The sequence below is a fragment of the Bradyrhizobium icense genome (genome assembly GCF_001693385.1).
Taxonomy (GTDB): domain Bacteria; phylum Pseudomonadota; class Alphaproteobacteria; order Rhizobiales; family Xanthobacteraceae; genus Bradyrhizobium; species Bradyrhizobium icense.
Window position 1 is genome coordinate 8,223,033 of record NZ_CP016428.1, and the last position, 99,741, is coordinate 8,322,773.

Consider the following 99,741-nt stretch of genomic DNA (forward strand, 5'->3'; position numbering starts at 1 on the left):
GTCGATCCCGGCAAGGTCGAGATCGTTCAGTTTCCTGCCAACGAGGCCGCGGAAGCCATTCGCAACCAGAAGGCGGATGCCTATCTCGCGGCCGGCCCGGTCAACAGCAAGATCACTTCGGACGCGATCGCGGCTTCCGCGCGAGACGGCGGCACGCCGAAATTCCTGGCGATCGATTCGGCGGAGGCGATTGCGCAGAACCACCCCGCCTATGAGGCTTCCGAAATTCCCGCCGGGACCTTTGGCGGCGCGCCGGACAAGCCCGAGGCTGAGGTCAAGACCATCAGCTTCGCCCATCACATCGTGGCGCGCAGAGGCATACCGGAATCGACCATCGCCGCCTTTACCCGCCAACTGTTCGCCATCCGGCAAAACCTGAAGAACGAATTTCCGCTCACCGCAAAGATCGAGACGCCCGACACCGACAAGGACGCCACGATTCCCGTGCATCCCGGCGCCGCCGCCTTCGTCGACGGCGAGGAAAAGACCTTTCTCGACCGCTACAGCGATTACATCTGGTGGGCGTTGATGGCGATGTCGGCGATGGGTTCCGCCGGCGCGTGGTTTGCCGGCTATCTCAAGAAGGACGAGCGCAACGTCAATACATCGCAGCGCGACCGGCTTCTCGATATGCTCAGCGCCGCCCGCCAATGCGATTCGATGGACGAACTCGACCAGATGCAGGCGGAAGCCGACGACATTCTGCGCCACACGCTGCTGTGCTACGAACACGGCACGATCGAGGAAGGCACGCTGACCGCGTTCAACATCGCGATCGAGCAATTCCACAACGCGGTCGCGGACCGCAAGGCGCTGTTGCTGAGCATGCCGCAAAACCTGCAACGCGCGAGCGCGCAATTCCGCGCGGCCGGCAACGCCTGAGCAGACGATCCGGCAATCGAACCGTCATCAATTCTTTCCCGGTCTGGCGGTACTACATTGCACCAACGCCAGCTCCGGAAAGAAGACCGCATGAGGTTCAGCAATCCCCGCAGCATTTGCCGTCACGATATCCGCGGAATTTCGCGGCGCCGTTTCCTGGCCGCCGCGGGCGCAGGCGCCATCGGCGTCATTGCAGCGCCTTATCTCAGCCGCGCCGCGGACAGGCCCGTGGTCACCTCCGGCGTGCAGTCGGGCGATGTCGGCGCTGACGGCGGCGTGGTATGGGCCCGCACCGACCGGCCCTCGCAAATGCTGGTCGAGGTCGCCACCAACGAATCCTTTGCCAACGCACGGGCTTTGCCGCCGATCGCAGCGCTGCCCGAAAGCGACTTCACCGCGAAAATGCTGCTGGAGAACCTGCCTGCCGGACAGGAGATCTTCTATCGCGTCCGGTTTTGCGACCTCGCCCATACCGGCATCGAAAGCGAGCCGGCGGTCGGGCGGTTCCGGACGGCGCCGGCCGACCGCCGCGACGTCAGTTTCGTTTGGGGTGGCGATGTTGCCGGACAGGGCTGGGGCATCAACCCGGATGACGGCGGCATGTTCACCTTCGCCACCATGCGCAAGCATCGCCCGGATTTCCTGCTGCACTCGGGCGATACCATCTATGCCGACGGCCCGATCAAGGGCGAGGTGACGCTTGCCGACGGCAAGGTGTGGAAGAACGTGACGACGCCTGAGAAAGCAAAGGTCGCAGAGACGCTCGACGAATTTCGCGCCGCGCACAAGTACAATTTCATCGACGAGCATGTGCGCGCGTTCAATGCCGAGGTGCCGGTCTTCGTGCAGTGGGACGACCACGAGGTGGTCAACAACTGGTCGTCGTCCAAGGAGCTGCCTGCCGCCTACAAGGAGCGCAACGTCGCCCTGCTCGCCGCCCGCTCGGCGCGCGCCTTCCACGAGATGTATCCGATCCGCGCGAGCATCACGGAGCCGGGGCGGATCTACCGCACGCTGCATTATGGTCCGCATCTCGACGTGTTCATGCTGGACGAGCGCAGCCATCGCGGACCGAACGGCCCGAACCAGGAGACGACCTACGGGCCGGAAAGCTTCTTTCTCGGGCCGGCGCAACTCGCGTGGCTGAAACGGGAGCTGTTGAATTCGCGCGCCACCTGGAAGGTGATCGCATCCGACATGCCGCTCGGCCTCATCGTCTATGACGACGCGCGCAACAAGAAGGGCTCGGAGGCCGCAGCCCAAGGCGACGGCCCGCCGCGCGGCCGCGAGCTGGAGATCGCCGATCTCCTGCGTTTCATCAGGACTTCAGGCGTCGTCAACACCGTGTGGCTGACGGCGGACGTGCACTACGCCGCCGCGCATTACTACAATCCCGACAAGGCGCAGTTTGGGGAATTCGATCCGTTCTGGGAGTTCGTCGCCGGACCACTGCACGCCGGCACGTTCGGCCCGAACGACCTCGACAACACCTTCGGTCCCGAGGTGAAGTTCATCAAGGCGCCGGGGCCCGGCTATCAAAACCTTCCGCCGTCGGCCGGCATGCAGTTCTTCGGCCATGTCAGGATCGACGGCGGCAGCGGGCAGATGACGGTGACCTTACGCGACCGCGCCGATGTTGCGCTGTGGTCGACAACGCTCGATCCCAGGCCCGTGTGATTGCCGCGCCGGCGGCAACCGTTCAAGGCATGACGCGGCAGTTCTTCAGCAGCGCCTCAAGCGCTTCGGTCGAACAGGGTTTTGGCAGCCGCGGCTTCGCCGCGAATGCCGCCGGCAGCGTGGCATCCGCGCCATAGCCGGTGACGAAGGCAAACGGAATCTTCAGCACCTCCAGCCGTTCGGCGACGGCAAAGCTCTTTTCGCGGATAAGGCTGACGTCGAGCAGCGCAAATTCCGGCGGCCGATGGGCGATCAATTCGAGCGCCTTGGCCACGTTCGCGGCGATCCGCACCGTCTTCACGCCAAACCCCAGAATCGTGTCTTCGAAATCGAGTGCGATGATTGGATCGTCTTCGACGACCAGCACGTCGCGGGGCATGCCGTCATGGGAGGCGCGGTCCATGTTCTCGCCAGTTCAAGCTTCAAAAATTTTGATCAGGAACCCGGGCCGAAGCTCCGGGAGACTGGACGGGCGGCCGATGCCTGTGAAAGCGCACCTGCCGGTTCCGGAACCGAAACCATCACATGTCCGTTCTAACGTCTGTCCACTTGTGCACATATCGGCGGCAGCAAACACATTATTGTCGCTTGGAGGGAACGAGGAACTTCCATGCTCACGCGACGAAACGGGATGGCCGGCGAGCGGCCATTCAACAATCTGCTGCGCCGTTTGAATGACGCCGATTTCGCGTTGATTGAACCGCATCTCGTCGCGGCCGACGCTGATCCGAATGATGTGCTCTACAACCCCGGCGATAATGTCGAGACGGTCCATTTTCCCTGCGGCCCCAGCCTTGTCTCCTACATGGTAGCCAACGAGGATGGCCGCGATGTTGAAACCGTTCTGATCGGCCGCGAGGGTGCGGTCGGGGGCATCGTCAGCCAGGGCTATCTTCCCGCCTACACCCGCATCTCGGTCAAATTCGCGGGGCCGTTCGTGCGGCTGCCCGTTGGCAAGCTCGATGCGGCCAAATCGAAGTCTCGCACGCTGAGCAACGTTTTCGCACGCTATGCGGATTGCATGCTGGCGCAGATCTTCCAGTCCACCGCCTGCAACGCGATCCATTCGATTGAACAGCGCACCGCGAAATGGATGATTTCGGCGATGGAACGCACGGATGGCGAGGACGTCGTACCGCTGACTCATGAGCAACTGGCGACCCTGCTCGGCGTCGGCCGCTCCTACACCAGCCGGGTTATTCAGACTTTCAGGGTGGAGGGCACGCTGGAAACGCGCCGTGGGTCGATTCTCGTCCGTAACCGGGATGCGCTGCGGAACCGGTCCTGCCGCTGTAACGAGGCGGTCAAAGCCCATTTTGACGAGGTTTTGCGCGGGGTCTATCCAGACCCCGAAAAGGGCAACTGAGCCCGGCGCCACGGCCAAATTCGGCTAACCAAATGCCAAACCAACCATTGTTTTTTGGCGTTTTCTGAATATATTGCGCCGCAACGCGTAAGGTGTGCCCGGTCCTTTTGGCCGGGCTTCCTTTTTGGGGCCGGGTTTCAGCCACGGCCCTGTTCGCATTCCAGGCTTTGAGGGCGATCCGGAAAAGTGGGTCCCGGTTTTCCGGTGAGATCGCGCCTCCACATGCACGACCAGAAGAAGAGCCATGAACCTTCGTAACGTCGCCATCATCGCCCACGTCGACCACGGCAAGACCACCCTCGTCGACCGTCTGCTGCAGCAATCCGGTACCTATCGCGAGAACCAGAAGGTTACCGAGCGCGCGATGGACTCCAACGACCTGGAGCGCGAGCGCGGCATCACCATTCTGGCCAAGGCCGCCTCGGTGCAGTGGAAGGACACCCGCATCAACATCGTCGACACCCCCGGCCACGCCGATTTCGGCGGCGAAGTCGAACGCATCCTGAACATGGTCGATGGCGCGCTGGTGCTGGTCGACGCCGCCGAAGGCCCGCTGCCGCAGACCAAGTTCGTGGTCTCGAAGGCGCTCAAGGTCGGGCTGAAGCCGATCGTCGTCATCAACAAGGTCGACCGTCCCGATGCGCGTCCGACCGAAGTCATCAACGAGGTGTTCGACCTGTTCGCGGCGCTCGACGCCAGCGAGGAGCAGCTCGATTTCCCGATTCTTTACGGATCGGCCAAGCAGGGCTGGATGGCCGATAGCCCCGATGGCTCCCACGATGCCGGCATGCAGCCGCTGTTCGACCTGATCGTGCGCCATGTCGCGCCGCCGAGCGTCGAGCAGGGCCCGTTCCGGATGATCGGCACCATTCTGGAAGCCAACCCCTATCTCGGCCGCATCATCACCGGCCGCATCACCTCGGGCGCGATCAAGCCGAACCAGCAGGTGAAGGTGCTCGGCGCCGATGGCAAGACCATCGAGCAGGGTCGTATCACCAAAATCCTCGCCTTCCGCGGCATCGAGCGCACCCCGCTGGATGAAGCCGAAGCCGGCGACATCGTCGCGATTGCGGGCCTGACCAAGGGCACCGTCGCCGACACGTTCTGCGATCCCTCCGTCGAGACGCCGCTGCAGGCGCAGCCGATCGATCCGCCGACGGTATCGATGTCGTTCATCGTCAATAACTCCCCGCTCGCCGGCACCGAAGGCGACAAGGTGACGAGCCGCATGATCCGCGATCGCCTGTTGCGCGAAGCCGAAGGCAATGTCGCGTTGCGCGTGGTCGAGGCCGCCGACAAGGACTCCATGGAAGTGTCCGGCCGTGGCGAATTGCAGCTCGCGATCCTGATCGAGACCATGCGCCGCGAGGGCTTTGAGCTTTCGGTGTCGCGCCCGCGCGTGGTGCTGCAGAAGGACGAAGCCACCGGCCAGTGGCAGGAGCCGATCGAGGAAGTCGTGATCGACGTCGACGAGGAGCATTCCGGCGTCGTCGTGCAGAAGATGAGCGAGCGCAAGGCCGAGATGATCGAGATGCGGCCCTCCGGCGGCAATCGCCTGCGGCTGGTGTTCTACGCGCCGACCCGCGGCCTGATCGGCTACCAGGGCGAATTGCTCACCGACACCCGCGGCACCGCGATCATGAACCGCCTGTTCCACGGCTACGCCCACTACAAGGGCGACATCCAGGGCCGCCGCAACGGCGTCTTGATCTCGAACGACCAGGGCGAGGCGGTGGCTTACGCGATGTTCAAGCTGGAAGACCGCGGCCCGATGATGATCGAGCCGGGCTGGAAGGTCTACAAGGGCATGATCGTCGGCGAACACACCCGCGACAACGATCTCGAGATCAACGTGCTCAAGGGCAAGCAGCTCACCAACATCCGCACCACCTCCAAAGACGAAGCGGTGCGCCTGACGCCGCCGATCAGGATGACGCTGGAAAAGGCGTTGGCCTATATCGAGGACGACGAGCTGGTCGAGGTGACCCCGAAGTCGATCCGCCTGCGCAAGAAGTTCCTGGACGCCAACGACCGCAAGCGCGCGGAAAAGGCCAAGGAAGCGGTAGCGTAATCTAGGCGAACAGCGAATGGGGAGTAGCGAATAGGGGCGTTCCCGTTACGGCTACTTTCCGATACCCTACTCGCTATTCGCCCTTCGCTATTCGCCGGTCACATGCCTTTCCCCGCAGAGATAGATGTCGCCATCATCGGTGCCGGCGCCGCAGGCCTCGGCGCGGCGAATGCACTGAAAAATTCCGGCCTCTCTGTCCTCGTGCTGGAAGCGCGCGACCGGCTCGGCGGACGCGCGCACACCATCATGGCCTCGCCTGACGTCACCTTCGACGTCGGCTGCGGCTGGCTGCATTCGGCGGATGAGAACTCCTTCGTCAAAATCGCCGAACAGCTCGGTTTCGAGATCAACAGGTCGCTGCCGCCATGGCGCGAGCGCGCTCACGGCAAGGCGTTCCCGCAAGCCGAGCGCGACGACTTCATGCGCGCGCTCAATGCGTTCTACGACCGCGCCGAAGTAGCGGCGGCGGAAGCCGAGAAGGATGGCCGCGACTGCGCCGCAAGCCTTTATCTTGAGCCTGGCAATCGCTGGAACCCGATGATCGATGCGATCTCGACTTACGTCAACGGCTGCGAGCTCGACCAGGTCTCCATCCTCGACATGGACGCCTATGAAGATACCGACATCAACTGGCGCATTCGCCGCGGCTATGGCGCGCTCATTGCTGCCTATGGTGCATCATGTCCCGTGGCGCTCGATTGCGCGGTGACGCTGATCGATCATTCCGGCGCGCGCGTCCGCATCGAGACATCGCGCGGCACGCTGACCGCCGGCAAGGTGATCGTCACCGTGCCGACCAGCCTGATCGCCGACGAGGCGATCCGCTTTCAGCCGCCGTTGCCGCAAAAGGTCGATGCCGCGCGCGGCCTGCCGCTTGGCCTCGCCGACAAGGTGACGCTGGCAGTGGATGAGCCGGAGGCGCTGCCCGTCGAGGGCAATCTGCGCGCCGCCACCATGCGCACCGAAATGGGTACCTATCACATCCGACCGTTCGGCCAGCCCTGCATCGAGGGCTTTTTCGGCGGCCGTTTCGCGCAGTCGCTGGAGGACGCCGGCCCCGGCGCGCTCGCCGCAGCAAGCATCGACGAGATCGTCTCGATCCTCGGCAACGATTTTCGCCGCAAGCTGAAGCCGCTCGCGGAATCTCGCTGGGCGCATGACCCCTTCGCCCGCGGCTCCTATTCGCATGCGCTGCCGGGACATGCGGGGGATCGCGAGGTGCTCGCCGCACCGGTCGACGGCCGGCTGTTCTTTGCAGGCGAAGCGACGTCGCCGGAGTTCTTCTCGACCGCGCATGGGGCAAGGGATTCGGGTGAGCGAGCGGCCGTAGAAGTGTTGGCGGCTTCCGTGAAGCGCTGATCGTCGCCCCGTCATTGCGAGGAGCGCAGCGACGAAGCAATCCACTCTTCCTTTTCGGAGAGGCATGGATCGCTTCGCCGAAGCCGGTCATCGGGCGCGCATTCGCGCAACCCGTTGGCTCGCAATGACGGTGGGAATTCCTACTCCATCACCCTCGCCCGCATCTCTGCGTCCGGCACGAAGCATTCATCGTACTTCCCGAATATCCGATAGCGGTTTTTCGCCACGAGGCTGTACACCGCGTCGCGTAGCGGCTTCGGTACAGCAAACAGCACGCGCGTCCATCGCCAGCCCGGCAGCATGCCGAGTACTGTCAAAGCGGCGTCCGATTTGAGATACGCGACACCTCCATGCACAACCGCATTGGTGTCGGGATCGTTGGGATCGATGCCAAACGTCTGCGCCAGTCGCGCCCCGTAGGCCGACTGGATCGCGGTGAAACGAAACCTCCGCTCGACGTCGCGTTTCGCCACGAAGCGGACCCAGCGCGAGCAGAAGACGCAGACGCCGTCATAAAGGATCACGTCATCGTCGGGCCAATGGCTCACAGGTTTGGGCTCATCGGTTATCCAGCGTCAATAGCGCCACCAGCATCAGCACGATCGCAGGTCCCGTCTTCACCAGCGCGCCGAGCGGCTCGATCCAGAGGTCCGGCGTCAGGATGGCGGCGCCGATCATATAGCCGAGCGAGGCAATGATACCCGCGATCAGGCCAAATGCCGAGGTGCGGCGGAACGCGATCAGCACGCCGATGCTCATGTCCATCAGGCTAGTACCCACCGTGATCGGGCCGACGAGCGACGGCGGAAAACCGTGGCTGCGCAGGATTCCGGCCGCCGCGTCATAGGAAATCACCAACGCAATGAAACCGGAGACGACCCAGAACAGCACCAGGCTTGCGATCATCAGGGGCTTGATCGGGAACAGCCGGGCAAACCATTTATCCTGGATGGTCGCGACGCGTCTTCCGGCCATTTGCCTGATCGTCTTCGGTATGATGCCGGTGGCGGTCATCCAGCCCGCGGGGCTGCCGCTGACGCCGCGCCGCAGCTCCGCGATCGCCGTGGTCCGCATCGGCGGCATCCAGCCGAGCAAACTCGTGAGGTCGCCGAGCCTGGCGCCGAGATCGAGCAGGAACGCCGGCATCACAATGCGCCACCATTTGCCGGTGCCGAACACCTCGCGAAATTGATCGATCACGTCGCCGAGCGTGACCGGCTGCTCCTGCATCAGGTCCCACGTCACCGCGTTCGCCTCGCCCGGATCGCGCGCGGCAAGCCAGGCGATGGTCGCCGCGATATCCTCCATGGCGACCGGCTGGAATGGCGTCAGCCGTTCGGCGGGCGAAAGATCGATCGGAAGTGCTGCGACCGAGCGCAGCATAGCGCTGCCGCCATAGGCGGCCAATGCCACCACGAAACCCGGCCGCAGGATCGTGTAGGGGACGCCGGAATCGGCGATCAGCCGTTCGGCCTCGCGCTTGGTGGTGCTGAAGGGGGTAGCGTCGGTCTCGGCGACACCGGGAATCGAGATATGCACCAGCCGGATCGCGAGGCGACTTTCGCGGATCGCCTGCAACAGCCGCGCGACGAATTCGCGATGCACGGCGGCCGTGTCGCTGCCGGGGCCGTCCTGCAGCACGCCGACGCAATTGACGACGACGCCGATGCCTTGATCGCGCAGCAGGCGCGCCAGTGCTTCCGCATCCATCGACATGAGGGGCAGTTCGAGATCGGGCGCACCGTTCTTCTGCGAAGCGGACAATTTGCGGGCGACTCCGACCACGCGAAATCCCCTCCCCCGCAGATCCTCGGTGACGAAGCGGCCGATCAGGCCGGAGGCGCCGAGCACGAGGATTTTTCGGATGTCGGCGTCCATGCTGCCTAGAACGGTTTGGCGATCATCAGCCAGAGAATAGCCATGACCGAGCAAAACCCGGGAATCCCGAACAGAAACCAGCGGTGGAAAAGTGCGAAGTAGCGCGGCGGCAGCTCCTGATTGTGCCCCGCCGCCTTGCGCGCGAGATCGCGCATTTCGATCTGCATGAAGACGACCGGTACCCAGAACAGCCCCGCGACCGCATAGAGCCCGAGCGAGATCATCAGCCAACGCTCGCTCCACGCGGTGGAGGACAGCCACATCAGCGCGCCACCGCTCACCGGCTGCAGCAGCACCGCCGTTAGCGTGAACAGCATGTCGGCGAGCACGACGGTCTCTGCCGTGCGCACGATGAACGCCACGTCCCGGCTGCGATGGGCCATCAGCATGAAAAATGCGATGCCGGCGCCGGTGCCGAGAATGACGATCGCGCCGAGTACATGGAGATACTTGGCGAGGAAATACAGCGTCATCGCTTGGTCGCCGGGGTACGGGACCGCGCCTTCAAGGCACGATCGAGTTCAGGTCCGGCAAGGAGTACGCCGCCGCCAGTTTCCACCAGCCAGTGGCCTTCACTGCCATGGGCCGGCAGCACGCGAAAATCGGCCTTGCCGCCGGCGGCGCGAAACGCATCGACCAGTTGACGCGAGAATGCCGGCGAAAAGTAGCTGTCGTTGGCGGCCACCAGCCAGGTCACCTTGACGCGTGCGGCCTTGCCGAATTCGCCCGCGGCAGCCACCAGCGTGTGCGGCGCACAGACCCGGCTGGGAAAATCATTGGCATGCCCGCCGCGCCCGGGCGCGAACGCGATGATGGCGGCAACGTTCTCTTCGCCGGCCAGCGCCAGCGCACCCCAGGCCCCGGCCGAATGGCCGATCGCGACCATGCCCTCGGCGCGGATGAAAGGCTGCTTGCGCATGAAGCCGGCGGCAGCGGCGATCGCATCCGCCACGGCGCGGCCAGACCTGGCGTAATCAGCCTCGTCGCAGCCGCCCTGATCCTCGAGGTATTTGCCGCCCGTCGCGCCGTGGCCCGGCCGTTCGGGAACCAGCACGGCAAATCCGCGCGTCACCAGCCATGCAGCGAGTGCGCGGTATTCGGGTTGCGGCATCTGCGCCCGCCGCAAAACGTTCTGGGTGGAGGCGTGCGCGATCACGGCAAGCGGAAACGGTCCCTCGCCCGGCGGCCGAAACAGCACCGCACGCGCTGCCGTTGCTGAATCGGGCGAAGGTACCAGCCATTGCTGCAGCCGGTGATGCTCGCCTTCCCCACTTTGCGGGCCGAAGCCAGACTGCGCGGCGGCCGCCCGCACGCCGAGCGCGGCAAGGATGGCGACTACGAAAACCAGTCTTGGCGGATGCATGGATGGGCCCGACGCAACCGAGGGAGGGTGTTGCGAGTAACCAACAGAATACCGCTGCCGAATCAACACCAGCACATTTTCCGTTACCGGAATTGGCGGAGAACGCTCGGCAGACCACTCCAGGGATATTTTTCCCTCCATTGCCCGGGCAAAACGCGGGCGAAGCAACACTCTGTCCTCTTTCGGCACAGAAGCGTGAACAACTGATGCAGAAAATCCACAGGTTAACCGATAATTAACGATGGACCTTGAAGCCGGCCCGCCGACTTGCTTTGATCAGGATATGAGCACAACCCTGATCGAGGTTCGACCGGCCAAGGCTGCGGACGCAGCCGCGGTGGCGTCTACCCATGATGAAGCCTGGCGCTCCGCCTATCAGGGCATCATTCCCGGCGCCGAGCTCGAAAAACTCATCAACCGTCGCGGCCCGCAGTGGTGGGACAGTGCGATTCGCAAAGGCAGCCGCGTCAGCGTGCTGGTGTTCGGCGACAAGGTCGCGGGCTACGCCAATTACGGCCGCAACCGCGCCCGCAGCCTGCATTTCGAAGGCGAGATCTACGAGCTCTATCTGCGGCCGGAATTCCAGGGTCTCGGCTTCGGCCGCCGCCTGTTCACTGCCGCCCGGCGCGATCTGATGCAGAGCGGATTGAAGAGCATGGTGATCTGGGCGCTGTCCGACAACGATCCGGCGACGGAATTCTACCGCGCGCTCGGCGGCCGCATGGTGGCCCGCTCCTCGGAGAAGTTCGGGGCCAAATCGCTCGATAAGGTCGCTTTCGCCTGGAGCAACTGAAGCTATTTCAGGCTTTTCCCTGCTCGGCTGCGGGTCTAAAGGGACCCTGACGCGCGCCTGATTCCTGGCGCGTCCCTTTAACGCCAAGCGGAGCCCCTTATGCGCATTGACGCCATCTCGATCGGAGTAAATCCGCCACACGACGTCAACGTCATCATCGAGGTGCCGGTCGGCGGCGAGCCGATCAAATATGAGATGGACAAGGAAGCCGGCACGCTGGTGGTCGATCGCTTCCTCTATACGGCGATGCGCTATCCCGGCAATTACGGCTTCATCCCGCACACGCTGTCCGGCGACGGCGACCCCTGCGACGTGCTGATTGCCAATACCCGCGCGATCGTGCCGGGCGCCGTGATGAGCGTGCGGCCGGTCGGTGTGTTGCTGATGGAAGATGAAGCCGGCGGCGACGAGAAGATCATCGCCGTGCCGTCTTCGAAGCTGACCCAGCGCTACGACAAGGTCCGGAACTACAGCGACCTGCCCGACATTACGCTGCAGCAGATCCAGCACTTCTTCGAGCACTACAAGGATCTCGAGAAGGGCAAATGGGTGAAGGTGCTGCGCTGGTGCGGCGCAGAGGACGCCCACCGCCTGATCCTGGAAGGCATCGAGCGCGCGAAGAAGAAGTAGGCTTTTTCAGCGCGTCGCGGTCGACGACGAGGTGATGTCATTCCGGGGCGATGCGTCAGCATCGCCCCGGAATGACGGTAACACCTACACCGCCGGCTTCGGCAGCCCGTGAAGTGCACAGGCGGCGCGCAGCGTGTTGACCAACAGACATGCCACCGTCATCTGCCCGACGCCGCCGGGCACCGGCGTAATCGCGCCGGCGACCTCCGATACTTCCTTGAACGCGATGTCGCCGACCAGCCGGGTTTTGCCATCGGCTATAGGCAGGCGGTTGATGCCGACATCGATCACGGTGGCGCCCGGCTTGATCCAGCCGGCGCGCACCATCTCGGGCTTGCCGACCGCGGCATAGACCAGATCGGCGCGGGCGCAGAGTTGCGGCAGGTCCTTTGAGCGCGAATGTGCGATCGTCACCGTCGCATTTTCATTCAGCAGCAATTGCACCAGCGGGCGGCCGACCAGGTTGGAGCGGCCGATGACGATCGCATTCATGCCTTCGAGCGAGGCATGCACGCTCTTGGTCAGGATGATGCAGCCCAGCGGCGTGCACGGCGACAGCGCAGCAAAGCCGCCGGCCAGCCGCCCGGCATTGTTGGGATGCAACCCGTCGACGTCCTTGGCGGGATCGATCGCGTTGATGATGGTTTCGGTGTGAAGCGATTTCGGCAGCGGCAACTGCACGAGAATGCCGTGTACCGTGGGATCGCGGTTGAGTTTTTCGATCAGCGCCAGCAGGTTGGCCTGCGCGACGTCGGCGGGCAGTTTGTGCTCGAACGAGGCCATGCCGGCGGCCTGGGTCTGGGTGTGCTTGCTGCGGACATAGACCTCGCTGGCGGGGTCATTGCCGACCAGCACCACCGCAAGGCCCGGCGTGACCTGATGCTCGCGCTTGACCCGCGCGACCTCTTCCGCGACACGGGCGCGAAGCTCCGCCGCAATGACCTTTCCGTCGATGATGCGTGCCGTCATCTCAATCCTTCGTCTTCGCTTTGACGCATGATCTTTTCGGAAAACCGGGTCCCACTTTGCGCTAACGCGGCCTCCGGCTCCGGATCATGCTTTGGCGGCGGCTACCTTTCGCAGCGTTTCGCCGAGAATTTTGGGATCGCCATCAATGGCGACCTGCTTGAGGCGCGACGTCATGCCCGACAGGATCTTCACCCTCGCCTTCGGGACGCCGAGCACCTTCGCCAGCAGTTCCGTGACCGCGCGGTTTGCCTCGCCGCCGTCGGCGATGGCGCGGACGCGAACCTTGACCACCGAGCGGCCGTTGGCGAGCGTCTCAATGCCATCGATATCGTCGCGGCCGCCGCGCGGTGTCACCCGCAGCGCGACACTGATGCCGTCGGTGGAGTAGCGCCAGGGATCCATCGGGCATCCATCAGCTGTCGGTGCTCGCGATCAGACGACGTTGGGATAGACGTAGTAGAGAATCACCCGCTGCATGAACATGATGATCAGGATCAGGATAATCGGTGAGATATCGAGGCCGCCCAGATTGGGCATGAACCGGCGGATCGGCGCCAGCGCCGGCTCGGTGATCCGGTACAGGAACTCGGCCACCGCCGCGACGAACCCGTTGCGCGTGTTCACGACATTGAAGGCGATCAGCCAGGACAGGATGGCCGCAGCGATCAAGAGCCAGACATAGAGGTCAAGGACGATGATGACGATGTCGAGGATGGCGCGCATGTGAGGGGAGCTCGCGAGGAGGGATAAGCAGCTAGATATCGGTTCATCCCCTCGCAAACAAGGGAAGTTCCCGGCAAAATGACGCCAAAATCGGCGCTTTCACCGTTCTTGACTTGGCCTTGGGCCGGACTGTAAATGGCGCCGATTGTCGGCTGTTTCGGGTCAGTTCGAAGCGGTCGCGACGGGGCCATAGCTCAGCTGGGAGAGCGCGTCGTTCGCAATGACGAGGTCGGCGGTTCGATCCCGCCTGGCTCCACCAGCCTTCGCTTGCTTCGCAAGCTACGGCTCGGCAAGCCAAGCCGTGCCCCATCGTAGCGAAGCAAGCGAAGGCTGCCGCGGCGTAGCCCGATGGGCGAAGCCGGGCCTAGGCAAAGCCTACTGCAGCCCACTCCCCCCTCACCTCCCCGTAAACCGCGGCGGCCGCTTCTCGACAAAGCTCGCTACGCCCTCCCGGAAATCGCTCCCCTTCAGCGCGATCTGCATTTCGCGGTTGGCGTCGATGGTGGCTTCCGCCAGCGTCTGGAACGGCACGTCGTAGAGCTGGCGCTTGATTACCGAAATCGCGCTCGGCGAGACGAAATCGGCGAGATCGCGCGCGTAAGCGTACGTCTGCTCGCGCAACTGATCCGGCGGATAGAGCCGGGTGACCAGCCCGATGCGCAGCGCTTCCTCGCTTGAGACCCGCCGCGCCGACATCAGCAAATCCAGCGCATTGGCGTGGCCGACGATGCGCGGCAGCATCCAGCTAATGCCGTGCTCGGCAATCAGCCCGCGGCGCGCGAACGAGGTGGTGAAGACGGTATTGTCGGCCGCAAAGCGCAGGTCGCAATAGAGCGCGTGGACCAGGCCGATACCGGCGGTGGCGCCGTTTAGCATGCCGATCACCGGTTTCGGGATCGCCGGATAATAGGCGTAGCGCGTCTGCCAGTCCGCCCGGCGGTTCATGTCGAACGGCGGCGTGTTTTCGCCGCGCCTGATCTCGCTGGGATCGATCGCCTGCAACGCCTCCATATCAGCACCGGCGCAGAAGGCGCGGCCGGCGCCGGTGAGCACGATGACGCGGACATTGTCGTCGGCGCTGGCAGCCTCCATGGCATGACGCACGTCGCGCTCCATGGTCGCGGTCCACGCGTTCATGCGGTCGGGGCGATTGAGCGTGATGGTCGCGATCCTGTCGCTCACCTCGTAGAGAATATGCTGATAGGTCACCGCGGGTCTCCCTGTCGTTCTTGTCATTGCCGTGCGGGCTCAGGAGCGCGACACTATCACATCGGCGGTCTTGGAAAGACGTTCGGACGCGCGGATGAAATTCCGCGTGGCGGCTATTCGGCTGCTTCCAGCAGAACCGCGTGCGGCGCGCGCACGATCCAGCCTGCAATGAAATTATTCAGCCACGCCCGCTCAACCACGTCGTGCACGGCACGGCCTTCGAAGTGAAGGTGACGCGGCTGCGCGCCCGGCGAATCCATCCGCACGCATCCGCGCGTGGTCCAGCGATGCATCATGGCGTAGGTGACGTCGGGATGAAACTGGACACCGAACGCGTGACCGTGCTGAAACGCCTGCACCGGAAAATCATCGCCTTCGGCGAGCAGTTCGGCGCCATCGGGCAGTTGAAATCCTTCGCCGTGCCAATGGTAGACGCGCTCCGGCCAGTCCGAACAGAGCGCGTGACCGGCCGCGGTCGGGCGGATCGGATAGTAACCGACCTCGACCCGGCCTTCATGATGCGGCGCGACCTGCGCGCCCAATTGTTTGGCAAGCATCTGCGCACCCAGGCAGATGCCGAGAAACGGCCGCCGCTCGCGCAAGGGAATTTCGATCCAGTCGATCTCGCGGCGGACATAATCGTCGGGGTCGTTGGCGCTCATCGGGCCGCCGAAGACGACTGCGCCGGCATGCCGGTCCAGCGTTTCCGGCAAGGGGTCGCCGAACCGCGGACGCCTGATATCGAGGGGATAGCCGAGCGCGCGCAGGGCATTGCCGACGCGGCCGGGTGTCGAGCTGTCCTGGTGGAGAACGATCAGAACGGGTGACAGGGATGCGGCGTCAGGCGCAACCAGCGCCCTTCGGCCCGGAAGGGGCACGATGTTGTCGCTATTTTTGCTCGACCGGAACGACATCGACGTTGCTCAGGTGCCTCAGACCGAAACCATACCTAAGTGAGTCTTAATTTCGCGTGAGTTCACGCACGCATCCAAAAATGCAAGCAAGCCGTGGGCCAGATGCGATCAGCGCGCCCGATCGCGGTGCGAACGGACACGAACACCGGAAAAACCCGGGTTTTCTTCAGCGCTGGCGTAGCTGGAAGCGCCCGACTGCCCCAAGGATAAAGGAGCGCGGAAACAGCCGGAGCAGGAACGGCACAGTCTTGATGCCGAGGCCCGGCAACACTGCCCGTTTGTTCGCCATCAATCCGCTGTAGGCCTGCTGCGCGACATCGGCCGATGAGACGTTGAGGACCGCCGAATCATAACCGGGATTAAATCCGGCCCGCGCCTGAAATTCCGTAGGTACGGGCCCGGGGCACAACACCGTCACGCGCACGCCATGTGGCGCCAGTTCGGCGCGCATGGCTTCGGTGAACGACAGCACATAGGCCTTGGAGGCGTAATAGACCGCCATGCCCGGCCCCGGCAGAAAGCCGGCGATCGAGCCGACGTTGAGAAGGCCGCCACGATTGCGAATCAGGTGATCGGAAAACCGCAATGACAGGTCGGTCAGCGCGCGGATGTTGACGGCGATGATCTCGAGCTGGTTGGACCGATCGCGCTGGATCGCTCTGCCGAACACGCCAAATCCAGCGTTGTTGACGAGGTATTCGACTTCTACGCCGGCGGCGGTCAAGGCCTCGGCAATCCTGTCGCCGCAGTCCGGTTGCGCAAGGTCGCAGGGAATGACGATCGGCGCCGCGCCGCCGGCCGCCTTGATTTCCTTCGCCAACGCTTCGAGGCGGTCAGCGCGCCGCGCCACAAGCGCCACGCGATGACCCTTCGATGCAAAAACGCGCGCCAGCTCGGTGCCTATGCCCGCCGATGCACCGGTAATCAGCGTCACACGCTCGGTCACGGTCGAATGCTCTTAAATCAAATCAGGGTTATGCTGCAGCACGGAACGAGAGCATAGGCGCGCGGTGTGGCGCAAGCCATCCCCCAAATATGGCGCCATGCGGGCCTGTGTGCTCCACGTGTTGAAGTCTCTATGTTTTCAGGCCTATCGCGCGCTGCCGCAGCCGATTTCCGGCGCACATTAAAGTTTCGTCATCTGCAATGATGCACAACTTCATCACTCACCGTTACAGCGCCGCGTCTTCGGCCTTCGGCGCGCCTTCGGACGAGACCGGCTGCCGGCCAGCCACCCGATGCTTGAGATCGATCCGGTCGCGCGAGGAAATGCCGAGCAGATCGGCTGCGCGCCAGACGACGTTGTCCTCGAACTCGCTGACCTGGCCGTCCGCGTATACCAGTTCCCACATCATCTCGATGATGCGAAGCCGGCCCTCCTCGTTCACCGAACGCATGATGACGCTGGTGAAACGATAGAGATCGACCGCCTCGCCTTCGGCCCGCGTCGCCGACGCGATCAAATGATCCGCCGTGCCGGGATCTAGCTTGAAGCGGCTCTCGATCAAACTGTGCAATTTGCGCTTCTCGATCGCGCTCGGCTCGCCGTCAAGCGAGACGACGTGAACCAGTAGCGCAGTCGCGGCGAGAAGATACCCGGTATCGTCGAACGCAAAGTCCGGATCCGCGTTGGGCGCAACGATGTCGGCAATGAATTGGCGCAGTCCGTCGAGCATCCATCCACCTGCAAATTCGAAGAAGCTGTCGGGCGAATATGGGTCGAAGACCTGGCCTTCGCAATCCGCGCGATGGTTGGCTGACAAGGCATGCAGATTAAATCGGCGTCACGTTGGGTGTGACGGAAATATCTGCGCGAAACCCGGGCATTGCCCAAACCGCCACGGCGAACGGCGCGCCGTCGCTTTCTGTTGGATCGGGTCCGATTCAAGGCATGCGACCTCGCGGCTTCGGGAAGGCGCGGCCTATCGGCCAATGGCCGACTGCGCGATTCGTCGCAGGCCATGAGGGCGACTGTCCAATTGCAAATCATTCGCATTTGCATTAGAGAAAGAACTCGTTGCTTCAACGAGCGATTTTCAAGGGAACCGATCATGACCTCCTTCCGCTTCGCGCTTGGTACTGCCGTTGTGCTGGGAATAGCTTCCGGAGCGGCGCTTGCGGCGGGTGATCTGTCGAAGCAGACGCCGATCGAAATCACCGTCGATCTCGGCTCACCCGGCAAGCACGAATTCGCGCCGAAGCAACTCAAGTTCGAAACCGGCAAGCTCTACAAACTGATCCTGCGCAATTCGAGCAGCGATCCGCACTACTTCACCTCGCACGCGTTCTCGCAGATGGTGTTCACGCGCAAGGCACAGGTGACGCAGCAGCAGAACGGCAAGACCGTCACACTCGCCGAATTCAAGGGCGCGATCCGTGAAATCGAGGTCTATCCGGGACAATCCGCCGAATGGTGGCTGGTGCCGATCGCGGCCGGACGCGCCAGCGATCTCCGCTGCGACATCAAGACTAGCGACGGTAAGACCCACGCCGAACTCGGCATGACCGGCGAGATCGTGATCGAATAGCTATCACGGTATCTCGTACACCATCACCTTGTCGGCGATGCCGCGCAGCGCCGCTTCCTTCTGGATCGGCCTGATCGCCTCTTTCTCCAGAATGGTAGCAACGGCCGGCGATTCGATAATTGGGCCGGTGATGTGGATCTCCTGCGAGGTCGACAGGTGCTGCACCCTTGAAGCGATGTTGACGGTCTGGCCGAAATAGTCCTGCCGCTCGTTCAGCATCACCGCGAGGCATGGCCCCTCGTGGATACCGATCTTGATGATCAGGTCCTCCCGGCCACGCTCGGCATTCAGCGTCGCCATCGCCGCGCGCATGCGCAGGCCCGCAACGATCGCATGTTCGGGCCGGATGAAGGTCGCCATCACGGCATCGCCGATCGTCTTCACCACCGCTCCCTTCTCGGAAGCGATGATTTCGAGCAGCGCATGGAAATGGGCCCGCACCAGGTCGAAGGCGGCGAGATCGCCGACCCGTTCATAGAGCGCGGTGGAGCCCTTCAGGTCCGTGAACAGGAACGTCAGCGAGGTGATCTTGAGGCGCTGATCGACGTTGAGATTATCAGCCTTGAACACATCGCGAAACGTCTGGTTGGACAGCATCCGCTTGGCGGTGAGGATCGGCTTGCGCTTGCCGAGCAGCTCATGGAGCGTATCGTTGGCGACCCAGACCGCGGGCAGCACCCGGTGATCGGTCTGGTTTTCGAGCGACAGGCGGAGCGGTCCCGGCCGCATTACCGTCGAGCCCGTGGGCGCATGCAGCTTGTTGAAGACGATCGAAAATTGCTGCCGCTCGCGGGTTGGTTCGCCCTGGACATCGAAGAAATGCGCCGAATGCGTCACCGGCTCGAACACGATCACGAACTGGTTGGGTAATTGCAGCGACAGGACCGCCTTCTCGCCCGCCGGCAACTCGATCGCTTCGAGCGAAACCTCGTCGATCAGACGATTGATCGACTCCTCGCTCAGGTCCATCCCCGAGCTCCAGAACATCTGGCGGTTATATTCCCAGATCGGCAGCGTGCTGGGATCGTGTGCCGCAATGCGCCTGACGCGCGGGCTGATCGTGAAAGCGACCTCGACGCGGTCGTCGACCGATGCTTCGTAACCCTGGGCGCATAACGCGCAATTATAGTCGTCGTGTCGAAGGGATTTCAGAGTGTTGTGCGCGCCGAGCACGCCGCCGCAGCCGGGACACAGCACGTTCCAGGTGAGATCGAACAGGCCGAGCCTCGCCGAATGCAGAAAGGCTGAAATGACCTTTTCCTCGTCGAGCCCATAGCGCGCGGCAAAATCCAGGAGGTTGATCCGGTTGAGATCGCGGTCCTCGCCCGTGGCGATCAGTTGCGAAATGGCGTCGACCACCGCGGGATCGGCGGTCTGCTTCAAGACTGCGAACTGGGCGTGGGTATCGCTCATGGTGACAACCTAGATGACGCTCCCGAGGCGACTGCGCAAGGTGCGCCTCCTTGTGTGACGTATTTTCTTCGCGCGGACCGGCAGGCCGCCCGATCAAAAAAATACTACCGCGGCGTGATGGCAAACATCGGCGAACGGTCGGGCTGCGTCGTCACCACGCCGATCGGCATTACCGGATCCTTGCCGACCAGCGTGACGCGAAACGCGCCGATCATCTTCGCCAGCGCCAGCGTGGCTTCCACGAGCGCAAAATGCGCGCCGATGCAGACGCGGGCGCCGACGCCGAACGGCAGGTAGGCGAAGCGGTCGGGCGGCGTTGCCGTCATGAAACGGGACGGGATGAAGGCGTTCGGATCGCGCCAGAGTTTTTCGTGCCGATGCAACAGCCACGGCGCGATCAGGATGATGTCCTTCTTCTTGACCGGCAGACCCGCGATGGTATCCGGCCCGATTGCCGCGCGTGCGATCAGGAACGCCGGCGGATAGAGCCGCATGGTCTCGTCGATCACCGCGCGGGTGAATCTCAGCCGCTCGATGTCGTGCGCGCCGTCGACGGTCGCAGTCTGCACTTCGCTCGCCACCTGCTCCTGCGTCGCAGGATCGAGCGCCAGAAGATAAAGCGCCCAGAACAGCGCGGTCGCCGTCGTCTCATGGCCGGCGAGAATCATGGTAGCGACCTGATCGCCGAGCTGCTCGTCGGTGAAGGCTTCGCCAGTTTCCGGATCGCGTGCCTCGCCCATCAGGTCGAACAGGTCGCGCGCCGGCGCGCCCTCTTGCTTGCCGGCAGCGCGGCGCTCGGCCATCAGCATGCCGACGAATGCGGTCCAGCGCTTGCGGAAGCGGCGGCGCGCAATGTCCTGCGGGCTTGGCCAGCTCAGCGGCAACAGCAGATCGAGGAAATGCGGGCGCGCCAGCCGTTCGCCATACTCCATCACGAAATCGCGCAAGGCGGCGCCATGGCGATCCATCCCGAACGAGAACATGGTGCGCCCGGCGATCTCGAGCGCCATCCGCTGCATCGCCTCGCGCAGGTCGACGGGAACATTGCTGGCGGCTCTCAGCTTGGCAACCGTCTCGTCGGTCGCCGCCAGCATGTGCCGAACGAGCGGCATCACTGCACGCGGCGTGAACGCCGGCGCCAGCGTGCGGCGCTGATACTTCCACGCGCGTCCTTCGGCGATCAGCAGACCTTCGCCGAGGATTGGACGCAGCACCCGGATACCGGCCGGCGTGCGCGTATAGTTTTCGTAGTTGTCGACCAGCACATGCTTGATCGCATCCGGCGTGTTGAGAATGAACGTGCTGCGTCCGAAGAAGCGGCCCTGGACGATATCTTCCTCATAGGCGCGCTGGCCCCAGCTACCGATCGGGCTTTCGCGGATCGCCTTCATCCGCCCGAACACCGTCATGTCGTCGGGCGCCCGCGGCGGGCTCGGCGGCACCAATGGTGCTCGCGCAACCGGCATGTCGTAGGCTTCGGCTATGCTCATCGGCGCCACTCTCGTAGCCCGGATGAGCGAGGCGATATCCGGGATCTTTGCCAAGCCCCGCATATCGCTGCGCTCATGCGGGCTACGATCGCATCTAGGTCTCTGATCCAGGCGCCACAAAGGCGCACCTGCAGGAAATAAGTCAGTTCCGCAACTGCAATCCGGTTTTCAGAGGCTGGCCAGGCCCGCGCCACGATTCGCTCCGTATTGAACATGGTCACCACTGGCCTGCCAATCTCCTCTGCCGGAAGCCGCAAGGTCGTGACCGAATCGGTCGGCACGCCGGATTTCACATCCCTTGGCTCCTTGCCGTCGATCAGCACCACGTCCCGCGGCAGGCCGAAATAGCCCCGCGGACGCGACATCAGAACCACGCCGCCCGCGCCGGCATCGGCCGGCCCGAGCGGACGCGCGGCACGCAGATGCACGATGTCGGAGGAGCGCGGAAACGGCGAGCGGTAGAAATGGGTCGTCGGCGACCCCGCCGACGTCAACACGATTTCGAGACACCAGGTAGCCTCGACCCGCGCCGGGCCCCAGCGGCCGTCGGCGCCGGTTTGCGAAACATGGATCGGACCGCCGGTCCGTTCGCCGGTCTCAGGAGAGACGCGATAGATTTCGACCGTAGCGCCGGAGACCGGACGGTTGGTGACGACGCCGCCCGGCGTACCCGTCACGAGCCCGCCCAGTCTGACTTCCGCTTCCGGCACGATCTCGATTCGGGACGGCTCTATGCCAGCGATAAATTTGTAGATCTCGCGAAACGCGCGCGGATGAAAGGCGACCTCGCGATGATCGAGCGCGCCGAGTACCAGATTGGTCGCGCCATTCAGCGCAGGACCATCTGATGTCACGCCGGTCGGCGTGCCCGGCTTGCCGACAAAAAGTCCGTCGGCTTGCGCATATTTGTCGATGCCGTCGCTGCGCAAGGTGAGGAACGCCGTGGCGGGCGTCACCTCGCTTTCGCCCTCGTTCAAGCCGCGCAAGAACGGGCCGCGGCCGTTGAACTCATTGTTGATGCCGCCCTCCCAATCATAGATTCCGTGATTGGGAACGCCGCACAGCACGGCGTGGCTGATGTCGGCCCCGCCGCCATTCCGGATGTAATTGCGGATCGAATAGCCGCCGCGCGAATTACCGACGAGCGCGATGCGCGCCGCACCGGTGCGGCGTTGCAATTCCTTGACGGCCTCGCCGAGCTCGCGGCGCTGGTCTTCGGTCGAGGAACGATTCGGTTGCACTACTTTGTCGTCACTCCGCGCCAGCGGGTCGGTGAAATTGATCGCGAGCATTCGCTCGCGCGGCACGCCGTTCGATTCCATGCGCCACAGCGTGGTGATCCAGAGCGCCGCATGGTCGCCATTGCCATGCACGAACAGGATCGGCGGAATCTCTGACGCGGCTGACGGCGTTGACGCGGTCTGCGCCAGCGCAGAAGAGCTGAGATTGCCGGCGAGATTGCCAGCCAGCAAAGTTAGCGCTCCGGCACCTTTGAGCATCGTTCGCCGCGACAAGCTCATTTTGGTTCTTCTCGTCATCTTTCCGCACCTTAGCTGTGCTCTCGCCATCCTCATAGCGACCTAACTACTGGACAGAGCACGGTTTTCGCGGGCATCTGGGACAGCCTGCAGGAATCATCGTCCAGTCATTAGCAGCCCAACCGGAACCGGATATGACCGAACCTCCGAAGCGCTCCGACAGTATCACCGCACCACTGCGGCACGCGGTGTTTCGGCGCATCTGGCTCGCGAGCCTGTTGTCGAATCTCGGCATCCTGATCCAGGGCGTAGGCGCCGCCTGGGCAATGACGCAGATGACCTCTTCCGCCGACAAGGTTGCGCTGGTGCAGACCGCCTTGATGCTGCCGGTCATGCTGATCTCGATGCCCGCCGGGGCCATCGCCGACATGCACGATCGCCGCATCGTCGCGCTGGTCTCGCTCGGGATTGCGCTGGTTGGCGCAACCGCGCTGACCGTGCTGGCTTGGCTCGGCCTGGTTACACCGAATATCCTCCTGGCGCTGTGCTTCGTCGTCGGCAGCGGCATGGCGCTGTTCGGGCCGGCCTGGCAGGCCTCGGTGAGCGAGCAGGTGCCGGCGGAAACGCTGCCGGCGGCAGTCGCGCTCAACGGCATCAGCTACAACATTGCGCGCAGCTTCGGGCCGGCGATCGGCGGCATCGTCGTTGCTACCGCCGGCGCCGTGGCGGCGTTTGCCGTCAATGCCGTGCTGTATCTGCCGTTGATGGTGGTGCTGTTTCTGTGGAATCGCGCCAACGAGCCGTCGCGCCTGCCGCGCGAGCGGCTCAACCGCGCCATGGTCTCCGGCGTGCGCTACATCACCAATTCGCCGTCGATCAAGATCGTGCTGACGCGCACGCTGGTCACCGGCATCATAGGCGGCTCGGTCTCGGCGCTGATGCCGCTGGTCGCCCGCGATCTGCTGCATGGCGGCGCACAAACCTACGGCATCATGCTCGGGGCTTTCGGCATGGGCGCGGTGTTCGGCGCGCTCAATATCGGCGAGGTGCGCCGGCGCATGAGCGGCGAAGCCGCGGTGCGCGCCTGCGCGATATCGATGGCAGGCGCGATCGCGGCGGTCGCCCTGAGCACCAACGCGGTCCTGACGGCGATTGCGCTCGTGCTGGCCGGCGCGGTGTGGATGCTGGCGGTCGCCCTGTTCAATATCGGCGTGCAGCTTTCAGCGCCGCGCTGGGTTGCTGGCCGCTCGCTGGCGGCTTTCCAGGCATCGATCGCCGGCGGCATTGCGGTGGGAAGTTGGGGCTGGGGACACCTCACCGACCTCGCCGGCGTGGAGATCGCCCTCCTGGTTTCGGCTGGGCTGATGCTGATCTCGCCCCTGCTCGGCATCTGGCTTCGCATGCCGCCGGTCGGCGCGCGCAACGAGGATGCCACCGAACTGCTTGCCGATCCCGAGGTGCGGCTGTCGCTCACGGGGCGCAGCGGACCGCTGGTGGTCGAAATCGAGTATCGCGTCGCGCAGGACAATGCACGCGCATTTCACAATGTGATGCAGGAAGTGCAGCTCAGCCGCCAGCGCAACGGCGCCTATGGCTGGTCGATCGCGCGCGACATCGGCGATCCCGAACTGTGGACCGAGCGCTACCATTGCCCGACCTGGCTCGATTATCTGCGCCAGCGTAACCGTGCGACGCAGTCCGAGCGCGCCCTGCACCAGCGCGCGATCGATTTTCATCTCGGGCCGGAGCCGATCCGGGTCCGCCGCATGCTGGAGCGGCCGTTCGGCTCGGTCCGCTGGAAGGAAGATACCCCCGACCGCGCCGCCAACGAGGTCTTGCCGGTGGTCGCAACCGCAGCAGGCAGCAGCACCTGACCCATCGTTAAGCATGACGCGACGCGGCTATTGGGCGCAGCGTGGCGCGGGAATAATCAGCCAAACCCGATCCAGCGTACCGCCGACACCGCGCCAGCGATTTCCTGCGACTAAAGTGCAAGATGACGGTGTGCTTTCGTTCCGCTGACCGCGCGAAAGCGCGGCTCGCTTCGCGGCTGCGAAATAACACCGTTGCTGTGCCGCTTGCGCGATTCTATCGAGCCCGCGCACTTCCCGCTTGCCAAAATGCCGCGCAAGCCTTTGACTTGTCGTCGAGACAAACAAGCCTGCGGCGACAGTGGGCGACCATCTCAACCGGGAGGAACTCATGAGCAAGCGTAGCGATACAAAAACGACGCGGCGCCGTTTTCTGACGGCCGCGGCCGCCGGCGGTGCGGCGATTGCGATGCCACAAGTCAGCCGGGCCCAGACGGCTACCCTGAAGATGCAGGGCTCGTGGGGCAAGGCCGACGTCTTCAACGAGATGGCCGAAGATTATGTGAAGCGCGTCAACGAGATGGCGGGCGGCCGGTTGCGCATCGACTATCTGGTGGGCGGCTCGGTCGTGCACCCGTTCCAGGTATTCGACGGCGTGCATGGCGGCCAGATCGACGCGGCCCATACGGTCACCGTCTACTGGTACGGCAAGCACAAGGCAGCATCGCTGTTCGGCACCGGGCCGGTGTTCGGCTTCAATGCCAACGAAGGCCTTGGCTGGATTCACAATGGCGGTGGCAAGGAGCTCTTCGAAGAACTCCAGACCCAGATCATGAAGGTCAACATCAAGAGCTTCTTCGCGATGCCGATGCCGACCCAGCCGCTCGGCTGGTTCAAGAAGCCGATCACGAGCGATGCCGACCTGAAGGGGCTCAAGTACCGCACGGTGGGTCTGGCCGCCGACCTCTTCCAGGCGATGGGCGCCTCTGTCGCGCAACTGCCGGGCGGCGAAATCGTGCCGGCCATGGAGCGCGGCGTGATCGACGGATTCGAGTTCAACAACCCGACGTCGGACCGCCGGTTCGGCGCACAGGACGTCGCCAAGTACTACATGATGGGCAGCCATCACCAGGCGACGGAATATTTCGAGATCATGTTCAACAAGACCAAGTTCAACGCGCTGCCCGCCGAGCACAAGGCCATTCTGCAGTATGCAGCGGAGGCCGCGTCATCGGCCAACGAATGGAAAGGCATGGACTACTACTCCAAGGACCTTCAGGAACTGATCAGCAAGGACAAGGTCAACGTCCTGCGGACGCCGAAATCGGTGTTCGATGCGCAGATCAAGGCATGGGACGGCCTGATCGCCCAACTCGGTTCCGATCCGTTCATGAAGAAGGTGATGGACTCGCAGAAGGCATGGGTGCGTCGCGTCGTCTATTACAACATGTACAACTCGACGGACTACCGCGGTGCCTTCGAGCATCAATTCCCGGGCGTGCTCAAGGTCTGACAGCTTTCGCGGCGCATCACGGACGCTGTATGAATAAAGGGCGGCGTATTGAAGCGCCGCCCGGCCAGGAATTGGGGGCATTCAGATGTGCTACTCGCCGCGAGTTCGGCTCGCATGAGAAAGTTTCTTTTTTTCATCGATGAACTCAGCACCTGGGTCGGCAAAGCGTTCGCCTGGCTGATCCTCGTCCTCACGCTCGGCGTCAGCTACGAGGTGTTCATGCGCTATGTGCTGCGGGCGCCGACCACCTGGGCATTCGACATCAGCTACATCACCTATGGCGCGATGTTCCTGATGGCCGGCGCCTATACGCTCTCGCGCAACGGCCATGTACGGGCCGACGTGGTTTACCGGCTGTGGTCGCCGCGCACCCAGGCGACGATGGACCTCGTGCTCTACATTCTGTTCTTCCTGCCGGCGATTGCGGCATTGATGTATTCGGGCTGGAATTATGCCGACATGTCGGTGCGCTTCCGCGAAGTGAGCATCTTCAGTCCGGCCGGCGTGCCGGTGTTTCCGCTGAAGGCGCTGATCCCGGTCACAGGCTTTCTCCTGTTTCTGCAAGGCTTCGCTGAAATCATCCGCTGCATACTGTGCATCCGCACCGGCCAATGGCCGCAACGCCTGCACGACGTCGAGGAGACCGAAAGCCTGATTATCCGCGAGCGTCAACAGCACCAGGCTGCGGTGGAGACGAGCGAGAAGGGAGCCGGCGCATGACCGACCCTCAACTCGGCATGCTGATGCTGGGGCTTTTCATCTTCATCATCATGCTCGGCTTCCCGATCGCCTTCACGCTGATGGCGATGGGCGTCTCGTTCGGCTACTACGCGTACTACACGCCCGGTCAGGAGTTCTTTCAGAACCGGATCTTCACGCTGCTGGTGCAGAAGACGTTCGAGGTCACGTCGAGCGACGTGCTGGTGGCGGTTCCGTTGTTCCTGTTCATGGGCTACCTGATCGAACGCGCAAACATTCTCGACCGCCTGTTTCACTCGCTGCAACTGTCGATGAAGAACGTGCCGGGCGCGCTGGCCGTGGCCACACTGATCACCTGCGCAATGTTCGCAACCGCCACCGGCATCGTCGGTGCCGTCGTCACGCTGATGGGCCTCTTGGCCTTGCCGGCGATGCTGCGGGCAGGTTACGACACCAAGCTGTCGGCAGGCGTGGTCTGCGCCGGCGGCTGCCTCGGCATCCTGATCCCTCCTAGCATTCTCCTGATCGTCTATGCGGCCACCGCCGGCGTTTCGGCGGTCAAGCTTTATGCGGCCGCGTTCTTCCCGGGATTCATGCTGGCCATGTTCTACATCCTCTATGCAATGGGTCGTGCGATCTTCAATCCCGCGCTCGCGCCGAAGCTGCCGCCCGAGCAGACCAACGTGCCTATCGGCACGGTGATCTGGGCGCTCGCCACATCGTTCCTGCCGTTGGCGCTGCTTATTGTGTCGGTGCTCGGTGCGATCCTGTTCGGTTTGGCGACGCCGTCCGAAGCGGCGGCGGTAGGCGCCCTCATGAGCATCGTTCTTGCCGCCGCCTATCGTTCGCTCAACTACACGATGATGCGTGAATCGGTGTATCTGACCGTGCGAGCGACCGCGATGGTCTGTTACCTGTTCATCGGGTCGTGGACGTTTTCGGCGGTGTTTGCCGTCCTGGGCGGACAGACGGTCGTCGAACAATTCTTCACCTCGTTGAATCTGTCGCCGATGCAGTTCCTGCTGCTGACCCAGGCCATCATCTTCCTGCTCGGCTGGCCACTGGAATGGACCGAGATCATCATCATCTTCGTGCCGATCTTCCTGCCGCTGCTCCCCCAGTACGGCATCGATCCAATCTTTTTCGGCATCCTGGTAGCATTGAACACACAGACAGCGTTCAATACGCCGCCCGTCGCGATGGCCGCCTTCTATTTGAAGGGCGTGGCGCCACCGCAAGTGAAGCTCACCGACATCTTCTCCGGCGCGCTTCCCTTTGTCGGCCTGGTCTTCTTCACCATGGCACTGGTCTACATCTTCCCGGAAATTGCGTTGTGGCTGCCCAGCTATCTCTACGGATCGCGGTGAGCCGGCCCGGTAAAGCGCTGAAAGGGTGCGCATGAGTCTCAATGCGCTGGGGCTTGCGGAAGCGGCGGCCGGCATCCGCGACGGCCGGCTCGGTTCGGCGGAACTCGTCGCCGACTGCCTGAAACGCATCGACGAGGTCGATCGCGACATCGAAGCGTGGGCATTCCTCGATCGCGACTACGCGATGCGGCAGGCCGAGGCCGCCGACGACCATCGCAAACAGGGCAAGGCCACGGGCCCGCTGCATGGCGTACCGGTGGGCATCAAGGATATCTTCGATACCGGCGACATGCCGACGGAATTCGGATCAAGCCTGTGGGCGGGACGCACGCCGCGCCGCGATGCGATGGCCGTGGCGCGCCTGCGCGCGGCAGGAGCCGTGATCCTCGGCAAGACGGTGACGACCGAATATGCCTATTTCAATCCCGGCAAGACCCGAAATCCGCATAACCCGGACCACACGCCGGGCGGATCGTCGTCGGGCTCCGCCGCGGCTGTCGCAGCGCTGATGGTGCCGGGCGCCATCGGCTCGCAGACCAACGGCTCCGTGATCCGTCCCGCCGCGTTCTGCGGAGTTGTCGGCTTCAAGCCGACACACGGTCTCATTCCGCGGGGCGGCGCGCTACTGCTTTCGCGGGCACTCGATCATGTCGGCGTGTTTGCGCGCTCGGTCGACGATGTAGCGCTGCTGGCACAGACGCTGGCGGGTTTCGACGAGGAAGATCCGGACACGCGTCCCCTTGCCTGTCCCCCCTTTGTCGAAATGGCGGCAAGCGAGCCGCCATTGTCGCCGCGGTTCGCTTTCGTCCGCTCGCCCGCCTGGAAGCATGCCGAGAACGTGACCACGGAAGCATTTGCCGAACTGGTGGAAGCGCTGGGCGAGCAAATTTCAGAGGTCGAGATCGGCCCGAGTTTCGACCGCGCCATCGACATGCACCGCACCGTGATGGAGGTGGAGATGGCGCACAACCTGCATCGTGATTTCGAGCAGGGCGGCGAGTCCCTGAGCAAGGTGCTGCGCGCATTGATCGAGCGCGGCCGAACGGTGCCGGCCGTCGAGTATACGCGCGCCTTGGCCGGCAGCACGTCGCTCAACACGGCGCTCGACGGTGTGTTTGACGAATACGACGCGATTCTGACCCCGGCCGCGCCGGGCCCTGCCCCACGCGGCCTCGACAGCACCGGAAATCCGGCGTTCTGCAGCATATGGACTTATCTCGGCACGCCGGCGATGACGCTGCCGCTGCTGCAATCGGAAAGCGGCCTGCCCATTGGCGTGCAATTGGTCGGACGCCGCGGCAACGATGCGCGGCTCCTGCGGACGGCCAACTGGCTGGTCAAAACTCTCGGAAAGCGCGGCCGCGGCAGAGCGACGCCTGCGAAGACCAGTGCCAAGACCAATGCGCGTCGCGTGAAAACAAGGAGCGACAGATGACGAATTTGATCACCGGGCTGATCGGCGTTGCCGGCGTCTGCGCATTTCTCGGCATCCTGCTCTGGTGGATCAAGGCGGCGCCGCTGATCATCATCTGCGTGTTGGTGATGGCGCTGCTGATTTACGACTTCTATCAATCGCTCCGCGCCAACGGGAACGGCACGACATAAGCCGCGAGGGCGCAGCCTCTACTGTCCGTGGCTCGCCAGCATCTGTTGGCAACGCTTGCTGATCTTGGCGCGGTTCTGCTTCAGGCAGGCCAGCACCACCTGGTCGCCATCCTGCATGTGCGCCCGGCAGTACCGCGAGACGTCCCGCGAGCAGGCGTCGTGCCCCTTCTGCCGGTCCTGCTGGGCCGACGCGGCTGACGTGATCAAAACCAGGGGAATGACGAAAAGGATCTTGGTCATTTTGCTTTGCCTTTACACCGGTAGAACGCAATCAGCGCGTTCTATCGCGTTTTCGAGCGGTGTGGACACCGTTTCGCATCAGGAAAACGCGTCAAAACGGGAATCGGGCGCCGAAAACCGGACGGCAACGCAATTGTGAAGGGGAAATCGCGCAACAGGCGCTTAGCGATCTCCTGAAACCGGGAAACGCCGCGTCGCGCCGCCGCAAGCGTTCCCAGGGGAGCCGAAGTGGGCCGACTATTGCGCGGCGAACTTGCCCTTCTTCGCCGCGAGATCGCGATCCATCACGGTGCGGCAGCCCGCGCTGAGGTCGGCGCGATGCTTGATCATGCAGGCGGTGATCTTCGGAATATTCGGGATTTCCGAGCTGCAGAGGCGGAATGCGTCGCCGGTGCACATCTGCTGCTGCTCAGAGGTGAAGGCGAAGCTCGCGGTCGACGAAGCGGCGGCGAAAGCGGTCAAGACCAGCACTAGACTGACCTTGCGAACGGCATTGAAGAACACTGCGGTCATTGTCGGCTCCTGTTGGCTCGGCAGGCGAGCCCGTTGTTGATGGCAGGAGCATGCGCCCGGAACCGCGGGGGCGACTGTGACTGACCTCACTCGCACATAAGGCCCTCATTTTCCTGTCCTAACTGGCGCTTGTTCGCGAGACGTTAAGAAATTGTTGGCATTAATGGCCCGTTGCGTGTGTACCCCGAGTATGTGGAAAGAGTAGCGATGCGTAATGCGTTGGGCCTGATGCTGGCCAGTGTAGTGACGGCGCTGGCGATCACCGGCGTTTGGTTCTGGACCTCCTCGCCGCGCCCCGACGCGGCTGCTCCCCAAACCGTTGCCGCCCGCGCGGCCGAGCCGCTGCCGGCGCCTGCCGCAGCCAGGCCCGGGCCAAAGGACGACGTCGAGATCACGGCATCGCTCTCGAAGCCTGCCCCCGCGCCGGTTCCAGTGCCGCAGCCGGTGCGACCGGCCTGCGCCAATCCCGACGCGCTCGGCGTCAGCCGTACCGTCGTAATCGATACCACCGGCGGCCCCGGTTTTGGCTTCCTGCAATACAAGCAGTTCGACTTCCTGACCGACAAAGAAGTCGTGCTCACCTTCGACGACGGCCCGTGGCCGACCACGCCCGCCGTGCTCAAGGCGCTATCGGATGAATGCACCAAGGCCGTGTTCTTCCCGGTCGGCAAGCACACGACCTATCATCCGGAGATTCTCAAGCAGGTCGCGGCCGCCGGCCACACCGTCGGCTCGCATACCTGGTCGCACGCCCATCTCGACAGCAAGAAGCTGACCGAAGCGCAGGTCAAGGAAGAGATCGAGAAGGGCTTTAGCGCGGTGAAGATGGCGCTGGGGACGGCGCCCGCGCCGTTCTTCCGCTTCCCGGGGCTCGCGCACACACAGCCGGCGCTTGGCTATCTCGCCTCGCGCAACATCTCGATGTTTTCCGTTGATGTCGATTCCAACGACTTCAGATCATCGGGTCCCGACCACGTCATCCAGAATGTCATGACGAAGCTCGACAAGCAGGGCAAGGGCGTGATCCTGATGCACGATCTGCAGAAGAGCACGGCGCAAGCCTTGCCGACGCTGCTGCGCCGCCTGAAAGCGGGCGGCTACAAGGTGGTGCAGATGCGGGCCAAGGAGCAGCTCGAAACCCTGCCCGAATACGATGCGATGCTGGTCAAGGACCAGAAGATGCCGGCGGTCGCCAGCCGCCCGATCAGCAGCGTGGTGCAGACGGTTTCGCAGTAGGCCGACAGGCTCGAGTGTCATTCAACAACAGCGCGCCCTCGGAATAGTCCCGAGGGCGCTTTGCTTTGGCAATGTTACCAGTAGATGCCGTGGCGATGCAGTTCGCGGACGATGCGCGCTTCGAGCCAGTGGTGCCTGCGGCGCGGCTTCATGCTCCTGGACATTGACGCCGTTCTCCGAAATGCGGGCCTCGCGGGCGCGGCGTTCACGGACGCAGCCGCGGCGGGCCGATACACCCTGGCCGCCTTGGGCCTCGCCGCCGCGGCCTTGTTCGTGTCAGCCCTGGGTGTCTCAGCCTTCGGTGCTTCAGTCTTCGGCGCCTCAGTCTTGGGCTCGATCGCCGGCCGCTCGACATATTTCGGCGGTTCCGGTGGGGCTTCGGCGGTTTTCGGCGCATCGACGGCCTTCGCGGGCGCTGAAGCGCGCGGCGACTCGATGCCACCCAGCGATAAGCTCCGATCCCCAGCCTGAGCCGCGGCGGATGCCAGAACGAAGCCTGCGATGAGAATGAGTTTGCGCATGTTGGTGTCTCCCCTTGAGGTCGACGCGGAGACTAGGCCGGGCAGGCGGCTCTTTATGTGAGACAAGTCACGCAAGACATGTACCGGTCGCCCGGCGATCTATCGACGCGCCTAGGACCGGGTCTGATCCACCCGCCGCAGGATCTCGATCCCCATGATATTCTTCACCAAGATATAGGATTTCAGGAGTTGGGAGAGTTCGGGGTCGGCAGCGGCCCAACTACCCCAGTCGCTATTCTGGTTGTCGATCACAAGAACGTCGGGCGGTTGCTTCCTGAAATCCTCGATCAGGCCGGCGCGCTCGCGCGCCACGTAGCCCGCGAGGCGGTCCGCCGTCGCCTGATCGATGGTCCCATCCCGGAGCGCCCGACCAACGACTTCCCGAACCCAAAGCGCCTGCTGACGCGAGACCCATGTCCCCCCAAGCTCGCGAACCGTCGGATGACCGATGTCGTTCGCCGCACTCAGCATCAGGATCTTCGGCCGCGGCCCTATCGGGGTGACCTCCTTCCGGACGACCCGCGTATCGATGCTCGTGGCGAACCGGAGGCATCCGTTTGCGAAGATAAGCGCGACGAGCAACATCGCGCCAACGCGAAGCCGGCGCGATCCCGCCTGCCCATCGCCGCCGGCCGCGACCGCCCAACCTGCGGCCAGTAATCCGAGCGCGACCATCGGATAGGCGTGATATCCCCATCCCTTGGCCTGCACGAAAAACGAGACCGCGAAGCCGAGCGATCCGGCCATCATCACCAGCGCCACCGTGTCCGCCTTCTGCCGCCGGATTTGCAACGCCAGCGTGACCGTGATCGCCAGCAGCCACAGCGTTGTTGCTGATGTCGGCAGAATGGAGAGGAGCGGTAAGTTCGCCAGCAGATAGACGTCGCGCACCAGCGGATAGATGAGCGTAAAATACTCCGGATAGAACGCGACGATGCAGAGCGCATGGATCACAACAAAGGCTGCGGCGATCCAGTTCTCCGGCGCGAACAGCACCCGCCAGTCTCGCGCTTGCGCGGCTGCAGTCAGAATGCAAAAGCCGACCGCAAAGACGAAATACGGCTTGAAGCTCATGGTTGTCGCCGCGCACAGGCCGGCGATCAGGATCGCCGACAGCGCAACCCGCTCGCCATTGGCGCGCAGGATGTAGACCGCAAGCGCCGGCAGCAGCGCCACCAGCGCCAAGTGTTCGCGCTGGCCGAAATCATACATCGGCAAAATGGTCAGCAGTGCGGCCGCCCATACAGCAGCCACGCCACCGGCACGCTCGCGCAACGAGGAGAAACGCAAGGCCCGCCATGTCAGCGCCAGCGACGCCGCGATTAATAGAAAGATCAGCCCGTTGGTCACGACCTCAGGCCGCATGTGAATCGCGCGTGCAACGACGACGCCGAGCATATAGACCGATCCCGCCATCGGCGGATTGGTCTCGAGGATGTCGACATACAAACGCTGGCCGTCGAGCATGCGCTCGCAGATGGTCAACCACCAGCTTACATCGACGTTGAAGGGCAAAATCCCTCGCAGCATGATCGCCACCATGAAGACGGCGACGACGGCATGCAGGGGAGTCACGGCCCAGGCTCCCTGGCGGGCGGTTTCGTCCCCCGGAAGGCTCAGGCCGACATTGAGCGACATGCAAGATCCTGCTGAAAAGTGTGCAGGCAAGCTAGAAGGGGCCAGTTAATAAGAGATTTCGGGGGGGGGGGGGGTGGATACGCGCTTGCCAAGCACATGGCTATGAAGCTGAAGGCGGCGATCGGCTGAAAGGTAGCGCTCCGGCGAGCCCGCCGAAAAAGGCGTGGTGCCGCAAACAGGACTCGAACCTGTGACCCCGTCATTACGAATGACGTGCTCTACCAACTGAGCTATTGCGGCGGACCGAAGCGGCGTCCGGGCGTTGGCCGCGAACGCCCGCACCTGATATCGGGCAGAGCTCCGATTGGCAAGAAAAACGCTAGGGCCCCGAAACGCTAGCTTCCGCCCCAGCGTGACAAAAATCCCCGCCAGCCGCCGGCTTGCGCCTTGGGCGGGGCGATTTGTTCCGCGAATTCGTCCGCTGGGCCGTCCACGTCGATACCGGGGTCGTCCGGGGCCCGAACCAGCGGGATCACGGCCGGAATCGGGGCCGGAACGGCCCTCGGAATGTCCTTCCGCGAACGGAACAGGGGAGCCGGCTGGCTCGGCGCCGGTTCGGACGGCTTGGGCGGGGCTGGCTCCGGCGTCGGAACAGGGGCCGCCTCGGAACGGGTCGCCTCGGCGGGGGCCTCTTCAGTCACCACAGCCGAAGGCGGCACATTGTCCTGCGCGGCGGGCGGCGCCGGTGTGGTGGGGGCTGAGGGCTCGGCGGGCTGCTCGTCCACGGCCTCAGGCGGCGCAATCACCACGGCGCGGCGCGGCGTCGCCAGCATGGCTTCCTCGAATGGCGAGGATTCGATTGCGGCCCCCTTGTCGGAGGGCAGCGCTGCGACCGGCGTCTGCCACTGGAACGCATCGAGCCGCCCGGTGACCGGAGACACCGGCCGCCAGCGGTCGCTGACATAGCCATCCGCGGTCCAGGCCGGATCGTGCAGCGCGCGCACCGCGCGCAAGGTCCACGCGCGCGCGCGGCCACTATCGCCATGCTCGGTGCGCTCGAGCTCTGCCATCAGCAGCGCGACGCGCTGCGTCGGCTGAGCGATGAAGGGCGCCAGCGCCTCGCGCGCCTTGGCAAATTCGGAGGCGTCGATCGCGGCGCGCGCAATGGCCAGCGCGCCCTCGATATGGCCGGGCGCTTTCGCGGCAAGCGTCTCGACCCGCACCAGCCGTTGGCGTGCGGAATCCCCGAGCTTCACATGCGCGTAGGCATCGGCCAGATCAGGATGCGGCTGCGCCAGCCACGCCGTCTCGACGAGGCGCATCGAGCGTCGTACCTGGTGCGCTTCGCTCTCGAACTTGCTCGCCAGCACCGCGGCGGGCACCAGCGTCGGCGCCAGCTTGACCGCTTCCATCACGCTCTCGCGCGCCAGGTCGCGATCGACCTTTTCAAGCTCGAGCGCGCGTGCAGTGAGGAGCACGCCGCGCTGCCGGCGATAGGTCGCCTTGTCGATCAGCCCGGCCGATTGATTGTTGTCGAGGATTTTCAGCGCGCCGGCCCAGTCGCCCTTGGCGCAGCAGAACCCGAGCACGGCGTGCGATGCCCATGACGACGACGGCGACAGTTTCAGCGCTTCCTCGGCGAGCATGACGGCGGCGACGGGATCGTCGGCGCGCTGCGCCTCGATGAAGAGGCCGCGCAGGCCCAACAGCCGCGTGTCTTCACGCTCGGCCATGGCGCGGAAGGCGCGCTGCGCGCCCTCGCGGTCGCCGTCGAGCTGCGCCGATTGCGCGTGCAGCAGCAACGCCAGTGGATCGTGCGCCGCATGCTTTCGCGCCGCGTCCGCGTGGATGCGGGCAGCCGTGGAATCGCCATGGCCGATCGCCAGCAGACCTTGCGTGATCGCCTGCCGGCCGCGGGCGTGACGCCGTTCGCGCCGGTTGCGGCGGATACGCTCCGGCGTGCGCCACAGGCCGCGCAGGATCGCCCACGCTATCATCGCCGCAACGATGACGATGCCGAGCGCCAGCACGAACACCGGCAGCGTGGTCTGCACGCGATAGCCGCCCCACGACAGCACGACATCGCCGGTCTGCTCGGCAATCCAGGCCGCGCCCGCGGCGCCGAGCGCGATCAACAGCAGAAACAGAATGATACGGATCATTGAAATCCTTACTGCGCCGGTTTGGCGAGCACAGCCATGGCCTCAGTCGCAAATTGACGGGATGCGGCCAGCGCGTCGTCGCGCGCATCGGCCCGCTCAAGCCACTCTTGCGCCGCGGCGCGATCGGCCGGCTCCAGCGTCTTCAGTTCCCGCCGCGCCTCGTTGAAATCATTGCGCAGCGTAGCCGCCGTGATCCGCGCCACCACGGCGCCGCGATCGGTGCCGGCGGTATCGGTGCGTTCGATCTTGACCAGTTTGGCGGCGCCCGCCTGCAGACGGTCGACGATGCCGGTGCCGGTGGTGGCGGCGCTCTGTTGGGCCGGCAACAGTTTTGGCACCAACGCCAACAGTTCCGTGCTCAGCTTGCCGGCGTTGGGCACGCCCTTCTCGGCAAATTGATCGAGCGGCTTCAGCGCCTCGGAATTGGGCGCCAGCGCCTTGGCTGCGGCGAGCGCCGTCGGATAGGGATCGCCGATCCGAACCAGCACATCGAGCAGCGCTGCCGACACCACGCGGCGCAGCGGCATATCATCCGCGGGCTTGGCGTCGGCCGTCGCGTCGGCGATCTTGCTACCTTGTTGCGCGATCTCGGCGCTCTGCGCCCGCATCTGGCTCTCGATCTTGGCGATGCGATCGGCGAAAGCGGCGAGATCGGGCGACACGGTGCCGTCGCCACGCGGCGCCGACTTCACCTCGTCGAGTGCGGATGCCAGCTTCTCGCCTTGCGCGCGCACCGTGGCGAGCTCGCCGCGCAGCGTCGCGACGGATTTTTCCAGGGCGTCGGTGCGCGCAGCCGCGGTGGGATCGGCCACGGGCTTGCCGATCCTCGATTCGAGGCCGGCGACACGCGCGGTCAAACCGTCAATGACGGCGGCGTTGAGCTGCGCGGTCTGCGACACCGAGGCGGGCTGAACCGCGGGCCAGCCCAGCAGCCAGCCGACGCCGATAACCAGCGCCGCCGCGACCGCGCCGGAAACCGGTGCGACAATCCAGGGTGAGACAGGCCGGGACAGTGGCTCCGCAACCCGTGACTCCTCAACGGGAGACTCCTCAACCGGCGCTTGGGCGATCTCGGGCGCCGGTTCAGTCGAGGGGTCGGACGGCGCCTCGCTAGAACTCCTGGTCTCGCTCGATACTTCGCTGGCATCGAGATCGATGGTCGGCGGCTCACGCTTCGGCCGGCCCGAATCGGGCAGCGATCCAGTGTCTTCGGGCCTGTCATCGACCATCACAGCGGTTCCCTTGAATGGTTAGGTGCCGGAACTTAGCAGAATCGAACCGTCTTAGAGCATGATCCGGCCGTGGCGGCACCGGTTTTCCGATAAGACCATGATCAGACTTAAAGATTAGAACCCGATCGGACCTGCAACGCCCGATCCAGCGCCTCGAACAGGCCGTTTTCGTCCGGAGAAGCCGCTACCGTGACCTGGGTCGCCCCGGCGTCCCGCAGCACCGCGGCGACGCCGGCCGAAATGCAGCATTGCGGCAGCGCCAGTGCCGAGATTTCGACGCCGCCGGAGCGCGCCGCCTCCAGAAACGCACGCGCGCTGCGCCGTGAGTAATGCAGCACGGCCTCGACCTCCTGCGCCACGAAAGCGTCACAGACATCCCGCGGCAGGCTGGGTACGGGTACCATCCGATACGTCGTACGCGTCACCACGGTAAAACCCTTTTCGCCGAGTTCGCCGGCAAGGTCGCGCGCGAGATCGGCGCCGGCAAGGTACAGGATCGGGCTCGCTTTCTTCAGTTGCTTCGACTTCGCGCTCGCGAGCACCAGATCGCGCAACGCGCCGGCGTCGCCCTTCGAGACGATTACCTCGCCGAACCCGGTTTCCCGCGCCACGGCCGCGGTAGTTTCTCCGACCGCGAACAGCGGCAGCTTCAGGAGCCGGCTCTTGACAAGATGCGGCGCGATGGCGCGCAGTGCGTTGGCGCTGGTGACGATGACGGCGCCACAGGTCGCGTCCGCGTCATCCTGGAACGGCACCGGCTCGAACCGCAGCATCGGCGCGCGCAGCACGTCGAAACCCCGCGTGCGGAGGGCCTTCGCCGTCGTCTCATCATCCGGACTTGGTCGCGTCACGAGAACGGCCATATTTCAGATCTCCGCCAAACCGATTTCGGCATGCCCAGGCGATTGCACGTTGCGACCTCGTAATGCTACCCGGTTACGGAAGCGTTGTTTTTGGCGATAGCGCAAGGATTCAAATTGGACAACGACAAGCCGATGCTGGTGTTGGGTATCGAGACCACCTGCGATGAAACCGCAGCGGCGGTGGTCGAGCGCCAGCGTGACAGCAGCGGCAGGATCCTGTCCAACATCGTGCGCTCGCAGACCTCCGAGCACGCCCGTTTCGGCGGCGTGGTGCCGGAAATCGCGGCGCGCGCCCATGTCGACCTGCTCGATGGCATCGTCGGCCAGGCGATGAAAGACGCGAATGTCGGCTTTGCGCAACTCTCGGCCGTGGCGGCTGCCGCGGGTCCAGGCCTGATCGGCGGGGTGATCGTCGGGCTCACCACCGCCAAGGCGATTGCGATGGTGCATGACACGCCGCTGATTGCAGTCAATCATCTCGAAGCGCACGCGCTGACGCCGCGGCTCACTTGCGCGCTCGCCTTTCCCTATTGCCTGTTCCTCGCCTCCGGCGGGCACACCCAGATCGTCGCCGTGGTCGGCGTCGGCAAATATGTGCGGCTCGGTACTACCGTTGATGACGCGATGGGGGAAGCCTTCGACAAGGTCGCAAAGATGTTGTCGCTGCCCTATCCGGGCGGACCGGAGGTCGAGCGCGCGGCGGGTAGCGGCGATGCCAAACGTTTCGCCTTTCCGCGGCCGATGCTCGGACGACCGGATGCGAATTTCTCGCTGTCGGGATTGAAGACCGCAGTTCGTAACGAGGCCAACCGCTTGACGCCGCTGGAGCCGCAGGACGTCAGCGACCTCTGCGCCAGCTTCCAGGCCGCCGTGCTGGAATCGACCGCGGACCGGCTGAGCGTGGGCTTGAGACTGTTTCACGAGCAATTCGGCCCGCCCCGCGCTTTGGTCGCCGCTGGCGGCGTCGCGGCCAACCACGCCATTCGCGGGGCGCTACAGGATGTCGCCTCGAAGGCGCAGACCACGCTGATCATTCCGCCGCCCGCGCTGTGCACGGATAACGGCGCCATGATCGCCTGGGCCGGCGCGGAGCGGATGGCGCTCGGGCTGACCGATACGATGGATGCACCGCCCCGCGCGCGCTGGCTGCTCGACGCCAACGCAACCGCGCCGGCCGGCTTCGCCAACACCCGCGCAGGATTCTGACATGACGTCCTTCAATTCCGTCGCGGTGATCGGCGCCGGCGCCTATGGCACCGCGCTCGCCTGCGCCGCGGTGCGCGCCGGCCGCAAGGTCGTACTCTATGCGCGAAGCGCCGAAAGCGCCGCGCAGATGCAGACGACGCGAATGAATCCAAAGCTAGCCGGCGTGAGCCTCGACGCGAGTATCGACGTCACAGCCGACATCGTTGCAGCGGCGCGCGCGGACATCGTCCTGCTTGCGACGCCCGCGCAAAATTTGCGCGAAGCCGCGATGACACTTGCGCCGCACCTCGAATCGAAGACACCCGCCGTCGCCTGTGCCAAGGGCATCGAGCGCGGCACCCACCGGTTCATGACCGAGATCATCGCCGAGACCATGCCGAATGCAATCCCTGCAATCCTGTCGGGACCGAACTTCGCCGACGACGTCGCGCGAGGCCTTCCGACCGCCGTGACGCTTGCGGCAAGGGATGAAAAGCTGGCGAGCGATCTGGTGCAGGCGCTGGGCTCGTCCACCTTCCGGCCCTACCACACCACCGATGTCCGCGGCGTCGAAATTGGCGGAGCGGCCAAGAACGTGCTGGCGATCGCGGCCGGCATCGTGGTCGGCCGACAGCTCGGCGCCTCGGCGCTGGCCGCGCTGACCACGCGCGGCTTCAGCGAACTCGCGCGCCTCGGCCGCGCCTGCGGCGCGCGCAGCGAAACGCTGGCGGGCCTGTCGGGGCTCGGCGATCTGATCCTGAGCTGCTCCAGTCCGCAGTCCCGCAATTTGACATTCGGCGTCGCGCTTGGGCGCGGCGAGCCGCCGAACCGCGACAAGCTCGCCGAAGGCGAATTTACCGCGCCGGTCCTGATCGAACTGGCAGCTTCGCAGAACGTCGATATGCCGGTATCAAATGCCGTCGCGGCGATCCTCGGCGGCAAGGTGACGATCGACGCGGCGATCGAGGGCCTGCTGACGCGGCGGTTCAAGGCGGAGGAATGACGATGGCGTACTGGCTGGTGAAATCCGAACCCTCAAGCTGGTCGTGGGACCAGCAGGTCGCAAAGGGAGCCAAGGGCGAAGCCTGGACCGGCGTGCGCAACTTCACTGCGCGGCAAAATCTCGTGAACATGAAGAAGGGCGACAAGGCCTTCTTCTACCACTCCAACGAGGGCAAGGAGATCGTCGGCATCGCGGAAGTCATCAAGGAAGCCTATCCCGATCCGACCGACAAGACCGGCAAATTCGTCTGCGTCGACATCAAGGCCGACAAGCCGCTGAAGACGCCGGTAACGATGGCCGCGATCAAGGCCGACCAAAAGCTCGCCGACATGGCGCTGGTGAAATATTCGCGGCTGTCGGTGCAGCCGGTGACGGCGGAAGAGTGGAAGTTCGTCTGCAAGATGGGCGGGCTTTGATGTCGTCGTCCCGGCTCGCGCTTCGCTTGGCCGGGACGACGAGCAGTTGAGTGCGCGACTTACGCCGCCGCCGCAGCCGTCACCACCTGCGCCAATAGCGCTTCGCGCTTGGCTTGCGTGCGATAGCCTTTCATCGTCGCGGCAAAGCGCTCGAGGATGCCGTCCTCGAACGCAGTGACGATGGTGTCGTGGACGTAGCTCTTGCGGCAGATCGCGGGCGTGTTCGACAGTTCGTCGGCTGCGGCACGCACGGCGTCCAGCACCTGCTTCTTGCGGCCGCGGGCGCTCGCCGCCGGTGAAATCCGCGACAGCGATTCCAGTACCACGGCGGAGGCCATCAGCGTGCGAAAATCCTTCAGCGAAATCTTGATGCCGGCGATCTCGCGCAGGAACGCGTTCACGGCCGTGGTCGAGGCTGCGCGCACGACGCCGGACCTGTCGCGGTACTGGAACATGCGCTTGCCCGGCACGGTGCGCAGGATCCCGATGGCGCGCACCAGCTTGGCCGCGTCGCACTCCTTGCGGACAGCCTTGCCGCCCTTGGCCTTGAAGGTGAGGACGAGGCAATCGTCTTCCAGCGTGACGTTCGATTTCAACAGCGTGGTGGCGCCGCGGGTGCCGTTGAGGCGGGCGTATGACTCGTTGCCGGGACGGATCGCGGTGCGCGCGATCAATTCGATCACGGCCGAGAGCGCAAACTCCCGCGTCGGCTCGTCGCCGGACAGGAACGCCGAGACCTTGCGGCGGATCTTCGGCAGCGCCGCGACCAGCTTGGCCAGACGATGCGCCTTGCGGTGCTCGCGAACCTTTTCCCAATCGGCATGGTAGCGATACTGCAGCCGCCCCGCCGCGTCGATGCCGACCGCCTGCAGATGCGAATTCGGATCGGCCGAATAGCGAACTTCGCGATAGGCCGGCGGCACCGCCATCGAATGCAGGCGGCGAATGGTGCCGGCGTGACGGATCTGCGTGCCGTTGGCGCGATGGAATGAATAGCCCTTGCCGCGCTTGATGCGACGGATGGTCAGGCCGTTCTGGTCGCCGAGCTTGAGGCCGAGCTCTTGCGCCAACTCTGCGACGGAGGTCCTGGCGACGATGTGCGGCTTTGCCGCGGACGGCTTGGGTAGTTCTTTCGGCAGTTGCCCGAGCGCTTCGGCCAATGCGACGGCAGGATCGGCGGAAACGGGCCGCGTAGCCTCGAAATTCTGCTGATCCATCATGTCTTTTGTCGCCTTGCTCCGCCTGTTTCGCCGGTAATGCCCGTTGTTGTGGCTTGGTTCCGGGGAGCCGTCCGGCCCCGGGGTGGCCATTTAGGGGGTAACGAACCACTTTGCGAGTCCCGATTCCGTCATTGGCGGTTATTAGATACCGATCATGGCGGCCATTCCGACGATAACGTTGATTTCGGGCTGAGCCGGGCCATGAAAAATGCCCGCAATTTGATCCGCGACAAGGCTGGGAGCCGGCCGACCGACCAAGGTCGCAAACGTTCCGCCTTGTCCGGGCATCGTCCCGCGACGCATAATCGCTACAACAATCAGGGACGACTTGTGGCCATCCAATATCCGGCCGCATGAGTGGGAGGGTAAAGATGTCCGAGAAGATTTACGACGTATCCGCCGATTGGGCCAAACGCGCCTATGTCGACGACGCCAAGTACCGCGAAATGTATGCCCGCTCGGTCTCGGACCCCAATGGCTTCTGGGGCGAGCAAGCCAGGCGCATTGATTGGATCAAGCCCTTCCACAAGGTCGAAAACGTCTCCTTTGCCCCTGGCAACATCTCGATCAAATGGTTCGAGGACGGCGTCCTGAACGCCGCCTGGAACTGCATCGACCGCCATCTCGACAAGCGCGGCAATCAGACCGCGATCATCTGGGAGGGTGACGACCCGTCGCAGTCCAGGCACATCACCTACCGCCAGTTGCACGACGAAGTCTGCAAGATGGCCAACATCCTGCGCACGCGGAACGTCAAGAAGGGAGACCGCGTCACAATCTATCTGCCGATGATCCCGGAAGCGGCCTATGCGATGCTGGCCTGCGCGCGGATCGGCGCCATTCATTCGGTGGTGTTCGCCGGCTTCTCGCCCGACAGCCTCGCCCAACGCATCACCGATTGCCAATCCAAGGTGATCATCACCGCCGACGAGGGATTGCGCGGCGGCAAGAAGGTGCCGTTGAAGGCCAATGTCGATGCCGCGATCGAGAAAGCCGGCGGCGTCGATTGGGTCGTCGTGGTCAAGCGCACGGGTGCGGCCGTCGACATGAACCCGACGCGCGACTTCTGGTACCACGAAGTGGCCAAGCTGGTGACGACGGAATGCCCGGTCGAGCACATGCACGCGGAAGACCCGCTGTTTATTCTCTACACATCAGGCTCGACCGGCCAGCCCAAGGGGGTGCTGCACACCACCGGCGGCTATCTCGTCTACGCGGCGATGACGCATCAATACGTGTTCGACTATCACGACGGCGACGTCTACTGGTGCACCGCCGACGTCGGCTGGGTCACCGGCCACAGCTACATTCTCTATGGGCCGCTGGCCAACGGCGCCACCACGCTGATGTTCGAGGGCGTGCCGAACTACCCCGACAATTCCAGGTTCTGGAACGTCATCGACAAGCACAACGTCAACATCTTCTACACTGCGCCGACAGCGATCCGCGCACTGATGCAGGCGGGTGACGAGCCGGTAAAGAAGACCTCGCGCAAATCTCTTAAGCTGCTCGGCACCGTCGGAGAGCCGATCAATCCGGAAGCCTGGGAATGGTATTACCGCGTGGTCGGCGAGGAACGTTGCCCGATCGTCGATACCTGGTGGCAGACCGAGACCGGCGGCATCTTAATCACACCGCTGCCCGGCGCGACCAAGCTCAAGCCCGGCTCGGCGACGCGGCCGTTCTTCGGCGTGGTGCCTGAAATCGTCGACGCCGACGGCAAGGCGCTGGAAGGCGAGGCGACCGGTAATCTCTGCCTCGTCCGATCCTGGCCGGGAATGATGCGTACCGTCTACGGCGACCACGCGCGTTTCGAGCAGACCTATTTCTCCACCTACAAGGGCAAGTATTTCACCGGCGACGGCTGCCGCCGCGATGCCGACGGTTATTACTGGATCACCGGCCGCGTCGACGACGTCATCAACGTTTCCGGCCACCGCATGGGCACGGCCGAAGTCGAGAGCTCGCTGGTGGCGCATGCCAAGGTGTCGGAAGCAGCCGTCGTCGGCTATCCCCACGACATCAAGGGCCAGGGCATCTACGCCTATGTGACGCTGATGGCCGGTACCGAACCGACCGAGGAGTTACGCAAGGAACTGGTCGCCTGGGTGCGCAAGGACATCGGCCCGATCGCGTCCCCCGACCAGATCCAGTTCGCGCCGGGCCTGCCAAAGACCCGCTCCGGCAAGATCATGCGCCGCATCCTGCGCAAGATCGCCGAGGACGAGCCGTCGAGCCTTGGCGACACTTCGACGCTGGCCGACCCCGCCGTGGTCGATGACCTCGTCAAGAACCGGCAGAACAAGAAGGGCGCGCCGGCGTAGGGCCTCCGAAAAGCATGGGCGGGTAACCGCATCGTCATGGCCGGGCTCGTCCGGGCATGACGAGCATGTGGACGGGGCCAGGCACATCGATGCAGCAGAACCGGCAGTCCGATTGCTCACGCGGTTGTCAGTAACGAGCCCGCTGCGGCGGCCGTTTCGCTGCCCGGTGTTGTTTTCAGGTCATTTACTTTATTTCAAACATTTTCTTTGTTCCGCCCAGCGAAACCAGTCTTGAGGGCCGGAGTCGAAACCTCCCGGTGAACTCACGCGACTAACAATGCGTGGCGAGACGATGAGCCGCCAAGGCTTCGAACGCCACGGCTTGAAAGGACATTTGAGGGCCCTTGATGGGGCTGGCAAAGTGGAGCTGGGGAATGTTGATGAGGTTTGCGGCGGCATTGGCCGCCACCATGGCTGCGGGCATTTTGATGTCCTCGGTGGCAGAAGCGCGGCCGGAACTGGTTGGAATCAGCGGCGAGTACACGCCGGGCACCATCGTGGTGAAGACCCACGAGCGACGTCTCTATCTCATTCTCGAGTCCGGCCGCGCCATGCGCTACCCGGTCGGGGTCGGCAAGGCCGGCAAGCAATGGTCCGGCACCACAAAGATCGACGGCAAGTATCTCAACCCGGCCTGGTCGCCGCCGCGCGAAGTCAAGCGCGACAAGCCCGACATGCCTGACGTGATTCCCGGCGGCTCGCCCCGTAACCCGATGGGCGTCGCGGCGATGACGCTGGCCGGCGGCGAGTATGCCATTCACGGCACCAACGTGCCGGGCTCAATCGGAGGCTTCGTATCCTACGGTTGCATCCGGATGCTCAACGACGACATCTCCGATCTCTACCAACGCGTGTCGGTCGGAACCACCGTGACCGTGACGCGCTGATCTTCGGACCGGGTTGAATAAAAGAGCTGCTGCGATCCGCGACTCTCTCATTTCGGAAGTGTCTGACCCGCGGTCGCGCACCACCCGTTGCGGTGACCGCCGCCATAGCTGCGCGCATGACGAGCCGCGAGCATGGCAGTCGAGACATTCCCCGTGCGCCGGGTCGCGGCTTCGGCCACGACACGGCCGCTATATTTATCCGGTCCGATATTGAAGATCGTGACGCCGCCTTCGCCGAGCAGCGCGCGCAAGGCATCGGTCGCGGCCTCTGCCATATGCAATTCCCCAGGGCACGATGCCTTCAATTCCGGCGCGTCGATGCCGCGCAGGCGTATGCGCGTGGTCGGCTCAATGCCGGGCGACAAATGCACGAGCGCCTCAAACGTGTCGCCATCGATGGTCCGGATGACGTCGACGGGATGGCGCACGTCAGGACTTCCAGAGCGCTTCCAGACCATCTCGGCATCGCGCGCCGCCTGGCTGTCGGCGAAGTCAGGCAACGATCGCCGTACCCAGTCCCGCACCGGCAGCGTCGTCGCCGCCGCGACGCAAAGCACGAACACCCACGGCAGCGCTGCCGAAAACCAGCGGCGAAAGAGACCCCGGCGCGGGGTCCGGTATGCATTCGTTCTCTCGTATGGCGGCATGTTCCCGACTAAGAGCTGAGTCGGGTCGTCCGGCAAAGGCCCGGTGCCTTTATCTCGGGTCTCAAAAATCTTGGGCCTCAAAAATCCGAAGCGATTCCCTTGCGCTCCCAGTCGCCGTAGCGGGTCGGTTCCAGGCCCTTCGGACCCTGGAATTCCTTCTGCAGCGGCGTGGCGCTGGCCGCGGCGGCCTTGCGGCGCGCTTCGGCCTCCGCAAGCGCGCGCAGGGCCGCGGGCGGCAGCTTCTTTTCCGCAACGGGTGCGGGGAATAAAAAATTGTCGGTCATCGCAACTCTCCCATAACACGGGACGGGCGCACAGATGACATCACAATCGAGAAATTGTCTGTGGCGATTCTTACATTTGGCATATTCGCGTGCCAAATGAGCCTTTCATTTCCTTGGCATGAGCCGAAACCTTTCCGCCTCTCGAGACATTCCTGCTTCATGCCCCCTTCAAGATTCGCAGTACCTTCAGAAGTGCCCGGCCTCGCCGCGCGGCGGATCGCGGCTGATATTCTCGACGGCGTGCTGCACAAGCATCGCACCCTCGACGACCAGCTCGACGGTGCGGGCGCCCATCCCGGACTGAAGGCGCTCGCCGATCGCGACCGCGCGTTGATGCGGCGGCTGGTGGCGACGATCCTGCGGCGGCTCGGCACGCTCGGCCATTTGCTGTCACGCCTGCTCGATCGCGGCATTCCGACGGATGCGCCCCGTGCACAGAGCGCGCTTCTGATCGGCGCCGCGCAGATTCTCTGGATGGACGTGCCCGATCACGCCGCCGTCGATCTTTCGGTTCGGCTGGTGCAATCGGACCGCCGCGCCGCAAAGTATGCCGGCCTCGTCAACGCCGTGCTGCGCCGCTGCGCCCGCGAGGGACAACCGCTGATCGAGGAAGTCAAATCGCAGCCGCTGGACATTCCGCCGTGGCTGCTCGCGCGCTGGATCGGCGCCTATGGCGAGGCCACCGCGCGGGAGATGGCGCGCGCCATCGGCCACGAGCCGTCGCTCGACATCACCGTGAAGACAGACGCGGCGCAATGGGCGAGCCGCCTGCATGGCGAAGCCTTGCCGACCGGAACCGTACGCACGCTGCTGCAGGGTTCGGTGACCATGCTGCCCGGTTTCTCCGAGGGACAGTGGTGGGTGCAGGATGCCGCCGCCGCGCTGCCGGCGCGGTTGTTCGGCGACGTCGCCGGCAAGAGCATCGTCGACCTCTGCGCCGCGCCCGGCGGCAAGACCGCACAACTGGCGCATGCCGGCGCTCGCGTGACCGCGGTCGATCGCTCGCCGGCGCGCATGGCGCGGCTGCGCGACAATCTGGCCCGGCTTTCGCTGCAGGCCGATGACGTGGTGGCAGACGCCGTCGAGTGGCCCGGCAACGGCAATGGCGGTTACGACGGCGTGCTGGTGGATGCGCCCTGCACCTCCACCGGCACCATCCGCCGGCACCCTGATGTCGCCTGGCTGCGTCAGGAAGCCGACATTGCGGCGCTGTCGGCGTTGCAGAAGCGGTTGCTGCAGAAGGCGGTCGCGCTGCTCAAGCCGGGCGGAACGCTGGTCTATTGCACCTGTTCGCTGGAGCCGGAAGAAGGCGAGCAGGCGGTCGCGTCGCTGCTGGCCACCGAACCGGGCGTGCGCCGTGTCCCGGTCGCGGTGGACGAGGTCGCGGCCCTCAGCGAAATCGTGACCGCAAACGGCGATTTGCGGACCCTGCCCTGCCATTTGCCCCATGCCGACCCCCGGCTCGGCGGGCTGGATGGATTTTACGCGGCGCGGCTGGTAAAAACCTGATTTTAGACCGGAATCTCCTGCCTTCGGGTGATTCTTCGATTTTCAAGATGGTGTCTTACCGGCGTTTCCGGATTAAAAGGATTCGCCACAATACCCTCCCTCCGTAAAGCCAAGGCACGGCGTGTCGGTCGCTCAACGCAGACGCATCTCGACGCTTATCATGAGCCGCTCGGCGCGGACCGTGATCGCGCGCGCGACCGGCGCGACGGTTGCGGTATCGCGGCTGTGGCCCGGCCGCGCCGACCGGCTGATCATCGCCCCGCACGACCTGCGCACCGCCGACGCCACCCGCGCCGCCGAAATCTATGCCGGCCGCTTCGTGTTCGCCGGCAAGATCGTGACCTGCCATGGCCGCTCGATCTTCGATCTCGAGCCGCCGTCGGAAGATTGGGAAGTCGCCCTGCTCGGCTTCGGCTGGCTGAGGCATCTGCGCGCCGCCGACACCGCGCTGACCCGCGCCAACGCCCGCTCGCTGGTCGACGACTGGATCTCGAATCCGGCGCGCAAGCGGCCACTCGAACGCCGCCCCGACGTGCTGGCGCGCCGCGTGATCTCGCTGTTGTCGCAGGCGCCGCTGGTGCTCGGCGACACCGACGGAAAATTCTATCGCAAATATCTGCGCGGGCTGACCCGCGAGATTCGCTATCTGCGCTACACGATGCTCGACATCGCCGACGGCGTGCCGCGGCTGCAGGTCCTGATCGCGCTGTGCTACGCCTCGCTGTGCCTGGCCAATCAGGCGCGGCACATCCGCTCCGCCACGCGGCGGCTTTCCGATGAATTGCAGCGCCAGATCCTGCCCGACGGCGGGCATATTTCGCGCAATCCCGGCGCGCTGGTCGAACTGCTCAGCGACCTGCTGCCGCTGCGCCAGACCTTTGCGGCCCGCAACATCGCGCCACCGCCGGCGCTGTTGAATGCGATCGACCGCATGATGCCGATGCTGCGCTTCTTCCGCCATGGCGACGGAAGCTTTGCGCTGTTCAACGGCATGAGCAACGCGCCGTCGGACCTGGTGGCGACGCTGCTCGCCTATGACGACACGCATGGCGTGCCGATGGCGAACATGCCGCACACCGGCTTCCAGCGCCTCGACGCCGGCACGACGACCGTCATCATCGATGCCGGCCCGCCGCCGCCGCCGAATGTCAGCCAGGAAGCGCACGCCGGCTGCCTCTCGTTTGAATTGTCGTCCGGGCCGAGCCGAATCGTCGTCAATTGCGGAATGCCCTCGACCGGCCGCGACAATTGGCGCACCTTTGCGCGCAGCACGGCAGCACATTCGACCCTGACCTATCACGAGGCGTCCTCGTGCCAGTTCGTCGAATTGTCGGCGATGAAGAAGCTATTGCAGGGCGCGCCCGTCGTCAGCGGCCCGGCCAATGTGGAGAGCTACCGCGAGGCGGTGGCCGACGGCGATCTCCTGACCACCTCGCATGACGGCTATCTCGCACGCTTCGGCGTCGTGCATCGCCGCGTGCTGATGATCTCCGGTGACGGCGGAAGACTGGACGGCGAGGACACCGTGTCGCCGGCGCCGGGCACACGCATCAAGGGCGCCGAGACCGATTTTGCCCTGCGGTTTCATCTGCATCCCGCGGTGAAGGCCAGCCGCCTCAGCGATGCGCGCGGCGTCATGCTGGTATTGCCGAACCGTGACGTCTGGACCTTCGAGGCGCTCGACGACAAGGTCGATCTCGAGGACAGCGTGTTCCTGGCCGGCAATGACGGCCCCCGCCGCACCGCCCAGATCGTGATCCGCCAGGATTCCCGCCACGCCTCCTCGGTCCGCTGGAGTTTTGTCCGCTCAAGCGCGTCGGCGGGCGCAACGGCGGCCCGCCGCAATGCGCGCCGCGAGCCGGAATTGCCGCTCTAAGTCCTTCCCGGCCAGATTTCCACACCCGGATTTGGCGTCTTCTGGCCGGTTTCATGACCGGCCAATCCATGCTACCGGGCTGGCCTTAACAGCCAGGAATTCAGCCATGACCGACCATCCGCGCCGCGTGACCCGCGCCCTGTTGTCCGTTTCCGACAAGATCGGGCTGATCGAATTTGCGAAGGCGCTGGCGGGGCATGGCGTCGAACTGGTCTCGACCGGCGGCACGGCGAAGGCGATCGCGGCCGCGGGGCTGAAGGTCAAGGACGTCTCGGAGCTGACCGGCTTTCCCGAAATGATGGACGGCCGGGTCAAGACGCTGCATCCGAAGGTCCATGGCGGCCTGCTCGCGATCCGCGACAACAAGGAACATGCGGACGCTATGAAAGCGCACGGCATCGCGCCGATCGATCTGCTTGTCGTCAATCTCTATCCGTTCGAGGCGACCGTCGACAAAGGCGCCGGTTATGAAGACTGCATCGAGAATATCGACATTGGCGGGCCGGCGATGATCCGGGCGGCGGCGAAGAACCACGACGATGTCGCCGTCGTCGTCGAGGCTCAGGATTATCCGGCCGTGCTCGACGAGCTCGCAGCCAACGCCGGCGCCACGACGCTGTCGCTGCGCCGCCGCCTCGCCGCCAAGGCCTATGCCCGCACCGCGGCCTACGATGCCGCGATCTCGAACTGGTTTGCCGCAGAGCTCAAGGACGATGCGCCGGATTTCCGCGGCTTCGGCGGCCGGCTGATCCAGTCGCTGCGCTACGGCGAGAACCCGCACCAGACCGCAGCGTTCTATGCGACGCCCGACAAGCGGCCCGGTGTCTCCACTGCGCGCCAGTTGCAGGGTAAGGAACTGTCCTACAACAACATCAACGACACCGACGCTGCTTACGAATGCGTCGGCGAGTTCGATCCGACGCGCACGGCGGCCTGCGTCATCGTCAAGCACGCCAATCCCTGCGGCGTTGCGGAGGGACCTGATCTCGTCACCGCCTATCGCCGCGCGCTCGCCTGCGACTCGACGTCAGCCTATGGCGGCATCATCGCAGTCAACCGCACGCTCGATGCCGAGGCCGCGCGCGCCATCATCGGCATCTTCACCGAGGTGATCATCGCGCCCGACGCCACCGAAGAGGCGATCTCGATCATCGGCGGAAGGAAGAATTTGCGATTGCTGCTCGCGGGCGGTCTGCCCGACCCGCGCACGGTTGGGCTAACCGCCAAGACGGTCGCCGGCGGCCTCCTGGTGCAGAGCCGCGACAATGCCGTTGTCGAGGACATGGACATCAAGGTTGCGACCAGGCGCGCGCCGACCGATGCCGAGCTGCGCGATCTCAAATTCGCTTTCCGCGTTGCCAAGCATGTCAAGTCGAACACCATCATCTATGCCAAGGATCTCGCTACCGTCGGCATCGGCGCCGGCCAGATGAGTCGGGTCGACTCCGCGCGCATCGCCGCCCGCAAGGCACAGGATGCCGCGGCCGAACTCAAGCTCGCCGAACCCTTGACCAGGGGCTCGGTCGTCGCGTCAGACGCGTTCTTCCCGTTCGCCGACGGCATGCTGGCCTGCATCGAAGCCGGCGCCACGGCCGTGATCCAGCCCGGCGGCTCGCTGCGCGACGAGGAAGTGATCAAGGCCGCCGACGACCACGGCATCGCCATGGTGTTCACGGGCGTCAGGCATTTCCGGCACTGATGTGCGTCGTCCCTGCGACCCGTCTATGCCGAAGGCTTCGCCGGGGTAGGAGCGAGGGGCGCCGAGCTTTAGCGAAGGCGCGCATTTGCGTTGTTGACGAAAGTCGTCTACCCGCCTGCGAAATAATTCAGGCCGCGGCGTATGGGTCCCTGGATCCCCGCCTTCGCGGGGATGACAGTACGCGGCGCCGTAATGACACCGGATGCACGGGGCATCACAAGCACATGCCACTGCCCGCCCTCACTCCCGCACACGCGCCACCAGCGCAAGACCCGCGACGAAGAACACCACCAGCAGCGCCATGCCGGCCTTCTGGCTTGCGGTCACGGCGGTGATCGCGCCGATCAGGAGCGGGCCGATGAACGACGTCACCTTGCCGGTCAGCGCGAACAATCCAAAATATTGCGCGATGCGATCCTTCGGCGCGAGACGGATCAACAGCGAGCGCGACGCAGCCTGCAGCGGGCCGCCGGCCGCTCCGATCAGGCATCCGAGCACGAGATAGGCGCGCTCGGCGGCGCCGGAGAACAGCGCGCCGCCCGGAGCTGGTGGCGCGACCTTCACGAAAAGGATCGAATCCTTGTCGACCAGCAAGATCGCGGCAAGCGCAAGCAGCAGGATCGTGAGGCTGCCGGCGATGACCCGCTTGGGTCCGAGCCTGTCGTCGAGCTTGCCGCCGAGCCACGCGCCGAAGGTGCCCGCTATCGCCAGCAGAATCCCGAACGTCCCGATCTGGATCGTATGCCAGCCGAAGGTGCCGGCGGCGTAGATTCCGCCGAACGCAAACAGCGACACCAGCCCGTCGGTGTAGATCATGTTGGCGAGCAGGAATGTCGCGACCGATTTCTGCTTCGGCAATTCGCCGAGCGTCCGCTTGAGTCCTCTCAATCCTTCACGCAACGCCTCGCGGATCGGGCGCTTGGCCGGATAATCCGGTGTAAACAGGAACATCGGCGTCACGAAAACGATGAACCAGATGCCGGTCAAGGGACCGGTGATGCGATCGCCCTGGTGCGTGACTGGATCGAGACCGAACAACGGCGCCAGGCCGAACAGTGTACGCCCGGTCTCGGGACTGGCCGCCAGAAAGCCGAGCACCAAGATGAGGCTGAGGATGCCGCCGATATAGCCGGTCGCCCATCCGGTGCCGGACAACCGCCCGATTCTGTCCGGCGGCACCAGCGTCGGCATCATCGCATTGTTGAAGACGGTGGCGAATTCGACACCGATGCTCGCAATCGCATAAGCCAACAGCAGGGCCGGGATGACGCTGGGGTCGCCCGGCTTTCCGAACCACATCAGGCAGGAGCCGATCACCAACAGCGACCCGAAGCCGGCGATCCACGGCTTGCGGCGGCCGCTGGCGTCGGCAATCGCGCCGAGCACCGGCGACAACAGTGCGATCATCAGGCCGGCGGCGGCGGTGGCGAATCCCCACAGCGCCTGTCCCCGCGCCGGATCCGGCGCGACGAAGTTCGCAAAATAGGGTGCGAATACAAAGGTGGTGATCAGCGTGAAATAAGGCTGCGCGGCCCAATCGAAGAAGATCCAGCTCACGACGGCGGCGCGGCGCGGATATGCCCGCGGAATCTCGGCGCCAACTGCCTCGGAAGCGATCACCGCCATGCCGGATATTTCCTTCAAAAATCTCGCGAAGCGTTTTGCGTGCCTAAACCGAACCCATATAGCATGTGTCACCAACGCTGGCGCTGTTGCCCATGCGCCACACAGGCTCAAACTGCGGCGGATTTTCGATGACTATCTTTCAAATCACCCGGCGCAAGGCGATTGCTGCAATCGTGTTGGCATTCGCCTGCGGCGCAACCGCTTTTGCGCAGGAGCGCCGCTTTTATTCGCCGCCGGACCTCTCCGCCATTCGTGCCGTTCCAGCCGAGCACGGCATGGTGGTCGCCCAGGAGAGGATCGCGGCGGAAGTCGGCGCCGACATCCTCCGGCAGGGCGGCAACGCGGTTGATGCCGCGGTCGCGACCGGCTTTGCGCTTGCCGTCACCTATCCACGCGCCGGAAATATCGGCGGCGGCGGCTTCATGGTGATCCATTCGGCCAGCCGCAACGAAGACGTCGCGATCGACTACCGCGAGACCGCACCGGCCGCGACCACCCGCGATATTTTTCTGGGACCGGATGGCAAGCCCCATGCCGACAGGTCGCGCAATTCCGCGCTCGGTATCGGCGTGCCCGGCACGGTGGCCGGATTGGCGCTGGCGCTGGAGAAGTACGGTTCCGGCCGCTTCACGCTCGCGCAAATCCTCAAGCCCGCCATCGAGCTGGCACGAGACGGTTTTGTGATCGCCGACGACACCGCCGACACGCTGCCGGACATGTATCGCCGGATGGCGCGCTGGCCGAACGCGGCCAAGGCGCTCTCCCGCGACGACGGCACGGCGCTGCGAGAGGGCGACCGTCTGGTTCAGTCCGATCTCGCGGCAACGCTGTCGGCGATTGCCGAGCAGGGGCCGCGCGGATTCTACCAGGGGCCGGTCGCCGAACGGCTGGCAAAAGCCGTCCGCGATGCCGGCGGCATCATGACGGCGGACGATCTCAAATCCTACGAGGCGGTGATCCGCAGTCCCGTGCGCGGCAATTATCGCGGCTACGATATCGTGTCGATGCCGCTGCCCTCGTCGGGCGGCACGGTGCTGTTGGAGACGCTGAACATTCTCGAAGGGTTTGCGATGGCCGACATGAAGCAGGGCTCGGCGCCCTCGTTGCATGTCATGATCGAGGCGATGAAGCGTGCTTACGCCGACCGGGCGCGCTATCTCGGCGATCCCGCCTTCGTCAATGCGCCGGCGAATATCCTGATCGCGAAGGACTACGCGGCAAAGCAACGCGCCAGCATCGACCTTGCGCGCGCTACGCCCGCCGATGCGTTGTCCGTGAGCTTGCCGCGCGAGGGCAGCAATACGACGCATTATTCCGTCGTCGACTCCGGCGGCAATGCGGTCAGCAATACCTATACGCTGAATTTTTCTTATGGAGTCGGCCTCGTCGCCGATGGCACCGGCGTGCTGCTCAATAACGAACTCGACGACTTCACCGCAGCACCGGGTGCGGCAAACGCGTTCGGCCTGGTCGGCTTCGAAGCCAATTTGCCGGGCCCGGGCAAAAGGCCGCTTTCGTCGATGTCGCCTACCATCGTGCTGAAGGACGGCAAGCCGGTGCTGGTCACGGGTTCGCCGGGTGGTAGCCGCATCATTTCAGCCGTGCTGCAGGTCGTGGTCAACGTGCTCGACTACAAGATGGACGTCGCCGCCGCCGTGGCCGCGCCCCGGTTGCACCATCAATGGATGCCGGATGTGGTGCGCGTGGAGCGCGGCTTCCCGCAAGAAACGCTGGATGCGCTAAAGGAGAAGGGCCATCTGGTGATCGAGCCGCTCGGCCAGACCTCGGCCAATTCGATCGCCGTCACGCCCAGCGGCCTGCTCGGCGCCCCCGATCCGCGCACAAGAGGAGCGGCGGCGGTAGGGCATTAGAGAACAGTGCGTCCCTTACGTGGTATCTTTCTTTCGCAGGAGATTTTCAGATGACTTCCCTCAAAGGCAAGACGCTGTTCATCTCGGGCGCCAGCCGCGGCATTGGGCTGGCGATTGCGCTTCGCGCCGCGCGTGACGGCGCCAATGTCGCGATTGCGGCGAAGACCGCCGAGCCGCATCCGAAACTCCAGGGCACGATCCACACCGCGGCGGAAGAAATTCGCGCCGCCGGCGGCAAGGCGTTGCCGGTGCTGTGCGACATCCGCGACGAGGCGCAGGTGATCTCGGCGATCGAGCAGACCGTCGCCGAATTCGGCGGCATCGACATCTGCGTCAACAACGCCAGCGCCATCAGCCTGACCAACTCGCAAGCAACCGACATGAAGCGGTTCGACCTGATGATGGGAATCAATACCCGCGGCACCTTCATGGTGTCGAAGTACTGCATTCCGCATTTGAAGAAGGCGGAAAACCCGCACATCCTGGTGCTGTCGCCGCCGCTCGACATGAAGACGAAATGGTTCGAGCATTCGACCGCCTATACGATGGCGAAGTTCGGCATGAGCATGTGCGTGCTGGGCTTGTCGGGTGAGCTGAAATCCGCAGGCGTCGCGGTCAATGCGCTGTGGCCGCGCACCACGATCGCGACCGCCGCGGTCGGCAACCTGCTCGGCGGCGAAGCCATGATGCGCGCCAGCCGCACGCCCGAGATCATGGGCGATGCGGCTCACGCGATCCTGACCAGGCCGGCGCGGGAATTCACCGGACAGTTCTGCATCGACGACAAGGTGCTGTACGCCTCCGGTGTCAGGGATTTCGAGCGTTATCGCGTCGACCGTTCGGTGCCCTTGATGTCGGACTTCTTCGTTCCCGACGACGACGTGCCGCCGCCCGGCGTCACCGTGCAGGCGCTGCCCTCGGTCGGCGCGGCGCAGACATCGCGCTAGAGGAAAGCGGAGTATGTGAAGTTGCGAAAGTGGATTGTCATCGACGCGCCCCGGAATGACCGATGCGGCTAGCGTCCGACCACGTACGGCCCGCCCTTCTCAAGCGCACGCGCATAGGCCGGCCGCGCGTGGATGCGTTCGAGAAACGCCATCGCTTTGGGATGGCCCTGCTCCAGCCCGCCGCGTGCCGCAGCCGCTTCCAGCGGAAAGCTCATCTGGATATCGGCGGCGGTGAATTCATTGCCGGCGAACCATTCGCTCTTGCCGAGCTCGCTCTCCCAGTAATCCATGTGCTGCTTGAGCTGCGGGTTGACCAGGGTGGTCAGCGCCGTGTTGGAAACCTTGCGCACCAGCGGCCGCAACAACGCCGGCGCGCGCTTCGGCATCAAGGTGAACAACAGCTTCAGGAGCAGCGGCGACATCGCGGAGCCTTCCGCGTAGTGCAGCCAATAGGTGTAGCGCAGCCGCTCCGGCGTGTTCGGCGGCGGGATCAGGCGGCCGTTGCCATAGGTGCCGATGACGTATTCGCAGATCGCGCCGGACTCGGCGATCGTGTTGCCGTTGTCGGTAATGACGGGCGATTTGCCGAGCCGGTGAATGGCGCGCAGCTCCTTCGGCGCGCGCATGTCCGGCTGGCGCTGATAGCGGACGATCTCGTAAGCGACGCCAAGCTCTTCGAGGAGCCAGAGCACACGCTGGGAGCGTGAGTTGTTGAGATGATGAACCGTCAGCATGGCGTCCCCCCAAAGTTGGCGTGGCGTTGGTGCCAGCCAGAGGATGGAAAGTCGAGACGGGCGAGCCAAGTCAAGATATTTACCCGGGTGATATTGACAACAAAATTTATCCGGGTAAATACATTGCGCCGAAAATCCAGAGTATCTCCAATGGCTGACAAGACCCGTCCCCTGTTCACAGCCTTCAACGGCCCGCAACGCCTGGCGGCAGGCCCGCTCGCCGAGGTCGCGCTGGCGGTGATGCAGGCGTCCCGCAGGCCTGCCGTGCTGCCGATCATCATATTCAGCGACGCGACCGGCCAGCCGATCGATCTCGACCTTCGCGGCACCGAACACGATGTCATTGCCCGCCTGCCTCAACCGGCCTCGCCTGGGCAAGTCGAAGCCGATGAGCCTGCGGCGGCGGAGCCGCGCGGACGAGGTCGGCCAAAACTCGGCGTGGTCGCGCGCGAGGTGACGCTGTTGCCGCGCCATTGGGAATGGCTCGGAGCGCAGCCCGGCGGCGCGTCGGTAGCCTTGCGCAAGCTCGTCGACGAGGCGCGCCGCAACAATGGCGATGCGGACCGTGCCCGCGCGGCAAGGGACGCCGCCTATCGCTTCATGTCCGTGATGGCCGGCAACCTTGCGGGCTTCGAGGAAGCCTCGCGGGCATTGTTCGCCGATGACCGGCGGTGCTTCGTCGGCCTCGTCGCCGGCTGGCCCGACGATATCCGCGACCACGTCGTCAAACTCGCCTTCAGCGATCGCGCCGAACCATAGGCGCAATCGCCCTCTAACCGATTTCGCCCGCCACGCCCTCCAGAATATTACGATCGTCATAGTGCTGTGGACGGACCGGCTACCTTGCGTCACAATGCGCCAAAACATCCGAGGAGACTGCCGTGGGCTCAAATCCGCAATTTCTGTTCGATTTCGGCAGCCCTAACGCCTTCCTCAGCCATGAAGCGATTCCGGCGATCGAAAAGCGCACCGGCGTGAAGTTCGAGTATGTGCCGATCCTGCTCGGCGGCATTTTCAAGGCCACCAACAACAAGTCGCCTGCCGAAACGCTCGCCGGCATCAAGAACAAGCGCGAATTCTATGCGCTGGAAACCGAACGCTTCGTGAAGCGCTTCGGGGTCAAGCCCTACATCTGGAACCCGTTCTTCCCGGTCAACACGCTGAACCTGATGCGCGCGGCGGTGGCCGCGCAGCTCGAAGGTGTGTTCGAGAAATATGTCGATGCTGCCTTCCACCATATGTGGGTCGAGCCAAAGAAGATGGATGACCCCGACGTCGCTGCCAAGGCGCTGGCCTCGTCGGGCCTCGACGCCGCCAAGCTGCTGGCGCGCGCGCAGGATGCGGATGTAAAGGCCAGGCTGATCGAGAATACGCAAAACGCGGTCGACCGCGGCGCGTTCGGCTCGCCGACGTTCTTCGTCGGCAAGGAAATGTTCTTCGGCAAGGAGCAGCTTCGTGAAGTTGAGGAAATGATTTCGGGAAAGTAACGCCCCGATTCGACTGTTCGGCGAGAAGTGGTAAAGAAGCGAATGGTGAGTAGCGAGTAGCGAATAGTTGGGAGTCGATAGCAGCCGGCATCTTCCTGCTCGCTACTCGCCATTCGCCTTCCAAGACCAACAACAAAGGAAGTTGATCCATGCGTATTCTCGTGGTCGGCGCCGGCGCCATCGGCGGCTATTTCGGGGGCAGGCTGCTTCAGGCAGGAAACGATGTGACGTTCCTGGTCCGGCCGAAGCGCGCTTCGGAACTCGCAAGCGCAGGTCTCGTCATCAAGAGCCCCGCCGGCGACGTGACGCTCGAGAAGCCGCCGACCGTACAGTCCGACAGACTCACCGAGACATTCGACGTCGTGCTGTTAAGCTGCAAGGCGTTCGACCTGGAGGATGCGATCAAGTCGTTTGCTCCTGCGGTCGGGCCGCAAACCGCGATCATCCCGCTGCTCAACGGCATGCTGCACCTCAAGGTCCTGGACAAGAAATTCGGCGCCGACCGCGTGCTCGGCGGCCTCTGCGCCATCGCGGTGACGCTCAACGAGGCCCGCGAGGTGGTCCAGCTCGCGCCGATGCAGTCGCTCAATTTCGGCGAGCGCGACGGCTCGATGTCGGAGCGGGTGCGTGCGATTGCAAACGTGTTCGAGAGCGGCAAGTTCGGCGCCGCAGCCAGCGAACACATCATGCAGGACATGTGGGAGAAGTGGGTTTTCCTTGCTTCGCTTGCGGCCTCGACCTGCCTGATGCGCGCCTCGGTCGGCAACATCCTGGCGGTCGCCGGCGGCAAGGATTTTCTGCTCGGCATGCTCGACGAATGCAGCGCGATTGCAAAGGCGTCGGGCTATGAGCCGACCGGACCGTTCTTCCAGCGCACCAGCGGCCTGTTGACGACCGAGGGCTCGCCGATGACCGCCTCGATGTTCCGCGACGTCAAAGCAGGCCTGCCGGTCGAAGCCGATCACGTGATCGGCGATCTCGTCGCGCGCGCCGACGCCGCCAAGATCCCGGTGCCGAAGCTACGCATCGCCTATACGCATCTGAAGGCATATGAGAAGCAGCGCTCAGCGTAGCCATCCCGACTTTATCTCGGTCGTCCCTGCGAAGCGCAGGGACCCATACGCCGCGGCCTGCGGAAATGGCACACGGGAGATTGCTTTGCTTCAACGGCTGAGTGCAGTGGTTATGGGCCCCTGCGTTTCGCAGGGACGACGAGCCGCCTAGAGATGCGCAAGATAATGCGCGAGGGCTTCGATCTCTTCCTCGCTGAGGGAATAGGCGACATCCGTCATCGCAGCCATCGCGCCGCCGGATCGCACTCCCGATTTGTACTCGCGCAGCGCCTTGACCAGATATTCCTCGCGCTGGCCGGCGACGCGGGCGACCCCCTTGGTACCGGCATAGCTATCGGTGTGGCATGAGGCGCAACGCCGGCCGGCGGCCGCCTGCGCCCCCTTTTTGGAGAGATCGGGATTGTCGTCGGGCTTCGATGCCTTCGGCGGTTCGAGCGAGGCGTAGTAGGCGCCGAGGTTGCGGATGTCCTCATTGTTGAGCTGTTCGACGATCGGCTGCATCTGCTCGTTCTTGCGGGTGCCGGCACGAAAGAACACGAGCTGCCACTGGATGAATTGATCAGGCTGCGCCGCCAGCGAGGGCGTATTCTCGATCTGCGAAATACCACCCTCGCCATGACAGCCGACGCACAGCTCGGCTTTCGCCTTGCCGGCAGCGATATCGGCGGCGTGAGCGAGCGGCACGCATATCATGAGCGCCAGCAGCGACCCCATCAATGCACTTCGCATTTCAATACTCTCCGCCCTACGCATCAAGACAACAGAGGCTGCGGCCACCCGTTCCCCGGGGGCAAACCGCAGCCTCTGCCAGTTCAAACCCTACTTCTTGGTGTAGCTGATGCGATAAATCGCACCGGCCCAGTCGTCCGCCACCAGGATCGAACCATCCTTGTCGAGGATGATATCGTTCGGACGGCCGAGATAGCCCTGGTCGCCTTCGAGCCAGCCAGAGGCAAAGATCTCCGATTTGGCGTTCTTGCCGTCGGCATCGACGATGACCCGCTTGATCCGGGCGCCCTGATATTTATGCCGATTCCAGGACCCGTGTTCGGCGATCAGGATATTGTTCTTGTACTCGGCCGGGAATTGATCGCCGGTATAGAACTTCATGCCGAGCGGCGCCACGTGCGCGCCGAGATTGACCACGGGCGGCGTAAATTCCGAGCACTTGTGACCCATCGCGAATTTCGGGTCCGGCATATCGCCCTGGTGGCAATAGGGATAGCCGAAATGCTCGCCGATCCTGGAGATCATGTTGAGCTTGTCGCTCGGCATGTCGTCACTGATCCAGTCGCGTGCATTCTCAGTGAACCAGTATCGCCCACTGCGTGGATCGATGTCGCCGCCGACGCTGTTGCGGACGCCGAGCGCCCAGATTTCGGCATTGCCGGTCTTGGGATCGACGCGGCGTATTTGCGAAACGCTGGTCGGCGGAATGCCGATGTTGAAGGGAGGTCCGAACGGCAGATAGAACCAGCCATCCTTGTCGACCGTGATGTATTTCCAACCATGGGCGATGTAGGACGGCATGTCGTCATACACCACCTTGCCGGCGCCCAGGTTGTCGAGATTGGCCTCGGCGTTTTCGTATTTGATCAGCTTGTCGACCGCGATGACGTAGAGCGCGCCATCGAGAAAGGCGAGGCCGGTCGGCATCTTGAGACCCTTAAGGATGGTCTTGACCTCTTTCTTGCCGGCATTGTCCTTGATTGCGTAGACGTTGCCGAGGTCGAACGAGCCGACGAACAGCGTGCCCTTGTCGCCCCACGCCATCTGCCGCGCGGACAACACGCTAGACGCATAAACTTCGATCTTGAAGCCGTCGGGCAGCTTGATCTTCTTCATCAGCGCCGCCAGTTCTGCGTCCGAGGCGCCTGTCGGGGGCCCTGACGGCGGAGCGAGGCCCTTTTGCTCCTCGGTCTCATCGCCGAGGAACCAGTCTGGCGGTGGGTTGGTCCAGAAATCCTTGGTGCCGGACTCGTATTTCTTCAGGGCCTTTTGTTGCGCGGGAGCCTGGCTGGCTCCCGCAACAACAAGGATTGCTGCGAGCGCAAGAATAGATCGATTGAAAGCCGATTTCATCGCGTCACTCCCCTATGCAGCCTGGCGGCTGCGCCTGTTATTATTTTGAGCGTTCGAAAGGCGAACGTGGTCTGGTGAAGTGCAACAGACGCGAAAATGGTAGCACATCCTCTGCCGGAGAGAAACGCGCGCCACGCGGCTCTGTCCGGCCAAGACAAATTGTGAGACGGATTGCCAAGCCGCACGCTCAATCCGCTCTCGCGCGCGCTGCATCGCAATATTCGTGTTGAGCTAACGCGCCTCTTTACTGCAAGACGCACGAGTGGGCAGCGTTCCACATCAAGCGATCGCGTGCGTTGTAGGGCCAAGTGATACTCAAGTGATACTCAAGCGATAAACGAACGACGCAATTGTGGCCCATTTCATACAGCAGCGGATGAATCCCTGAGAAAACCCTCTCCTGACAAAATGTCTGTCTCCCCTCCGCCGGGTTTGAGCGAGCGTCCGTATGGCGAACAAGCGGATCATCCTGCTCTCGGACGGCACCGGTAACTCCGCCGGCAAGGTCTGGCGCACCAACGTATGGCGCGTCTTCGAATCGCTTGATCTGACAAGTTCGCAACAGATCGCATTTTACGACGACGGGGTCGGCACCTCCTCCTTCAAGCCATTCGCGATCCTGGGCGGCGCCTTCGGCTTCGGCCTGAAGCGGAACGTGCTCGACATCTACAAGTTTGCCTGCCGCAACTACCGCTCGCATCTCGACTATCTGGCGCTCGAGGCTGCCGCTGCGAAGGCCGAGGGTCGCGAGGAGAGATACGGTCCCTGGCAGAGCGACGACATATTTGCATTCGGGTTCAGCCGGGGCGCCTTCACCATCCGCGTGGTCAACGGACTGATCTGCGAACAGGGCCTGGTGAAATACCAGACCGAACAAGAACTCGATCGAAAGGTCGCTGCGGCCTACCGCGCGCACCGGGCAGAGACGTTCAAATCGCGGTTTCAAGTCGAATGGGTGTTTCGAAAACTGCGCAACCTGTTCGTATCAGCCAAGCACGACAAGAGCGAGCGCCCGGTCGGTCACATCGCTTTCCTCGGCCTGTGGGATACCGTGGCCGCCTACGGCTTGCCCATCGACGAAATGACGCGCGGCGTCAGCCGCTATCTCTGGCCGCTCGAACTGCCGGACCGGCAGCTTCATCCCTTGGTGCGCAAGGCGTGCCATGCGCTCTCGCTCGACGATGAGCGCACCACGTTTCATCCGCTGCTGTGGGACGAGAGTCCGGAAATCGTTGTCACCGGCACCCGGAAAACAAGTTCGGAACGAATCACGCAGGTCTGGTTCGCCGGCGTTCACTCCAATGTCGGCGGCGGATATCCGGACGACTCGCTCGCCCATGTGTCGCTGACCTGGATGTTGTCAGAGGCGCGCAGCCGCGGCCTCACCTTGAAGGCGGCACCGGGAGCCGATCCCGACGCGTTTGCGCGGGTGCGGTCGACCCAGGACAAGGACGGCCGCATCTACGATTCCCGCAACGGGCTTGGCGGTTACTACCGCTACGGGCCACGGAGCGTGGCCGCGCTGTCGGATACCAAATTTTCCGACGACAAGCGCGATTGCGTGAAGATCGCAATTCCGAAAGTTCACGAAAGCGTATTCGATCGGGTTTCCGTCGATGCGCATCTCTATGCGCCGGTCTCACTGCCGCCGGTCTATGAAATATTGACCTACGACGAGAGGATCGTCGCCCCGGACAAGCTGACCGTCCCGCCGGGCAGACCGAAATATGAGAGCCCGGCCTCCGCCCGTCAGCGCGAGTTCACCCAGGAGCATGTCGTCGGAAGTTCGATCTGGCGGCGACGCATCATCTATTTCCTGACCGTCATCGCGTCGCTCTATCTGCTGACCTATCCGCTTACATCGACCGCGCCGGCCGCCGCCGAATTTACCACGCCCTTGCGGCCGCTTTCCGATCTCATTCGCATGGTCGGGCTCGCGTTGCCGGGCGCAGCCTCGCGCTGGATCAACGCCTATGCGAGGGAGCCGCTCTGGTTTGTGCTTTGCGCCAGCCTTGTGGCCCTGCTGCTATGGTTGAGCGCCAGCCTCAAGGACCGCATCACCGACCAGATGCGCCGCGCATGGCGGGTGAGCCTTGCAAAAGTCGACTTGCACCGGAGCGAATCCAAATCCCGGCTCGGCCTGAGCCCATCGCAAATGGCGGTCTTGGCCGGCCTGGCGTTGATCGCGCTCTATCCGATACCGGGCTGGATCGGCTACAGCTTGCCAAAGCTATCTGCCTCGCCGCAGACTTTCATCGACCGGATAACCCATCCCTATTTCCAGTTCTTCGCCTTTGCCGTCCTGGTCACCATGTTGCTCGGCGACAGGACCATCGCGCGCTTCAGACTGAAGGACGCCTACCGGCGATTGCTCACCAACATCAAACTCAAGGTCGCGCCTGCATTCTTCGCGGTTTTCTTCCTGGTCGGCGGCGTCGCTTTCGCCAGCCACTATCTTTTCAACATTCGCGATAGCCTTGGCCACTTCTGCCAGCCGGCGGAGAGGCCGATCACGCTGGAGGTGTGCGACCCCGACGATATGAAGCTTTGCAAGCGGGCACCCGACGGCAGCTTCCCGGGCACCTGCACGTCGGCGGCGTGCCGAGGGATCGACTTCGTCGCATTCGATACCGCCGACCTTTGCACGCCTGTCGGCGTCATGCTCGAGAGGCGCGGACAGTATCAATTCATTCTGGAGAAGGATGGCGACTGGTCGTTTCTCGGTGCGCCTTCAGGCCCTGGCGGAATGCCGCTCCGCGCGTTCCTGCCCAACTGGAAGAAGGACGGTGTAACCGATCCGACCGCCGCACTGGGCCGATTTGCTTTGCTGGCGGCGGCTTACCCGCTCAAGCGAACGCTCGACCGGCCCTTTGGCCGCGTTATCCTTCGCTACGGCGAGACCGGCAATGAGGAGAACTTCATCGATGGCGAGGCAGCGAACGGCCGTATCGAGGAGAAATTCAGGGCGACCCGCGACGGGCAATTGTTCGTCTATCTGAACCAGCCGGTCAGCGGCGTCTTTCCCGGTCTGTTTGGCCGCGTGAACTCCGGCAAGGCCAAAATATGGGTCTATCGTATTCCCAGGTGAGCCTGCCGAGGGCGCATCCGGGTTGTCGGGCGCGGCAAACGAAAGGCCGCCAAAATGGCGGCCTGTCGTTGGATCCAGTACGTCCGATTTTAGAAAATCTGGAGCGGGCGAAGGGGCTCGAACCCTCGACCCCGACCTTGGCAAGGTCGTGCTCTACCACTGAGCTACACCCGCATCCGAGATGGCGGCGATCGCTCGCCGTCAACGGCAGACCTATGCCAAATGCGGACTGCGAATGCAACAGTCCGCGTACGGTCCGAAGTTTTTCCGGATGGTCCGATTTCTTAACAAATAGGCTCGAATCCGCCCGAAACAACGCCAAAATGGAATTTATCGGCCTTCGGGCCGTCGCCGGGAACCCAGGATGGCCTTGCCCTAGCGTGACAGCCGATTCGCGGCGACTGGCCGCGGGACCACCGAGCCGGTTGGAAATGCCGGCCGGAACGGCCGTCGGACCCTTCATTCGCCGAATGTCCCATGGTCAGCAGAGCTTGCAGGGGACAGCAAAGCCCGGACCGATTGATTTTTGCGGCCAAGCCGCCATCTAGCGAACGAGAAACTGGTTCCGGACCGTGCTAGAAGCAGCCGGACCCGCAGCGGACTTTCTGCGTTCCTTCTCGAGACATCAGGCGAGGATACCGTGACGATAGTTGAGCAGGGCGGCGGCCCGGCGCCGCAGGCAGCACCCGATCTGATCAAGGAGACGACCACCCAGACCTTCGTGAAGGATGTCATCGAGGAATCGAAGCGGCAGCCGGTGCTGATCGACTTCTGGGCGGAGTGGTGCGGTCCCTGCCGCCAGCTCACGCCGGTGCTCGAAAAGGCGGTCCGGGCGGCCAAGGGAAAGGTCAAGCTGGTCAAGATGAACATCGACCACCATCCGGCCATTCCCGGCCAGATGGGCATTCAGTCGATCCCGGCCGTGATCGCTTTCGTCAACGGTCAACCCGCCGATGGTTTCATGGGCGCGGTGCCGGAGAGCCAGGTCAACGCCTTCATCGACAAGCTCACCAAGGGCATGACGGCGCCGGGCGAGCCGAACATCGCGGAAATCCTGAAAGAGGCTGAGGCCGTGCTGGCGGAGGGCGATCCGGCCGCCGCAGCACAGATTTATGCCGAGATACTGGGTTTCGATGCTACCAATATCGCCGCGCTGGCAGGACTGGCAAAGTGCTACGTGACGACGGGCGCGATCGAACAGGCCAAGCAGACCTTGGCGATGGTGCCGGAATCGAAGCGCAACGACGCCGCCGTCAAGGCGGTGCAGGTCTCGATCGACCTCGCCGAACAGGCGCAGTCGGTCGGCCCGGTTACCGAGCTCGAACAAAAGGTCGCCGCAAACCCGCTCGACCATCAGGTGCGATTCGACCTGGCGACGGCGCTCAATGCCCTCGGCAAGCGCGCCGAGGCGACCAACCAGTTGCTGGAAATCGTCAAGCGCGATCGAAAATGGAACGATGACGGCGCGCGCAAGCAACTGGTGCAGTTCTTCGAGGCATGGGGCGGCGCCGACGAAGCGACCGTCGAGGGACGAAAGCGGCTGTCGACGATTCTTTTCTCGTAGGGCGTAGTCCACAAGAGTGGGCCATGGTTTTGTGAAGAGAGCACACGCCAAACCAACGAACTGACCGGGACTGCAGATGCCGATCAATGCCGACTACCGCGGACCCGGCGAGCTTCCCGAAATCATTCCGGTGTTTCCGTTGCCGGGCGCGCTGTTGCTGCCGCGCGGCCAGATGCCGCTCAACATTTTCGAGCCGCGCTATCTGGCGATGGTGGACGACGCGCTGCGCGACGGCCACCGGCTGATCGGGATGATCCAGCCGGACATTTCCCACACCAGGGACGAGGCAAGGCCCGAGCTGTTCCGGGTCGGCTGCGTCGGCCGCATTACCCAGCTCGCCGAATCCGGCGACGGCCGCTATATCCTCGAGTTGACCGGGGTCGCCCGCTTCAAGGTGATCGAGGAAATCGCAGCACTGACGGCGTACCGGCAATGCAAGGTGGACTTCTTCCCCTATGCCGACGATTTCGTCGCGCGCAAGGGCGAAGAGGAAGTCGACCGCACGGCCCTGCTCGATGTGCTGAACGATTTTCTCAAGGCCAACAATCTGAAGGTGGATTGGGAGGGTATCGAGAGCGCGCCGAACGAGGCGCTGGTCAACGCGCTCGCGATGATGTCGCCCTATGGTCCGGCGGAGAAGCAGGCGATGCTGGAGGCGCCCGACCTGAAAACCCGCGCCGAGATCCTGATCGCGGTGACCGAAATGGACCTCGCCAAGAAGGGCACCAGCGGCGACACCGGGCTGCAGTAAGCCTTTAATACCCGCCACGGCGAGCACGACGACGGCGCCGAGCGCTTTATGTCGGCGTCATGACATCGCGCGATCTTGTATGCTAAGGACCACATCAGTCCGGAGAGAGTAAATGAACGCCGCGCCCGAACGCCTCGAAGGCACCGTCGATCCAAAACTGCTGGAGATCCTGGTCTGTCCGGTGACCAAGGGTCCGCTCGAATTCGATTCGACCCGGCAGGAACTGATTTCGCGTTCCGCCAAGCTCGCCTATCCGATCCGCGACGGCATCCCGATCATGCTGCCGGAAGAGGCAAGGAAGATCGATTAGCGGAATTGGCGAATCGTGAATAGCGAATAGCAAGATTCCATTCGCCACTCCCTATTCGCCATTCGCCCCTTTACAACGCCTCGCCCTTCAGCAACCGCGGCACTTCACCTGACAACCCCGCAGCCTGGCGGATGAACAGGTTCTTCAGCGGCGGTGCGCGATCGACGAGGCCGAGCCCGATATCGCGCACGGTGCGCAGCAGCGTCGATTCGTTGGAGAACAGAAAATTCAGCGAGTTGGTCGCAACGCCCATCGCCATGGTGTCGAACCGCCGCCAGCGCTGATAGCGGTCGAGCACGTCGGCCTGGCCGGGATCGATGCCGAGCCGGGCTGCATCCACCACGACTTCGGCCAGCGCTGCGACGTCCTTCAGGCCCATGTTGAGGCCCTGCCCCGCGATCGGATGAATGACGTGCGCGGCGTCGCCGACCAGCGCGAGCCGCTCGGCGATGAAGGAGCGTGCGACGAAATAGCCGAGTGGAAATGCACGCGGCTTGTCGAGCGCCTTGATCTCGCCGAGGTGCAGGCCGAAACGCTTCTCGAGTTCATCGTGGAATTCGGCTTCGCCGAGCGCCGTGATGCGTGCGGCCTCGGTGCGGCTCTCGGTCCACACCAGCGACGAGCGCTTTCCGCTCAGCGGCAGGATCGCAAACGGGCCGGCGGGAAGAAAATGCTCTTCGGCGCGGCCGTGATGATCCCGTTCATGGCCAACAGTGACGACGATGCCGGATTGATCGTAGTCCCAGCCATGGGTGGCAATGCCGGCGCGCTCGCGCAACCGCGAGCGGGCGCCGTCGGCAGCGACCAGCAGGCTTGCCTCGATGACATTGCCGTCGGCGAGCGTCACGGTGACGCCATCGGAACGTGAATCGTAGGTCGAAACGGCGGTTGCCCGGAGATCGATGCCTTCGACCTCGGCGCGCTCGACCAGCGCGTCGATCAGGCGGCGATTCTCGACCATGTGGGCAAACGGCTCGCCGGGCTCGACATCTCCCGCAAACGTCAGGAATACCGGGCGTGTCGCGTCATCCAGCCTCGAATCGGTAACGACCATGTCGAGGATGGCTTGCGAATCCGACACCTTGTTCCAGACGCCGAGCGTCTCGAACAGCCGCCGGCAGGCGGCCACAATGGCGGTCGCGCGTGGATCGCGGCTCGGCCGCACCGCGAGCGTAGGATCGGCGACGATAACCGGAATTTCCGCGCCAAGACCCTGGCGCAGCGCCAGCGCCAGCGCCAGCCCGGCAAAGGCGCCGCCGCATATGACAATACTTCGCTGTGTCGCCATGCGATCCGTACCCGGTTACGCCCTCAGACCAGACTTGCTACCTGATAATAGCTGGGCGAAACAGGGCCGAGAAACAAGGTCCTTAACCAGACGTCATTCCGGGGCGCGCGCCAGCGCGAACCCGGAATCCAGAGGTTTGGCACGAGATTCCGGGTTCGCCTGTTCGAGGAGCCCCGGAATGACGGCGCCTCCACGAATTGAAAGCACCACCATGTCCAAAGGCCTGATTGACCTGATTTCCATTCTCGATCTGGAGCCGCTCGAGGTGAACCTGTTCCGAGGCAACAGCCCGAAGACGAGCTGGCAGCGGGTGTTCGGTGGGCAGGTGATCGGGCAGGCCATGGTCGCGGCGTGCCGCACCGTCGAGGGCCGCCTGCCGCATTCGATCCATTGCTATTTCATCCTGCCGGGCGATCCGCAGATTCCGATCATCTACCAGGTCGAGCGGTTGCGCGACGGCAAGAGCTATTCGACCAGACGCGTCACCGCGATCCAGCACGGTAACGCCATTTTCTCCATCATGGTCTCGTTTCACGCCGAGGAAGCAGGCGCGTTCGACCACCAGGACCAGATACCGGACGTGCCGCCGCCGGAAAAACTCACGGCGGAGGAGGTGGCAAAACAACCGATGTTCCGCGAGATGCCGGAATTCATCCGCCGCTATTACGAATCCGACCGGCCGATCGAACTGCGCCCGGTCGAGCTCGGCCGCTATTTCGGCCAGAAGATCGACGACGGGCGCATCCATGTCTGGATCCGCACTGCAGCCAAGCTGCCGGACGATCCGGCGCTGCATCTGTGCGCGCTGGCCTATGCGTCGGATTTCTCGCTGCTTGATGCGGTAATGGCGCGCTACGGCCGCACGCTGTTCGACAAGCGCATGATGCCGGCCAGCCTCGATCATGCGATGTGGTTTCACCGGCCGTTCCGCGCCGACGAATGGCTGCTCTATGCGCAGGACTCTCCGAGCGCGCAAGACGGCCGCGGCTTGACCCGCGGCCTGATCTTCAAGCCCGATGGCACGCTGGTCGCGTCCGTCGCCCAGGAAGGCTCGGTGCGCCAGCGCAAGTGAGGCTCACGCGTTCGCGTACGCGCCGCGCTCCGCCAAAACAGTCTGCGACGCGAGCCACTGCGACATCCATCGATACACCCAGGGTATCGGGATGATGAAGAAGAAGCCGATCACAGCCACGATGGCGCGCCAAAGAAACTCCAGTCCGCTGCCGATGAAGAGGACTTCACGCCGCGTGCCTTGGATGTTCCGGCAAAACCATCGCAGCCAGGCGACATACACCCAGGCCCACCCGACAATCGTGATGATGGAGATTACGGCCAGAATGGACCATCCGACATAGGCCCACACCGAACCGGAGAAGCTGAACCCGAGCGGCTGTCCGTTGGACGAAAGGTTCGCGACCAACCACTTCACGAAAAGCCAATAGAGTCCAAGCTGACCGAGACTGACGAGATTGCTGAGCCACTCGATGCCAGTCAGTCCGACCCCGATGATCACGACGGCAGCCCCGAAATACCAGGGCACGATCGTCATCGCCTCGCCTTCGAAGCCGAGGTTCGGGCGCCCCGGCACCTTCACGCACGAGACAATCCACTTGGTGTACCACACCAGGACCCACGGTCCGGGGATGATGAAGATGAGGCCGAGCACGAGGACGAGTGTGCGCCAGACAAACTCCAGAATTCCGAAATCGATCGACAGCGGGCCTCCGCTATAGCTTCCGGCCATTTGTGGAGGGCCGCCGGGTTGCGCGAAAGAGGGCGGGCCCGATCCGCCTGGTATCAGCCCCGGGATTTCTCCCGCCCGCTGCCAGCCTGACATTCCCTCGGTCCAGACCAGCGTATCCGCCCCGACCATGCCGCGGGTAATGAGGTCGCGAAGCTGCGCCTCCGGATAAGGGCCCTGTTGCTGGCCATTGGCTGCATAAAACCACGATCGGTTCGACATTTTATTTCCTTGAGCCGTGGAAAATGGAGGGAGCCGGCGGGCGGCTGGGAGTGAAACCACATTTTGGCGGACGTGACAGGTGCCTGTACAGTGATCGATGTCACCAGCTCGAAATGTTTTCCCCTTCTACCTGCAACTTTTTTGTGCCATTTGCCCAGAAAGATGCCAGATTTGCGTCGGCGGTCCGCCGTCGGGGCACTCAGCCTGCCGCGTGCTCAAAAAATACCCCAGAGAAATGAAGGCCTGACCATGAAACTCGTCGTCGCGATCATCAAACCTTTCAAGCTTGACGAGGTACGCCAGGCGCTGACGGCCATCGGCGTCCACGGCATGACGGTGACGGAGGTCAAGGGCTATGGCCGCCAGAAGGGTCACACCGAAATCTATCGCGGCGCCGAGTATGTCGTGAACTTCCTGCCCAAGCTCCGAATCGAAATCGCGGTCGCCTCCGACGTTGCGGACAAGGCGGTCGAGGTCATTACCGCGAACGCGCGTACAGGGCAGATCGGCGACGGCAAGATCTTCGTCACGCCGATCGACCATGCGCTGAGAATCCGCACCGGCGAGACCGATAGCGACGCGCTCTGAGACATCACCGAACTTCAGGGCGCGGCGGCAACGACGCCGAATGCGCGAAGCCAAGAAACGGCAACGAAACGACAACAGGCCGGGGGAATTTTATGGGGGCACCATCGTATCGCGCAGCAGGCAATGCTGCGTTCATGACGCTTGCGGCGAGCTTCGCACTCATCACGCCGGCTCAGGCCGAGACGTCCACCATCAATGCCGCCGACACCGCGTGGATGATCGTTGCCACCGCGCTCGTGCTGATGATGACGATACCGGGCCTGGCGCTGTTTTATTCCGGCATGGTGCGAAAGAAGAACGTGCTGGCGACCATGGCGCAAAGCCTCGCCGCCGTCGCAATCATCTCGCTTCTCTGGGTGGCCTTCGGCTATTCGCTGGCTTTTGTCGGCGATGGCGCCTTGATCGGCACGCTCGACCGCTGGTTTCTGATCGGCATGACGATGGAAAGCGTCAATCCGGCGGCCAAGACGATTCCGGAAGCGCTTTTCATGCTGTACCAGATGACGTTTGCGATCATCACGGTGGCGCTGGTGGCGGGCGCGGTGGCCGACCGGATGCGGTTTTCGGCCTATCTCCTGTTCTCCGTCGGCTGGTTCATGTTCGTCTATGTGCCGCTCGCGCACTGGGTATGGGGCGGCGGCTTCCTTGCGACCAGCGGCGTGCTGGATTTCGCCGGCGGACTCGTCGTGCATCTTTCCGCCGGCGTCGGCGGGCTGGTAGCGGCGATGGTGGTAGGCCGGCGTCATGGCTATGGCAGCGAGAACCTCGCGCCGTTCGACCTCTCGCTCGCCGTGATCGGCACCGGATTGTTGTGGGTCGGCTGGTTCGGCTTCAATGGCGGATCGGCGCTGGCCGCGAATTCGCGCGCGATCATGGCGATCACCGCGACGCATCTGGCCGCCTGCGCCGGCGCGCTGACCTGGGCCGCGATCGAATGGGCGACGCGGCGCAAACCGTCAGTGCTCGGCATGATCTCGGGCGCGATTGCGGGCCTCGGCACAATCACGCCGGCCTCCGGATTCGTTGCGCCGTGGCACGGCGTCGTCATTGGCATCGTCGCGGGAACGCTCTGCTTCTGGGCCTGCACCTGGCTCAAGCAGCGCTTCAAGTATGACGACTCGCTCGACGTGTTCGGCGTCCACGGCATCGGTGGATTGACCGGCACATTGCTCGCCGGCGTCTTCGCGGTGAACGCAATCGGCGGCACTAGCGGCCTGATCGAGGGTAACGCTCAGCAGGTACTGACCCAGCTCTATGGCGTCGCGGTTACCTTCGCCTGGTGCGGCGGCGTCACCTTTGTCCTGCTCAAGCTGGTGGGCGTGTTCGCGCCGCTACGGGTGTCACTGCAGCAGGAGCTGGAAGGCCTCGACATCTCGCAGCATGGCGAAGCCCTGCAGTAGTCCACCCACCCAAGTACCGTTCAAGTACCGCTTTCTTGCCCTGCTGCTGAGCACGATTGCGTCGGCCGTCAGGCCCTGCCCATGTTTTGGGCAGGCCTGACTACGCTTTGGGCGCGACGGAATGGCGCAGGAAGATGCAATTCCCGCAAAGAGCGAAAAGGCCCGGATTCATAATCTGTTAGGGGACGATCCCGATCTGGCACGGCATTTGATTCTAACGGTCCCGGCTGTGCCCGCGTAGTGAACATCTCCGCGTGGTGAACCTCAGTCGAGAACGCCCGGTCCGCCCGACCCGGGCCCAAGCGGGGACCAAGACCCATGAAAATTGTTATGGCGATCATCAAGCCATTCAAACTCGAAGAAGTCCGCGACGCCCTGACCGCCATTGGCGTTCACGGTCTGACGGTGACGGAAGTCAAAGGCTATGGCCGCCAGAAGGGCCACACTGAAATCTATCGCGGCGCCGAATATGCCGTGAGCTTCCTGCCCAAGATCAAGATCGAGGTCGCAGTCGCCTCGGACCAGGTCGACAAGACCATCGACGCCATCACATCAGCCGCCAAGACCGGACAGATCGGCGACGGCAAGATCTTCGTCATCAACCTCGACCATGCGGTTCGCATCCGCACCGGTGAGGCGGATGCCGCGGCCCTCTGATTTCGCGCACAAACCTTACCACTCAGGAGTAGAATCAAATGACGTTTAAACGTCCCTATAGCGCGGGATTGGCGGCCTTCGCAGTCGGCCTGTTCGCCGCGACCGCTGCCTACGCCGAACCGACCGTCAACAAGGGCGACAACGCCTGGATGATGACGTCGACGGTGCTGGTGCTGTTGATGACCATTCCGGGCCTGGCGCTGTTCTATGGCGGTCTCGTCCGCTCCAAGAACATGCTCTCGGTCTTGATGCAGGTCTTCTACACCGTCTGCATCGCCATCCTGCTCTGGGCGCTCTATGGCTACAGCCTCGCCTTCACCGGCGGTTCCGACTTCATCGGCGGCTTCTCCAAGGCTTTCCTGATGGGCGTGACCCCGGATTCGAAGGCAGTGACCTTCAGCGTCGACGCCAACATCTCCGAGTTCATCTATATCTGCTTCCAGATGACCTTCGCGGCGATCACGCCTGCCCTCATCGTCGGCGCTTTCGCCGAACGCATGAAGTTCGCGGCGATCGCGCTGTTCGTTCCGCTGTGGATCACGCTGATCTACCTCCCGATCGCGCACATGGTCTGGTACTGGGCCGGCCCGGACGCGATCACGGATGCAGCCAAGGCGCTTGCCGCGGCGGCTGACGGCGCGGCGAAGACCGCGGCGCAGGCCAAACTCGACGAGATCAACGCCGACGCCGGCTGGATCTTCAAGAAGGGTGCGATCGACTTCGCCGGCGGCACCGTGGTGCACATCAACGCCGGCATCGCCGGTCTGGTCGGTGCGCTCCTGATCGGCAAGCGCGTCGGTTACGGCAAGGAACTGATGGCTCCGCACTCCCTCACCATGAGCATGATCGGCGCTTCGCTGCTCTGGGTCGGCTGGTTCGGCTTCAACGCCGGCTCGAACCTGGAAGCCTCCGGCGGCGCCGCGCTTGCCATGACCAACTCCTTCGTTGCGACCGCAGCGGCGGCGATGGCCTGGATGTTCGCGGAATGGATCGTCAAGGGCCACCCTTCCGTGCTCGGTGCGTTGTCGGGTGCGGTGGCGGGCCTCGTGGCGGTCACGCCCGCGGCCGGCTTTGCGGGTCCGATGGGTGCGATCGTGCTCGGTCTCGTGGTCGGCGTCGTCTGCCTGTTCTTCTGTACTGTGGTGAAGAACTCGCTCGGCTATGACGACTCGCTCGACGTGTTCGGCGTCCACTGCGTCGGCGGCATCGTCGGCGCGATTGGCACCGGCATCCTGGTGAATCCCGCACTCGGCGGCACTGGCGTCATGGATTACGTCGCCGGCAAGATCGCGGACTACGACTTCGTCGCGCAGATGACTTCGCAGCTCTGGGGTGTCTGCACCACGCTGGTGTGGTCCGGCATTGGCTCGGCGATCCTGTTCAAGGTCGTCGATGTGATCGTTGGGCTGCGTGTCAACGTCGAGACCGAGCGTGAAGGCCTCGATGTCACCGAGCACACCGAGCGCGCCTACAACATGTAAGTTCTCCCGGGGTGCGATCTCCAAGAAGGGGTCGCATCCACAACTCCGGTTCGGGCACATACCCGGCAATGCCCTGACCGTTGAGGGGCTCCAGCGCAAGCTGGAGCCCCTTTCTTTTTGCTTCGGCTCCCCAAGAAAGGATTGCAAGACCGGACGAGAGCCGTCGAAGTGGCAGGAACAACAGAACCGGGAGGGCGCTGCCGGCGTGTGAGCGGCTGCCGGGTCGGCGGCGCTGCCGGCCGCTATCCTCCGCTTTCTGACGGCGTGATCAGCTCAACTGTCGGAAAATAGGTGCGGTAGCGCCGCGCATCCCGCGTCAGGAGTGGCCGCTGCTCGACTGCGGCGTGAGCGCCGATAAAAAAGTCGGACAGTACGCCGGTGCGAGGGCCGGCGCTGCGGTACCTCAGGTAAGCCTTGCCCGCGAGAAAAAGTGCGGAACGCGGGATCGTTACCACATTGATTTCCAGGTTGCGGAGCATCGCGTCCACATCTTCGACAGCAGAGTAGCGTGTCGAGATCTCCGCGTAGATGACGTCATTGATGATAAGCGGCCCAACCGAAGCCGCTTGCTCGAGCTGTCCCTGCGACCAGTCCGCCCACGTTTCGCCGTCGGTGACGACGTCCAAGAGGACGTTCGAATCGACCAATGTCATTCCGGTTCGCCGCGGAGGAGAGCCATTAGTTCGTCGGTCGTCATGCCCGGGCCGGCTGACCCGCGCGCTTTGGCAAACCTGCTCGGCGGCCGAGGCCCGTCAGCTTTCTCGATGACCACGCCGCCATCGGCGCTGCGGCGAAAATCCACCCGACTGCCGGGTTGGATTCCCAAATAGTCGCGGACTGGCTTCGGAATTGTCACTTGGCCCTTGCGGGTGACTGTCGTTGTCATCGCTCGATCTCTAGGTAATACCAGAATAGTATATGGTAATACCTCGCAAATTGTCTAGTGCGGCCGATGGTTAATCGCGTCTTAACCTCGCCGTATCTATGGTGGTTTGATGGGTTTCCGGGGCTCGCTTAAGCCCTTTGACTGCTTTTGAAAGTGCTGGCGTTTCAGACATGGCAATGACCGCCTCTTCCGGCGTGGCGCAGGGCGCCGGCAGCGCACCCCCTGCCGGTCAGGCCGAACGCTCGCCGTTCTTGCGCACGACCGAGCTGCTGGCGCCCTACCAGCCGGCCAAGCCATTGATTACGCTGTCCCTCGGCGAACCGCAGCACCCGGTGCCCGACTTCGTCGGACCGGTCCTAGCGAAACACATTGCTGAGTTCGGCCGCTATCCACTAGCCAAGGGCATCGAGCCGTTCCGGCGCGCCGCCGCCAACTGGCTTTCAACCCGGTTCCAGCTCCCCCGCCCGATCGACCCCGAGAGCGAAATCCTGGTGCTGAACGGCAGCAGGGAGGGGCTGTTTTTCGCGGCGATTACCGCCGCCCGTTACGTTGGACCGCGCAAGGGCAGGCCCGCGATCCTGATGCCCAACCCGTTCTATCCGGCCTATGGCGCGGGCGCCCGCGCCGCCGGTTGCGAACTGGTCTACCTGCCGACCACGCGCGCCAACGGATTCCTGCCGGACCTCGATACGCTCGACGAAGCGACGCTGGCCCGAACCGTCGCGATGTTCATTGCCTCGCCCGCCAATCCGCAAGGCGCCGTCGCCTCGCGCGATTACTTCACGCGGCTGAAAGCCCTCGCCGACCGCTACGGCTTCATGATCCTGAGCGACGAGTGCTATTCGGAAATCTACACCAGGCAGGCGCCGGGCAGCGCGCTGGAATGCGCCGGGCCCGACTTCACCAATGTCGTTGCGTTCCAGTCGCTGTCGAAGCGCTCCAACCTGCCCGGCATGCGCGTCGGCTTTGCCGCCGGGGATAACAAGTTCCTCGCCGCCTTCCATGAGCTTCGCAACGTAGCGGCGCCGCAAGTGCCCGTGCCGCTGCAACACGTCGCGGTCGCCGCCTATAGCGATGAGACCCACGTCGAAGAAAACCGTCGCCTCTATCGCATCAAATTCGATCTTGCCGACCAGATTCTCGGCAGCCGATATGGCTACGCCCGGCCGGCCGGCGGCTTCTGCGTCTGGCTCGACGTATCCGAACACGGCGGCGACGAGGCGGCGGCGGTGAAACTCTACCGGGATGCGGGCGTTCGCGTGATCCCCGGAAGTTACCTGTCGCGGCTGCAGAACGACGGCTTCAATCCCGGCGCGGGCTACATCCGCCTGGCGCTGGTCTCCGACAGTGAATCAACGGCCGAGGCGTTGCATCGGCTGGTCGAAATTCTGAATTAATCGCAGGGCCCCATGAGCATGCCAGCGATCGAACGTGTCATTCCCCTGGTCGGCCACCTGCCGGTCTCGATCCGCGAGGCCCTGGCGCGGCGCCTGCGCGAGCTTGCCGGCCTCAGCTTGATCGCGCTATCCGGCGTGGCTGCAGCCGCGCTGATGACATGGTCGGTGCAGGATCCGAGCCTGAGCCACGCGACCTCGCGTCCGATCCGCAACGTCCTCGGCTACTCCGGCGCGATCGGCGCCGATCTGTTGATGCAGATTCTCGGTCTCGGCGCAATCATGCTGATCCTGCCCGTCGCGGTGTGGGGCTGGCGCATGCTGACCCATCGCGCCTTCGACCGCGAGGCGCTGCGCCTTGGGTGCTGGATTCTCTGCACCGTGATCGCGGCAGGCTTTGCAAGCTGCTGGCCGCGTGGCGGAGCGTGGGCGCTGCCGACCGGCCTTGGCGGCGTCGTCGGCGACGCGCTGGTGCGTGCACCCGCCGTGGTGTTCGGCCCGGCCGGCTTCACCTATCGCCTCGTGCTCGGCATCATCCTGTTCGCGGCGATGTGCGCAGCTTTTCTGTTCGCCTGCGGCTGGGGTTCGCGTCCGAAAGAAGAAGAGCTGACGCCGATCGAGGATGACGACACGCCTTTCGTTGAAGAAGAGGATCGCAGTTCAGTGTCGCTCGGATGGGTGTACCATGCCCTGATGAGCGCAAAGGCCCGGCTCGGATGGCTGATGGGCGTGGCCTACCGCTCGCTGGTGTCGAGTTCGCCGCCGCCTCGCACGTCCTCGTTTGAACGTCAGGAACCGAGCCTCCGCGGTCGCGCCGCACCGGCACTGGCCCCGCAGCAGGAGGAATTCGAGGACGAGGAAGAAGAGGAAGAAGACGACGAGGAAGTCCCGGTCGCCCGCGCTCCACGCAAGAAGCCCGCACCGCGTGCGGCGCGCAAATCCGACAAATTCGAACTGCCTTCGGTCTCGATGCTGACGGCGCCAAAGGCGTCAGACCGGCAGCCGCTCAGCAAGGCAGAACTGGAGGCCAATTCGCGCGCACTGGAAGGCGTGCTCGGCGATTTCGGCGTACGCGGCGAGATCGTCAAGGCCAATCCCGGCCCGGTCGTAACGCTGTACGAACTCGAACCGGCGCCCGGCATCAAATCCTCGCGCGTCATCGGTCTTGCCGACGACATCGCCCGCTCGATGAGTGCGCTTTCGGCGCGCGTCGCCGTGGTTGCCGGCCGCAATGCCATCGGCATCGAGCTGCCCAATGCGCACCGCGAAAAGGTTTACCTGCGCGAATTGCTGACCACAAAGGACAGCAATGAGTCGACGGTGAAGTTGCCGCTCTGCCTCGGAAAAAACATCGGCGGCGAATCCATCATCATCGATCTTGCCCGCACGCCGCACATGCTGATCGCCGGAACCACCGGCTCCGGCAAATCGGTCGCCATCAACACCATGATCCTCAGCCTGGTCTATCGCCTGAGGCCGGATCAGTGCCGCCTGATCATGGTCGATCCCAAGATGCTCGAGCTCTCCGTCTATGACGGCATACCGCATTTGCTGACGCCGGTCGTGACCGATCCGAAGAAGGCGGTGGTGGCGCTGAAATGGGCCGTACGTGAGATGGAGGAGCGCTACAAGAAAATGGCCAAGCTCGGTGTGCGCAACATCGACGGCTATAACCAGCGCCTCGTCGAAGCCAAGGCCAAGGGCGAGGAGCTGACGCGGACGGTGCACACCGGCTTCGACAAGGAAACCGGCAAGGCGATCTACGAGGAAGAAAAGCTCGAGCTCGAGCCGCTGCCCTATATCGTCATTATCGTCGACGAAATGGCCGACCTGATGATGGTGGCCGGCAAGGACATCGAAGGCGCAGTGCAGCGCCTGGCGCAGATGGCGCGCGCCGCCGGCTTGCACGTCATTCTCGCCACGCAGCGTCCCTCGGTCGACGTCATCACCGGCACCATCAAGGCGAACTTCCCGACCCGCATCGCATTCCAGGTCACGTCGAAAATCGACAGCCGCACCATTCTTGGCGAGATGGGCGCCGAGCAACTGCTCGGCCAGGGTGACATGCTCTATATGGCCGGCGGCGGCCGCATCAGCCGCGTGCATGGACCGTTTGCATCGGACGAAGAAGTCGAGAAGGTCGTGCGTCACCTCAAGACGCAGGGCGCACCGGAATATCTGGAAGCGGTCACCGCGGAGGAACCGAGCGAAGAAGACGGCGCGGTATTCGATTCCACCGGCATGGGCGGCGATGGTGGCGGCGATTTGTTCGCGCAGGCGGTGGCGATCGTCAAGCGCGACCGCAAGGCCTCGACCTCCTATATTCAGCGCCGGCTGCAAATCGGCTACAACCGCGCCGCCTCGCTGATGGAACGAATGGAACAAGAAGGCATCGTTGGCCAGGCGAATCACGCCGGCAAGCGTGAAATTCTGGTCGAGGAGGAAGAGGGCGGATTCTAAAGCGCCGAACGTGGATTCGGCGCAATGATTTCACGGAAAAACGATATCTCCTTTGGCCGAAAGCGCGATAAACTGACCGGCAGCGGGATGCCTCGTCGAATAGAGATCCGAAATATCTGATGACACAACGACCCACCCATCGCGGGCTGCGCTCCGGACTGGCCCTTTTGATCGCCACATCCATCGCCGGCTTCGCGACATCGGCTCTCTCGCAGACCGTGCCGGTTCCCAAGCCCGCGCCCAAGGCCCGCGACGGCAATGTGCAGATGAGCGCACAGGACCGGGTTCCGATGACCACCGGCACCACTCAGGCGCCGCCGAATCCGGTGCTTCCGGACCCGCGCCGCAATGTTCCGGCCAATGTTTTTGCAACCTTCGATGCCAACCAGAAGGCGCAGGCTGCGCGGGTGAGTTCATATCTATCGTCGCTGCAGACGCTGGTCGGAAATTTCGTCCAGGTCGGTCCCGACGGCAGCAGGACCAAGGGCGATTTCTACATCCAGAAGCCGGGCAAGGTACGTTTCGAATATGACGACCCGAGTCCGATCGCGATTATCGCCGATGGTTCATCGCTGGCCGTGCGCGATCGCAAGCTCGCCACCCAGGACATCTACCCGCTGTCGCAAACGCCGCTGCGTTTCCTGCTGTCGGATCGGATCGATCTGTTGAAGGACACCAATGTCATCAGCGTCACGGCCGATGACGTCTACATCAGCGTCACCATCGAGGAGAAGCAGGCCCTGATCGGCACCAGCCGGCTGATGCTGATGGTTGGCGTCAAGGACGGCCAGCTCAAGCAATGGACGGTGACCGACCCGCAGGGCTACGACACCACGGTTGCGGTCTACAATCTGGACTCGTCCAAGAAGGTCGATCCCGGCCTGTTCAAGATCGACTTCACCAACTACATGACGCCGGCGAACTAAACGGCGCGCTTTCCTCCATTCTTTCTGTGGAGAGGAGGAAATGTGCGCCAGGAACCGTGGTAAGACACGGCTCCCATGCGTTTTTCCCTGACAACGTGGAATATCAATTCGGTGCGCCTGCGCATCGATATCGTCGCCAAATTCCTCAAATCGGCGCGGCCGGATGTGCTGTGCCTGCAGGAAACCAAATGTATCGACGACGCTTTCCCGCTGAAGCGGTTCAAACGTCTTGGCTATGAGCACGTCGCGCTGAACGGGCAGAAGGGCTATCACGGCGTCGCCATCGTTTCGAAACTGCCGTTCGACACCACCGATATCAGAACCTTCTGCGACAAGATCGATTCGCGTCACATCTCGGTGGCGTTTGGCGAGAAGGCCCAGCTTGCGAAGCCGGTGGTGCTGCACAATTTCTACGTTCCAGCCGGCGGCGACATTCCCGATCCCGTTCTCAATCCGAAGTTCGATCACAAGCTGAAGTTTCTCGACGAGATGAAGGCCTGCGAACCGCTGCATCCGCGCGGCGACGACCGCCATATCCTGGTCGGCGACCTCAACGTTGCGCCACATGAAAACGACGTGTGGTCGCACAAGCAGCTTCTGAGGGTCGTCTCGCACACGCCGATCGAATGCGAAAAACTCCTGGCCACGCAGGCCCACGGCGAATGGTTCGACGTCGCGCGCGAACGGATCCCGCTTTCGGAAAAGGTCTATACGTGGTGGAGCTACCGCGCCGCCGACTGGACGGTGGGCGACCGTGGCCGCCGTCTCGACCACATCTGGGTCTCGCGCGCGCTGAAGGACGCTGTCAGCGATTTCAGGATTACCCGCGATGCGCGCAGTTGGGAGCGTCCATCGGACCACGTCCCTGTCACGGTGACGCTGGATGTGTAACCTGGTCGTCCCTGCGCACGCACGCAGGGACCCAATCAACCACCGGCATTGCGTCGCGCTTCGCTTGTCCGGGACGACGGATCAAGTATTCAGCTTGGCGCCGGCCATCAAAATATCGCTGGCGAGCTGGCTGGTGCGGGTGGCGAGTTCGTCGCGCAAGCGGCGCGCGGCGGCAGGGTCGCTTTCGAGCACGCGCTGAAACAGGCTGCGCGCGATCCGGATGACGGAGGAATGCTCAAGCGCGACCGCGCTCGACGGCCGCTTCATCGCAACGATCAGCGCCAATTCACCGATCAGGGCACCGGGGCCGGCAACGACTTCGGCGCCGCTATCCTCGACACGAAACGAACCGCGCTGAACGATGTAACCCGCATCCGCATCGTCGCCCGCGTTGAACAGATAATCGCCGGCTGAGAAATCGCGCTGCTCCGAACCGATCGCCAGCATGCGTAGCGCCGCCGTCCCCAACAGGCGCAGCGTCGGGACCCGCTCGAGCAGGGCTACATCATCTTCGATCGACATGGACCGTTGACCGGGATGCGCGAAAATTACGAATCGTGGCTACGAATCGTATCACGGCACCAGCTTGTAGCCACCGGCTTCCGTCACCAGGATTTCCGGGTTGGCCGCATCCTTCTCGATCTTCTGCCTGAGACGGTAGATATGGGTTTCCAGCGTGTGCGTGGTGACGCCCGAATTGTAGCCCCAGACCTCCTGCAGCAGCGTCTCGCGCGATACCGGCAATTGGCCGGCGCGGTACAGGAAGCGCAGGATCGCGGTTTCCTTCTCGGTCAGCCGCACCTTTCTGGCATTGGCCGCGGTCAGCATCTTGGAGCCGGGCCGGAAACTGTAGGGGCCGACGGAAAATACCGCGTCCTCGCTGGCCTCGTGCTGGCGGAGCTGCGCCCTGATCCGGGCGAGCAGAACGGCAAACCTGAACGGTTTTGCAACGTAGTCATTGGCGCCCGATTCGAGGCCCAAAATGGTGTCCGAGTCGGTGTCGTGGCCAGTCAGCATGATGATTGGCGCCTTGAAGCCCCCCTTGCGAAGGCTGCGCACGACCTCCCTTCCATCGGTATCCGGCAAGCCGACATCCATCAGCACCAAATCGGGGGAATTGGCTTTGGCGGCGCTGGCGCCCTTGGCGCCGGTATCGACTGCGGAGGCTTCGAATTCCTCATGCAGCGACAATTGCTCCACCAACGTATCGCGCAGATCGGTATCGTCATCCACGATCAGGATCTTGCGGGCATTGGGCATAGATACGATCCTCTTGAGGCAGGCGGCGGACACAAGCGAGAGCGTCTCAAGCCGGGTCTTGGTCGATGACAAACCTGATTCGCGGGCAAACCTCACAAGCAAGCCGTGTCATCAGGTACTGATTCGCATTGAGGTAAGAGATTGTTACAGATTCACAAGCCGGACCGCAGTCTATCCCAAATTTGAGGCGCGTTTGGATGAATGTCCTGTAATGCGTCGAATAGAATAATCGCGGCCGGGCAGGCAATCCCAAAAGTTGGGCATTGGCATGAAAAGCAACACCATTTCAATCACTTATCAGACAGGCGCGCGTGATCGGCCCCTGGCGGCAATTCGGGTGTACCGAGCGGCCGGCGACCCCAGCCGGGGCTGGCTGACGGCAGACGGCTGGACCGTACCGGTGGCGCTTGGCCGCGGCGGCATCCTCGCCAACAAGCGGGAGGGCGACGGTGGCACCCCGCGGGGCATTTATCATCCGCTGCAATTGTGGTGGCGCGCCGATCGCCATCCCAGGCCGCGGACCTATCTGCCGATCCGGCCGATCCGGCCCGAGGATGCCTGGTGCGAGGACCCGCAGAACCGCCGTTATAATCAGCCAATCCGTCTGGTCCAGGATCAGCCCGGCGACCGGCTGACGCGCGACGATCATCTCTACGACTTCATCGTCGAAATCGATCACAACAGCGCGCCACGGATTGCCGGCCGTGGCAGCGCCGTGTTCCTGCATCTGGCGCGTCCCAATTTCTCCCCCACCGCGGGATGCGTCTCGATGACGAAATCCGCCATGCTGCGGCTGCTGCGGCGGATGGGACCGCAGACGAAAATCATGATCGGCTGATGGGGAATCAAACAATGCTCGACAGGAAGGCAATAACGGCCGCGTCGAAGACCCTGCACGACCACTGGCGCGCGGGCACCAAATTTTCCGGCCTCGATGAATCGCTGCGGCCGCGCGACCGCATTGAGGCCTACGCGATCCAGGCGGGAATCGAAAAGTACTCGTCCGATAGTTTATTCGGCTGGAAGATCGCGGCAACCAGCGAGGCCGGACAAAAGCACATCAACGTCGACGGGCCGATGGCCGGGCGCATTCTGGCCGAGACCATCATCCCCGACGGCGGAACGGCTTCGATGGCAGGCAACGAAATGCGCGTCGCCGAACCCGAATTCGCCTTTCGCATGCGCGTGGATCTGCCGACGCGCTCCACTCCCTATACAATGCAGCAGGTTCTCGATGCAGTCGACACGCTGCATCCGGCCATTGAAATTCCGGATTCGCGGTTTGCCGATTTCGTCAGTGCCGGCGCCGAACAGATCATCGCCGACAATGCCTGCGCGCATCTGTTCGTGCTCGGGCCTGCCGCAACAGTCGATTGGCGTTCAATGGACCTCGTCGAGGAACGGCCCGTCATCACGATGCGCGGCGATAAATTCATTGGCCACGGCAAGAACGTGTTGGGCGACCCACGAGCTGCACTGACCTGGCTCGCCAACGAACTGCGCCAGCTTGGCGTGACATTGAAAGCCGGCCGCGTCGTCACCACCGGCACCTGCCATCCACCGCTGCCGATTCAATCCGGCGATTTCTGCGCCGTCGATTTTGGTCCGCTCGGAAAGGTGTCGGTGGGGTTCGAATAAGTGTTGCTCACAGTCAGTGTCGTCTCTGCGAACGCAGGGACGACGGCACAGACTTCTATCGCGCGCCAAAAATCGCCGAGCCGACGCGCACATGCGTCGCACCCATCTGGATCGCGACGGCAAAATCGGCGCTCATGCCCATCGACAGATTTTTCAGCCCGTTGCGCGCGGCGATCTTGGCCGTCAACGCGAAATGCGGCGCCGGCGCCTCGTTGACCGGTGGAATGCACATCAAGCCGGAAATGACCAGACCGTATTTATCGCGGCAGCTCGCAATGAAGGCATCTGCATCGCCGGGCGAGATGCCGGCCTTCTGCGGCTCCTCGCCAGTGTTGATCTGAACGAACAATTCTGGACGCTTGTTCTGCGAATTGATTTCCTTGGCGAGCGCTTGGCAGATGCTGGGACGGTCGACCGAATGGATAGCGTCGAACAGCGCTACGGCCTCCTTCGCCTTGTTGGATTGCAGCGGTCCGATGAGATGCAACGCAGTTCCGGGATAGGCCGAGACCAGCGCCGGCCATTTCGCTTTGGCCTCCTGCACACGGTTTTCGCCGAACACGCGGTGCCCGGCATCGAGGACGGGCGAAATGGCTGCGGCATCGAATGTCTTCGATACCGCGATCAGCATCACCGATGCGCGCTCACGGCGCGCCTCCTTGCAGGCGCGCGCGATGTCTTGCTCCACCTCAGCAAGGCCGTTTGGTAAAGACTTGGTTAGCGGTGTCGGCATCTCTCTCGCGTCATGTCCTGATTTCGGTCAGAAATTTTACGGCATTTCCTCGAATTTTACCAAGTTCGGGAAAGGCTTTTTGAACCCTTCACTCTACCTTGCGGTGTGGGGGGCAGGATGGCTGGCGTTACTTTCAACCGCAACCGGGTCAAACTCAAGAAGCTTCTCGGAATCCGGGCGCGGCTTGCGCTGCTCGCCGTGATGCTGGTAGCGCCCTTGATGCTGGAACGGGTCCGTTCGCTCGAAGACGCGCGCGCCAAGCAGATCGCGATGGCTTCGGAGGAATACGCCAGCATCACGCTGCACACTGCGGAGACCCAGCGCGAGGTCGTCTCCTCGGTCGAAACGATGCTGAAATCGGCCGCCTATATCCGCGCATCCAGCGGCATCGGGCGCAGTTGCGAAATCCTGCGCGCCAGCCTGCCGACCAACCTGCCCTGGATTCGCAGCATCATGATCGTCAGCAGGGAAGGCGTGGTGCAATGCTCGACGCTGAACATGCTGGTCGGGCTCGACATCGGCGACCGCGAATATTTCAGGAAGGCGCAGCAAAGCCGCGGCTTCGTTTTCAGCGACTATCTGTTCGCCAGAATGACCAACAAACCGATTCTGATGGCGGCCTATCCGGTCGCCGCGATCAATCCGGAAGAAGATGCCGTGGTGGTCGCCGGCATCAACCTCGACTGGATGTCGAAGATCATGGCCAAGTTTGACGGACGGCCGGGCATTTCGGCGCTGCTGGTCGACGGCGCCGGCGTCGTGCTGGCCGCGCCGGCGGACGAGGCCGGCATGATCGGCAAGCCGCTCAACAACGTGCCGCTGCTGACGGCCATCGCCCACAAGGCGCTCGTTTCCGACACCCCACGGGGTTCGCTTTCCTTTACCGCAGCCGACGGATCGCAACGCGCGATCAGTTTCGCGCGCATTCCCGGCACGCAATCGCGCCTGATCGTCAGCATCGACGAAGCCAAAATCACGGCGGCGATCAATGGTGAAATCCGCACCGCCTATCTGCAGCTCGGACTGGTCTGCCTGTTCGTGCTGCTCGGCGCGCTGATCGGCGCAGAGAAGCTCATCATCAACCCGATCGAAGTCATGACCGGCATGGCCAGACGGTTCGGCGAAGGCGACTGGTCGGCCCGCGTCTCGCACAGCCGCCTGCCGTCGGAATTCATGCCGCTGGCCCGCGCCTTCAATGCGATGGCGGCGCAGCTCAGCCAGCGCGAGCGCGAGCTCGTTGCCACCAACGACCGGCTCACCGTGATGGCCTCGATCGACATGCTCTCCGGCCTCGCCAACCGGCGCGGCTTCCAGAGCCGGCTCGATTTCGAATGGATGAAGGCGCAGCAGTATCATAGCGAGCTGTCGCTGCTGATGATCGACGTCGATCATTTCAAGCTCTACAACGACACCTATGGCCACCCGGAGGGCGACGCCTGCCTCACCCGGATCGGCGAAGCGCTGGCCGGCATCGCCGCCGACACGCTAGGCTTTGCCGGCCGCTATGGCGGCGAGGAGTTCTGCCTGCTGCTGCCGAATACCAGACCGCAAAAAGCGTTGGAGATCGGCGAGACCGTGCGCGCCACCGTTCAGGGCCTGGCCCTGCCCCACATCACCTCCAGCCACAAGACGGTCACCGTCAGCATTGGCGTCGCCGCGACTCTTCCGAACGACGCCCAAACCCCCGGCGACCTGATCGAGGCCGCGGACGCCGCCCTCTACGCCGCCAAACACCGCGGGCGAAATACCGTGGTCGAGCACGGCTTTGCCAAGCTGGTGGACGAGGCAGGGATCGCGATGGCGGGGTGAGCTGATGTTCCACGCCATCAGCTAAAACGCCCCTTCCCGCCGTCCCAACCCGTTGACCCCGCAGCCGCTTCTGTGGCCTAGTCCGCCGTCCTTTGGACAGGACCCGAATCCACAAAAGCCCTTAAGATTCCATGACCTCCGAACGTTACAACGCCCGTGATTCCGAGCCGCGCTGGCAGCGCCAATGGGACGAAGAGGCGATCTTCGCCTCGAAGAACGACGATTCCAGGCCGAAATACTACGTGCTCGAGATGTTCCCCTACCCGTCCGGGCGCATCCATATCGGGCATGTCCGGAACTACACGCTGGGCGACGTGCTGGCGCGCTTCATGCGCGCCAAGGGCTTCAACGTGCTGCACCCGATGGGCTGGGATGCATTCGGGCTGCCCGCCGAAAACGCGGCGATCGAACGCAAGGTCGCGCCCAAGGCCTGGACCTACGACAACATCGCCACGATGAAGAAGCAGTTGCGCTCGATCGGGCTGTCGCTCGACTGGTCGCGCGAGTTCGCGACCTGCGATCCCGCCTATTACAAGCATCAGCAGAAGATGTTTTTGGATTTCTTGCGCGCCGGCCTCGCCGAGCGCGAGAAGCGCAAGATCAACTGGGATCCCGTCGACATGACCGTGCTTGCCAACGAGCAGGTGATCGACGGCCGCGGCTGGCGCTCCGGCGCCGTCGTCGAGCAGCGCGAGATGAACCAGTGGGTCTTCAAGATTACGAAGTACTCGCAGGAACTGCTGGACGCGCTTGATAGCCTGGACCGCTGGCCGGACAAGGTGCGGCTGATGCAACGCAACTGGATCGGCCGCTCCGAGGGCTTGCTGATCCGCTTCTTGCTCGATTCTGCGACGACGCCCGCCGGTGAGTCCGAGCTGAAGATTTTCACCACGCGCCCCGACACGCTGTTCGGTGCAAAATTCATGGCGATCTCGGCCGATCATCCGCTGGCACAGGCGGCTGCCGCGAAGAATCCACAGCTCGCCGAGTTCATCGCCGAGGTGAAGCGGATCGGCACCGCGCAGGAAATCATCGATACCGCCGAGAAGCAGGGCTTTGATACCGGCATCAAGGCCATCCACCCGTTCGATCCGAACTGGAAGCTGCCAGTCTATGTCGCGAACTTCGTGCTGATGGAATACGGCACGGGCGCCATCTTCGGCTGCCCCGCGCACGACCAGCGCGACCTCGACTTCGTCAACAAATACAATCTCGGCAATACGCCGGTCGTGTGCCCGGAAGGGCAGGACCCGAAAAGCTTCGTCATATCGGACACCGCCTATGACGGCGACGGCCGCATGATCAATTCCCGCTTCCTCGACGGCATGACCATCGAGCAGGCCAAGGAAGAAGTTGCGAAGCGATTGGAGAGTGAAGTTCGTGGCAACGCGCCCATCGGCGAGCGGCAAGTAAACTTCCGTCTGCGCGACTGGGGCATCTCGCGCCAGCGCTATTGGGGCTGCCCGATCCCGGTGATCCATTGTCCGAAATGCGACGTGGTGCCGGTGCCCGACGATCAATTGCCGGTGACGCTGCCGGAGGACGTCACCTTCGACAAGCCCGGCAATGCGCTCGACCATCATCCGACCTGGAAGCACGTCACCTGCCCGAAATGCGGCGGCAAGGCGCAGCGTGAAACCGACACCATGGACACCTTCGTGGATTCGTCCTGGTATTTTGCGCGCTTCACCGATCCCTGGAACGAGAGGTCGCCGACCACGCCTGACGTCGCCGACCGGATGATGCCGGTCGACCAGTATATCGGCGGCGTCGAGCACGCGATCCTGCATCTGCTCTATAGCCGCTTCTTTACCCGTGCGATGAAGGCCACCGGCCACATCAGCATGGACGAGCCGTTCGCCGGCATGTTCACGCAGGGCATGGTGGTGCACGAGACCTACCAGAAGGCCGATGGCACCTACGTGACGCCGGCCGAGGTGAAGGTCGAGACCGGCGGCAATGGCCGCCGGGCCACGCTGCTCGACGGCGGCGAAGAGGTCACGATCGGCGCCATCGAGAAGATGTCGAAGTCGAAGAAGAATACGGTCGACCCCGACGACATCATCGCAACCTACGGCGCCGACGTCGCGCGCTGGTTCATGCTGTCGGACTCACCGCCGGATCGCGACGTGATCTGGAGCGACGAGCGCGTGCAGGGTGCCTCACGCTTCGTGCAGCGGCTGTGGCGGCTGGTGAATGAATCGGCCGAAATCGCCAAGATAGCCCCGGCCGCGCGGCCGGCCTCGTTCGGGGCGGATGCGCTTGGCTTGCGCAAGGCTGCCCATGGCGCGCTGGACAAGGTGTCGTCCGGAATCGAGCGGCTGCATTTCAATGTCTGCCTTGCCCATATCCGCGAATTCACCAATGTGCTGGCCGAAGTGCTGGGCCGTGAGGGCAAACCGGCGCCGGACCTGGCTTGGGCAGTCCGCGAGGCTGCAATCATCCTGGTTCAATTGTTCGCGCCGATGATGCCGCATCTGGCCGAGGAGTGCTGGCAGGTTCTGGGGCAGTCGGGGCTGATTTCGGAGGCCAGCTGGCCGCAAATCGAACGCGATTTGCTGGTTGAAGACACCGTGACGCTGGTGGTCCAGGTCAACGGCAAGAAGCGGGGTGATGTTACCGTGCCACGGGTCGCCCAAAATCCGGAAATTGAGGCTGCCGTTTTGGCGCTCGATGCGGTAAAACTCGCCCTCGGCGGCAAGACCGTCCGCAAGGTAATCGTAGTTCCCATGAGGATCGTGAATGTCGTTGGCTAGGACCCGGATCGCCGTTCGGCTCATCGCCGTCGCCGCTCTGGCGGCGCTCACGGCCGGCTGTTTCCAGCCGATGTATGCCGAACGTAACGACGGCAAGCCCGGCTTGCGCGAAAAGCTGATGGGAGTGGAAATCCCGCCGGTCGATAAGCCGAATGCTTCCCGCGAAGCGAGGATCCAGGTGGAGATCCGCAACGCGCTGGCGTTCAAGCTCTATGGCAGTGCCACCGGCATGCCGCCGACCCACCGGCTGGTGCTGCGGTTCAACACCACCCGCTCTTCGCTGATACTCGACCCGGCCACCGCCCTGCCGTCGAGCGAAAACTACGGCATCGACGCGCAGTACAATCTCATCGACCTCGCCACCAACAAGTCGGTCATGACGGGCACCACTTTCTCCCGCGTATCCTATGACGTCCCTGGACAGTTGCAGCGTTTCGCCCGCGCCCGCGCCTTCCGCGACGCCGAGGACCGCGCCGCCAACGAGATCGCGGAAAACATCCAGACCCGGCTCGCGTCCTACTTCTACGCCGGCACCTGATGTCCCGTCATTCCGGGGCGTGCGATGCACGAACCTGGAATCTCGTTCCGACAATCTCCAGATTCCGGGTCTGCGGGCTTCGCCCGCGTCCCGGAATGACGAATGAAAGTCCGATCGTGGTCGCGCTCCGCGGAAAAGACATCGACGCTTTTCTCGCCCGGCCTGATGCCGGCCGCCCTATCATCCTGCTGTACGGCCCCGACGCCGGTCTCGTGCGCGAGCGCGCCGACGCGTTGATCTCGTCAGCGGTCGACGATCCCAACGACCCGTTTTCGCTGGTTCGGCTCGACGGCGACGAGCTGGCGGCCGAGCCGTCGCGGCTGGTCGATGAAGCCATGACGATCCCGATGTTCGGCGGCCGGCGCGCGATCCGTGTGCGCGCCGGGTCCCGCAGTTTTGCCAGCGGCGTCGATACGCTGGCCGATTCGCCGATCAAGGATTGCCGCATCGTGATCGAGGCCGGCGAGTTGCGGCCGGAATCGCCGCTGCGCAAGGCCTGCGAACGCGCCAAGACAGCGGTCGCCATCGCTTGCTATCCCGATACCGAGCGCGACCTTGCCAGATTGATCGACGAGGAATTACGGACTTCCAGTTTGCGCATCGCCGCGGATGCCCGCGCCGTGCTGATGTCGTTACTCGGCGGCGACCGCCAGGCTTCGCGCAATGAGCTGCGCAAGCTTGCGCTCTATTCCTATGGCAAGGGCGAGATCGCGCTCGACGATGTCATGACCGTGGTGTCCGATGCGTCCGAGCTGAAACTCGACCCGATCGTCGATGGCGCGTTCGCCGGCAAGCCCGACCTGGTCGAAGGCGAGTTCGCAAAGGCGATGGTCGCCGGCACCTATCCTGGCATCATCATCTCCGCCGCGCAGCGCCAGGCTGCCTGGCTGCACAAATCGGCGCTCGCTGTCGCGGAGGGAACACCCGTCTCCACCTTGCTCGAAAGCGGCTATCCGCGCCTGCACTTTTCGCGAAAAGGCGCCGTCGAAATCGCCTTGCGCAATTTCAGCGCGGCGCGGCTCGCCACCATCATCGATCAACTCGGAACGGCAGCGCTCGACATGCGCAAGCAGGCGTCGCTGGCATCAGCGATTGCGCTGCGAACATTGCTCTCGATCGCAGCCAACGCGAAGCGGCGGGGGTAGCATGCCGGACGAGACAAGAGACGTCGTAACCCTCTGGCGTCCGGTAGGACCGGTCGAGTTGGAATTAATCCGAAACAGCGGAATGCGCGCGTTCCCACCACGGCTTCCTGATCAACCCATCTTCTATCCCGTGCTCTCGAAAGAATACGCCGTAAAGATCGCTCGCGACTGGAACGTCCCAGCCAGCGGCTCCGGCTACGTCACTCGTTTTGACGTCAGGCGGGACTTCCTGGAAAACTACCGCGTCCAAAAAGCCGGAGGCTCCGCTCATTTGGAGTATTGGATTCCGGCGGAGGAAATGACCGCCTTCAACGAAGCTATCGTGGGTGAGATCGAAGTCGTCGCCGAGTTTCCCTGACGCCGGGCTCTCTCCGCTCCCTCGCCCCGCTCTTGCGGGGAGAGGGTAGGGGTGAGGGGCTGCTTCCGCGAGTTCTGAACGACTTGAAACCTGTCCCCCCTCACCCGGATCGCAAGAGCGATCCGACCTCTCCCCGCAAGCGGGGCGAGGTTAAGAAGATCAGCCACCCCTCTCCAGCCTTCGCATCACCTCGTCGAGCTGTTCGAGGTTGCGATAGCTGATCTGGACGGAGCCGCCGGGGTCGCGGTGGTTGACGGTGACGGTGAGGCCGAGCGCATCGCTGACGCGCTTCTCCAATGCGATCGTATCGGGATCTTTGGTCTTGCCCCCGCCCCTCGCCTTTTGCGGCTTGCGTTCCGGAACGCCCTCTTCATGCGCCAGCGCCTCGGTCTGGCGTACGTTGAGACCTTCCTCGACGATGCGCTTCGCCGCAGCCAGCGGATCGGGCACACCGATCAGCGCACGGGCGTGTCCTGCGGACAATTCGCCGCTCGCGATCAGGGCCTGCACCTCCGCCGGCAATTTCGTCAGCCGCATCATGTTCGCAACGTGGCTGCGGCTCTTGCCGACCTCTTTGGCGATGTCTTCCTGGCTGCGTTTGAATTCGTCGGCCAGCGCGTGATAACCCTGCGCCTCTTCCATCGCGTTGAGGTCTTCGCGCTGCACGTTCTCGATGATCATGATCTCGAGCGCGTCGCTGTCGCTGACATCGATAGGAACGATCGGCACCTCGTGCAGGCTGGCGAGTTGCGCGGCGCGCCAGCGCCGTTCGCCGGCGATGATCTCGTAGCGATCCTGCGCGCCCTTCACCGGCCGCACCACGATCGGCTGGATCACGCCGTGCTGCTTGACGGAGGCCGCGAGCTCACCGAGCTCGGCATCGGAAAACGTCCGGCGCGGGTTTCGTGGATTCGGTTTCAGGAACTCGATCGGCACCTTGCGCTGGTTGCGCGGCCGCTCGACATGCGCGGCTTCGCCGCCGACGTCTCCGATCAGACTTGCGAGACCACGACCCAGTCGCGAGCGCGTTTCGTCGGCCATCGCCGCCAACTCCCTAGGATTCACTTAAGCTACTCCGGAACTGAATTCGGTTGTTCGATAGGATGAGATCGTAGGGTGGGCAAAGGCGCGTTTGCGCCGTGCCCACCATCGTCCACCACGAAAACAAAGGTGGGCACGCTTCGCTTTGCCCACCCTGCGATTCCTGACTAATGCCTCAGCTCGCGCTCCCGCTGGATCACTTCCGTCGCAAGCTTCAGGTACGCTTCGCTGCCAACGCATTTGAGATCGTAGACCAAGACCGGCTTGCCGTAAGACGGCGCCTCGGAGATGCGGACGTTGCGCGGGATCATGGTGTCGTAGACCTTGGAGCCCATGAACTGCCTGACGTCGGCGACCACCTGGTTTGACAAATTGTTGCGCGAGTCGAACATTGTCAGCACGATGCCGTGGATCGACAGGTTCGGATTGAGCGTCGAGCGCACCTGCTCCACTGTCTGCAGCAATTGCGACAGACCTTCGAGCGCGAAGAACTCGCACTGCAGCGGCACCAGGATCGCATCCGACGCCGCCATCGCGTTGACGGTGAGAAGATTGAGTGACGGCGGGCAATCGATCAGCACATAGGTGTAATCGGTGTCCGGCGCGGCGTTCTTGTTCAGCGCCCCGATCGCATCGCGCAGGCGGAACGCGCGGCCCGGCGTCGTGCCAAGTTCAAGCTCGAGGCCCGACAGATCCATGGTCGAGGAGGCGATGTGCAGCCGCGGCACCGCGGTGGCAACCACCGCGTCGCGCAGCGGTGCTTCACCGATCAGCACGTCGTAGGTCGAGCAGTTGCGGTTGCGGCGATCGATACCGAGGCCCGTCGAAGCGTTGCCCTGCGGATCGAGATCAACAATCAGCACGCGCTCGCCAATCGCCGCGAGTGCGGTGCCAAGATTGATCGCTGTAGTCGTCTTGCCGACGCCACCCTTCTGGTTGGCGAGCGACAGGATGCGTGGATGAGGCGGCGGAGTTGGCTCCCTATCCTCTTGATATAATTCATCTAATTCGGTCATGCCCGATCGCCATGTGTGATCGCGGAAGGGTTGCGCCGCTCGATGCGATCGAGTTCGACGATCCAGCCGTGCCCGCCCGTTCGGCTGGAATGGAGTCGCGGTTCAATATTCCAATATTTGGTGGCCTCGGTCAATTCGGCCTCTACATCTTGACCCTTGAGAAACAAAGCTTTTGCGCCTTCTCTCACAAACGGCTCCGCGAAGCCGACAAGCTGATGTAATGGAGCCAGTGCCCGCGCGGTGACGCAATCGATGCGGCAGCCGATTCTATCCACAATATCCCCGATTCCCGCCAAATGCACGGTCGCAGCCGCGGACGTTACGCGGACTGCCTCGCGCAGGAAGGCCGCCTTTTTGGCATTGCGTTCAACCAAATGGATATTGGCACCCGGAGTCTCGGCCAGCGCGCAGGCGAGCACCACACCGGGAAAGCCTCCACCGCTGCCAAAATCGACCCAGATTTTTGCTGATGGAGCCAAGTCCAGAAGCTGGAGCGAATCAGAAATGTGTCTCGTCCAAAGGTGCGGAAGCGTCGATGGCGCCACGAGATTCGTTTTGGTCTGCCATTCGATGAGAAGGTCGACGTAGTGATTCAGCCGTACTTCCGTTTCACGCGAAACGGGAGTGAGGGCCAGAGCGGTGGCCTTATCGGAGGGCAGGACTGGGGAAGGGGTCTGGGCGACGGCTTTCGCCATTGGGTGGTCTCGGCTGAGCCAACGATCGTGGGGGTTATCGCTTCACTGATCCTACATCAACGTTTCACGTGAAACAGATTCTTAAGCGGTCGCCTTCGTGTTCTTCCGCCGCGCTTCTCGGCGCAGGTAGGCCGCCAAGATACCCAGCGCCGCCGGCGTCAAACCATCGAGCCGTCCCGCCTGCCCCACTGTCCGTGGCCGCGCCGCTTCGAGCTTGGCGCGCGCTTCGTTGGAAAGTCCGGGCACATCGGCGTAGTCGATATCGGTCAGGACCAAACCTTCGTCGCGCCGGAAGGCATCGACGTCGGCGGTCTGACGCTTGAGATAGACATCGTATTTGGCGTCGATCTCGAGGTGCACGGCGATCGACGGATCGATGCCCGAAAGCTCCGGCCATATGCTGCGCAGGGCCGTCCACTCAATCTCCGGGTAAGCAAGCAACTCAAACGCCGAGCGCCGATGGCCGTCCCGGTTAAGTGCCAAGCCATGCTTTGCGGCTTCGTTGGGGGTGATCGACAGGGACTTGGCGAGCGACTTCGCGGCCTCCAACGCGGCCATCTTCGCAGCATGCCGCTGCACGCGCGCCTGGCCTACGCAGCCCAAGGCAATGCCCTTGTCCGTCAGACGCTGGTCGGCGTTGTCGGCTCGAAGCGTCAGGCGGTACTCGGCCCGCGAGGTAAACATCCGATACGGTTCGGTGATGCCGCGGGTCACGAGGTCGTCGATCATCACCCCGAGATAACCGTCAGCGCGATCGAGCACGATCGGATCGGCGTCGCCCGCCATCAATGCAGCGTTCAGACCGGCAACGATTCCCTGGGCCGCCGCCTCTTCGTAGCCGGTCGTGCCGTTGATCTGTCCGGCCAGGAAAAGACCCGGCAGGCGCTTGGTCTGCAGGGTCGGCTCCAGCTCACGCGGATCGACATGGTCGTATTCGATGGCATAGCCCGGCCGGACCATCTTCACCCGTTCGAGTCCGGGAATGGTCGCGAGGATCGCGAGCTGGACTTCTTCCGGCAGCGAGGTCGAGATGCCATTGGGGTAGACCGTGGAGTCGTCGAGGCCTTCCGGCTCCAGGAAGATCTGATGGCCATCACGATCGCCGAACCGAACAATCTTGTCCTCGATCGAGGGACAATAGCGCGGACCGCTGCTCTTGATCTGCCCGGAGTACATCGGCGAGCGATGCACGTTGGCCCTGATTACCTCGTGGGTGGCCGGGGTCGTCCGGGTGATCCCGCACTGGATCTGCGACGTCGTGATCCGATCCGTCATGACGGAAAACGGCTCAGGCGGATCGTCGCCGGGCTGCATTTCGACCGCAGACCAGTCGATCGTGGTGCCATCGAGCCGTGGCGGTGTGCCGGTCTTCAACCGTCCGAGCGTAAAGCCGGCGCGCTCGAACGAGGCCGATAGTCCCATTGCAGGCGCCTCCCCGACCCGGCCCGCCGGCCAATTCTTTTCGCCGAGATGGATGAGCCCACGCAAAAAGGTCCCGGTCGTGATGACCACGGCGCCCGCCCTCAACTGCCGGCCATCGCCCAGACGAATTCCGGTGACTCTGCCATCTGAGACAATCAGCCCATCTGCCTCGCCTTCGACGACGCTGAGACCAGCGGTCTCGCGGATCGCCGCCTGCATCGCGGCGGCGTAAAGCTTGCGGTCCTCCTGCGCCCGGGGTCCGCGAACAGCGGGTCCCTTGCGGCGGTTCAACATCCTGAACTGAATGCCGCCGGCATCGGCCACCCGGCCCATGAAGCCATCCAAGGCATCCACTTCCCGGACCAGATGGCCCTTGCCAAGACCGCCAATGGCGGGATTACAGGACATTGCGCCGACCGTCGCAAAACGGTGGGTGACCAGCGCCGCCCTGGCCCCCATCCGCGCAGCCGCGCCGGCGGCCTCGCAGCCGGCATGGCCGCCACCGATGACGATGACATCGAAGAAGTCTGCCTGGGAAATCATGGCGGGGTTTCTATCCCCAAGTCTCAAAACCGGGAAGCAGAAGTTTGCTTAAGCATTGTTTCACGTGAAACGCCCGTCTCCGATGCCGGGATGTTTCACGTGAAACATGGGTAAGGAAAAGTTACTTACCTACACAGAACTCCCGAAAAATGACGTCAAGGATGTCCTCCACATCGACCCGGCCAAGCAACCGTCCGAGGGAGTAGGCCGCGGCGCGCAGCTCTTCCGCTGCCAGCTCTTCGCCCTCCCCAACCACATCGATGCAGCGTTGCAGCGAGACCGCTGTTTCCTGGAGCAACTTGCGCTGTCGCGTCCGGCCAATCAAGCCGCCCTCACCGCCGCCCAAACAGGTTTGCGCGAAGTCGACAATGGCCGCGATCAGCTCTGACAGCCCATCTCCGCGACTGGCCGAGATCCGAAAAACCCGGCCTACGGACGACTCGGCCAATGGCCGATCAGCCCCATCGAGATCGATCTTGTTTCGCACCCGCCAGACCGGCCTCTCACCGTTCCCTTCACTCTCAGCACCTGAAGCGTCCGTCAGCCACAACACCAGGTCCGCATCCACCGCACGTGCTCGGGCGCGGCGAACCCCCTCCTGCTCTACCGGATCGTCGGTCTCGCGAATGCCCGCGGTATCGATCACCGTCACCGGATAGCCATCGAGGTCGAGCTGCACCTCGATGACGTCGCGCGTGGTGCCGGCATGTGGCGACACGATCGCGACCTCTCGGCGCGCGAGCTGATTCATTAGCGTCGACTTCCCGACGTTGGGCGGTCCGGCGATCGCGACGACGAGGCCATCGCGAAGGCGTTCGCTGCGCCCCTGCTCCACCAGGACTACTTCGATCTCCGCCAGCAGCCCCCTCACCCTCGCCAGCGCCGGCTCGATCAACTCCGCCGGCACGTCGCCCTCGTCGGAGAAATCGATCCCGGCTTCGATCAAGGCCGATGCCTCGATGATCCGCGCGCGCCAATCGCGTGCCTTGTCGCCCAGCAACCCCTTCAACTGGCGGAGCGCCTGACGGCGCTGTCGGTCGGTGTCGGCATGAATGAGATCGTCGAGACCTTCGGCTTCGGTGAGATCGAGCTTGCCGTTCTCGAATGCGCGCCGGGTAAATTCACCGGGCTCGGCCGGACGAACATTGTCGAATGCGGAGAGCGTCGCGAACAACGCGGCAAGCACCGCACGTCCACCATGGACATAAAATTCTGCGACGTCCTCGCCGGTCGCACTGGCCGGGGCCGGAAACCAGAGCACCACCGCATCGTCGATCGGCCGTTGGCCGAGGTCGCGAAGCAGGGCGCGCGTGGCCGTCCGCGGCGACGGTACCTTGCCGGCTAGCGCCGACACGACCTTTCCCGCCTGCGCGCCCGAGACGCGCACCAGGGCAATCGCGCTCGGCGGCTGGCCCGACGACAAAGCAAAAATAGTCTGGTCCCGCGGGTGCATGACCTATTTGTGCGGGAGGGGCTGAAAAGGCAACGCGATTCAGCGGTGAGCGACAAAGCAGGGATCGGCCGGCCCGTCACGACGGGCGATCTCCTGCCCGACCCAAAGCAACGCGAGTGCGGCAAGTTTGCGCTCATTCTACTTTGCATGGGGTTGTTTTCGCGGTTTTGTGTCCGGGCACCCCGATGGAAACAAATCGCATGGGATTCAATAGTTTATATGGTTAACCAATCGATAACGCCGGACTTCGGACCTCTGCAGCATCAAAAAGGGCGCCCCGCTGATGCGAGGCGCCCTCCCCCAAAGTCCGGCTTCGCGGCTCAGGTATTCATGGAGTCGAAGAACTCGGCGTTGTTCTTGGTATTCCGGAGCTTGTCGAGCAGGAAGTCGATCGCGTCCATGGTGCCCATCGGATTGAGGATCCGGCGCAGCACGTACATCTTCTTCAGGAGCTGCGGATCGGTGATCAACTCTTCCTTGCGGGTGCCGGAGCGCGAGATGTCGATCGCCGGGAAGGTCCGCTTGTCCGAGACCTTGCGGTCGAGGATCAGTTCCGAGTTACCGGTGCCCTTGAATTCTTCGAAGATGACTTCGTCCATTCGGCTGCCGGTATCGACCAGCGCAGTCGCGATGATGGTGAGCGAACCGCCCTCCTCGATGTTGCGCGCGGCGCCGAAGAAGCGCTTCGGCCGCTGCAGCGCGTTGGCGTCGACGCCGCCGGTCAGCACCTTGCCGGATGACGGCACCACGGTGTTGTAAGCGCGGCCCAAACGCGTGATCGAGTCGAGCAGGATCACGACGTCGCGGCCGTGCTCGACGAGGCGCTTGGCTTTCTCGATCACCATCTCCGCGACCTGGACGTGACGCACCGCCGGCTCGTCGAAGGTCGACGACACCACCTCGCCCTTCACCGAGCGCTGCATGTCCGTGACTTCTTCCGGACGCTCGTCGATCAGAAGCACGATCAGATAGCATTCAGGATGATTGGCGGTGATGGAATGCGCGATGTTCTGCATCAGCACCGTCTTGCCGGTGCGCGGCGGCGCCACGATCAGCGCGCGCTGGCCCTTGCCGATGGGAGCCACGATGTCGATCACCCGTGCAGAAAGGTCTTTTCGCGTCGGGTCTTCGAGTTCGAGGCGGAAGCGCTGATCCGGGAACAGCGGTGTCAGATTGTCGAAGTTGACCTTGTGCTTGGACTTTTCCGGGTCTTCGAAATTGAGCGTGTTGACTTTCAGCAGCGCGAAATAGCGTTCGCCTTCCTTCGGACTGCGGATGTGGCCTTCGATCGTGTCGCCGGTGCGAAGGCCGAAGCGTCGGATCTGCGACGGCGAGACGTAGATGTCGTCGGGGCCGGGCAGGTAGTTGGCATCGGGCGAGCGTAGGAAGCCGAAGCCGTCGGAGAGAACCTCGACGACGCCTTCACCGATGATGTCGATTTCCTGGATCGCGAGTTGCTTGAGAATCGCGAACATCAGCTCCTGCTTGCGCATGGTGCTGGCATTTTCGACCCCGCTCTCTTCGGCGAACGTGACGAGTTCGGCCGGCGTTTTCGATTTGAGGTCTTGGAGTTTCATTTCCCGCATTGGGGTGGTCCTGTGGAGTGTCTTTTAAGAAGGTGCGAAGCTGGCTTTGGGAAAAGCCGGACACGAAAAATGGAAGGTCCGCAGGTCTAAGCAAGGAAAGCGCCGGTGAGGCTTCAAACCTGATGCGGCGGCCGGTCCGTTGAAGGAGCCGGAACGCAGCCACATCCGCCTGCGTGGGGTGGGATTTCGATAATATAGAAAATCGGCTGCCGCTTCGCAAGCAGGTGAGAAACCAACCAATCCACGAAAAGGCGTCCTAGAACGGCTTCACGATCACCAGGATGACGATAAAGATCATCAGGACGGTCGGTACTTCATTGATAATTCTATAGAATTTCTGGCTTCTGGTATTCCGGTCGGCGGCGAAATCCTTAACCCAGCGGGAAAAAAAGCCGTGGACACCCGACAGGATGAGCACCAGCGTCAGTTTGGCGTGAAACCAGCCGGACGTGTACCAGTGTCCGCTCCAGGCCATGTAGATGCCGGCCAGCCAGGTGATGATCATCGCGGGGTTGATGATCACCTTCAGCAGGCGCCATTCCATCACCTTGAAGGTCTCGGACTGCTTCGATCCGACCTCGGCGTCGCAATGGTAGACGAACAGCCGCGGCAGATAGAGCATGCCGGCCATCCACGAGATGACGGCCATCACATGCAGCGCCTTGATCCACGGGTAGGCCGTGATCGTGATCCACTCGTACATTGCAGCCGCCCTGATCTCCGGAACGTTCCGATCTTCTCAAGCGTTGCAAAGAAGCTCCGCCAGCATGGGGCGCAAGACATATCCGCAAAGCACCGCTTCTCTAAACTAATAATTTTAGAATCTTAGGTTTGAGTCTAAGTGACAGTGATTTGGACTCACACAAAACCGTTCCGCAGTTTTGCGAGGCTTGTTCACATCCATCACCAATTCGGGCAGGACACCGGCTCCGCCTGATAACGCCACATGCATCAATCGCTTGCGATGTTTTGTGGTCAGCTTATCAAGAGACAAATCCACATCTTCTCACTATCATGACCACGAGGCGGTGGACTTGTCCTCGCGTGAGGCCCTGTGAAGAAATCGAGGGTTTTCCCGGAGGCGCCGATCCAGGGCTCGACATCTCGGTTAAGCTCCACAGGATTCACAGGAATACACAGGGGTTCTG

Annotated in this window: 91 protein-coding genes and 3 tRNA genes (1 of these 94 cut by a window edge); 49 read left to right on the plus strand and 45 right to left on the minus strand. The window is 63.4% G+C overall.

The window, feature by feature from the left end; translation table 11 throughout:
• Both LMTR13_RS38110 and LMTR13_RS38115 read left to right on the plus strand, forming a co-directional pair.
• A protein-coding gene (locus tag LMTR13_RS38110) for a TAXI family TRAP transporter solute-binding subunit (protein WP_083219392.1) crosses the window boundary here: on the plus strand, window positions 1-882 show its 3' portion. Its footprint begins 549 nt before the window's first position; the window shows 882 of its 1,431 coding nt (coding positions 550-1,431); the start codon falls outside the window, past its left edge; it ends in the stop codon at window positions 880-882.
• 90 nt (window positions 883-972) lie between these two features.
• Entirely contained in the window at window positions 973-2,559 is a 1,587-nt protein-coding gene (locus LMTR13_RS38115) for an alkaline phosphatase D family protein (RefSeq protein WP_065732225.1), read from the plus strand.
• A 22-nt stretch (window positions 2,560-2,581) separates the two neighbouring features.
• On the opposite strand, the gene LMTR13_RS38120 is transcribed toward LMTR13_RS38115, so the two are convergent.
• Window positions 2,582-2,962, minus strand: coding sequence for a response regulator (locus tag LMTR13_RS38120; protein WP_065732226.1), 381 nt, complete (start codon window positions 2,960-2,962; stop codon window positions 2,582-2,584).
• Window positions 2,963-3,190: 228 nt separating this feature from the next.
• Between LMTR13_RS38120 and LMTR13_RS38125 the strand changes: the two genes are divergently transcribed.
• From LMTR13_RS38125 to LMTR13_RS38135, 3 genes are all read left to right on the plus strand, one after another.
• Window positions 3,191-3,925: a Crp/Fnr family transcriptional regulator gene (locus LMTR13_RS38125; protein ID WP_418219745.1), complete on the plus strand. Its 735-nt coding sequence runs from the start codon at window positions 3,191-3,193 to the stop codon at window positions 3,923-3,925.
• A gap of 244 nt (window positions 3,926-4,169) precedes the next feature.
• Window positions 4,170-5,996, plus strand: coding sequence for a translational GTPase TypA (gene typA, locus LMTR13_RS38130; protein WP_065732228.1), 1,827 nt, complete (start codon window positions 4,170-4,172; stop codon window positions 5,994-5,996).
• 102 nt (window positions 5,997-6,098) lie between these two features.
• Entirely contained in the window at window positions 6,099-7,355 is a 1,257-nt protein-coding gene (locus LMTR13_RS38135) for a flavin monoamine oxidase family protein (protein WP_065732229.1), read from the plus strand.
• Window positions 7,356-7,495: 140 nt separating this feature from the next.
• On the opposite strand, the gene LMTR13_RS38140 is transcribed toward LMTR13_RS38135, so the two are convergent.
• Genes LMTR13_RS38140 through LMTR13_RS38155 form a run of 4 tightly spaced genes read right to left on the minus strand, consistent with a single transcriptional unit; the run spans window position 7,496 to window position 10,596 of the window.
• Complete coding sequence (locus LMTR13_RS38140) at window positions 7,496-7,903, minus strand: thiol-disulfide oxidoreductase DCC family protein (RefSeq protein ID WP_065732230.1); 408 nt, start codon at window positions 7,901-7,903, stop codon at window positions 7,496-7,498.
• Window positions 7,904-7,913: 10 nt separating this feature from the next.
• Window positions 7,914-9,233 (minus strand): SDR family oxidoreductase, encoded by a 1,320-nt coding sequence (locus LMTR13_RS38145; protein WP_065732231.1) that lies wholly within the window; start codon window positions 9,231-9,233, stop codon window positions 7,914-7,916.
• 5 nt (window positions 9,234-9,238) lie between these two features.
• Window positions 9,239-9,706, minus strand: coding sequence for a DUF2269 family protein (locus LMTR13_RS38150; RefSeq protein WP_065732232.1), 468 nt, complete (start codon window positions 9,704-9,706; stop codon window positions 9,239-9,241).
• Window positions 9,703-10,596 (minus strand): alpha/beta hydrolase family protein, encoded by an 894-nt coding sequence (locus tag LMTR13_RS38155; protein ID WP_065732233.1) that lies wholly within the window; start codon window positions 10,594-10,596, stop codon window positions 9,703-9,705. The genes LMTR13_RS38150 and LMTR13_RS38155 overlap by 4 nt, the downstream gene beginning before the upstream one ends.
• Window positions 10,597-10,879: 283 nt before the next feature.
• Between LMTR13_RS38155 and LMTR13_RS38160 the strand changes: the two genes are divergently transcribed.
• Both LMTR13_RS38160 and ppa read left to right on the plus strand, forming a co-directional pair.
• Window positions 10,880-11,389, plus strand: coding sequence for a GNAT family N-acetyltransferase (locus LMTR13_RS38160; RefSeq protein WP_065733318.1), 510 nt, complete (start codon window positions 10,880-10,882; stop codon window positions 11,387-11,389).
• 99 nt (window positions 11,390-11,488) lie between these two features.
• Window positions 11,489-12,019 (plus strand): inorganic diphosphatase, encoded by a 531-nt coding sequence (ppa, locus tag LMTR13_RS38165; protein WP_065732234.1) that lies wholly within the window; start codon window positions 11,489-11,491, stop codon window positions 12,017-12,019.
• An 84-nt stretch (window positions 12,020-12,103) separates the two neighbouring features.
• Here the strand turns inward: ppa and folD are convergent, their stop codons facing one another.
• From folD to LMTR13_RS38180, 3 genes are all read right to left on the minus strand, one after another.
• Window positions 12,104-12,988 (minus strand): bifunctional methylenetetrahydrofolate dehydrogenase/methenyltetrahydrofolate cyclohydrolase FolD, encoded by an 885-nt coding sequence (folD, locus tag LMTR13_RS38170; RefSeq protein ID WP_065732235.1) that lies wholly within the window; start codon window positions 12,986-12,988, stop codon window positions 12,104-12,106.
• Window positions 12,989-13,072: 84 nt separating this feature from the next.
• Window positions 13,073-13,390, minus strand: coding sequence for a DUF167 domain-containing protein (locus tag LMTR13_RS38175; protein WP_065732236.1), 318 nt, complete (start codon window positions 13,388-13,390; stop codon window positions 13,073-13,075).
• Window positions 13,391-13,420: 30 nt separating this feature from the next.
• The gene (locus LMTR13_RS38180; RefSeq protein ID WP_065732237.1) at window positions 13,421-13,711 is read right to left on the minus strand and encodes a YggT family protein; all 291 of its coding nucleotides are present in this window, start codon (window positions 13,709-13,711) and stop codon (window positions 13,421-13,423) included.
• A gap of 183 nt (window positions 13,712-13,894) precedes the next feature.
• Here LMTR13_RS38180 and LMTR13_RS38185 point away from each other — a divergent pair.
• A tRNA-Ala gene (locus LMTR13_RS38185) sits at window positions 13,895-13,970 on the plus strand.
• A gap of 137 nt (window positions 13,971-14,107) precedes the next feature.
• Here LMTR13_RS38185 and LMTR13_RS38190 read toward each other — a convergent pair.
• From LMTR13_RS38190 to LMTR13_RS38205, 4 genes are all read right to left on the minus strand, one after another.
• Window positions 14,108-14,920 carry an enoyl-CoA hydratase gene (locus tag LMTR13_RS38190; protein ID WP_065732238.1) on the minus strand — a complete coding sequence of 271 codons (813 nt, stop codon included), beginning with the start codon at window positions 14,918-14,920 and terminating at the stop codon, window positions 14,108-14,110.
• Window positions 14,921-15,033: 113 nt separating this feature from the next.
• The gene (locus LMTR13_RS38195; protein WP_065732239.1) at window positions 15,034-15,834 is read right to left on the minus strand and encodes a glutamine amidotransferase; all 801 of its coding nucleotides are present in this window, start codon (window positions 15,832-15,834) and stop codon (window positions 15,034-15,036) included.
• A 166-nt stretch (window positions 15,835-16,000) separates the two neighbouring features.
• Complete coding sequence (locus LMTR13_RS38200) at window positions 16,001-16,780, minus strand: SDR family NAD(P)-dependent oxidoreductase (RefSeq protein WP_065732240.1); 780 nt, start codon at window positions 16,778-16,780, stop codon at window positions 16,001-16,003.
• 226 nt (window positions 16,781-17,006) lie between these two features.
• Complete coding sequence (locus tag LMTR13_RS38205) at window positions 17,007-17,510, minus strand: tellurite resistance TerB family protein (RefSeq protein ID WP_065733319.1); 504 nt, start codon at window positions 17,508-17,510, stop codon at window positions 17,007-17,009.
• A 375-nt stretch (window positions 17,511-17,885) separates the two neighbouring features.
• Here LMTR13_RS38205 and LMTR13_RS38210 point away from each other — a divergent pair, with 375 nt between their 5' ends.
• Window positions 17,886-18,362, plus strand: a complete 477-nt coding sequence (locus tag LMTR13_RS38210) for a cupredoxin domain-containing protein (RefSeq protein ID WP_065732241.1) — start codon at window positions 17,886-17,888, stop codon at window positions 18,360-18,362.
• 3 nt (window positions 18,363-18,365) lie between these two features.
• On the opposite strand, the gene LMTR13_RS38215 is transcribed toward LMTR13_RS38210, so the two are convergent.
• From LMTR13_RS38215 to LMTR13_RS38225, 3 genes are all read right to left on the minus strand, one after another.
• Window positions 18,366-19,775, minus strand: coding sequence for an adenylate/guanylate cyclase domain-containing protein (locus tag LMTR13_RS38215; protein WP_065732242.1), 1,410 nt, complete (start codon window positions 19,773-19,775; stop codon window positions 18,366-18,368).
• Window positions 19,776-19,879: 104 nt separating this feature from the next.
• Window positions 19,880-21,265 carry a cytochrome P450 gene (locus LMTR13_RS38220; RefSeq protein ID WP_065733320.1) on the minus strand — a complete coding sequence of 462 codons (1,386 nt, stop codon included), beginning with the start codon at window positions 21,263-21,265 and terminating at the stop codon, window positions 19,880-19,882.
• The gene (locus LMTR13_RS38225; protein WP_197520978.1) at window positions 21,262-22,785 is read right to left on the minus strand and encodes a hydrolase; all 1,524 of its coding nucleotides are present in this window, start codon (window positions 22,783-22,785) and stop codon (window positions 21,262-21,264) included. Before LMTR13_RS38225 ends, LMTR13_RS38220 begins: the two co-directional genes overlap by 4 nt.
• Before the next feature lie 152 nt (window positions 22,786-22,937).
• Between LMTR13_RS38225 and LMTR13_RS38230 the strand changes: the two genes are divergently transcribed.
• The 6 genes from LMTR13_RS38230 (at window position 22,938) to LMTR13_RS41470 (ending at window position 29,738) form a co-directional block, all read left to right on the plus strand.
• Entirely contained in the window at window positions 22,938-24,617 is a 1,680-nt protein-coding gene (locus LMTR13_RS38230; RefSeq protein ID WP_065732243.1) for an MFS transporter, read from the plus strand.
• Window positions 24,618-24,945: 328 nt separating this feature from the next.
• Window positions 24,946-26,067 (plus strand): TRAP transporter substrate-binding protein, encoded by a 1,122-nt coding sequence (locus tag LMTR13_RS38235; protein WP_065733321.1) that lies wholly within the window; start codon window positions 24,946-24,948, stop codon window positions 26,065-26,067.
• A 114-nt stretch (window positions 26,068-26,181) separates the two neighbouring features.
• The gene (locus tag LMTR13_RS38240; RefSeq protein WP_065732244.1) at window positions 26,182-26,787 is read left to right on the plus strand and encodes a TRAP transporter small permease subunit; all 606 of its coding nucleotides are present in this window, start codon (window positions 26,182-26,184) and stop codon (window positions 26,785-26,787) included.
• Window positions 26,784-28,133 carry a TRAP transporter large permease gene (locus tag LMTR13_RS38245; RefSeq protein WP_065732245.1) on the plus strand — a complete coding sequence of 450 codons (1,350 nt, stop codon included), beginning with the start codon at window positions 26,784-26,786 and terminating at the stop codon, window positions 28,131-28,133. Before LMTR13_RS38240 ends, LMTR13_RS38245 begins: the two co-directional genes overlap by 4 nt.
• Before the next feature lie 31 nt (window positions 28,134-28,164).
• Window positions 28,165-29,568 carry an amidase gene (locus LMTR13_RS38250; protein ID WP_065733322.1) on the plus strand — a complete coding sequence of 468 codons (1,404 nt, stop codon included), beginning with the start codon at window positions 28,165-28,167 and terminating at the stop codon, window positions 29,566-29,568.
• Window positions 29,565-29,738 carry a hypothetical protein gene (locus tag LMTR13_RS41470; protein ID WP_156795941.1) on the plus strand — a complete coding sequence of 58 codons (174 nt, stop codon included), beginning with the start codon at window positions 29,565-29,567 and terminating at the stop codon, window positions 29,736-29,738. The genes LMTR13_RS38250 and LMTR13_RS41470 overlap by 4 nt, the downstream gene beginning before the upstream one ends.
• Before the next feature lie 18 nt (window positions 29,739-29,756).
• Here the strand turns inward: LMTR13_RS41470 and LMTR13_RS38255 are convergent, their stop codons facing one another.
• Together LMTR13_RS38255 and LMTR13_RS38260 are read right to left on the minus strand one after the other, a co-directional pair.
• Window positions 29,757-29,978 carry a hypothetical protein gene (locus LMTR13_RS38255; RefSeq protein ID WP_065732246.1) on the minus strand — a complete coding sequence of 74 codons (222 nt, stop codon included), beginning with the start codon at window positions 29,976-29,978 and terminating at the stop codon, window positions 29,757-29,759.
• Window positions 29,979-30,215: 237 nt separating this feature from the next.
• Window positions 30,216-30,491, minus strand: coding sequence for a hypothetical protein (locus LMTR13_RS38260; RefSeq protein ID WP_065732247.1), 276 nt, complete (start codon window positions 30,489-30,491; stop codon window positions 30,216-30,218).
• A 207-nt stretch (window positions 30,492-30,698) separates the two neighbouring features.
• Here LMTR13_RS38260 and LMTR13_RS38265 point away from each other — a divergent pair, with 207 nt between their 5' ends.
• Window positions 30,699-31,727, plus strand: a complete 1,029-nt coding sequence (locus LMTR13_RS38265; protein ID WP_065732248.1) for a polysaccharide deacetylase family protein — start codon at window positions 30,699-30,701, stop codon at window positions 31,725-31,727.
• A 74-nt stretch (window positions 31,728-31,801) separates the two neighbouring features.
• Here the strand turns inward: LMTR13_RS38265 and LMTR13_RS38270 are convergent, their stop codons facing one another.
• The 6 genes from LMTR13_RS38270 to LMTR13_RS38295 form a co-directional block, all read right to left on the minus strand.
• Window positions 31,802-32,248: a hypothetical protein gene (locus tag LMTR13_RS38270; RefSeq protein WP_065732249.1), complete on the minus strand. Its 447-nt coding sequence runs from the start codon at window positions 32,246-32,248 to the stop codon at window positions 31,802-31,804.
• A 111-nt stretch (window positions 32,249-32,359) separates the two neighbouring features.
• Complete coding sequence (locus tag LMTR13_RS38275) at window positions 32,360-33,886, minus strand: hypothetical protein (protein ID WP_065732250.1); 1,527 nt, start codon at window positions 33,884-33,886, stop codon at window positions 32,360-32,362.
• Window positions 33,887-34,050: 164 nt separating this feature from the next.
• A tRNA-Thr gene (locus LMTR13_RS38280) sits at window positions 34,051-34,126 on the minus strand.
• Window positions 34,127-34,221: 95 nt separating this feature from the next.
• Window positions 34,222-35,988: a heme biosynthesis HemY N-terminal domain-containing protein gene (locus LMTR13_RS38285; protein ID WP_065732251.1), complete on the minus strand. Its 1,767-nt coding sequence runs from the start codon at window positions 35,986-35,988 to the stop codon at window positions 34,222-34,224.
• An 8-nt stretch (window positions 35,989-35,996) separates the two neighbouring features.
• On the minus strand, window positions 35,997-37,217 hold the full coding sequence (locus tag LMTR13_RS38290; protein WP_065732252.1) for a COG4223 family protein: 1,221 nt from the start codon (window positions 37,215-37,217) through the stop codon (window positions 35,997-35,999).
• 110 nt (window positions 37,218-37,327) lie between these two features.
• On the minus strand, window positions 37,328-38,083 hold the full coding sequence (locus LMTR13_RS38295) for a uroporphyrinogen-III synthase (RefSeq protein ID WP_065732253.1): 756 nt from the start codon (window positions 38,081-38,083) through the stop codon (window positions 37,328-37,330).
• A gap of 132 nt (window positions 38,084-38,215) precedes the next feature.
• Between LMTR13_RS38295 and tsaD the strand changes: the two genes are divergently transcribed.
• From tsaD to LMTR13_RS38310, 3 genes are read left to right on the plus strand one after another with little or no spacing between them, the layout of a single operon-like run.
• Window positions 38,216-39,289, plus strand: a complete 1,074-nt coding sequence (tsaD, locus tag LMTR13_RS38300) for a tRNA (adenosine(37)-N6)-threonylcarbamoyltransferase complex transferase subunit TsaD (protein WP_065733323.1) — start codon at window positions 38,216-38,218, stop codon at window positions 39,287-39,289.
• Between the two features lies 1 nt (window position 39,290).
• Window positions 39,291-40,271: an NAD(P)H-dependent glycerol-3-phosphate dehydrogenase gene (locus tag LMTR13_RS38305; RefSeq protein ID WP_065732254.1), complete on the plus strand. Its 981-nt coding sequence runs from the start codon at window positions 39,291-39,293 to the stop codon at window positions 40,269-40,271.
• Between the two features lie 2 nt (window positions 40,272-40,273).
• On the plus strand, window positions 40,274-40,687 hold the full coding sequence (locus tag LMTR13_RS38310) for an EVE domain-containing protein (RefSeq protein ID WP_065733324.1): 414 nt from the start codon (window positions 40,274-40,276) through the stop codon (window positions 40,685-40,687).
• 59 nt (window positions 40,688-40,746) lie between these two features.
• Here LMTR13_RS38310 and LMTR13_RS38315 read toward each other — a convergent pair whose 3' ends face one another.
• Window positions 40,747-41,907, minus strand: a complete 1,161-nt coding sequence (locus tag LMTR13_RS38315) for a DNA topoisomerase IB (protein ID WP_065732255.1) — start codon at window positions 41,905-41,907, stop codon at window positions 40,747-40,749.
• Between the two features lie 371 nt (window positions 41,908-42,278).
• Between LMTR13_RS38315 and acs the strand changes: the two genes are divergently transcribed.
• Both acs and LMTR13_RS38325 read left to right on the plus strand, forming a co-directional pair.
• A complete protein-coding gene (acs, locus tag LMTR13_RS38320) occupies window positions 42,279-44,231 on the plus strand; it encodes an acetate--CoA ligase (RefSeq protein WP_065732256.1) in 1,953 nt (650 codons plus the stop codon).
• A gap of 374 nt (window positions 44,232-44,605) precedes the next feature.
• A complete protein-coding gene (locus LMTR13_RS38325) occupies window positions 44,606-45,118 on the plus strand; it encodes a L,D-transpeptidase (protein WP_065733325.1) in 513 nt (170 codons plus the stop codon).
• Window positions 45,119-45,165: 47 nt separating this feature from the next.
• On the opposite strand, the gene LMTR13_RS38330 is transcribed toward LMTR13_RS38325, so the two are convergent.
• Window positions 45,166-45,765, minus strand: a complete 600-nt coding sequence (locus tag LMTR13_RS38330) for a thermonuclease family protein (protein WP_236843251.1) — start codon at window positions 45,763-45,765, stop codon at window positions 45,166-45,168.
• Between the two features lie 77 nt (window positions 45,766-45,842).
• Window positions 45,843-46,049: a DUF1674 domain-containing protein gene (locus tag LMTR13_RS38335; protein WP_065732257.1), complete on the minus strand. Its 207-nt coding sequence runs from the start codon at window positions 46,047-46,049 to the stop codon at window positions 45,843-45,845.
• 159 nt (window positions 46,050-46,208) lie between these two features.
• Between LMTR13_RS38335 and LMTR13_RS38340 the strand changes: the two genes are divergently transcribed.
• The 3 genes from LMTR13_RS38340 (at window position 46,209) to purH (ending at window position 51,133) form a co-directional block, all read left to right on the plus strand.
• A complete protein-coding gene (locus tag LMTR13_RS38340; protein WP_065732258.1) occupies window positions 46,209-47,558 on the plus strand; it encodes an RsmB/NOP family class I SAM-dependent RNA methyltransferase in 1,350 nt (449 codons plus the stop codon).
• Between the two features lie 160 nt (window positions 47,559-47,718).
• Window positions 47,719-49,434: a heparinase II/III family protein gene (locus LMTR13_RS38345; RefSeq protein ID WP_065732259.1), complete on the plus strand. Its 1,716-nt coding sequence runs from the start codon at window positions 47,719-47,721 to the stop codon at window positions 49,432-49,434.
• 106 nt (window positions 49,435-49,540) lie between these two features.
• Window positions 49,541-51,133, plus strand: a complete 1,593-nt coding sequence (gene purH, locus LMTR13_RS38350) for a bifunctional phosphoribosylaminoimidazolecarboxamide formyltransferase/IMP cyclohydrolase (RefSeq protein ID WP_065732260.1) — start codon at window positions 49,541-49,543, stop codon at window positions 51,131-51,133.
• Between the two features lie 240 nt (window positions 51,134-51,373).
• On the opposite strand, the gene LMTR13_RS38355 is transcribed toward purH, so the two are convergent.
• Entirely contained in the window at window positions 51,374-52,759 is a 1,386-nt protein-coding gene (locus LMTR13_RS38355) for an MFS transporter (RefSeq protein ID WP_065732261.1), read from the minus strand.
• Between the two features lie 128 nt (window positions 52,760-52,887).
• Between LMTR13_RS38355 and ggt the strand changes: the two genes are divergently transcribed.
• Both ggt and LMTR13_RS38365 read left to right on the plus strand, forming a co-directional pair.
• Window positions 52,888-54,630: a gamma-glutamyltransferase gene (ggt, locus tag LMTR13_RS38360; RefSeq protein WP_065732262.1), complete on the plus strand. Its 1,743-nt coding sequence runs from the start codon at window positions 52,888-52,890 to the stop codon at window positions 54,628-54,630.
• Window positions 54,631-54,680: 50 nt separating this feature from the next.
• A complete protein-coding gene (locus LMTR13_RS38365; protein WP_065732263.1) occupies window positions 54,681-55,577 on the plus strand; it encodes an SDR family oxidoreductase in 897 nt (298 codons plus the stop codon).
• Window positions 55,578-55,645: 68 nt separating this feature from the next.
• Here the strand turns inward: LMTR13_RS38365 and LMTR13_RS38370 are convergent, their stop codons facing one another.
• On the minus strand, window positions 55,646-56,311 hold the full coding sequence (locus LMTR13_RS38370; protein WP_065732264.1) for a glutathione S-transferase family protein: 666 nt from the start codon (window positions 56,309-56,311) through the stop codon (window positions 55,646-55,648).
• A 150-nt stretch (window positions 56,312-56,461) separates the two neighbouring features.
• Here LMTR13_RS38370 and LMTR13_RS38375 point away from each other — a divergent pair, with 150 nt between their 5' ends.
• The 3 genes from LMTR13_RS38375 (at window position 56,462) to panE (ending at window position 58,871) form a co-directional block, all read left to right on the plus strand.
• Entirely contained in the window at window positions 56,462-57,070 is a 609-nt protein-coding gene (locus LMTR13_RS38375) for a DUF2239 family protein (protein ID WP_065732265.1), read from the plus strand.
• 122 nt (window positions 57,071-57,192) lie between these two features.
• Complete coding sequence (locus tag LMTR13_RS38380; RefSeq protein WP_065732266.1) at window positions 57,193-57,798, plus strand: 2-hydroxychromene-2-carboxylate isomerase; 606 nt, start codon at window positions 57,193-57,195, stop codon at window positions 57,796-57,798.
• Window positions 57,799-57,947: 149 nt separating this feature from the next.
• Window positions 57,948-58,871 carry a 2-dehydropantoate 2-reductase gene (gene panE / locus LMTR13_RS38385; protein ID WP_065732267.1) on the plus strand — a complete coding sequence of 308 codons (924 nt, stop codon included), beginning with the start codon at window positions 57,948-57,950 and terminating at the stop codon, window positions 58,869-58,871.
• 147 nt (window positions 58,872-59,018) lie between these two features.
• Here the strand turns inward: panE and LMTR13_RS38390 are convergent, their stop codons facing one another.
• Entirely contained in the window at window positions 59,019-59,600 is a 582-nt protein-coding gene (locus LMTR13_RS38390; protein WP_065732268.1) for a c-type cytochrome, read from the minus strand.
• Window positions 59,601-59,690: 90 nt separating this feature from the next.
• Window positions 59,691-60,953, minus strand: a complete 1,263-nt coding sequence (locus LMTR13_RS38395; RefSeq protein ID WP_065732269.1) for a PQQ-dependent sugar dehydrogenase — start codon at window positions 60,951-60,953, stop codon at window positions 59,691-59,693.
• A 448-nt stretch (window positions 60,954-61,401) separates the two neighbouring features.
• Here LMTR13_RS38395 and LMTR13_RS38400 point away from each other — a divergent pair, with 448 nt between their 5' ends.
• Window positions 61,402-64,041, plus strand: coding sequence for a DUF2235 domain-containing protein (locus LMTR13_RS38400; protein WP_065732270.1), 2,640 nt, complete (start codon window positions 61,402-61,404; stop codon window positions 64,039-64,041).
• Between the two features lie 99 nt (window positions 64,042-64,140).
• On the opposite strand, the gene LMTR13_RS38405 is transcribed toward LMTR13_RS38400, so the two are convergent.
• A tRNA-Gly gene (locus LMTR13_RS38405) sits at window positions 64,141-64,215 on the minus strand.
• A 466-nt stretch (window positions 64,216-64,681) separates the two neighbouring features.
• On the opposite strand from LMTR13_RS38405, the gene trxA reads away from it, so the two are divergent.
• The 3 genes from trxA (at window position 64,682) to LMTR13_RS38420 (ending at window position 66,666) form a co-directional block, all read left to right on the plus strand.
• A complete protein-coding gene (gene trxA, locus LMTR13_RS38410; RefSeq protein WP_065732271.1) occupies window positions 64,682-65,605 on the plus strand; it encodes a thioredoxin in 924 nt (307 codons plus the stop codon).
• A gap of 76 nt (window positions 65,606-65,681) precedes the next feature.
• Window positions 65,682-66,356 (plus strand): LON peptidase substrate-binding domain-containing protein, encoded by a 675-nt coding sequence (locus tag LMTR13_RS38415; RefSeq protein WP_065732272.1) that lies wholly within the window; start codon window positions 65,682-65,684, stop codon window positions 66,354-66,356.
• A gap of 112 nt (window positions 66,357-66,468) precedes the next feature.
• Window positions 66,469-66,666 carry a Trm112 family protein gene (locus LMTR13_RS38420; RefSeq protein ID WP_065732273.1) on the plus strand — a complete coding sequence of 66 codons (198 nt, stop codon included), beginning with the start codon at window positions 66,469-66,471 and terminating at the stop codon, window positions 66,664-66,666.
• A 70-nt stretch (window positions 66,667-66,736) separates the two neighbouring features.
• Here LMTR13_RS38420 and LMTR13_RS38425 read toward each other — a convergent pair whose 3' ends face one another.
• Window positions 66,737-67,954, minus strand: a complete 1,218-nt coding sequence (locus tag LMTR13_RS38425; protein ID WP_065732274.1) for a ubiquinone biosynthesis hydroxylase — start codon at window positions 67,952-67,954, stop codon at window positions 66,737-66,739.
• Window positions 67,955-68,165: 211 nt separating this feature from the next.
• Here LMTR13_RS38425 and tesB point away from each other — a divergent pair, with 211 nt between their 5' ends.
• Window positions 68,166-69,026, plus strand: a complete 861-nt coding sequence (tesB, locus tag LMTR13_RS38430) for an acyl-CoA thioesterase II (protein ID WP_065732275.1) — start codon at window positions 68,166-68,168, stop codon at window positions 69,024-69,026.
• Between the two features lie 3 nt (window positions 69,027-69,029).
• Here the strand turns inward: tesB and LMTR13_RS38435 are convergent, their stop codons facing one another.
• Window positions 69,030-69,917 carry a DUF4339 domain-containing protein gene (locus tag LMTR13_RS38435; RefSeq protein WP_065732276.1) on the minus strand — a complete coding sequence of 296 codons (888 nt, stop codon included), beginning with the start codon at window positions 69,915-69,917 and terminating at the stop codon, window positions 69,030-69,032.
• A gap of 249 nt (window positions 69,918-70,166) precedes the next feature.
• On the opposite strand from LMTR13_RS38435, the gene LMTR13_RS38440 reads away from it, so the two are divergent.
• The 4 genes from LMTR13_RS38440 to LMTR13_RS38455 all read left to right on the plus strand — a co-directional run bounded on the left by LMTR13_RS38440 (window position 70,167) and on the right by LMTR13_RS38455 (window position 74,043).
• Window positions 70,167-70,505, plus strand: coding sequence for a P-II family nitrogen regulator (locus LMTR13_RS38440; protein WP_028348351.1), 339 nt, complete (start codon window positions 70,167-70,169; stop codon window positions 70,503-70,505).
• 134 nt (window positions 70,506-70,639) lie between these two features.
• Window positions 70,640-71,905: an ammonium transporter gene (locus tag LMTR13_RS38445; protein ID WP_236843527.1), complete on the plus strand. Its 1,266-nt coding sequence runs from the start codon at window positions 70,640-70,642 to the stop codon at window positions 71,903-71,905.
• Between the two features lie 318 nt (window positions 71,906-72,223).
• The gene (locus LMTR13_RS38450) at window positions 72,224-72,562 is read left to right on the plus strand and encodes a P-II family nitrogen regulator (protein ID WP_008142813.1); all 339 of its coding nucleotides are present in this window, start codon (window positions 72,224-72,226) and stop codon (window positions 72,560-72,562) included.
• 38 nt (window positions 72,563-72,600) lie between these two features.
• Complete coding sequence (locus LMTR13_RS38455) at window positions 72,601-74,043, plus strand: ammonium transporter (protein WP_065732278.1); 1,443 nt, start codon at window positions 72,601-72,603, stop codon at window positions 74,041-74,043.
• A gap of 242 nt (window positions 74,044-74,285) precedes the next feature.
• Here LMTR13_RS38455 and LMTR13_RS38460 read toward each other — a convergent pair whose 3' ends face one another.
• Window positions 74,286-74,696, minus strand: a complete 411-nt coding sequence (locus LMTR13_RS38460; RefSeq protein ID WP_065732279.1) for a type II toxin-antitoxin system VapC family toxin — start codon at window positions 74,694-74,696, stop codon at window positions 74,286-74,288.
• On the minus strand, window positions 74,693-74,929 hold the full coding sequence (locus LMTR13_RS38465) for an AbrB/MazE/SpoVT family DNA-binding domain-containing protein (RefSeq protein WP_065732280.1): 237 nt from the start codon (window positions 74,927-74,929) through the stop codon (window positions 74,693-74,695). The genes LMTR13_RS38460 and LMTR13_RS38465 overlap by 4 nt, the downstream gene beginning before the upstream one ends.
• Before the next feature lie 170 nt (window positions 74,930-75,099).
• Here LMTR13_RS38465 and LMTR13_RS38470 point away from each other — a divergent pair, with 170 nt between their 5' ends.
• From LMTR13_RS38470 to LMTR13_RS38485, 4 genes are all read left to right on the plus strand, one after another.
• Complete coding sequence (locus tag LMTR13_RS38470; protein ID WP_065732281.1) at window positions 75,100-76,326, plus strand: aminotransferase class I/II-fold pyridoxal phosphate-dependent enzyme; 1,227 nt, start codon at window positions 75,100-75,102, stop codon at window positions 76,324-76,326.
• Window positions 76,327-76,338: 12 nt separating this feature from the next.
• Window positions 76,339-78,783 carry a DNA translocase FtsK gene (locus LMTR13_RS38475; protein WP_065732282.1) on the plus strand — a complete coding sequence of 815 codons (2,445 nt, stop codon included), beginning with the start codon at window positions 76,339-76,341 and terminating at the stop codon, window positions 78,781-78,783.
• A gap of 119 nt (window positions 78,784-78,902) precedes the next feature.
• Window positions 78,903-79,709, plus strand: coding sequence for an outer membrane lipoprotein carrier protein LolA (locus LMTR13_RS38480; RefSeq protein WP_156795943.1), 807 nt, complete (start codon window positions 78,903-78,905; stop codon window positions 79,707-79,709).
• 75 nt (window positions 79,710-79,784) lie between these two features.
• Complete coding sequence (locus tag LMTR13_RS38485; protein WP_065732283.1) at window positions 79,785-80,600, plus strand: exodeoxyribonuclease III; 816 nt, start codon at window positions 79,785-79,787, stop codon at window positions 80,598-80,600.
• An 81-nt stretch (window positions 80,601-80,681) separates the two neighbouring features.
• Here the strand turns inward: LMTR13_RS38485 and LMTR13_RS38490 are convergent, their stop codons facing one another.
• Together LMTR13_RS38490 and LMTR13_RS38495 are read right to left on the minus strand one after the other, a co-directional pair.
• Window positions 80,682-81,122, minus strand: a complete 441-nt coding sequence (locus LMTR13_RS38490) for a Crp/Fnr family transcriptional regulator (RefSeq protein ID WP_065732284.1) — start codon at window positions 81,120-81,122, stop codon at window positions 80,682-80,684.
• A gap of 51 nt (window positions 81,123-81,173) precedes the next feature.
• Window positions 81,174-81,860, minus strand: coding sequence for a response regulator transcription factor (locus tag LMTR13_RS38495; RefSeq protein WP_028348340.1), 687 nt, complete (start codon window positions 81,858-81,860; stop codon window positions 81,174-81,176).
• 268 nt (window positions 81,861-82,128) lie between these two features.
• Between LMTR13_RS38495 and LMTR13_RS38500 the strand changes: the two genes are divergently transcribed.
• Window positions 82,129-82,698: a L,D-transpeptidase family protein gene (locus LMTR13_RS38500; protein ID WP_065732285.1), complete on the plus strand. Its 570-nt coding sequence runs from the start codon at window positions 82,129-82,131 to the stop codon at window positions 82,696-82,698.
• A 14-nt stretch (window positions 82,699-82,712) separates the two neighbouring features.
• The gene (locus LMTR13_RS38505; RefSeq protein WP_065732286.1) at window positions 82,713-83,498 is read left to right on the plus strand and encodes a 2-keto-4-pentenoate hydratase; all 786 of its coding nucleotides are present in this window, start codon (window positions 82,713-82,715) and stop codon (window positions 83,496-83,498) included.
• Between the two features lie 55 nt (window positions 83,499-83,553).
• Here LMTR13_RS38505 and LMTR13_RS38510 read toward each other — a convergent pair whose 3' ends face one another.
• Window positions 83,554-84,231 carry a YggS family pyridoxal phosphate-dependent enzyme gene (locus LMTR13_RS38510; protein WP_065732287.1) on the minus strand — a complete coding sequence of 226 codons (678 nt, stop codon included), beginning with the start codon at window positions 84,229-84,231 and terminating at the stop codon, window positions 83,554-83,556.
• Window positions 84,232-84,348: 117 nt separating this feature from the next.
• Here LMTR13_RS38510 and LMTR13_RS38515 point away from each other — a divergent pair, with 117 nt between their 5' ends.
• The 5 genes from LMTR13_RS38515 (at window position 84,349) to LMTR13_RS38535 (ending at window position 90,837) form a co-directional block, all read left to right on the plus strand.
• Window positions 84,349-86,040 (plus strand): GGDEF domain-containing protein, encoded by a 1,692-nt coding sequence (locus LMTR13_RS38515; RefSeq protein WP_065732288.1) that lies wholly within the window; start codon window positions 84,349-84,351, stop codon window positions 86,038-86,040.
• 131 nt (window positions 86,041-86,171) lie between these two features.
• A complete protein-coding gene (leuS, locus tag LMTR13_RS38520; protein WP_065732289.1) occupies window positions 86,172-88,796 on the plus strand; it encodes a leucine--tRNA ligase in 2,625 nt (874 codons plus the stop codon).
• A complete protein-coding gene (gene lptE / locus LMTR13_RS38525; RefSeq protein ID WP_065732290.1) occupies window positions 88,783-89,334 on the plus strand; it encodes an LPS assembly lipoprotein LptE in 552 nt (183 codons plus the stop codon). The genes leuS and lptE overlap by 14 nt, the downstream gene beginning before the upstream one ends.
• Before the next feature lie 116 nt (window positions 89,335-89,450).
• Window positions 89,451-90,479 (plus strand): DNA polymerase III subunit delta, encoded by a 1,029-nt coding sequence (holA, locus tag LMTR13_RS38530; RefSeq protein WP_065733328.1) that lies wholly within the window; start codon window positions 89,451-89,453, stop codon window positions 90,477-90,479.
• 1 nt (window position 90,480) lies between these two features.
• Window positions 90,481-90,837 (plus strand): ADP-ribosylation/crystallin J1, encoded by a 357-nt coding sequence (locus LMTR13_RS38535; protein WP_065732291.1) that lies wholly within the window; start codon window positions 90,481-90,483, stop codon window positions 90,835-90,837.
• A 159-nt stretch (window positions 90,838-90,996) separates the two neighbouring features.
• On the opposite strand, the gene LMTR13_RS38540 is transcribed toward LMTR13_RS38535, so the two are convergent.
• The 7 genes from LMTR13_RS38540 to hemJ all read right to left on the minus strand — a co-directional run bounded on the left by LMTR13_RS38540 (window position 90,997) and on the right by hemJ (window position 99,296).
• Complete coding sequence (locus LMTR13_RS38540) at window positions 90,997-91,878, minus strand: ParB/RepB/Spo0J family partition protein (protein WP_065732292.1); 882 nt, start codon at window positions 91,876-91,878, stop codon at window positions 90,997-90,999.
• 167 nt (window positions 91,879-92,045) lie between these two features.
• On the minus strand, window positions 92,046-92,894 hold the full coding sequence (locus LMTR13_RS38545; protein WP_065732293.1) for a ParA family protein: 849 nt from the start codon (window positions 92,892-92,894) through the stop codon (window positions 92,046-92,048).
• A complete protein-coding gene (rsmG, locus tag LMTR13_RS38550; RefSeq protein WP_065732294.1) occupies window positions 92,891-93,589 on the minus strand; it encodes a 16S rRNA (guanine(527)-N(7))-methyltransferase RsmG in 699 nt (232 codons plus the stop codon). The genes LMTR13_RS38545 and rsmG overlap by 4 nt, the downstream gene beginning before the upstream one ends.
• A gap of 81 nt (window positions 93,590-93,670) precedes the next feature.
• Complete coding sequence (gene mnmG / locus LMTR13_RS38555; protein WP_065732295.1) at window positions 93,671-95,554, minus strand: tRNA uridine-5-carboxymethylaminomethyl(34) synthesis enzyme MnmG; 1,884 nt, start codon at window positions 95,552-95,554, stop codon at window positions 93,671-93,673.
• 121 nt (window positions 95,555-95,675) lie between these two features.
• Window positions 95,676-97,007, minus strand: coding sequence for a tRNA uridine-5-carboxymethylaminomethyl(34) synthesis GTPase MnmE (mnmE, locus tag LMTR13_RS38560; RefSeq protein WP_065732296.1), 1,332 nt, complete (start codon window positions 97,005-97,007; stop codon window positions 95,676-95,678).
• A gap of 320 nt (window positions 97,008-97,327) precedes the next feature.
• Window positions 97,328-98,593, minus strand: a complete 1,266-nt coding sequence (gene rho, locus LMTR13_RS38565) for a transcription termination factor Rho (protein ID WP_028348326.1) — start codon at window positions 98,591-98,593, stop codon at window positions 97,328-97,330.
• A gap of 256 nt (window positions 98,594-98,849) precedes the next feature.
• On the minus strand, window positions 98,850-99,296 hold the full coding sequence (gene hemJ, locus LMTR13_RS38570; protein ID WP_065732297.1) for a protoporphyrinogen oxidase HemJ: 447 nt from the start codon (window positions 99,294-99,296) through the stop codon (window positions 98,850-98,852).
• Between the last annotated feature and the right edge of the window lie 445 nt (window positions 99,297-99,741).

Bases quoted from the DNA above. Each gene is read 5' to 3' on its own strand.
- LMTR13_RS38115 (WP_065732225.1), top strand. From the start codon at position 973: ATGAGGTTCAGCAATCCCCGCAGCATTTGCCGTCACGATATCCGCGGA.
- LMTR13_RS38120 (WP_065732226.1), bottom strand. From the start codon at position 2,962: ATGGACCGCGCCTCCCATGACGGCATGCCCCGCGACGTGCTGGTCGTC.
- LMTR13_RS38125 (WP_418219745.1), top strand. From the start codon at position 3,191: ATGGCCGGCGAGCGGCCATTCAACAATCTGCTGCGCCGTTTGAATGAC.
- typA (WP_065732228.1), top strand. From the start codon at position 4,170: ATGAACCTTCGTAACGTCGCCATCATCGCCCACGTCGACCACGGCAAG.
- LMTR13_RS38135 (WP_065732229.1), top strand. From the start codon at position 6,099: ATGCCTTTCCCCGCAGAGATAGATGTCGCCATCATCGGTGCCGGCGCC.
- LMTR13_RS38145 (WP_065732231.1), bottom strand. From the start codon at position 9,233: ATGGACGCCGACATCCGAAAAATCCTCGTGCTCGGCGCCTCCGGCCTG.
- LMTR13_RS38150 (WP_065732232.1), bottom strand. From the start codon at position 9,706: ATGACGCTGTATTTCCTCGCCAAGTATCTCCATGTACTCGGCGCGATC.
- LMTR13_RS38155 (WP_065732233.1), bottom strand. From the start codon at position 10,596: ATGCATCCGCCAAGACTGGTTTTCGTAGTCGCCATCCTTGCCGCGCTC.
- LMTR13_RS38160 (WP_065733318.1), top strand. From the start codon at position 10,880: ATGAGCACAACCCTGATCGAGGTTCGACCGGCCAAGGCTGCGGACGCA.
- ppa (WP_065732234.1), top strand. From the start codon at position 11,489: ATGCGCATTGACGCCATCTCGATCGGAGTAAATCCGCCACACGACGTC.
- folD (WP_065732235.1), bottom strand. From the start codon at position 12,988: ATGACGGCACGCATCATCGACGGAAAGGTCATTGCGGCGGAGCTTCGC.
- LMTR13_RS38175 (WP_065732236.1), bottom strand. From the start codon at position 13,390: ATGGATCCCTGGCGCTACTCCACCGACGGCATCAGTGTCGCGCTGCGG.
- LMTR13_RS38180 (WP_065732237.1), bottom strand. From the start codon at position 13,711: ATGCGCGCCATCCTCGACATCGTCATCATCGTCCTTGACCTCTATGTC.
- LMTR13_RS38195 (WP_065732239.1), bottom strand. From the start codon at position 15,834: ATGTCGTTCCGGTCGAGCAAAAATAGCGACAACATCGTGCCCCTTCCG.
- LMTR13_RS38205 (WP_065733319.1), bottom strand. From the start codon at position 17,510: ATGCTCGACGGACTGCGCCAATTCATTGCCGACATCGTTGCGCCCAAC.
- LMTR13_RS38210 (WP_065732241.1), top strand. From the start codon at position 17,886: ATGACCTCCTTCCGCTTCGCGCTTGGTACTGCCGTTGTGCTGGGAATA.
- LMTR13_RS38215 (WP_065732242.1), bottom strand. From the start codon at position 19,775: ATGAGCGATACCCACGCCCAGTTCGCAGTCTTGAAGCAGACCGCCGAT.
- LMTR13_RS38220 (WP_065733320.1), bottom strand. From the start codon at position 21,265: ATGAGCATAGCCGAAGCCTACGACATGCCGGTTGCGCGAGCACCATTG.
- LMTR13_RS38225 (WP_197520978.1), bottom strand. From the start codon at position 22,785: ATGAGCTTGTCGCGGCGAACGATGCTCAAAGGTGCCGGAGCGCTAACT.
- LMTR13_RS38230 (WP_065732243.1), top strand. From the start codon at position 22,938: ATGACCGAACCTCCGAAGCGCTCCGACAGTATCACCGCACCACTGCGG.
- LMTR13_RS38235 (WP_065733321.1), top strand. From the start codon at position 24,946: ATGAGCAAGCGTAGCGATACAAAAACGACGCGGCGCCGTTTTCTGACG.
- LMTR13_RS38240 (WP_065732244.1), top strand. From the start codon at position 26,182: ATGAGAAAGTTTCTTTTTTTCATCGATGAACTCAGCACCTGGGTCGGC.
- LMTR13_RS38245 (WP_065732245.1), top strand. From the start codon at position 26,784: ATGACCGACCCTCAACTCGGCATGCTGATGCTGGGGCTTTTCATCTTC.
- LMTR13_RS38250 (WP_065733322.1), top strand. From the start codon at position 28,165: ATGAGTCTCAATGCGCTGGGGCTTGCGGAAGCGGCGGCCGGCATCCGC.
- LMTR13_RS41470 (WP_156795941.1), top strand. From the start codon at position 29,565: ATGACGAATTTGATCACCGGGCTGATCGGCGTTGCCGGCGTCTGCGCA.
- LMTR13_RS38255 (WP_065732246.1), bottom strand. From the start codon at position 29,978: ATGACCAAGATCCTTTTCGTCATTCCCCTGGTTTTGATCACGTCAGCC.
- LMTR13_RS38260 (WP_065732247.1), bottom strand. From the start codon at position 30,491: ATGACCGCAGTGTTCTTCAATGCCGTTCGCAAGGTCAGTCTAGTGCTG.
- LMTR13_RS38265 (WP_065732248.1), top strand. From the start codon at position 30,699: ATGCGTAATGCGTTGGGCCTGATGCTGGCCAGTGTAGTGACGGCGCTG.
- LMTR13_RS38270 (WP_065732249.1), bottom strand. From the start codon at position 32,248: ATGCGCAAACTCATTCTCATCGCAGGCTTCGTTCTGGCATCCGCCGCG.
- LMTR13_RS38275 (WP_065732250.1), bottom strand. From the start codon at position 33,886: ATGTCGCTCAATGTCGGCCTGAGCCTTCCGGGGGACGAAACCGCCCGC.
- LMTR13_RS38285 (WP_065732251.1), bottom strand. From the start codon at position 35,988: ATGATCCGTATCATTCTGTTTCTGCTGTTGATCGCGCTCGGCGCCGCG.
- LMTR13_RS38290 (WP_065732252.1), bottom strand. From the start codon at position 37,217: ATGGTCGATGACAGGCCCGAAGACACTGGATCGCTGCCCGATTCGGGC.
- LMTR13_RS38295 (WP_065732253.1), bottom strand. From the start codon at position 38,083: ATGGCCGTTCTCGTGACGCGACCAAGTCCGGATGATGAGACGACGGCG.
- tsaD (WP_065733323.1), top strand. From the start codon at position 38,216: ATGCTGGTGTTGGGTATCGAGACCACCTGCGATGAAACCGCAGCGGCG.
- LMTR13_RS38305 (WP_065732254.1), top strand. From the start codon at position 39,291: ATGACGTCCTTCAATTCCGTCGCGGTGATCGGCGCCGGCGCCTATGGC.
- LMTR13_RS38310 (WP_065733324.1), top strand. From the start codon at position 40,274: ATGGCGTACTGGCTGGTGAAATCCGAACCCTCAAGCTGGTCGTGGGAC.
- LMTR13_RS38315 (WP_065732255.1), bottom strand. From the start codon at position 41,907: ATGATGGATCAGCAGAATTTCGAGGCTACGCGGCCCGTTTCCGCCGAT.
- acs (WP_065732256.1), top strand. From the start codon at position 42,279: ATGTCCGAGAAGATTTACGACGTATCCGCCGATTGGGCCAAACGCGCC.
- LMTR13_RS38325 (WP_065733325.1), top strand. From the start codon at position 44,606: ATGTTGATGAGGTTTGCGGCGGCATTGGCCGCCACCATGGCTGCGGGC.
- LMTR13_RS38330 (WP_236843251.1), bottom strand. From the start codon at position 45,765: ATGCCGCCATACGAGAGAACGAATGCATACCGGACCCCGCGCCGGGGT.
- LMTR13_RS38335 (WP_065732257.1), bottom strand. From the start codon at position 46,049: ATGACCGACAATTTTTTATTCCCCGCACCCGTTGCGGAAAAGAAGCTG.
- LMTR13_RS38340 (WP_065732258.1), top strand. From the start codon at position 46,209: ATGCCCCCTTCAAGATTCGCAGTACCTTCAGAAGTGCCCGGCCTCGCC.
- LMTR13_RS38345 (WP_065732259.1), top strand. From the start codon at position 47,719: ATGAGCCGCTCGGCGCGGACCGTGATCGCGCGCGCGACCGGCGCGACG.
- purH (WP_065732260.1), top strand. From the start codon at position 49,541: ATGACCGACCATCCGCGCCGCGTGACCCGCGCCCTGTTGTCCGTTTCC.
- LMTR13_RS38355 (WP_065732261.1), bottom strand. From the start codon at position 52,759: ATGGCGGTGATCGCTTCCGAGGCAGTTGGCGCCGAGATTCCGCGGGCA.
- ggt (WP_065732262.1), top strand. From the start codon at position 52,888: ATGACTATCTTTCAAATCACCCGGCGCAAGGCGATTGCTGCAATCGTG.
- LMTR13_RS38365 (WP_065732263.1), top strand. From the start codon at position 54,681: ATGACTTCCCTCAAAGGCAAGACGCTGTTCATCTCGGGCGCCAGCCGC.
- LMTR13_RS38370 (WP_065732264.1), bottom strand. From the start codon at position 56,311: ATGCTGACGGTTCATCATCTCAACAACTCACGCTCCCAGCGTGTGCTC.
- LMTR13_RS38375 (WP_065732265.1), top strand. From the start codon at position 56,462: ATGGCTGACAAGACCCGTCCCCTGTTCACAGCCTTCAACGGCCCGCAA.
- panE (WP_065732267.1), top strand. From the start codon at position 57,948: ATGCGTATTCTCGTGGTCGGCGCCGGCGCCATCGGCGGCTATTTCGGG.
- LMTR13_RS38390 (WP_065732268.1), bottom strand. From the start codon at position 59,600: ATGCGAAGTGCATTGATGGGGTCGCTGCTGGCGCTCATGATATGCGTG.
- LMTR13_RS38395 (WP_065732269.1), bottom strand. From the start codon at position 60,953: ATGAAATCGGCTTTCAATCGATCTATTCTTGCGCTCGCAGCAATCCTT.
- LMTR13_RS38400 (WP_065732270.1), top strand. From the start codon at position 61,402: ATGGCGAACAAGCGGATCATCCTGCTCTCGGACGGCACCGGTAACTCC.
- LMTR13_RS38415 (WP_065732272.1), top strand. From the start codon at position 65,682: ATGCCGATCAATGCCGACTACCGCGGACCCGGCGAGCTTCCCGAAATC.
- LMTR13_RS38420 (WP_065732273.1), top strand. From the start codon at position 66,469: ATGAACGCCGCGCCCGAACGCCTCGAAGGCACCGTCGATCCAAAACTG.
- LMTR13_RS38425 (WP_065732274.1), bottom strand. From the start codon at position 67,954: ATGGCGACACAGCGAAGTATTGTCATATGCGGCGGCGCCTTTGCCGGG.
- tesB (WP_065732275.1), top strand. From the start codon at position 68,166: ATGTCCAAAGGCCTGATTGACCTGATTTCCATTCTCGATCTGGAGCCG.
- LMTR13_RS38435 (WP_065732276.1), bottom strand. From the start codon at position 69,917: ATGTCGAACCGATCGTGGTTTTATGCAGCCAATGGCCAGCAACAGGGC.
- LMTR13_RS38440 (WP_028348351.1), top strand. From the start codon at position 70,167: ATGAAACTCGTCGTCGCGATCATCAAACCTTTCAAGCTTGACGAGGTA.
- LMTR13_RS38445 (WP_236843527.1), top strand. From the start codon at position 70,640: ATGACGCTTGCGGCGAGCTTCGCACTCATCACGCCGGCTCAGGCCGAG.
- LMTR13_RS38450 (WP_008142813.1), top strand. From the start codon at position 72,224: ATGAAAATTGTTATGGCGATCATCAAGCCATTCAAACTCGAAGAAGTC.
- LMTR13_RS38455 (WP_065732278.1), top strand. From the start codon at position 72,601: ATGACGTTTAAACGTCCCTATAGCGCGGGATTGGCGGCCTTCGCAGTC.
- LMTR13_RS38460 (WP_065732279.1), bottom strand. From the start codon at position 74,696: ATGACATTGGTCGATTCGAACGTCCTCTTGGACGTCGTCACCGACGGC.
- LMTR13_RS38465 (WP_065732280.1), bottom strand. From the start codon at position 74,929: ATGACAACGACAGTCACCCGCAAGGGCCAAGTGACAATTCCGAAGCCA.
- LMTR13_RS38470 (WP_065732281.1), top strand. From the start codon at position 75,100: ATGGCAATGACCGCCTCTTCCGGCGTGGCGCAGGGCGCCGGCAGCGCA.
- LMTR13_RS38475 (WP_065732282.1), top strand. From the start codon at position 76,339: ATGAGCATGCCAGCGATCGAACGTGTCATTCCCCTGGTCGGCCACCTG.
- LMTR13_RS38480 (WP_156795943.1), top strand. From the start codon at position 78,903: ATGACACAACGACCCACCCATCGCGGGCTGCGCTCCGGACTGGCCCTT.
- LMTR13_RS38485 (WP_065732283.1), top strand. From the start codon at position 79,785: ATGCGTTTTTCCCTGACAACGTGGAATATCAATTCGGTGCGCCTGCGC.
- LMTR13_RS38490 (WP_065732284.1), bottom strand. From the start codon at position 81,122: ATGTCGATCGAAGATGATGTAGCCCTGCTCGAGCGGGTCCCGACGCTG.
- LMTR13_RS38495 (WP_028348340.1), bottom strand. From the start codon at position 81,860: ATGCCCAATGCCCGCAAGATCCTGATCGTGGATGACGATACCGATCTG.
- LMTR13_RS38500 (WP_065732285.1), top strand. From the start codon at position 82,129: ATGAAAAGCAACACCATTTCAATCACTTATCAGACAGGCGCGCGTGAT.
- LMTR13_RS38505 (WP_065732286.1), top strand. From the start codon at position 82,713: ATGCTCGACAGGAAGGCAATAACGGCCGCGTCGAAGACCCTGCACGAC.
- LMTR13_RS38510 (WP_065732287.1), bottom strand. From the start codon at position 84,231: ATGCCGACACCGCTAACCAAGTCTTTACCAAACGGCCTTGCTGAGGTG.
- LMTR13_RS38515 (WP_065732288.1), top strand. From the start codon at position 84,349: ATGGCTGGCGTTACTTTCAACCGCAACCGGGTCAAACTCAAGAAGCTT.
- leuS (WP_065732289.1), top strand. From the start codon at position 86,172: ATGACCTCCGAACGTTACAACGCCCGTGATTCCGAGCCGCGCTGGCAG.
- lptE (WP_065732290.1), top strand. From the start codon at position 88,783: ATGTCGTTGGCTAGGACCCGGATCGCCGTTCGGCTCATCGCCGTCGCC.
- LMTR13_RS38535 (WP_065732291.1), top strand. From the start codon at position 90,481: ATGCCGGACGAGACAAGAGACGTCGTAACCCTCTGGCGTCCGGTAGGA.
- LMTR13_RS38540 (WP_065732292.1), bottom strand. From the start codon at position 91,878: ATGGCCGACGAAACGCGCTCGCGACTGGGTCGTGGTCTCGCAAGTCTG.
- LMTR13_RS38545 (WP_065732293.1), bottom strand. From the start codon at position 92,894: ATGACCGAATTAGATGAATTATATCAAGAGGATAGGGAGCCAACTCCG.
- rsmG (WP_065732294.1), bottom strand. From the start codon at position 93,589: ATGGCGAAAGCCGTCGCCCAGACCCCTTCCCCAGTCCTGCCCTCCGAT.
- mnmG (WP_065732295.1), bottom strand. From the start codon at position 95,554: ATGATTTCCCAGGCAGACTTCTTCGATGTCATCGTCATCGGTGGCGGC.
- mnmE (WP_065732296.1), bottom strand. From the start codon at position 97,007: ATGCACCCGCGGGACCAGACTATTTTTGCTTTGTCGTCGGGCCAGCCG.
- rho (WP_028348326.1), bottom strand. From the start codon at position 98,593: ATGCGGGAAATGAAACTCCAAGACCTCAAATCGAAAACGCCGGCCGAA.
- hemJ (WP_065732297.1), bottom strand. From the start codon at position 99,296: ATGTACGAGTGGATCACGATCACGGCCTACCCGTGGATCAAGGCGCTG.